This window comes from Dehalococcoidales bacterium, assembly GCA_041656115.1.
GTDB lineage: Bacteria > Chloroflexota > Dehalococcoidia > Dehalococcoidales > UBA5627 > UBA5627.
The window spans coordinates 57,672-149,597 of record JBBAED010000004.1 but is presented as its reverse complement, the minus strand read 5'-3'; the positions used below and the strand labels follow the sequence as shown (position 1 = coordinate 149,597).

84 protein-coding genes, 6 tRNA genes and 1 pseudogene (1 of these 91 cut by a window edge) are annotated in these 91,926 nt (G+C 44.5%); 58 read left to right on the top strand and 33 right to left on the bottom strand.

Translation table 11 applies throughout. The annotated features are described in order from the left end of the window. The first annotated feature begins 39 nt into the window (after nucleotides 1-39). Nucleotides 40-723 (top strand): glycerol-3-phosphate acyltransferase, encoded by a 684-nt coding sequence (locus WC958_04060; GenBank protein MFA5629406.1) that lies wholly within the window; start codon nucleotides 40-42, stop codon nucleotides 721-723. Between the two features lie 5 nt (nucleotides 724-728). Beyond that, nucleotides 729-1,229: a B-box zinc finger protein gene (locus tag WC958_04055; GenBank protein ID MFA5629405.1), complete on the top strand. Its 501-nt coding sequence runs from the start codon at nucleotides 729-731 to the stop codon at nucleotides 1,227-1,229. Between the two features lie 65 nt (nucleotides 1,230-1,294). On the opposite strand, the gene WC958_04050 is transcribed toward WC958_04055, so the two are convergent. The 3 genes from WC958_04050 to WC958_04040 form a co-directional block, all read right to left on the bottom strand. Then, on the bottom strand, nucleotides 1,295-2,071 hold the full coding sequence (locus WC958_04050; protein ID MFA5629404.1) for a Sir2 family NAD-dependent protein deacetylase: 777 nt from the start codon (nucleotides 2,069-2,071) through the stop codon (nucleotides 1,295-1,297). Between the two features lie 88 nt (nucleotides 2,072-2,159). Then, complete coding sequence (locus WC958_04045; protein MFA5629403.1) at nucleotides 2,160-2,828, bottom strand: endonuclease III domain-containing protein; 669 nt, start codon at nucleotides 2,826-2,828, stop codon at nucleotides 2,160-2,162. Between the two features lie 144 nt (nucleotides 2,829-2,972). After that, the gene (locus WC958_04040; protein ID MFA5629402.1) at nucleotides 2,973-4,211 is read right to left on the bottom strand and encodes a homocitrate synthase; all 1,239 of its coding nucleotides are present in this window, start codon (nucleotides 4,209-4,211) and stop codon (nucleotides 2,973-2,975) included. A 194-nt stretch (nucleotides 4,212-4,405) separates the two neighbouring features. Between WC958_04040 and argC the strand changes: the two genes are divergently transcribed. Together argC and WC958_04030 are read left to right on the top strand one after the other, a co-directional pair. Continuing rightward, nucleotides 4,406-5,443: an N-acetyl-gamma-glutamyl-phosphate reductase gene (gene argC, locus WC958_04035; protein MFA5629401.1), complete on the top strand. Its 1,038-nt coding sequence runs from the start codon at nucleotides 4,406-4,408 to the stop codon at nucleotides 5,441-5,443. A gap of 119 nt (nucleotides 5,444-5,562) precedes the next feature. Beyond that, a complete protein-coding gene (locus WC958_04030) occupies nucleotides 5,563-6,837 on the top strand; it encodes an MFS transporter (protein MFA5629400.1) in 1,275 nt (424 codons plus the stop codon). Here WC958_04030 and WC958_04025 read toward each other — a convergent pair. Continuing rightward, a complete protein-coding gene (locus WC958_04025) occupies nucleotides 6,830-7,441 on the bottom strand; it encodes a VTT domain-containing protein (protein MFA5629399.1) in 612 nt (203 codons plus the stop codon). The two genes, WC958_04030 and WC958_04025, sit on opposite strands and share 8 nt — an antisense overlap. A 309-nt stretch (nucleotides 7,442-7,750) precedes the next feature. Here WC958_04025 and tatA point away from each other — a divergent pair. The 11 genes and pseudogenes from tatA to WC958_03970 all read left to right on the top strand — a co-directional run bounded on the left by tatA (nucleotide 7,751) and on the right by WC958_03970 (nucleotide 13,800). Next, nucleotides 7,751-7,909 (top strand): annotated as a pseudogene (gene tatA, locus WC958_04020) (twin-arginine translocase TatA/TatE family subunit). 342 nt (nucleotides 7,910-8,251) lie between these two features. Continuing rightward, entirely contained in the window at nucleotides 8,252-8,452 is a 201-nt protein-coding gene (locus WC958_04015) for a twin-arginine translocase TatA/TatE family subunit (GenBank protein MFA5629398.1), read from the top strand. 142 nt (nucleotides 8,453-8,594) lie between these two features. After that, the gene (tatB, locus tag WC958_04010) at nucleotides 8,595-9,200 is read left to right on the top strand and encodes a Sec-independent protein translocase protein TatB (GenBank protein ID MFA5629397.1); all 606 of its coding nucleotides are present in this window, start codon (nucleotides 8,595-8,597) and stop codon (nucleotides 9,198-9,200) included. A 4-nt stretch (nucleotides 9,201-9,204) separates the two neighbouring features. After that, nucleotides 9,205-9,972, top strand: coding sequence for a twin-arginine translocase subunit TatC (gene tatC / locus WC958_04005; GenBank protein MFA5629396.1), 768 nt, complete (start codon nucleotides 9,205-9,207; stop codon nucleotides 9,970-9,972). Nucleotides 9,973-10,066: 94 nt separating this feature from the next. Further along, entirely contained in the window at nucleotides 10,067-10,309 is a 243-nt protein-coding gene (locus WC958_04000) for a hypothetical protein (GenBank protein MFA5629395.1), read from the top strand. A gap of 203 nt (nucleotides 10,310-10,512) precedes the next feature. Continuing rightward, nucleotides 10,513-11,430, top strand: a complete 918-nt coding sequence (nadA, locus tag WC958_03995) for a quinolinate synthase NadA (GenBank protein MFA5629394.1) — start codon at nucleotides 10,513-10,515, stop codon at nucleotides 11,428-11,430. 21 nt (nucleotides 11,431-11,451) lie between these two features. Next, nucleotides 11,452-11,775, top strand: coding sequence for a divalent-cation tolerance protein CutA (cutA, locus tag WC958_03990; GenBank protein MFA5629393.1), 324 nt, complete (start codon nucleotides 11,452-11,454; stop codon nucleotides 11,773-11,775). A gap of 120 nt (nucleotides 11,776-11,895) precedes the next feature. Next, complete coding sequence (locus WC958_03985) at nucleotides 11,896-12,291, top strand: hypothetical protein (protein ID MFA5629392.1); 396 nt, start codon at nucleotides 11,896-11,898, stop codon at nucleotides 12,289-12,291. 9 nt (nucleotides 12,292-12,300) lie between these two features. Beyond that, nucleotides 12,301-12,537 (top strand): hypothetical protein, encoded by a 237-nt coding sequence (locus WC958_03980; protein MFA5629391.1) that lies wholly within the window; start codon nucleotides 12,301-12,303, stop codon nucleotides 12,535-12,537. A gap of 189 nt (nucleotides 12,538-12,726) precedes the next feature. After that, nucleotides 12,727-13,434, top strand: coding sequence for a serine O-acetyltransferase (gene cysE, locus WC958_03975; protein ID MFA5629390.1), 708 nt, complete (start codon nucleotides 12,727-12,729; stop codon nucleotides 13,432-13,434). A 99-nt stretch (nucleotides 13,435-13,533) separates the two neighbouring features. Beyond that, entirely contained in the window at nucleotides 13,534-13,800 is a 267-nt protein-coding gene (locus WC958_03970) for a DUF5661 family protein (protein ID MFA5629389.1), read from the top strand. Between the two features lie 15 nt (nucleotides 13,801-13,815). Here the strand turns inward: WC958_03970 and WC958_03965 are convergent, their stop codons facing one another. The 4 genes from WC958_03965 to WC958_03950 all read right to left on the bottom strand — a co-directional run bounded on the left by WC958_03965 (nucleotide 13,816) and on the right by WC958_03950 (nucleotide 17,437). After that, nucleotides 13,816-14,340 carry a class I SAM-dependent methyltransferase gene (locus tag WC958_03965; protein ID MFA5629388.1) on the bottom strand — a complete coding sequence of 175 codons (525 nt, stop codon included), beginning with the start codon at nucleotides 14,338-14,340 and terminating at the stop codon, nucleotides 13,816-13,818. A gap of 5 nt (nucleotides 14,341-14,345) precedes the next feature. Then, entirely contained in the window at nucleotides 14,346-14,603 is a 258-nt protein-coding gene (locus tag WC958_03960; protein MFA5629387.1) for a TIGR04076 family protein, read from the bottom strand. A gap of 13 nt (nucleotides 14,604-14,616) precedes the next feature. Next, nucleotides 14,617-15,624, bottom strand: coding sequence for a hypothetical protein (locus tag WC958_03955; GenBank protein ID MFA5629386.1), 1,008 nt, complete (start codon nucleotides 15,622-15,624; stop codon nucleotides 14,617-14,619). A 298-nt stretch (nucleotides 15,625-15,922) separates the two neighbouring features. Next, the gene (locus tag WC958_03950; GenBank protein MFA5629385.1) at nucleotides 15,923-17,437 is read right to left on the bottom strand and encodes a sodium-dependent transporter; all 1,515 of its coding nucleotides are present in this window, start codon (nucleotides 17,435-17,437) and stop codon (nucleotides 15,923-15,925) included. A 288-nt stretch (nucleotides 17,438-17,725) separates the two neighbouring features. Between WC958_03950 and WC958_03945 the strand changes: the two genes are divergently transcribed. The 3 genes from WC958_03945 (at nucleotide 17,726) to WC958_03935 (ending at nucleotide 25,673) form a co-directional block, all read left to right on the top strand. Further along, nucleotides 17,726-17,857: a hypothetical protein gene (locus WC958_03945; GenBank protein ID MFA5629384.1), complete on the top strand. Its 132-nt coding sequence runs from the start codon at nucleotides 17,726-17,728 to the stop codon at nucleotides 17,855-17,857. Nucleotides 17,858-18,055: 198 nt separating this feature from the next. Beyond that, complete coding sequence (locus WC958_03940) at nucleotides 18,056-21,616, top strand: hypothetical protein (protein ID MFA5629383.1); 3,561 nt, start codon at nucleotides 18,056-18,058, stop codon at nucleotides 21,614-21,616. 22 nt (nucleotides 21,617-21,638) lie between these two features. Then, on the top strand, nucleotides 21,639-25,673 hold the full coding sequence (locus WC958_03935; protein MFA5629382.1) for a hypothetical protein: 4,035 nt from the start codon (nucleotides 21,639-21,641) through the stop codon (nucleotides 25,671-25,673). 75 nt (nucleotides 25,674-25,748) lie between these two features. On the opposite strand, the gene WC958_03930 is transcribed toward WC958_03935, so the two are convergent. Further along, nucleotides 25,749-25,824 (bottom strand) — tRNA-Arg (locus WC958_03930). Nucleotides 25,825-26,109: 285 nt separating this feature from the next. On the opposite strand from WC958_03930, the gene WC958_03925 reads away from it, so the two are divergent. From WC958_03925 to WC958_03900, 6 genes are all read left to right on the top strand, one after another. After that, nucleotides 26,110-29,547, top strand: coding sequence for a PAS domain S-box protein (locus WC958_03925; GenBank protein ID MFA5629381.1), 3,438 nt, complete (start codon nucleotides 26,110-26,112; stop codon nucleotides 29,545-29,547). A 7-nt stretch (nucleotides 29,548-29,554) separates the two neighbouring features. Next, a complete protein-coding gene (locus WC958_03920; protein ID MFA5629380.1) occupies nucleotides 29,555-30,577 on the top strand; it encodes an HD domain-containing phosphohydrolase in 1,023 nt (340 codons plus the stop codon). Between the two features lie 361 nt (nucleotides 30,578-30,938). Beyond that, on the top strand, nucleotides 30,939-32,999 hold the full coding sequence (locus tag WC958_03915; GenBank protein ID MFA5629379.1) for an MFS transporter: 2,061 nt from the start codon (nucleotides 30,939-30,941) through the stop codon (nucleotides 32,997-32,999). Between the two features lie 143 nt (nucleotides 33,000-33,142). Further along, nucleotides 33,143-35,062 carry an ABC-F family ATP-binding cassette domain-containing protein gene (locus WC958_03910; GenBank protein MFA5629378.1) on the top strand — a complete coding sequence of 640 codons (1,920 nt, stop codon included), beginning with the start codon at nucleotides 33,143-33,145 and terminating at the stop codon, nucleotides 35,060-35,062. Between the two features lie 9 nt (nucleotides 35,063-35,071). Then, nucleotides 35,072-35,656: a Maf family protein gene (locus WC958_03905; GenBank protein ID MFA5629377.1), complete on the top strand. Its 585-nt coding sequence runs from the start codon at nucleotides 35,072-35,074 to the stop codon at nucleotides 35,654-35,656. A gap of 91 nt (nucleotides 35,657-35,747) precedes the next feature. Then, nucleotides 35,748-36,896 (top strand): Fic family protein, encoded by a 1,149-nt coding sequence (locus tag WC958_03900; protein MFA5629376.1) that lies wholly within the window; start codon nucleotides 35,748-35,750, stop codon nucleotides 36,894-36,896. A gap of 39 nt (nucleotides 36,897-36,935) precedes the next feature. Here the strand turns inward: WC958_03900 and WC958_03895 are convergent, their stop codons facing one another. Then, nucleotides 36,936-38,264, bottom strand: coding sequence for an NAD(P)/FAD-dependent oxidoreductase (locus WC958_03895; GenBank protein MFA5629375.1), 1,329 nt, complete (start codon nucleotides 38,262-38,264; stop codon nucleotides 36,936-36,938). Between the two features lie 226 nt (nucleotides 38,265-38,490). Here WC958_03895 and WC958_03890 point away from each other — a divergent pair, with 226 nt between their 5' ends. Beyond that, entirely contained in the window at nucleotides 38,491-38,784 is a 294-nt protein-coding gene (locus WC958_03890) for a zinc-ribbon domain containing protein (protein MFA5629374.1), read from the top strand. A gap of 242 nt (nucleotides 38,785-39,026) precedes the next feature. Here the strand turns inward: WC958_03890 and WC958_03885 are convergent, their stop codons facing one another. The 4 genes from WC958_03885 to WC958_03870 form a co-directional block, all read right to left on the bottom strand. Continuing rightward, on the bottom strand, nucleotides 39,027-39,365 hold the full coding sequence (locus tag WC958_03885; GenBank protein MFA5629373.1) for an AzlD domain-containing protein: 339 nt from the start codon (nucleotides 39,363-39,365) through the stop codon (nucleotides 39,027-39,029). Beyond that, the gene (locus WC958_03880; GenBank protein MFA5629372.1) at nucleotides 39,365-40,018 is read right to left on the bottom strand and encodes an AzlC family ABC transporter permease; all 654 of its coding nucleotides are present in this window, start codon (nucleotides 40,016-40,018) and stop codon (nucleotides 39,365-39,367) included. The genes WC958_03885 and WC958_03880 overlap by 1 nt, the downstream gene beginning before the upstream one ends. 206 nt (nucleotides 40,019-40,224) lie before the next feature. Continuing rightward, entirely contained in the window at nucleotides 40,225-40,977 is a 753-nt protein-coding gene (locus WC958_03875; GenBank protein ID MFA5629371.1) for a DUF364 domain-containing protein, read from the bottom strand. A 182-nt stretch (nucleotides 40,978-41,159) separates the two neighbouring features. Beyond that, on the bottom strand, nucleotides 41,160-42,176 hold the full coding sequence (locus tag WC958_03870) for a hypothetical protein (protein ID MFA5629370.1): 1,017 nt from the start codon (nucleotides 42,174-42,176) through the stop codon (nucleotides 41,160-41,162). Between the two features lie 261 nt (nucleotides 42,177-42,437). Here WC958_03870 and WC958_03865 point away from each other — a divergent pair, with 261 nt between their 5' ends. The 11 genes from WC958_03865 to WC958_03815 all read left to right on the top strand — a co-directional run bounded on the left by WC958_03865 (nucleotide 42,438) and on the right by WC958_03815 (nucleotide 53,208). Continuing rightward, a complete protein-coding gene (locus tag WC958_03865) occupies nucleotides 42,438-44,333 on the top strand; it encodes a hypothetical protein (GenBank protein MFA5629369.1) in 1,896 nt (631 codons plus the stop codon). Next, nucleotides 44,334-44,651 carry a zinc ribbon domain-containing protein gene (locus WC958_03860; protein MFA5629368.1) on the top strand — a complete coding sequence of 106 codons (318 nt, stop codon included), beginning with the start codon at nucleotides 44,334-44,336 and terminating at the stop codon, nucleotides 44,649-44,651. A gap of 439 nt (nucleotides 44,652-45,090) precedes the next feature. After that, nucleotides 45,091-45,624, top strand: coding sequence for a tRNA (N6-threonylcarbamoyladenosine(37)-N6)-methyltransferase TrmO (tsaA, locus tag WC958_03855; protein MFA5629367.1), 534 nt, complete (start codon nucleotides 45,091-45,093; stop codon nucleotides 45,622-45,624). Nucleotides 45,625-45,651: 27 nt separating this feature from the next. Continuing rightward, nucleotides 45,652-46,179: an FmdE family protein gene (locus WC958_03850; protein ID MFA5629366.1), complete on the top strand. Its 528-nt coding sequence runs from the start codon at nucleotides 45,652-45,654 to the stop codon at nucleotides 46,177-46,179. 5 nt (nucleotides 46,180-46,184) lie between these two features. Beyond that, entirely contained in the window at nucleotides 46,185-47,282 is a 1,098-nt protein-coding gene (locus WC958_03845; GenBank protein ID MFA5629365.1) for an ABC transporter substrate-binding protein, read from the top strand. Between the two features lie 3 nt (nucleotides 47,283-47,285). Further along, complete coding sequence (locus WC958_03840; GenBank protein MFA5629364.1) at nucleotides 47,286-48,368, top strand: iron ABC transporter permease; 1,083 nt, start codon at nucleotides 47,286-47,288, stop codon at nucleotides 48,366-48,368. After that, nucleotides 48,361-49,164, top strand: coding sequence for an ABC transporter ATP-binding protein (locus WC958_03835; GenBank protein MFA5629363.1), 804 nt, complete (start codon nucleotides 48,361-48,363; stop codon nucleotides 49,162-49,164). Before WC958_03840 ends, WC958_03835 begins: the two co-directional genes overlap by 8 nt. A gap of 143 nt (nucleotides 49,165-49,307) precedes the next feature. After that, a complete protein-coding gene (locus tag WC958_03830) occupies nucleotides 49,308-50,795 on the top strand; it encodes an AlkA N-terminal domain-containing protein (GenBank protein MFA5629362.1) in 1,488 nt (495 codons plus the stop codon). Then, nucleotides 50,782-51,315 carry a methylated-DNA--[protein]-cysteine S-methyltransferase gene (locus WC958_03825; GenBank protein ID MFA5629361.1) on the top strand — a complete coding sequence of 178 codons (534 nt, stop codon included), beginning with the start codon at nucleotides 50,782-50,784 and terminating at the stop codon, nucleotides 51,313-51,315. Before WC958_03830 ends, WC958_03825 begins: the two co-directional genes overlap by 14 nt. 1,132 nt (nucleotides 51,316-52,447) lie before the next feature. Beyond that, nucleotides 52,448-52,894, top strand: coding sequence for a MarR family transcriptional regulator (locus WC958_03820; protein MFA5629360.1), 447 nt, complete (start codon nucleotides 52,448-52,450; stop codon nucleotides 52,892-52,894). 86 nt (nucleotides 52,895-52,980) lie between these two features. Next, complete coding sequence (locus WC958_03815) at nucleotides 52,981-53,208, top strand: hypothetical protein (protein MFA5629359.1); 228 nt, start codon at nucleotides 52,981-52,983, stop codon at nucleotides 53,206-53,208. A 376-nt stretch (nucleotides 53,209-53,584) separates the two neighbouring features. Here the strand turns inward: WC958_03815 and WC958_03810 are convergent. Then, nucleotides 53,585-53,660, bottom strand: a tRNA-Ala gene (locus WC958_03810). A gap of 235 nt (nucleotides 53,661-53,895) precedes the next feature. Between WC958_03810 and gatB the strand changes: the two genes are divergently transcribed. The 6 genes from gatB to pheA all read left to right on the top strand — a co-directional run bounded on the left by gatB (nucleotide 53,896) and on the right by pheA (nucleotide 59,860). After that, nucleotides 53,896-55,353: an Asp-tRNA(Asn)/Glu-tRNA(Gln) amidotransferase subunit GatB gene (gatB, locus tag WC958_03805; GenBank protein MFA5629358.1), complete on the top strand. Its 1,458-nt coding sequence runs from the start codon at nucleotides 53,896-53,898 to the stop codon at nucleotides 55,351-55,353. Between the two features lies 1 nt (nucleotide 55,354). Continuing rightward, nucleotides 55,355-55,576, top strand: coding sequence for a preprotein translocase subunit SecG (secG, locus tag WC958_03800; GenBank protein MFA5629357.1), 222 nt, complete (start codon nucleotides 55,355-55,357; stop codon nucleotides 55,574-55,576). A 24-nt stretch (nucleotides 55,577-55,600) separates the two neighbouring features. Beyond that, on the top strand, nucleotides 55,601-56,443 hold the full coding sequence (locus tag WC958_03795) for an SAM-dependent chlorinase/fluorinase (GenBank protein MFA5629356.1): 843 nt from the start codon (nucleotides 55,601-55,603) through the stop codon (nucleotides 56,441-56,443). Nucleotide 56,444: 1 nt separating this feature from the next. Beyond that, on the top strand, nucleotides 56,445-57,356 hold the full coding sequence (locus WC958_03790) for a prenyltransferase (GenBank protein MFA5629355.1): 912 nt from the start codon (nucleotides 56,445-56,447) through the stop codon (nucleotides 57,354-57,356). A gap of 4 nt (nucleotides 57,357-57,360) precedes the next feature. After that, on the top strand, nucleotides 57,361-58,119 hold the full coding sequence (locus tag WC958_03785; protein ID MFA5629354.1) for a ubiquinone/menaquinone biosynthesis methyltransferase: 759 nt from the start codon (nucleotides 57,361-57,363) through the stop codon (nucleotides 58,117-58,119). Nucleotides 58,120-59,029: 910 nt separating this feature from the next. Continuing rightward, complete coding sequence (gene pheA, locus WC958_03780) at nucleotides 59,030-59,860, top strand: prephenate dehydratase (protein MFA5629353.1); 831 nt, start codon at nucleotides 59,030-59,032, stop codon at nucleotides 59,858-59,860. Between the two features lie 217 nt (nucleotides 59,861-60,077). On the opposite strand, the gene WC958_03775 is transcribed toward pheA, so the two are convergent. Together WC958_03775 and WC958_03770 are read right to left on the bottom strand one after the other, a co-directional pair. After that, a complete protein-coding gene (locus WC958_03775; protein ID MFA5629352.1) occupies nucleotides 60,078-60,929 on the bottom strand; it encodes a ComEC/Rec2 family competence protein in 852 nt (283 codons plus the stop codon). 97 nt (nucleotides 60,930-61,026) lie between these two features. After that, nucleotides 61,027-62,190 carry a TraB/GumN family protein gene (locus WC958_03770; GenBank protein MFA5629351.1) on the bottom strand — a complete coding sequence of 388 codons (1,164 nt, stop codon included), beginning with the start codon at nucleotides 62,188-62,190 and terminating at the stop codon, nucleotides 61,027-61,029. 162 nt (nucleotides 62,191-62,352) lie between these two features. Here WC958_03770 and WC958_03765 point away from each other — a divergent pair, with 162 nt between their 5' ends. From WC958_03765 to WC958_03745, 5 genes are all read left to right on the top strand, one after another. Continuing rightward, nucleotides 62,353-62,763, top strand: coding sequence for a NifB/NifX family molybdenum-iron cluster-binding protein (locus WC958_03765; protein ID MFA5629350.1), 411 nt, complete (start codon nucleotides 62,353-62,355; stop codon nucleotides 62,761-62,763). 166 nt (nucleotides 62,764-62,929) lie between these two features. Then, a complete protein-coding gene (locus tag WC958_03760) occupies nucleotides 62,930-63,664 on the top strand; it encodes a basic amino acid ABC transporter substrate-binding protein (protein MFA5629349.1) in 735 nt (244 codons plus the stop codon). Nucleotides 63,665-63,711: 47 nt separating this feature from the next. Further along, complete coding sequence (locus WC958_03755; GenBank protein MFA5629348.1) at nucleotides 63,712-64,536, top strand: amino acid ABC transporter permease; 825 nt, start codon at nucleotides 63,712-63,714, stop codon at nucleotides 64,534-64,536. 1 nt (nucleotide 64,537) lies between these two features. After that, entirely contained in the window at nucleotides 64,538-65,275 is a 738-nt protein-coding gene (locus tag WC958_03750) for an amino acid ABC transporter ATP-binding protein (protein MFA5629347.1), read from the top strand. 103 nt (nucleotides 65,276-65,378) lie between these two features. After that, a complete protein-coding gene (locus tag WC958_03745) occupies nucleotides 65,379-66,263 on the top strand; it encodes a DMT family transporter (GenBank protein MFA5629346.1) in 885 nt (294 codons plus the stop codon). Between the two features lie 71 nt (nucleotides 66,264-66,334). Here WC958_03745 and WC958_03740 read toward each other — a convergent pair whose 3' ends face one another. From WC958_03740 to WC958_03730, 3 genes are all read right to left on the bottom strand, one after another. Further along, the gene (locus tag WC958_03740) at nucleotides 66,335-67,780 is read right to left on the bottom strand and encodes an RtcB family protein (GenBank protein ID MFA5629345.1); all 1,446 of its coding nucleotides are present in this window, start codon (nucleotides 67,778-67,780) and stop codon (nucleotides 66,335-66,337) included. 15 nt (nucleotides 67,781-67,795) lie between these two features. Beyond that, nucleotides 67,796-68,206, bottom strand: coding sequence for an archease (locus WC958_03735; protein ID MFA5629344.1), 411 nt, complete (start codon nucleotides 68,204-68,206; stop codon nucleotides 67,796-67,798). A gap of 257 nt (nucleotides 68,207-68,463) precedes the next feature. Then, nucleotides 68,464-69,900, bottom strand: a complete 1,437-nt coding sequence (locus WC958_03730) for a FecR domain-containing protein (protein MFA5629343.1) — start codon at nucleotides 69,898-69,900, stop codon at nucleotides 68,464-68,466. A gap of 74 nt (nucleotides 69,901-69,974) precedes the next feature. On the opposite strand from WC958_03730, the gene WC958_03725 reads away from it, so the two are divergent. After that, on the top strand, nucleotides 69,975-70,208 hold the full coding sequence (locus tag WC958_03725; GenBank protein MFA5629342.1) for a hypothetical protein: 234 nt from the start codon (nucleotides 69,975-69,977) through the stop codon (nucleotides 70,206-70,208). Between the two features lie 642 nt (nucleotides 70,209-70,850). Further along, nucleotides 70,851-71,417: a hypothetical protein gene (locus WC958_03720; protein ID MFA5629341.1), complete on the top strand. Its 567-nt coding sequence runs from the start codon at nucleotides 70,851-70,853 to the stop codon at nucleotides 71,415-71,417. Nucleotides 71,418-71,495: 78 nt separating this feature from the next. Here the strand turns inward: WC958_03720 and WC958_03715 are convergent. The 4 genes from WC958_03715 to nadE form a co-directional block, all read right to left on the bottom strand. After that, a tRNA-Val gene (locus WC958_03715) sits at nucleotides 71,496-71,572 on the bottom strand. Nucleotides 71,573-71,580: 8 nt separating this feature from the next. Then, a tRNA-Arg gene (locus WC958_03710) sits at nucleotides 71,581-71,657 on the bottom strand. Nucleotides 71,658-71,664: 7 nt separating this feature from the next. Continuing rightward, nucleotides 71,665-71,750, bottom strand: a tRNA-Leu gene (locus WC958_03705). A 93-nt stretch (nucleotides 71,751-71,843) separates the two neighbouring features. Continuing rightward, entirely contained in the window at nucleotides 71,844-72,569 is a 726-nt protein-coding gene (nadE, locus tag WC958_03700) for an NAD(+) synthase (GenBank protein ID MFA5629340.1), read from the bottom strand. 126 nt (nucleotides 72,570-72,695) lie between these two features. Here nadE and WC958_03695 point away from each other — a divergent pair, with 126 nt between their 5' ends. Together WC958_03695 and WC958_03690 are read left to right on the top strand one after the other, a co-directional pair. Then, nucleotides 72,696-72,926 (top strand): FmdB family zinc ribbon protein, encoded by a 231-nt coding sequence (locus WC958_03695; protein ID MFA5629339.1) that lies wholly within the window; start codon nucleotides 72,696-72,698, stop codon nucleotides 72,924-72,926. A 28-nt stretch (nucleotides 72,927-72,954) separates the two neighbouring features. Beyond that, the gene (locus tag WC958_03690) at nucleotides 72,955-73,365 is read left to right on the top strand and encodes a hypothetical protein (protein MFA5629338.1); all 411 of its coding nucleotides are present in this window, start codon (nucleotides 72,955-72,957) and stop codon (nucleotides 73,363-73,365) included. Between the two features lie 240 nt (nucleotides 73,366-73,605). On the opposite strand, the gene WC958_03685 is transcribed toward WC958_03690, so the two are convergent. After that, nucleotides 73,606-74,322 carry a TIGR01906 family membrane protein gene (locus WC958_03685; protein ID MFA5629337.1) on the bottom strand — a complete coding sequence of 239 codons (717 nt, stop codon included), beginning with the start codon at nucleotides 74,320-74,322 and terminating at the stop codon, nucleotides 73,606-73,608. Nucleotides 74,323-74,481: 159 nt separating this feature from the next. On the opposite strand from WC958_03685, the gene WC958_03680 reads away from it, so the two are divergent. Continuing rightward, on the top strand, nucleotides 74,482-77,997 hold the full coding sequence (locus WC958_03680; GenBank protein ID MFA5629336.1) for a DNA polymerase III subunit alpha: 3,516 nt from the start codon (nucleotides 74,482-74,484) through the stop codon (nucleotides 77,995-77,997). A gap of 715 nt (nucleotides 77,998-78,712) precedes the next feature. On the opposite strand, the gene WC958_03675 is transcribed toward WC958_03680, so the two are convergent. From WC958_03675 to WC958_03665, 3 genes are read right to left on the bottom strand one after another with little or no spacing between them, the layout of a single operon-like run. Next, nucleotides 78,713-79,315 carry a nitroreductase family protein gene (locus WC958_03675; GenBank protein MFA5629335.1) on the bottom strand — a complete coding sequence of 201 codons (603 nt, stop codon included), beginning with the start codon at nucleotides 79,313-79,315 and terminating at the stop codon, nucleotides 78,713-78,715. A gap of 45 nt (nucleotides 79,316-79,360) precedes the next feature. Beyond that, nucleotides 79,361-80,134 carry an MBL fold metallo-hydrolase gene (locus WC958_03670; GenBank protein ID MFA5629334.1) on the bottom strand — a complete coding sequence of 258 codons (774 nt, stop codon included), beginning with the start codon at nucleotides 80,132-80,134 and terminating at the stop codon, nucleotides 79,361-79,363. Nucleotides 80,135-80,162: 28 nt separating this feature from the next. Beyond that, nucleotides 80,163-80,822 (bottom strand): queuosine precursor transporter, encoded by a 660-nt coding sequence (locus WC958_03665; GenBank protein ID MFA5629333.1) that lies wholly within the window; start codon nucleotides 80,820-80,822, stop codon nucleotides 80,163-80,165. A 449-nt stretch (nucleotides 80,823-81,271) separates the two neighbouring features. On the opposite strand from WC958_03665, the gene WC958_03660 reads away from it, so the two are divergent. Next, nucleotides 81,272-81,343, top strand: a tRNA-Met gene (locus tag WC958_03660). Nucleotides 81,344-81,348: 5 nt separating this feature from the next. Here the strand turns inward: WC958_03660 and WC958_03655 are convergent. The 4 genes from WC958_03655 to WC958_03640 all read right to left on the bottom strand — a co-directional run bounded on the left by WC958_03655 (nucleotide 81,349) and on the right by WC958_03640 (nucleotide 84,305). Then, nucleotides 81,349-81,909, bottom strand: coding sequence for a hypothetical protein (locus WC958_03655; GenBank protein MFA5629332.1), 561 nt, complete (start codon nucleotides 81,907-81,909; stop codon nucleotides 81,349-81,351). Between the two features lie 326 nt (nucleotides 81,910-82,235). Continuing rightward, nucleotides 82,236-83,339 (bottom strand): hypothetical protein, encoded by a 1,104-nt coding sequence (locus WC958_03650; GenBank protein ID MFA5629331.1) that lies wholly within the window; start codon nucleotides 83,337-83,339, stop codon nucleotides 82,236-82,238. Nucleotides 83,340-83,570: 231 nt separating this feature from the next. After that, nucleotides 83,571-84,062, bottom strand: a complete 492-nt coding sequence (locus tag WC958_03645; GenBank protein ID MFA5629330.1) for a hypothetical protein — start codon at nucleotides 84,060-84,062, stop codon at nucleotides 83,571-83,573. Between the two features lie 96 nt (nucleotides 84,063-84,158). After that, complete coding sequence (locus tag WC958_03640; GenBank protein MFA5629329.1) at nucleotides 84,159-84,305, bottom strand: hypothetical protein; 147 nt, start codon at nucleotides 84,303-84,305, stop codon at nucleotides 84,159-84,161. Between the two features lie 214 nt (nucleotides 84,306-84,519). Here WC958_03640 and WC958_03635 point away from each other — a divergent pair, with 214 nt between their 5' ends. From WC958_03635 to WC958_03615, 5 genes are all read left to right on the top strand, one after another. After that, nucleotides 84,520-84,708: a 4Fe-4S binding protein gene (locus tag WC958_03635; GenBank protein MFA5629328.1), complete on the top strand. Its 189-nt coding sequence runs from the start codon at nucleotides 84,520-84,522 to the stop codon at nucleotides 84,706-84,708. A 36-nt stretch (nucleotides 84,709-84,744) separates the two neighbouring features. After that, a complete protein-coding gene (locus WC958_03630) occupies nucleotides 84,745-85,254 on the top strand; it encodes a peptidylprolyl isomerase (protein MFA5629327.1) in 510 nt (169 codons plus the stop codon). Between the two features lie 139 nt (nucleotides 85,255-85,393). Next, nucleotides 85,394-85,723 carry a cupin domain-containing protein gene (locus WC958_03625; GenBank protein ID MFA5629326.1) on the top strand — a complete coding sequence of 110 codons (330 nt, stop codon included), beginning with the start codon at nucleotides 85,394-85,396 and terminating at the stop codon, nucleotides 85,721-85,723. Nucleotides 85,724-85,819: 96 nt separating this feature from the next. Beyond that, complete coding sequence (locus WC958_03620; GenBank protein MFA5629325.1) at nucleotides 85,820-86,896, top strand: FxLYD domain-containing protein; 1,077 nt, start codon at nucleotides 85,820-85,822, stop codon at nucleotides 86,894-86,896. A 57-nt stretch (nucleotides 86,897-86,953) separates the two neighbouring features. Further along, entirely contained in the window at nucleotides 86,954-87,907 is a 954-nt protein-coding gene (locus WC958_03615; GenBank protein ID MFA5629324.1) for a hypothetical protein, read from the top strand. A gap of 726 nt (nucleotides 87,908-88,633) precedes the next feature. Here the strand turns inward: WC958_03615 and WC958_03610 are convergent. Continuing rightward, nucleotides 88,634-91,926: the 3' portion of a fibronectin type III domain-containing protein gene (locus WC958_03610; protein MFA5629323.1), read on the bottom strand. 646 nt of this gene lie beyond the right edge of the window; the window shows 3,293 of its 3,939 coding nt (coding positions 647-3,939); its start codon lies beyond the right edge, outside the window — the gene reads right to left on this strand; the stop codon is at nucleotides 88,634-88,636.

Here is a 91,926-nt window from a genome sequence, read left to right as displayed (position 1 = left end):
GCAATTAAATAATCCTCTCTGAAAATTATTGGAGTACAAATGATTTTTGCATATATTGCACTGCTTTTAGCGGGTTATCTTTTAGGCTCAATACATGCCGGATATCTGTTGCCGAAGTGGCTTTTCCGAATCGATATCCGCGAGCACGGCACGGGTAAAATCGGCGCCTCCAATGTTATGCGGGTAACCGCAAAATGGATGGCCGTTCCGGTAATGCTGTGTGATGTCGGCAAGGGGGCTTTAGCGGTCTGGCTGGCACAATTAGCGGGGCTTGAGGGATGGATGCAGGTTACGGTTGGCCTTGCCGCAATTATCGGCCATAACTGGCCGGTGTTTCTCGGTTTTAAAGGGGGGCGGGGGGTTTTTACAAGCCTGGGTGTAATTACAATGATATCCCCTTGGATCGGGCTTATTATGTTGGTGGTTCCCTACCTTTTTGCCCCCGTGAAACAAGTTGCCCTCGGCGTTTTTCTGGTTGTATTTTCGTTGCCGTTTCTGAGCTGGTTTTTCTACGAACCGTTCGGCGTGGAAGACAGATTAGGCGTAACCTTGGGCTTTATCTTGCTCTCTCTAATAGTATTCGGAACGAGGGTGATTACTCCGCGAACGGCGCTTAGCGCAAATACTTCCAATATTGAATTATTCTTTAATCGTTTATTTTTAGACCGTGATATTAAAGATGCCAAAGCCTGGCATAACCACAAAAAAGGGGACGACCGTTAAACTTGATGGAGCCCTTAAAATGTGCCAAGCATCCCAATACCGAAACGAATTTATTATGCGGGAAATGCGAAAAACCGATTTGCCCGAAGTGCATGGTGGAAACGCCGGTCGGTATGCGCTGTTCGGAATGCGCACGTATCAATAAACTGCCGACCTTTCAAGTAAATAACAAACAAATGCTTCTTGCCGTTTCCGTTGGGCTGCTGATTGCCTTGGTTTACGGTTTTCTGTGGGGCGTAATCAGTCTTTTTGTGCGTTTTATCTTTTTGAATTTACTGTTCGGTGCCGGAGCCGGTTTTGTAATCAGCGAAGGGATGAGCCGTGTTATTAACCGCAAGCGCGGTACTAAATTGGTAATTGCCGCCTGTATTTTGGTTTTTTTGAGCGGGTTGGTTAGCGTTACTGCCGTGTTTGGAACGGCGATATTTACCGCTCCCCTTTTAATGATGTTGTATTTTGCTTCGATTGTTTTCGGTATCTATGTCGCCTTTAATCGCCTGAGGTAAGTTTTTTTAATAAAGCCCGCCGCAATTAATTGCAAACTTATCTTTATCTAAAACCGCGTCGTTTTTTACTTATACATTAACCTGTCTTTAACTTGTTCCACAACGGCAAACATTGTTTCTCCCGCTTTAGCATTAACGATGATACAGGCTTGATCGTCAAACGGGGTGGGAGTAAGGTTAATAATTACCAAATTCGAGCCGGAATTTACCGCATAGGCCGGTATGTAAGAGGCGGGGTAGACCGTCAGACCTGAGCCGATAACAATCATCAAATCACTTGAACAGGCGCGCTTGATGGCTTCGTTTAAAATATCCTCCGGTAACGGCTCACCGAAAAAGACTACGTTGGCTTTCAAAATTCCGCCGCATTCTTTGCAGTGCGGAGGGTTATCCTCTGCGTTCTCGGTCATTATCAGTTGAAACGGGTAATATTTGCCGCAACCCAAACATGTAAACGAGCGCATATTCCCGTGCAGTTCCAAAACGAGTTCTTCGGGGACACCGGCTTTTTGGTGCAGGTTATCAATATTTTGGGTTATAACGCTGTCCAGCTTCCCCAAGTGATGAAGTTCGGCTATCGCCAGGTGAGCGTTATTGGGCTCGGCGGAAATGCTAAGTTCTTTAAAGAGTTTCCATTGTCTGCGCCTGGCATTGGGGTTTTTCAAAAATCTTTCGTAAGAAAAGTCTTCGGGGTCAAAACGTCCCCAAATACCGCCCGGGCCGCGAAAATCGGGTATTCCGGATTCCGTGCTGGCTCCGGCGCCGGTAAAAAAGGTTAAACGTCTTGATTGCAGGATTAATTCCGCAATTTTATCTACTTTAGGATTATGGTATTGGTCCATTGTTTTCTCTCATAGCCTCGGCAAAGTTAGTTAGCGTTTTAAAACAAACTCCCGATGCTAGCATAATATCATTTTATTGTTCGCTAATCTAGGGCTTTTTAGCTTTTGCTGCCGGATTTTTCCCGTAATTACAAATTTGCAGAAGGCAGCAATCGGTGCAAACGGGCTTTTTGTTACAGGCCTCTTTAGCAAGTTTTACAATCAAAGCATGGTATTCGTTAAACAGAACGGCATCCGCCGCTAAATTTGCGGTAAAAAGCCTTTGGCAGTCATTATAACCGCATTCCTCATCTATTAAGCCGATACGCGAAAAAATGCGCTTGGTGTAGCTGTCTACAACAAAAACCGGTTTCTCCAGAGCGTATAAAAGAATCGAATCGGCTGTTTCCGGACCGACGCCGTAGACTGCCAGCAGATCTTCCCTCAGTCTATTGGTATCCGCTTTGCGCATTTGCAAAATATCGCCGGAATAATTTTCATCCAGCCAGTAAATTAATGCCTTCAGCTTACGGGCTTTGGCATTATAGTAGCCGCTGGGTCTAATCAGCTCCGCAAGTTCGGGAAACGACATTTCTTTAATTGCTTGGAGCGAAAGCGCATCGGCGTTCTTTAAATTGCCAATCGCTTTTTCCACGTTACTCCACGCTGTTGATTGCGTTAATACCGCCCCAATCATTACCTCAAACGGCGTTTCGGCCGGCCACCAATTCTGGGGCCCGTAAGCCGCTAAAAGTTTGTCGTAAATGTTTCTAATCATAAAATTCATTCTGCTGTCTTTTTATTCAGAGATATCGTCACATAATCGGAATTGTGTTTTAACTTAGTCTATAAACCGATTAACGGGGTTGCAATCGGATACAACCCCGTTAATAATCCAAGTTTATTCAATTTATCGGAAAAATTATTCCAACGGAGTGAGAGTGAGCAACTTTTTGGCGATATCGGGATAGGTGGCAATAAACTTAAGCTCATCCTCGTTAAGCGGTTTTTGTGCGGCAACATTGGCATACCTTACCAGTTCCAGCACTTTATTGGCTTCGTCTCTGTCTTTAAAGCACATCGAAAGCGTGCCCATAACATGGCTAAAACCCGAAATTCCGCTGTACTCACCGGTACATATTTCCCTGCCGGTTTCGACCAGTTCGGGGTCGCCCCTGCCCAGTTCTTCAAAACCGTAGAGTTCGTAATTTTCGGGGTCCTTCAGCACACCGTCGGCATGGATGCCCGATTCGTGAGCAAACGCATTGGCTCCGACGCCCGGCTGGTTAATGGGAATGGGAACTTCAAAGGCGTAGCTGGCAAATTTAGAAATTTTGTAAGCCTTGGAAAGATCAACATCACCGCCCAGTTTGTATTTTTCGTTAAATCCTTTTGATTTGGTAATGGCCAAAATCGTGGCCACTAAATCGGCATTGCCGCAGCGTTCGCCGATTCCGTTAACCGTGGTGTTAATGTAAGCGTCTTGTCCGCCGTCAATAACCCCTTTAGCCCCGGCAATCGACGTTGCAACCGCCATTCCGAGATCCCCGTGGCAGTGCAGCTCAATCGGCATCTGTACGTTTTCGGACAGTGCTTTGGCAGCGTCATAAATCGAGAAAGGATTATCGTAGCCCAGTGTGTCGCAATATCTTAAGCGATCGGCGCCGTGCGCTTTGGCGGCTTTGGCGAATTTAATCAGATAATCCAAATCCGTTCTGGAAGCATCTTCGGCATTGACGCCGATGGTTTTGGTTCCGTGCGCTCTGGCGGTTTCAATGGCTTCTATCATATCGTTGATAATATCATCACGATTCTTTCTGCCTTTGAATTTGCCGTCGATCATTTGATCGGAAGTAGAGATAGACAAATTAAGATGCTCAAGCCCCGGCACTAATTTATAGGCTAGCTCAATATCGGCGGCCATTGCCCTAACCCAACCCTCAAGCCGGATATTTTTGAAGGCGCCGATTTTGGCAAGTTCGAGGTTGGCTTGTAAGTAGTTGGATTCATGTCTGGTGGTCGGGAATCCGAATTCCGATTGGAATATCCCCATCTCATCCAAGAGCAGGTTAATCATTGTCTTCTCCAGCTTGGAGAGACCCAACTTGGCGGTTTGAACACCGTCTCTGTTGGTTACATCAATTAAATAAATTTTTGGCATAATATACCCCTTTTCATAAAATCGGAAATTTTTGACCTATGATAGGTGGTCAATAGATAATGGTAGCATAATATTCTCTCAACGGCAATAATATGTTAGAATTAATCGGGAAATTTTCCTTTTTTTAAGGTACGCAAAAAGGCTCTTGTTAAAGATATTCAGAGTGTAATTAAGCGAAGGGACGGAGAAAACAAATGGAAAAGATAAAGGTTGGGATTTTAAACGTTAGCGGATATGCCGGTGTGGAACTTGCCCGTTTGCTTGTGTGTCATCCCGGTGTCCAGCTTGTTTCGGTTACGGGGAGAAGTACCGCCGGGAAGAAGCTTGCGGAAGTCTTTCCGCATTTGGCAGGTCTTACCGAGCTGGTGATAGAATCGGAGCTTAGTGATGTGGATTTTGCGTTTGCGGCGATGCCCCATAAAGAAAGCGCGCCGGAGGTTATTAAACTTATTGAGCGCGGTACGAAAGTGGTTGATATCAGCGCCGATTTCCGTTTAAGTAATCCCGCCGATTACGATGAATGGTATGGTTTTACTCACCCGTCACCGGAACTGCTGGATAAAGCGGTTTACGGCTTACCCGAGCTTTATCGTAAAGATATTGCCGGCGCTGATTTGGTTGCTAACCCGGGTTGCTATCCGACCGGTGCAATTTTAGCGATGGCACCGGCGGTGAAATACGGCATAGCAGAAGATGATATCATTATCGACAGCAAATCGGGGCTGTCCGGTGCCGGACGGACTTTAACTATCGGTACCCATTATGCGGAAGCAAACGAAGATACTACCGCTTATGCCTTAAAAGGTCATCGACATATGCCCGAAATCGCACAGGAATTATCTTTTTTGGGTGAAGAAGTTGTAAACGTAACTTTTGTTCCGCACCTTGTGCCGATGACGCGCGGTATTCTATCCACCTGTTATGCCCGGCTAAGAGATGAGTTTGTGACCAAAGAAGATATGCAGGCGGAAATTACCGCTCTTTACAAAGATTTTTACAAAAATGAACCCTTTGTTAAAGTGGTTGACGCCCCGCCGCATAGCAAAAACACTTGGGGCAGTAATATTTGCCATGTTTATCCCTTTATCGATAGCCGAACAGGCCGCCTGATTGTGGTTAGCTCAATTGATAACCTTATTAAGGGCGCTTCGGGGCAGGCAATTCAAAATATGAATATTATGTCCGGTTTTGCCGAGGTTACCGGCCTTGATTCCCCGCCGATTTATCCGTAAGCTCTAAGTTTTTTGCTCAGAGGCAGTTGCAGCTGTCTCTGAGCGGTTGTTTCCCCTCAATTCTCTCTTAATAAAGTTATTGCCTCTCCCTCCTTTCTTCTGCTATGCTTGAGTCTGCCATGACACAGAAACAGACTGACGCTACAACTGCCCCCCGCTCTTTCGGTAAGTGGGATTATCTTAAAATCACTGTGCTGGTCTTTGCTACGACAGGGTTGTGGCAAGCGATGCACTCTTTAATCCTTCCCATTCGCATCCTCGATTTTATCCCCGAGTCCGAAAAAAACACATATCTCGGCTTAATGACGTTTACCGGCTTAATCCTTGCCATGCTGTTGCAGCCTGTTTTCGGGGCTATCAGCGACCGTGTCGGTTTTCGTATGGGAAGAAGACGCCCTTTTATAATTATCGGAGGCTTATGCCTGCTGCTCTTTTTACCGGGGATTGGGCTGGCGGAGAGCTATGCCGTACTGTTTAGCATTTATTGCGTAATGCAAATTGCAAGTAACGCCGTGCAAGGGGCGCACCAAGGGCTGATTCCCGATCTGGTTCCCGAGGGTAAAAAGGGGCAGGCTTCGGGGGTCAAGGGTTTTGTGGAGATGATGGGAGGGGTTGTCCTTATCTACATCATCGGCAAACTGATAGATAATTACGCCGCGGGCGGCGGTGACCAATGGTTATGGTTGTCGATTTTAATCCCCAGTGCGGTTTTACTTGTTTGTATATTAATTACCGCCTTAGCCGTTAAAGAAAATCCGGGGAGCGGCGAAAGCCGTATTTCAATCAAAGAAGTTCTGATTAACACCTTTAAGATTGACCTCAAAATGAACCGCAAGTTTTTATGGTTTTTAGCTTCGCGCCTCTTCTTTTTTGCCGGTTTGGGGATAATCCAACAGTTTGCTCTTTATTTTTTGATGCATATCGGCGTTCCCGACCCGGCATCGGCGGCGGCTCAATTTTTAATACTGGCGATTGTCGGAATGTTAATTGTTGTTTATCCGGCAGGCAGATTATCGGATCGCATCGGGCGTGTGCCGATTGCCGTAATATCCGCTTTAATCGGGGCATTCGGGGTGCTTTTAATAATTTTAACCAAAGACTATAACATCATTATGATTGCCGCCGGATTTATCGGGGTGGCGTTGGGCGGTTTTACAAGCACAAACTGGGCAATGGCAATCGATTTAATAGAAGAAGGCCAGGAAGCGCGTTATCTTGGGATTGCCAATATGGCGACTGCCGGAGCGGGAGCCTTGGCGCGTCTGATTGGGCCGATAATCGATTTCTTTGAAAAACAGAGTTTTGGTATGGGATACCAAGTTATGCTTTTTACATGCCTTGTTTTCTTTTTGGCCGGAGGGCTGGTCCTTCTGCGGATTAAAAAAATCAGTTAACGAAATCAAGTATAAACTGCAAGCCCAAAGCGCTGCCCCAAGAGATGGCAGTATACAAGATGGTTCTGCCGAGCCAGCAGGCAATAAAAAATTTCCAAATCGGGTAACGTAATGCGCCGGCAATACAACCGACGATATCGAAAGCAAAGGGGAATATCGAAAGCACAAAGATTGCCGGGGCCCCGTGTTTACAGAGAGCCGCTTCCAACTTAAGGTACAGACGATTGGTTTTATTGGCAACCAAGGCCTGTCCGCCAAAACCGGCGAGATAGCCGGTCATTTCACCGATGGCGGCTCCCAGCCCGCCTGCCAGCCCCACCATTGTCGGTGAAGGGAGGGTAGCTCCTAAAACGGCAATAATCGCAAAGTTGCCCACCGGCAGAACAACGGAAGCATTCAGGATTACGCTGATAACAAATGTTCCGAGATAGCCGTAACCTTTGAGGTCCTCAATCAAGTTCGGGTTATATTTATAAGCCAGAAAAACGCCGACAACAATCGCCACGATAAAGGTCAGCATCAATATCGGGAAAAGTCTGGTTTTTACCCACGAAGGCTTACACTCCGCCGGGGTTTCTTGCGAGTCCTTCTCTGTTTCGTTCATATCTCCTGATATTCTATCACAACGGAGATAAGATATTAAAAGGCGCTTTTTTTAAATTATTATTCCCCGGTTTAACGGCGGTTTTAAACGGTTTTTTTACGATTAATAATGGCGTTTAATTTCTTTTTATCGATTGACAACGATAGTACATTTGTGTATCATTAGCTGGAATATAAGTGTAATGTAAATCAATGATATCCGTTTTTTTATTCTGCATTCTTCATGACCATTCATAAAATGATACATTATATCTTTGTAAAAATTTTTATAATTTGTCACGCTTATTAAATTAAAGGGGGTTTTAAGAATATGGGAAGACCGGGTCCGTTAGAGATTGGGCTAATTCTGGTAATCATTCTCATTGTTTTCGGTGTGGGAAAACTTCCGCAGGTAGGCTCCGCATTGGGCAAGAGTATCAACGCCTTTAAGAAGGGCGCTCAAGGCGACGGCGAATCTGAGGAAAAAGAAGAAGCCAAGCCGAAAAAAGTAGCCAAGAAGAAGAAGGCTCCGGCGAAGAAGGCTCCGGCTGCCAAGGAAACACCCGAGGCGGCAGAGAGCGAAGTAGCTAAACCTGCTGCGGTAGAAACTCCCGCAGAAACGGCGGAGTAGGTTTTTCGGGAGTAATGCGTAATTATTATCCCGAGCTGAAAATCGGCACAGCGTTTTGTGTAAATAGTCTTTAAGCGTATCCCCTTTCCCGGAATTGACAGGAAGGGGATATTTTCAAAAGATGAAATAACAACCGCCCTGTGTCTTTTGGTTTGGGTGTCGGAATTATTTTGAGTTTATTTTAGCGGAGGTGAGGTACTATTGCCGTTTAAAATCGGTCCTTTCGAGATAATAGCTATATTACTTGTCATCTTCATTGTTTTCGGGGCCGGCAAGCTGCCCCAGTTCTTTGAAATGTTTGGCAAATGGAAGCAAGATTTCAAAAAACACAGACAGGACGATGACGAGGAATCGGAAGAATTAGCTACATCTAAAACAAGAAAGAAAGCAAAAAAAGGCTAGGTATAGTCTGACGAATTTTAATAATTCGGGAATTAAGCAGAAAAACAGGCGGTTCGGAATTTTAAGTTCATTATAGTTGAGTTTTATCCCGTGCCGAGGTGCCTTGTTTATAAAAAAATATAACTGAAAATGAGATAGAACAATGGGTTTAGACCTTGGTTTTTTAGAAATACTGGTTATATTGGTAGTTGCTCTTCTTGTAGTCGGGCCCGACAAACTGCCCGAGTATGCGCGTCAGTTTGGTAAGATGATGCGCGATTTGAGAAGGATGACCAGGAATTTTACGGGGGAAGTAACCAAATCGTTGGATATGGAAGATGATTTCGATGATTTGAAAAACACTGCCAAGGAAATTAAAGGTTCACTCGATTCGGAATCCTTAAAAATCAAAAACGCCCTTGATGCGGAAGCGGACGAAATCGCCAAAACAATAGACGATGAAATTCGCGGCGTTAAGGAAAGAATGGATGACGAAACCGCTCAAATTGCAGATATGTTGGAAAAAGATTCCCTTGAATTTAATGCGGCAACACTCGAAATAAAAGACTCACTGAAACAGGGTGCCCAAGAAGTATCCTCCACATTAAACGAAGGCACCGAAAAGTTAAACGAATTCTTAAAAACAGATGCCCCGGCCATTGTCGATACGGTTAAAAAGCCCTTGGAAACACCGGCGAGGAATATCGATGCCCCCGACGACAAAACAATAACCCCAGCCGAAAAGTCTGATACCGAGGGGGCGGAATAATAACGTGGTAACGCCCGTATTTAAAAGAGATCCCTATACCGGCAAAAGGATGCCGATTAAAGGGCATCTGGTAGAACTGCGTGACCGTGTCGCCAAATCCGTTGTGGCAATGGTTATTACAACCGGTATTACCCTTGTTTTTGCCAAAACTTTAATTCTTATTTTAAAGCGCCCCGCAAAGGGGATTGAGTTTCAAGCCATTACCCCAACCGAAAATATTGCCGTTTATTTTAAGGTTGCCCTGGCGGGCGGTTTTATTATCGCGATGCCCTTTTTGGTTTATCAAATGATTGCCTTTATCGCTCCGGGCTTAACTTCAAAAGAAAAGAAGACAATTTTTCAGGTTCTGCCCTTTGTTACCTTGTTGTTTGCAATAGGGGTTGCGTTTGCTTACTTTGTTGCCCTTCCGCCGGCAATGGGTTTCTTGGGCGGTTTTTTGAGCGATGTAGCCGAAAACGTTTGGAGGCTGACCGAATACGTAACCGTTGTAACACGTATGATTTTGTATGTCGGTTTGATTTTTGAAACCCCGTTAATTATTATGATATTGGCGCGGATGGGGCTGGTTACCCCGCAGTGGCTTGCCAATAAACGTAAACTGTGGATTGTCCTTGCGTTTGTACTGTCGGCGCTGATTACACCGACAATGGATCCTATTAATCAGTCGATTATTGCCGTACCGCTGATTATCCTCTTGGAGTTAAGCATTGTCCTTTCAAGGTTCGTTTACAAGCAGCGCAAGGAAAAAGAGGCGGCCGAAGCAGCGGCTTAAAACCTCGGATTTTGATATCTGTAAACCGGGTTGTATAATTATAAATATAATTTTAATTGGCGGGTTACGCTGCGGTACCTGCCGGGAATGTTGAATGGTAGATCAGTATTGTCTTTGTTTTTCTTGCGGACAGGAAAAAAGATTTAGCCCCAATGAAGCGGTCAGCGATGTATTGGAAGGCTGGTTGATTCTTTCCGCTTTTAACGGCAACGGTTCCGTTGTTAGATATAATTTTTGCTCTTATGAATGTCTTCGGGATTGGGTCCTTTCCCAATCTTCACCGGCAGCCGTGATGTTTATGAATTCTTTAAATAACGATCTCGGGAATAATAACTAAAACAGATAGAGTCCCTTTGGTTTCCGGCTTATTTTGGAGCGGGGTACCTATCTGTTACCGTATCGGTCGGATAAAATTTACGCTTAAAAGACTTCTAAACCCCGCTGCTTGATGCAATCTTTATTCGTTCAAGGTATAATAATTAAGTACAGACGTGTCTCTAAAAATTTCCGCATACCCTCTTGCAACAGGAGTTATATCAGGTGGATAACAAGCAAATTGAATTAATAAACCGAATACAGGAATTAAAAAAGGCCAAAAATGCCGTTATTCTGGCGCATAACTACCAGCCTTCGGAGATTCAGGATATTGCCGATTTTGTCGGGGATTCGCTGGAGCTTTCACAAAAAGCCGCCTCGACTGCGGCCGATGTAATTGTTTTTTGCGGCGTTCATTTTATGGCGGAAACCGCTTCAATCTTATCCCCTGATAAAACGGTTTTACTTCCCGATTCCGCAGCGGGGTGCCCGATGGCGGATATGGTTACCGCCGAAGAACTGATTAAGGCCAAGAAAGAACTGCCCGATGCGGCGGTGGTTACTTATGTTAACTCAACCGCGGCGGTTAAAGCCGAATCCGATATCTGCTGTACTTCGGCTAATGCCTCAAAGGTGGTTGCCGGTCTTAGCGAGGAAGAAATTCTCTTTGTCCCTGACCAATATCTGGGGCAATACGTGGCATCACAGGTTCCGAATAAAAAATATACCTTTTGGCCCGGCTATTGTCCGGTTCATGCGGATATTAAGGCCGAAGATGTTCTCAAATTGAAACAAGAATATCCGGAGGCCAAGGTGGTGGTACACCCCGAATGCCGTCCGGAGGTAACTGCGCTTGCCGATGAGGTTTTAAGTACCGGCGGTATGTGCCGCTATGCCGCGCATCCTGAGGTTAGGCAAATGATAGTGGTGACCGAAATCGGTATTATTCATCGTATGCAAAAAGAAAACCCGCAAAAATTATTTATTCCCATTTCACAAAATGCCGTTTGCCGAAATATGAAGCTGATTACCGTTGAAAAGGTTCTCCGCTCTTTGGAAACCTTAACGCCCGAGGTTAAAGTCCCCGAAGATATCAGGCTCAGAGCTGTCGGCGCAGTTAACAGGATGCTTGCCGCAGTTTAAATATCCAATAAGGAGGTGGCGATGCCAAACTCCGAATATGCAGTTATCTTTATTACCGCTTCAGCCGGTGAAGAGGCCGATCTTATCTCAAAAGTCCTGGTGGAAGAAGGAAAAGCAGCCTGCGTTAATATCGTTGACGGGGTACATTCGCTTTTCCGCTGGGAAGGTAATATTGAATCGACAGACGAAAGCCTGCTTATTGTTAAAGCCAAAACTTCCTTTTTAGAAGAAATAATCCGTATTGTCAAAGAGATTCACTCCAATGAAGTCCCCGAAATAATTGCCCTGCCGATTATCGGCGGTAACCCCGATTATTTGGCCTGGATTGATAAAGAAACACTGTAAACGAAGCGCAAAGCAGACGTGTAATTGCGTTGTAGACGGGATTTTCCGGTTTGCGGCGTAAAAGTAAAAAAAGCCAAGTCAATCAATAATCTCCCGTATTTGGCAAAAGGAGGAGTTGAAATGAATAAAATGCTTGGTAAATCGCTATCCGTTATTCTTGTAACAGCAATAATTTTGATAGGCTCAATAGGCGGCACGGTCAGCGCGGCCGATATCAGCGGTAAGGCGTTAAATGAACCCGTCGCTACTGTAACTGTTGACGACCAAAGTTTTTTGTTGCCACTTGACGGATCGGATAAGGTTTTAGGCAGCAATAAAGGCCCCATTACGGTTGAAGTTGTAAGCCCGGCGAATAAACCTTTCGCTATGGAAATTGAAGCGTTGGCAGACGGAACGTTAGTCGCAAGGGTTTCAAAAACTGCGGGCAATAATACAAGCTTTGACTATATGAAAACAGAAACCATATATGCAAAATCTGCCGAAGATACCCAAGAAATTTGTAATACCGTGCGCTAGGAGGGCGATATGTGGACAGCTATTGCTTGGGCAGTTATTGTGGGAGTTTTACTTTTATACGGTTATTCCATCTATAAACGAAGTATAAAGGGCGTCGCTTTAGCATTAATAGTTTCGGTTATCGCCCTTTTGGCAACAACCTCTACCGCCTTTGTAATTACAACTGCGCTCGGACTGCTAATTATTCTGGTAATGGCAGCTTTTAAGTTAAGCGAGCGAAACACAAAACCTTCCGCAGAAAAATAAAGTCGCCTATCTGATATTCCCGATACATCCGGTTCTATGTTGATAGAATGCGCCCTGTTGCACATTATACTTCCCGCTCTTCCGACCTATATATGATTATATTGCTTTTTCCGTTTTAATATTTCTGTTTAGCACAAATATATTAAAAAAAGGTTGGTAAAGAGGCGTTATAAGTGTATAATCAAGTAAATGTGTAAGCGTATTGCAGAGGATATCAGAACTGTTTTTAAAGGCGACCCGGCAGCAAGGAGCGTGCTTGAGGTTTTGACATGCTATCCGGGCTTGCATGCCGTTTGGGCGCACCGCGTAGCGCATTTTCTTTGGAAACACCGTCTGCGTTTGCTTGCCCGTCTTCTTTCGCATTGTACGCGCTTTTTTACTGCTATTGAAATCCATCCCGGTGCAACTATCGGGCGCCGTTTCTTTATCGACCACGGTTCGGGTGTTGTAATCGGAGAAACAACCGAAATCGGTGAAGACGTTCTGATTTATCAGGGTGTTGTTTTGGGAGGCACCAGCCTTAACAAAGGCAAACGCCATCCGACTATCGGTAATAATGTCGTTATCGGTACCGGTGCGGTGGTTTTGGGCGCAATTAACGTTGGAGACGGTGCTAAAATCGGCTCGGGTTCCGTAGTAATCAAACCGGTGCCTGACGGAGCAACCGTTGTTGGCATTCCGGGCAGGGTTGTGGACGAACACCATAAGCCGTTATCGGATCTTGAACACGGCAACTTACCGGATCCGGTTGCCGATATTATTAAACTGATGCTTAACAAGCAGACCAAGCTTGAAGAACGGCTTGCCAAAATGGAAGCCGGCTCAGGGATTGAACCCCCTCACGACGAACTGAAACAGAAAATCAGAGAAGTAATCAAAGAGTTTGAACAGGAATAGCCTGTTTCTTAATAACTCCGATTTAAGCGGTAAGAGATTAAAAGCGCCGCAACAGGTTTTCTTTTTGTTTTCCATAAACAAAACGGGAGGAACAATGTCATGAGTATCGAAAAGCATTTTACCACACAGGAAGCTCAAGAAATCGGCGACGAGCTGGGTATCGACTGGACGAAATTCGATGTTGAGCAGTTTCGGATGGGATTGGATGTTGAATTGGAGCACGGGTTGGTTGACCCGCAAACCAATGTTACCGATGACGACCCGCTTCTAACCGGTAAGATTGCCTTGGCACACTTAAACGAATTTGCCGATTACTATACGCGGCTCTACAAAATGGAGGAGGAAGCCGAACAAGAATTACAGTAAAACGAGGCCGCCCGTTTAAGTTTTTCGCGCGATTATGCCGGCGGTTGCTTTTTTGGCATCGGTAATGCCTTCAAAATAGCGTAAACAGCGGAAATCGGCAAAAATCTTCAGCAGTTCGTTGTATTCCAACAGAAAATCCCTGTTGGACGGTTTTCCAAACTGCAATTGGTCCACGGTATAGGTTTCGTAGACTACAATACCGCCCTTTTTAAGCGCACCTTTTATCTGAGGCATCAGCGGTCGGTGGAGATAATTAAAACAGATTATAAGGTCATAAGCGGATTCTTCAATCCTGTATTCCCCCGCTTCAATATCGGTAACGGCAGTTTTAATTTTAACCCCTTCCGAATTCGCCTTTTCGAGTGCGGCATTAACCGATTCTTGCGAAATATCAACCCCTTCAACATCAAAACCGTTTTTGGCTAAATAAACAGTATTGCGCCCGTTTCCCATTGCAATATCAAGCGCTCTGCCGCGCGGCAGTATGCCAATATTTTGTGTTAAAAACGGGGAGGGCTGCAGGTTGCAGTGTGTGTCCATTGGGATTAAATTACTCTTCTTTCAAGCTCAAAAATAACCGGGTTATCGGGGTCGGGGCAAGCCACAATTGATTTTGAAGGGTCTTTTTCCCAAGGGAAAGAACCGCCGAACTGCAATACCTCGACAAACGGGAAAACAGTATAGAAGGCCCAAGAACACATATGGCAGGGGGTGCTTTGGCCGATTACAAACTCATCGCCGACTTTATGCCCGGCTTCGCAAACGCCTTTTTGCGAGATTACTTTTGCCACTACCGTATACATTTTCCCCTCCCGTTTATATTTTGAGGACAAATATCATTATTACGTAAGCCACAAAGAAAATCAGCCCGAAGGTAAGTGTGTACCAGTTTAGTTTATTAAAACGGATACACAAGTAAAGTAAAAAGGAGATAACCGTTGTGGCGATTACGCTCATCAGAATATGAATATCAAACGGCCATTTTATTAAAAACAGCGCCAGCGCCGGATAGAAAGTGGAATAAAGTATTTTTTCACCGACAAGCGATCCGAGGCTTAAGGTGTCTCTGCCTCTAAATCCCCATATCAGGGCGGTTGAAGTTTCCGGTATGGCGGTTGCCGCGGGGACAATAATCAGCGCCAGTGCCAGCGCACTAAGCCCGATTCCGGTTGAGAGATTCTCAACGGTACCGACCAGTTTTTCCGAGCCGATATAGAGCAGCCCTACGGCGACAAGCAATTGAAAGACAGCCAGAAACACCTTGCCGCTTGCGGATTTGGAGGCTATGCGGGAGAAGTAGGGCGTTTCGGCATCCTCAAGCTGCCCGGCGTGTTTTCTTTTGTACATCAGCCATATGTAGTAAATAAAAGCCCCCAAAAAGATAAAGGCAAATACGTAGTTTACGATTTGATTGTGGGCTAAGGCCGGTATAATTGTGAGCGGAAACAAGATTGTAACAAATAGAAACGGTGTTGTTAGCGATTTATCGACATGCATATGTCCGCTGGGCCTCTTTTTAAGTAAAAATCCAAGCAGAATAGCAATTCCCACCAGACCGTACGAGAGGCTGGACGCCATAAACGGCTGGCCGTAAATGGTTCCGACCCCGATTTCATGCCCCATGCCGTCTTTGAAGGCAAAAATAGCAACTAAAAAGACCACCATTTCCGGTATTGACGTAAAGAGCGGAGCGATAATGGAGCCGACAAACGAACTCCCCAGTTTCATTTGATAGGCTATCCATTCGATAGCGTTGGTAAAAATAAGCGCCGCCACAAAAATAAGGGCCATCGTTCCCAAGAGTGTTAATACCGTTGTTGCCATTTAGCACCCGCCCGCATAAATAAATTAAAAGAATTATACCTTAATGAGTCTAAAAACGCACAGAAAATTCATTTTAAGATTGAATGAATTTAAGCAGCATCAAAAAATTATAAAGGGTTCTTCCTGCCAAAAAAGAAAGGCTCCGTTTTTCGCGGAGCCTTTCTTTAATAATTGATTGGTAGCCGATAAGGCTAGTCTTCCCAGCCGCCGCCCTTCCCTAATTTAGAGAAACAAAAAGCAAGCCCGCCGATAATAAATAGCCACACAATGATTGTGTTTATGATTGCAACAGTTGTCATTATTCTTCCTCCTTGGGCGCTTTAGTCGCCATTCGCCCGAGTACGAAACTCAAAATCAGAGTAACGCCGAGTATCAACCATAAGATATGTGACCCGTTAAACGGACCGACTTGATAACCTTCGTAGGCGTTGGGGATATCAACCATGAAACCACCGTAAATTACAACAAATGTCATTGCGATGGGGAGAACTAACTTGATAACCCAATCCCACCAAGCACCGAATTTAAAGTCTGAAGTTTCGTTCAGGTATTCGCGCAGTTTGCGAGCGCCGAAGACCCAGCCGACCAAGAGACAAGAAATAATACCGGTAATCAGCAGGCCGTAGAAGGAAACGGCTCGGTCAACCATATCAAGCCAGTAAACACCGGCCTTGGTTGTAAAGAGCATACCCAGTAAGAATCCGGCAACACAAACGATTATGGTGGATTTCTTTAAGCTCCACCCCAGTTTGTCTCTTAGCGGAGCGGCAACGCCGCCGTGTGCCAAGAAGAATGCCGAGTCGATACCCAAGAAGAACAGGCATAAGAAGAAAGCAACGCCGATAAGACCGTTTAATGCCGGCATCATTGAGATAGCCGCCGGGAATGTTATAAACGCCAAGCCCAGCCCGGAAGCCGTAACTTCTCCGGCTGAGATTGATAACGCATTCATAAAGAAGCCGACTACGCTAAATACCGCAAAACCGGCAAAGAAAGCGGTGGCACTGTCTGAGAAGGTAACGATTGCAGCATTGTTGTTAACATCCGATTTTTTAGCCATAAAGCTGCCGTAAGCATACATACCGGCCATACCGACCGAGAGTGAGAAGGCAACCTGGCTAAAGGCCGCAAACCATACGCCTCCGTCGGCCAAAACACTAAAATCAGTTGAGAGATAATAGTTAAGGCCGTCAACCGCGCCCGGAAGGGTAATACCGCGGATAAAGATTATAACAAGTAAAGCCCAAGGGATTAATACCGTCCAGAAAGCAACCTTACCGAGGACTCTGGCACCTTTAAACATAACAACGTACATTATTATCCAGATAATAGCCAGCATAAGAAGAGTCAGCCAGACTTGGCCGCCCAATTCGGTTGGTCCTGAAGAGACTTCCAAGATGTTTCCGAAGAAATAATCAGCAGCACCTTCAGCCGCCGCGGCGCCTTTACCCCATGCCATCGTAATCGAGTCTACGGCATATCTTAAAGACCAAGCCATTACCACGGTGTAATAAGACACTATTAAAAATGCAACAAAAACGGGCCACCACCCTACCCATTCCCATTTTTTACCGATGCCGGCAAAGACACCGGGGGCTCCCTTTTGGAAATATTTTCCCAGACCGATTTCCATCATCAACCAGGGAATACCAAGGATTATAAGCCCGACAATCCATGCAAATAAAAAGGCGCCTCCACCGTATTCATAACACATGTAAGGGAAGCGCCAAACATTACCCAGCCCGATGGCCGAGCCGATCGCCGCAAAGATAAAGAGCGATCTACTGCTCCATCTTTCTCTTTTTACTTCCATTGTTTGATCCTTTTCTACCTTCCTTTTAACAGATTTTTAAAAATAAGACAAAAATGGTTCTAACTCTTACCTCCTTATGTCTATGATTTTGTAAAAAAACGCCAAACTCTATAATCAACCATCGACTCAGAGCAAACAGAAGTATGCGATACTTAAATTAACCTCGATTTTAATAAACTTGACTATGCTATGTCAATAGTTATTGACATTAAATGTCAGTAATTTTTGATTTTAATGGGATAATAAGGCAAAAACAGCGAAAACATCTTTAAACAGAGTCCGTCGGTTATGGAAAAACAGGGGGAGTTTTTAAATTTGCATGTTAAGACCCTCGGTTGCAACAATACCGTAAATCATTTTATTAACTTCTTTATCGGTTTTATCGAAATAGCTATTGACATCACCAAAAAGGTAACCTAATATGTTGTTGTGCTCGGTATTTTATATCTGCCTGCTCTTGATATCGGAAGCATTTTTCCGAGACCGACCGGATGTGGTTTTTAGGGTTAAAAGGAGGGAGTATGTTTACGGAGTTATGCGCCCTGCGCTTATATGACAACCTTCTTTTAACGCGTAAATATTTTGGAATTTGCAAGTTTACTTCCGTGAGGTGCGCTAATGAAAGATAACGGTTTAAGCTCCCAAGACAGTAACTCATCTCAGCCCCGTAAAATTACCGATACGATTATAAATGAAATAATCGCTTTCCGTGAGAATAATTTTCCCCAACCCCCGGATGACTCACTTGTTGATGACACTACGCCCGCCATACAACTTTTAGAGATGGCGGATAAACTTGGGGAGAACCCCATTACGCGCCGAATGCTTCTTAAACTGGCGGCCCTCGGAGGAACGGTATTACTTGCCAACAGCATTGTCCCTGAAGCAGCCGTTACCTCTTGCGATTTGAAAGCCCCGTTCGGCAGCTGTTTACCGGGGGGTGATAAAACTACAACTACCTCGACAGAACCTGGGTTTAGCGCATCCGTTCTGCGCAAACAAGATATGTTGATCTTAAGATTCGATTTCTATCATCTTAAACTGAACGGAACCAATTTGGAACGCGTAAACGATGATAAAGATGCTTACATAGCGGTAAACTTTGCCCATGGAAATGATATCCTGCCGCAAAATATTGCGGAACAGGCTTTTCTTGAAACGGCGGAGGAATTTGCGGACGACACCGAAGATCCCTCCTCTGCCCCGAATCCCCCCGGCGGTTCGGAAGCGCTCCTTCAGCCCGGTTCGGTATCGGCCAGATTGGCGGGGGTTAGCCGTCTTGTTTTTAAAATCCCGCCCGGGACAGCTCCGATTCCATTTACACTTAACGAATTGTTGTCTTGGAATAAATATGAATTGAATGTAGCGCCGACGGCCCTGCCTTCGGACGAAACGGATTTCGGTAAAATTCCGACGGAGCCGCAAAAATGGGAGACGGCTTTGGAGGTTCCTTGGCAATTAATAATGTCGCCGAACCGCCATGCCGGTTGGGCGCATTCTTTTAATCCTGTGACACATAACAATCGTACCGAACTTTGGCACTCGCGTATGGGTGTCAGAAAAATGTCTATAAGCGGGATAACCCTTAATCAGACCGCCAAGGGCACTTGGGAAGTGGATGAAAAGCAATCCAAGTATCGCACGCTGCGTGCCATCTGGACGCCCGGATTTGATCGCCAAATCACCCCCGATGCCAACGATATGAATCCGTTTAGGATGTCGCTTACAAATAACGACCGCTGGCAATTGGTGAGGCTAACTTCAGACTATAATATTGCTAAATACAGCCTTGTGCAATCCGATTCCCTGCAATATTACAATCCGACGCCGGTGGATGTTAACCGGTTTATGTTAAGCAGCCTCGGTGCATGGCTGGATGCCCGCGGTGTTTGGGAGAACGCTCCGGCAGGCGCCGACCTTGATATTGTTGAATGGCGTCATTTGGCCGCTATGGCGCGTGATAATTACGTGCGTGTAGTTTATAAAGGGTTCTTGTTTCCGACAGGGCACGGGGCGACGCTTGTAAAGGTTACCGAGCGCAAGGTGCAACCGGTTCCGCCCGGCGGCACTATGTCCGGTAATACGGCGGCATATCTCCGTCAGCGCTTTTTTATTGTTGTAAGGCAACCCGTAAAAACATATCCCGCTCATTCTTCACAACCCAATCAGGGGCGGCAGTGGCCTTTTAATAATGTGCGTATCACAACAACGATAACGCCGTCGCTTGATGACCCTACCCTGACCGGTGAGGCCTACGATTTGGTGGGGCGCGGGCAAAAAGCCTTTTGGCCGAGGGTTGCCGGTAAAGACTATCTTTTCCATATGACGGCAACGGACGGTGACGGACAAGTAACGGAATTTACCGCCCCGTTGGCATTTATTTCCTCCACACTGCAACAGGCGGAGGATTTAGGCGATTTCCTTCAACCTGCCGTTGAAGCGTATAACAAATCAACTGCCAACAAGGATAGGCGATTAAGGGCCCTGCAAGGGCAAAAAGTGGCACTTGCGCCAAGCTCTGCCAAAGACGGAATCGCAGGCGGTAAGCCGGGCGATACCGCCGCTGAAATAAAAACGATAACTTTAGGCGCGGAGCTTCCGACACCGCAGAATGTCAGCTTACCGGATGACATGCCACGCTTTTTCCCGATTTGGCAGGAAGCCGACGTTCGCCTTCCGGGTGCGGAACAGGCTTGCGGCAAGGCTTTACCGGAGCCGGTGATAATTGAACTCCATCCCCAGTATCTTAAAGACGGTTTCCAACCGGCCAATAATCCGGCTTATATTTGGGCAAAGCTCAAGTCAAAGGTTGATATGAATTTCAACGGGACGGGCGATAAATCCGGTGCGCTGATTACCCCTAATATGCAAATTAGTGCCCTTTCGCGCAATAAAGGGGTGATTGCCGGTCCGGTCGATACCGTTCCGACAACCTTTGACCCCGAACAGTTTTTTACAGGCGCCAAGATTCTGGGAGGGATATTGCTTTCGGAAATTATTCAGCCCGCGAACTTTGGTGACGAACGTAAATCTCCGCGGATTACCAACAATATCATCTATCCGAATGGGAATAACAGCCTTCCGCCCGAGGCAATCGAAACGCGTATAGATTGGAATCCGGATGTTAAGGCGGACCCGTTACGTATATTCGAACCTTCCGCTTCCACCAAACTGGAAGTGAAGGGGGTTTTTGTTACTCCCATTGATCCGCCCGCGCCGCCTACGTACGATATTAAAGGCGATCTGCGTAATTTCCGGATAAATATGGTTGGCAACGGGGATTACTTATTTTTGCGATTCCACTTTACAAAAATGGTTTTTACCGCCAAAACAGGCAAAAAACCCGATGTTGATATTGATATCAACAAAACGGAGTTTGCCGGCCACTTGGAATTTGTTAACCCGCTCAGAAAATTTATGGAAAAACTGGGGTCGGGGATGAGTCTGGATGTTACCCCAACGGCGGTGAGTGCCGGTTTATCACTGCCGATTCCTACCGTTGGTGTCGGTATTGTCACTATTCAGAATATAAGCCTGGCTTTTAAATTGGCGATTCCCTTTACGGGGCAACCGGCCAGAGTCAGGTTTAATTTCTGCGAGCGGGAAAAGCCCTTCCTGTTAACGGTTTTTGCTATCGGCGGCGGGGGTTTCTTTGCAATTGAAGTAGGTTTAGACGGGGTGGAACGACTCGAAGCGGCGTTGGAGTTTGGTGCCAGTATGGCACTTAATATCGGAGTTGCCAGCGGCGAAGTCCATGTTGTCGGCGGTATTTATTTTGAGATGGAAAAGGTTGGAGAGCCCGAAGAAACCGTTAGCCTTACCGCTTATGTTCGTATGGGCGGTTCAATGAGGGTTTTGGGGCTTGTAACCCTTTCGGTGGAATTTTATCTGGGGCTTACCTTCCAAAAGCCGCCCAACGAGTTGTGGGGGCAGGCTAAATTGACTGTTAAAGTCGAGGTTTTGTTCTTTAGCGCCAGTGTTCAGCTTTCGGTTGAACGACGAATTGCCGGCGGTGACGGCGGCGGCAGTAACCCTCCGGTGTCGGCAATCCATTCCGGAGCACGTGCCGGGAAACGGGTTAATTTAGCGGCCGGATCGACAAGCGGAGGCTTTGAAGATTTAATAAATCAAGACGAATGGACCGAATATACTGAAGCTTTTGCTCAAATTGCCATGTAGCGGAAGGACAAGGAGATAAGCTATGAAAAAACAGACAATAATGTGGACGGCCCTGCCTGACGGAGCCTATTCCATTACGGGGCGGCTGACCAATTTAAGATTATCGGTTTTTGTTGCACCGCGTCTGGAAACCGACGATAAAAATGCCACTCTTTCCGCTTTTCCTGATTTTTTGGATTGGCCCGCTACTTTGTTCCCTACTGACGGCCGTCGGTCGGTTATGTTTAGTGTTCAATTTAAAAACGGCGAGACGACACAGGCCGCTATCGTTAGCGAATTACCGAGTTCTCAGCTTTGGCAGGCTCTTTTCGATAAAAACACACGCATTCACCCTTATGAGATGCAGGATTTTAAAAATATGCCGATCCAATCTTTCCCCGTAAAAAATATCGAGGCATTTTTTAAAAAGCAGTATATCGATTTGGCAACAACTTCCGGCGGAGATTTTCCGACCGCAAGTGAACTGTTCGTAAATGAGGATTCTCCTTTCCGACCGCTGGCTTTTTCGTACAGGGATAAAAACGAGGAACAATTAACAAACAATATAATGAACGAGCTTAAAAGACACGGCTATGTATCAGCCGGCAGCTCCGGTGATCCCGCCGAAATCACCAAATCCTTTTTACAGGCTAAACTCTTTCATAAGCCGTTTAACGCTAAAAGAGTGACATTAGAGCCCCCCGCCATTGATTTTCATAAGGCAATTTCAATTCTTGCCGATTATCCGTATCTTCTAAGGCGATTGGGATTGGTTTTTGATTTGGTAGCCGCTTTACCGCCGCAGACCGCTTCCGAAAACACGGTGCAGGTATTGGCAACATGGATGCCGGGAATGCCCGATTTCACCGATGTTGTAACGGTTAATATCCCCGACTGGGACAGGAAAATGGCAACCCGCTGTTATGTGGATTCGTCTTCGTTTTATTCTTTGTCCAGAGTCGGTAATCCTGAAATAGTTGACAGGATGCTTCCGTTTGAGGACCAAAGGCGTTACCATGTAACTGCGATTGATGTTGACGGTTCCGCTATTAAGGCAATCAATTTTGCCTCAAATTTAACATTATCACACAGTACCCGCAGGTCTGCCGATACCCCCGAAAAAATATCTCTTCCGTCGTTACGCTCTGCCGGCATTTCGGTTGCAAGGATAGATAAAGCGGAGCAAACGCACGAAACGTTTGAAAGGCAAGACGATCTTAATCAAAACTTCGAAAACGGGAGCGACATGCTTTTAAGCGCCGAAGACCTCACACGCGGATTTGTGATTGACGTCTGGGATTCGCTTACCAATAAGTGGCATTCCCTTTGCCGCCGCGCGGGAACTTACGAATTTTTAAAGCCCTCTTCGGCAATTGTCGAAAGGCATGAAGATGAAGGCTGGATATCACAAGGGGTAACGTCTGCCGCCGATGATTCATCCGATATCCTGCGTCAGGGAGAATCGCTTTTTCATTGGAATGGGTGGAGTTTGTCTGCTCCCCGCCCGGGTAAAACAATTGACCCCGACGGCAGCCCGAACTATACAGGCAAAGAGATAGACCCCGATTTTAAATTAGGCGTTGAATTTAAACCGGTACCGGGTTCTCTTCCCAGATTACGCTACGGAATAACCTATCGTTTCAGGGCAAGGGCCGTCGATTTAGCCGGTAATCGACTGTCTTTAGATAATAAATACGATGATAAACATGCTACCGAACCGCTTGTTTACGGGCGCTTCGAGCCGGTGCCGACACCTGTAACGGTTATGCGCAAGCAGATTACCGAAGGTGAGTCGGTTGATCATATCGTTATTCGCAGTAATTTTAATACACCCTTTGAGGCGGTAAGCGAGCGTCATATTGTGCCTCCCAAATCGGCACAATCTTTAGCGGAGACTCATCGCCTTTTTGATGATCCGGAAAGCGGAGCGGTAGATAAAAATGCCTATAAAGTAATCGTTCCGAGAGAAAGCGGTGTTATTGCCGGTAAACCGGACCCGGATAATCATGACCTTCCGTTTGTGGATGAAGACGAGATTGAACTGCCTTATCTGCCGGATATATTCTCGCGCCAAGCCGTATTTAATGGGCTCCCCGGCGGGCCGCAATCCTTTCCGGTCAGTTTCGGCTACTCGGAGGGCGCCAAATGGCCTTATGCCTTGCCGTTTCGTCTGGTGCTAACGGAAGGCGAGAAAGCGCATGCCAACTTTTACGAAAAAGAAAGGGTATTTGAAGTAGTACTCCCCAAAGCCGAGGTTTTAAAAGTAAAGTTGTCATCGGGGATGACCAAAGACGATATTTGGCAAATGGGTTTAATACAGTGGATTATTGAAGAAGGTAAAGATGAAACGCCGTCCGTAGTATTGGCGTTAGAGGGTAAGCATTGGATGCTGACGCCCTATCGCACTCTAACGCTTGTACATGCGGTAAGGCAGCCCTTGCTTACTCCTGAGTTCGGGTATTTCTCATTCACCCGTGCTGTCGGGCAAACCTTTGCTCATTTATACGATCGCATGATGAGGGTACATCTCAAAAGTACCGTTAAAATCGATTTAAAAGCCGATTGGACCGAAAATATAGATCCGCTGGGAGAGGCTGGTCCGAGGGTTATCAGCGTAAGCGCACATCCCTTTGATAATGCGGTGAATTTACCGGCCGCAAATGAGGAGGAAGATATTTTTTACCTCCAAGGCAACCATGAATTTAGCGATACCAAATACCGCAAAGTAACCTATTCCGCGATTGCTACGACCCGTTTTGCCGAATATTTCCGCAAGCGTATCAAAAATGTAAAGCTCAGCGGAGATGCCCCGTTTACTCTTTCAAGCGAAAAATTGGTGGAAGGTTCGGAGAGCGTACGCCTGGCCGATAACAGCGCCGGGTATAAAGCCTACGATGCCGAGAGTAAAGATGGGGATTACGTTGTTGATTACAATACGGCTGCCCTAAGGCGCACCAACACCTCCGAAAAATCAAGCGCGATTCCTGAAAATACAAACCTTGAAGTGGCCTTTATTGAAAAGCCTATTACGCGTGAGACCGAATCTCCGTTTACCTTGGATATCCTTAGCGCGGCAAGACCGGCGGCTCCCAAAATCCTTTATGTTATCCCGACTTTTTCATGGGAAGCTTCCTCCGGCGGCGGGAGTAATACGTCTGTTGTCAGTAATCGTATCGGAGGGGGCATTAGGATTTATATGGAAAGGCCTTGGTACTCTTCGGGCGACGGAGAGCTTTTGGGGGCGGTGCTTTGGCCGGGTCCGTCGAGCATTTCGATTTCGAAAGACCCGGCGCATGAAAAAATTAAGCCTTTCGTAACCCAATGGGGGCTTGACCCGCTCTTCCTTTCGGCGCCGATACCAGCCTTGCCGACACTTAATGCGTTTAAGTTATCTAAAAAGGAATATCAGGCATCGGGTTTGTTGTTGGAAGAAGTTCACGATGCCAATTTAAAGGTTAATATCGCCGGGCATGAAGTTGCTTACGATAGCGACCGCAAGCTGTGGTATTGCGATATGCAAATCGATGCCGGTAAAACCTATTTCCCGTTTGTACGTTTGGCGTTGGTACGTTATCAGCCAAATTCACTCTCAACGGCGATTACTGGCCCCGATACGTTCATTGACCCCAATAAAGATAATGTCCACCTTTCGCGCGTTGTTCTGGCTGATTTTATTCAGTTGGCGCCCGATCGCTTTGCCGGTGTTACGCGCGATGATTCCGCTTCCGATGTAAGGCATATTACGGTTAGCGGACCCGGATACAGTAAAACCGTTGGATATGAAGGGCATGCGGTTGTTGAGGTTAGCCTTGAAAAGATGCGTGACGGGATTGATCCGGAAGTTGCCGGAGAACTGGCTTGGGAACCGCTTAATCAAAACCCGGTGGTTCTTACTCATCAATTTAAGCAACCCGAAAAAGACGGCGATTCCGTATGGACGGGCGATATTAAACTGCCGGATGCGAAAAATGTTTATCGGTTGGTGATTAAAGAATTCGAGGTCTTTAACGTATCCGGACTGACTGCGATATACCAGCGGCGCTTGGTTTATGCCGATACCATCGTGTTAAGGCCGTAGATAAAGCGGGATTTTAGTCGAAATAAATAAAGCCCTTGGATTTCTAGTCGTCCGAGGGCTTTGCAGTTTAAAGAGTGGTACCCCTGGAGAGAGTCGAACTCTCGACACGCGGTTTAGGAAACCGCTGCTCTATCCACTGAGCTACAGGGGCATAGCGAAAAATCAAACGGCTTTGAGAATAAACCTTTGCGCCGCTAACAGAGAGATTGTAGCAATAAAGGCTGTTTTTGGCAACTGATTTCAAATTTTTAACGCTAATTTAGTTCCATTATAAAATATTCCCCTCTTAACCTATGGTCTTTAGGCGACCCTTATTATATAATGGGTGCATTATTTTGCATAAAAGTAACAGCTTAAATATAATAACTGCGGCTGGCATGCTTATCTTTGTGCCATTATCCCCAATCCTTTGTTACAAAGGGGAAGCGGTATATATATGTTAGGTAAAAAAGACGGGAATAATTTGAAAAAAGAACGCGACGATGCCGTTTCGGAACCTACCCCTCCAACAAAAAAATATTGCCTTTCTTACGATAACATTGACGGCGGCGTAATTATTGTCCAAGACAATCAAATTAAGTTTGCCAATTCGATAATGTCTCAAATTACCGGGTTTTCTCTAGGCGAAATAATCGGAAAAACACTGCCTGATTTTGTTGCCCCTCAATTCAAAGACCTTGTTTCTGAAAGATACAAAAGAAGAATGGCCGGCGAAGACGTTCCTCATAGATATGAATTGGAAATAAACGCCAAAAACGGGTTATTTGTACCTGTTGAAGTAAATGCCTTTATTATAGAGCACGATGAAAGCCCGGCTGATATGGCAATCTTTCGCGATATTACAGAGCGCAAGGAAGCGGAAAAATCTTTACGCGAAAGTGAGGAGCGTCTCAGGCAGGTTGCCGACAGTGCCGACGAATGGATCTGGGAATCTGATGCCGAAGGAATGTACACCTACTCAAGCCCGGCGGTTGAAAGAATACTGGGCTACTTGCCGAAAGAGCTTGTCGGCAAGAAACACTATTACGACCTCTACGGCTCCAAAATTCAGGAAGAGTTTTTAAAAATGGCCAAGGAAGCCATAGAGCAAAAACGGGCTTTGCGTAATTTCATTTATCCGAATACCCATAAAAACGGCGAGATGGTTATATTGGAAACAAGCTCTGCTCCTATCCTTGATAGTCAGGGTAATTTACTGGGGTATCGCGGGGTGGATAAAGATATTACCGAGCGGATTAGGGTTGAGGAAGCACTGAGGCAGGAGAAAGATTACGTACGAAGTATTGTTGATACCGCAAGGGCAATTATTCTGACACTGGACACCCAAGGGCGCATTGTTGATTTCAATCCGTATATGGAAAGTTTTTCCGGATATTCTTTAGATGAAGTTAAAGGGAAAGATTGGTTCGAAACATTCCTTCCGCAATATAATAGGGAAAAAACCAAAGAAATCTTTGCAATTGCTATCGACGGCCAAAAAAGGGTCGGAAATATCAACTCAATTGTTATAAAGAGCGGTGAAGAACGGCTGGTGGATTGGTATGATACGCCCCTTAAGGATAAAAACGGAAAGATTACCGGGCTTTTAGTTGTCGGACACGACGTTACCGAGCGTAAAAAGGCGGAGCAAGCGCTCTCCGATGAATTAATCCGCCGCCGGATACTTGTTGAACAATCAAGGGCCGGTATTGTTGTTCTTGATGAAAACGGCGCTGTTTTTGAGGCTAATCAACATTTTATAAATATGGTCGGCTATACCCCCGATGAAGTCAAAAATTTACACCTTTGGGACTGGAGTATTGAGGCGACTCGAGAGCAATTAAAAAATACTTTGCGCAGTGTCGATGAGAAGGGACGTCGTTTTGAAACAAAGCATCGCCGCAAAGACGGAACCGTTTATGATGTCGAAGTCAGTATCAACGGAGCCTTTTTTGCCGATAAAAAATTGGTTTTTTGCATTTGCCACGATATAACAAGCCGCAAGGAAGCCGAAGAAGCCCTCAGAAAAAGTGAAGAGAGCTACCGCTTTTTGGCCGATAACGCCAAGGATTTAATTTATCGTTTGCGTCTTTTGCCGACCCCGCGGTTTGAGTATGTCAGTCCTTCGGCAACCGCTATTACCGGTTTTACCCCCGAAGACCATTACGCCGACCCCGAATTGGGTTTTAAATTGGTGCATCCCGATGACAGGGCTAAGTTAGCTGAAATTATGCAATCACCTGAAGCTGCCAAGCACCCTATTGTCCTTAGGTGGGTTAAAAAAGACGGCAGCATAATATGGACCGAACAACAGAATACGCCCATTTTTGATGACGAAGGGCGGGTTGCGGCGATTGAAGGCATTGCCCGCGATATAACAAGCCGCAAAGAAGCCGAAGAAGCCCTCAGAAAAAGTGAAGAAGAGTACCGTACCCTGTTTGAAACGATGGCTCAAGGGGTGATATTTTGGGATAGCGCAGGAAAACTGATTTCTGCAAATAAAGCGGCTATCGATATTTGGGGGTTAAATTTGGAGGTGGCGTCCGATAAAACCGTATTTGATGGCGAAATAGTGGCAGTTACCGAAGAAGGACTGCCTTTTCCCAAAGAAGAATTCCCGTCTGTTTTGGCTTTGCAAAACGGGCAAGCTGTAGAGGGCGTTGTAATGGGTATTTTAAAGCCTTCGGGGAAAGATTACCGTTGGGTGGTTGCTGGTTCCAGACCCAGATTCAGAAACGGAGAAAAAAGGCCGTACCAAGCCTATGCCACGTTTACCGATATAACCCAAATTAAAAAAATCGAGAGGGATTTAATTAAGTCCGAAGAAAAGTTGCGGCAATCGATAAACAGTTGGGAGGCTACATTTAACTCGATTGAAAGCGTTATTTGCCTGCTTGATCTTGACGGAACAATTATAAATTGTAACAAGGCAATGAACAAATTGACAGGCAAAACCGATAAGGAAATCGAAGGCAAAAAGTGTTATGAAGTAATGCAATTTGCAAGCGAACTAACAAAAAGCTGCCCCCACTTCAGGTCGGTCAAAAGCGGGCGCCGGGAATCGGGAGAATTTGAAATCGATAATAAGTGGTATTACGTTGCTGCCGACCCGATGTTTGACAGCAAAGGCCAAGTAGTTGGTTCCGTGCATATAATGGAGGATATTACCGAACGCAAAAAAATGGCGGAAAAGATGGTTTTAACGGATCGTTTGGCATCTATCGGTGAGCTGTCCTCCGGTATTACCCATGAGCTTAATAACCCTCTTACAAGCGTTGTCGGGCTAACCCAACTGATGCTTGAAAAAGAAAACATTGCGCCGGATTTGTTAAAAGATTTGCAAATGATTAACAGCGAAGCGCAGAGAGCTGCCAGAATTGTTAAAAATCTGCTTGTTTTTGCACGTAAACATGAAAATGAGATGCACCCGGCAAGTGTTGAAAATATTTTGGAGAAAGTTTTGGAGCTGCGTGAATACGAGCAAAAAGTCCATAACATAAACGTAATCAGGGATTATGCGCCGGATTTGCCCTATGTATCAATGGATTGGTTCCAGATTCAGCAGGTTTTTCTAAATATTGTTGTTAATGCCGAGTTTGCAATGAGCGAAGCAAATGGCGGAGGCACGCTTACAATCAAAACCGAAATGGTTGAAGGAATGGTTAAGATATCCTTTATTGATAACGGCCGCGGAATCGACCCGGAAAACATTAAACATCTGTTCGATCCGTTTTTTACAACAAAGGTCGTGGGACGGGGGACCGGTTTAGGTTTAAGTATTTCACATGGTATAATTTCACAACATCACGGGAATATTTATGTTAAAAGCAAATTGGGCGAAGGTTCTGTTTTTACGGTTGAGCTGCCGCTAGTCCAACCCAAGACGGATGAATGAGGAAACAATGTTAAATCACTACGAACGTTCATGGACGATACTGGTGGTTGATGACGAGGAAGTTATCAGACATCTTTTATGCCGTAAATTAAAATCGGAAGGCTATGATTGCTTAAAAGCCGAAAATACGCAACAGGCAATGGAGCAAATGCGCAAAAAAGCGGCCGATCTTGTAATCTTGGATATCCTAATGCCCGGCGGCTCCGGGATTGATTTTTTGCCGAAGCTTAAAAAAGCCTTTCCCGATACTGTTGTGATTATGGCAACCGCTGTCGGCGATACCGAAACGGCGATTAAGTGCGTTAGATTGGGAGCTTACGACTATTTTATTAAGCCCTTTAATTTGGATGAGGTGGCTCTGAGTGTAATGCGTGCATTGAACGTACGGCGTTTAGAGATGGAAGTTTTGGATTATCAGCACAACTTGGAGGAAAAAGTAAAAGAACAAGCGGATAAAATCCGTAAATCTTTTATGAATATTGTTACCTCGCTGGCGCTGGCGTTGGAAGCCAAGGACGAATATACAGGGTTCCACTCAAAGAGGGTTGCCGAAATTTCGGTAGCAATTGCCCGTAAGTTGGGCATAAACGAAAAAACAATAGAGAATATTCGTGTTGCCGCCCTTGTTCACGATATCGGTAAAATCGGTGTTAAAAAAGAAATACTTAACAAACAGGATATCCTTAGCGACGAAGAATTTGAACATGTTAAAGAGCATTCGATAATCGGAGAGCGCATTTTAAAACCGGTTATTGATGAGCAGGAAATCCTGGATATGGTGCGTTTGCATCACGAGCGTTTTGACGGCACAGGTTATCCCGACGGGCTTGCGGGTAATCAAATTATGCAAGGGGTGGCAATCCTGACACTGGCGGATGCCTATGATGCCATGACTTCCGACCGCCCTTATCGCAAATCACTGGGGCATGAGGCAGCGGTTTGCGAGATTAAAAAAGGTTCGGGCGCCCAGTTTGACCCCGCTGTGGTGGAGGCCTTTTTAGAAATTGAAGACAGTTTAACTTCAATGTAACCGTTATCGTCAATTCCGCACTATCCAACCGCACTGCCTTGCCGTAATTACGGCAATATAATATAATCCGAATGTACCCCCTTTTTTATCCGGTAGTTCTATAATACCGTTCCAAGCGCAAATTTTTAACTAAAGCAAATCCGACAGGCATAAAATGCAGGGTTTGAGAAACAGCGCGCCGGGAACTTTAGCATTTCGGCTAACTTTACGGCAGTTTCTTTGTTTTATTGAAAGTTTTGAAAATTGTTTTTTACGGTATTTATTTTTATAGGGTTTGCCCTTTGCCGGTGTGAATTTTTGTGTTAGGTCGGCCGTTTTATAAGTTGATAAAATTGTTGGTGCGGTATAGCATTTTATTTTTATGAAAATATTTAGTTTTTTAAATCCGAAGCCTACGATATCCGAGCAAGATATTAAATCAGGGCTGCGCTGGTTAACTCTGGAAGGCGTTGCGGCACTGAGCTTTAATAGCATTACTACCAGCGGTATCCTGGCGGCGTATGCCTTGGCTCTTGGCGCAAGTGTTCCCCAGATCGGTATAATGGCCTCAATTCCGTTTCTGATGCAAAGTTTCCAAAGCGTTACGATTTTACTGGTTGAGAAGTTCAGAAAACGTAAAGCGATTGTTGTCCCGTCATATCTGCTGGCGCAGCTTGTCTGGATTCCGGTTGCGCTGATTCCCTTATTTATGGTTACCCCCAGTGCGGAAGCGGTCTATTTGTTACTTGGGCTATTGGTAATAAACGGCTTGCTGCGAGCATTTACCAATTCAGCGTGGAACAGTTGGATTCGCGACCTTGTGCCTCAATCAATCCTTGGCCGTTTTTTTGGCAGAAGGTTGGCCCTTGCGGGGATAGTTAGTGCGATATTCAGTTTGGGTGCGGCCTTTTTTGTCGATTATTGGTCCGGTTTATCTTCTACCGGTAATATCGCGTTGGCTTATACTTGGGTTCTTTTATTTGGCACCGTATTTTTGGGCTTGTCTTGCCCGGTGTTTATGTCATTAATGCCGGAGCCGATGATGCAGCCGGTAGAAAAGGATTCGGTTTCTTTGAAAGAAAGGCTTATCGCGCCTTTGCGAGACAAAAACTTCAAAAAACTGGTCTCTTTTTTATTGTTTTGGAATATCGCTTCAAACCTGGCGATTCCCTTTTTTGCCGTCTATATGCTGACATATCTGGGTTTGCCTCTTTATTGGGTTATCGGGCTGAGTATCACAAGCCAGCTCTTTAGCGTTATTTTCCTTCGGGTTTGGGGCAGCTTTGTGGATCGTTTCGGTAATAAAGTTATTTTATATATGTGCGCATCCCTTTATTTATTGGTGATTTTCGGCTGGATGTTTACGGCAATGCCCGATAAATATTTCTTAACCATGCCCTTGCTTGTGGTTTTGCATATATTTGCGGGAATCGCGATGGCCGGAGTTAACCTTACCGTCAGCACAATCGGTTTGAAGTTGGCGCCTGCCGGTCAGGCCGCTTCCTATCTTGCCAGTGCTTCCGTAGCCACCAATCTCGGTATCGGAGTCGGACCGCTCTTTGGCAGTTTATTAGCCGGCTTTTTTGCAACAAGGCATTTAAACCTTAACATAACATGGATTAGTAACGGCAGCATGGCGGAGTTCCCGATTTTAGTGCTGAACGGATTGGATTTCCTGTTTTTGCTGGCCTTTATTGCGGGTTTAGCCGTTATTGGCTTACTGGCTTCTTTAAAGGAAGAGGGCGAGGTTGGCAGCGAAATCGTTTTAAATTCACTTTTAAATCCGTCACGGGACTTCACGAGCCATATGAGTTCCGCTCCCGCCCCGATGACATTTAGTAATTTTCCTTTTAACCAAGTAAGGCGAATTGGAATTCCGGGGTTGGATGTGGCCTTGGGCGTTACCGTTTTTCAAATAGCGGAAATTGCCAGAATGGCTACCGTTACGGCATTACAAGGTAAAAGGTTGACTCAGAGATTGACAAGGGCTTTTGAAAGGGATATCTCTGTCCTTCCGCAATCCCCGGAAGATATGAAAAAGCACGGAATGGAAATTTCCAGACAGGTTGCGCGCGGAGCGATGCATGCCATTGAAGAGACTCCGGAGGATGTCGGCAAAATAGAAAAGGCGATTGTAACAAGCGTTATTAAGGTTATGACCGATGCCGGCGTTGCCCCCGAGGATGCAATTATCGGGGCAAGCCAAGGGATTATAGAAGGTGCTTCCGAGACGTGCTGTGATTTGGCAACCGCGACCCGTAGAACCGTTGAGGCGGCGGTCAAGGTTTCAAAGCAGGTGAACTTGTCGAAAGATGAAGCGGTTACAAAAGCGACCGAGGGTACTTTACAGGCTGCGGAAACAATCAGCCCCGAGGCGCTTGCCGAGGTAAAAAATGCCTTGCCGCCCGAGGAGACTTCTTCAGCCAAAGAAGGAGTCGAATAATGTCGTTATGTTAAGATAATTCCATGCTTCGATTTCCCCCAACAGGCGTTCGGATTGTATAATTTACTAAAGTTTTCGCAATAAATTTTTAGGTAAACATGCTAAGTATTTTCGAAATTTCAAAATCGTTCGGTTTACGCACATTGTTTGCGGGTTTGACGCTTAGTGTTGGCGAAAGCGACCGTGTTGCCGTCCTTGGCCCTAACGGTTCGGGCAAAACAACCCTTTTTGAAATTATATCCGGTAATGTGACCCCCGATGAAGGTTTAATCACTCGCAAAAAAGGAACCACAATCGGTTATTTGCGGCAGGAAGTGGAGCCTTTTTCCGACAAGCTTTTATTGGATGAAGTCGCCGTTGCCTGTGAAAAAACAAAGGCAATTCAAGAGCGGATTGATACAATAGTTTCTAAGCTGGAGCAGCTCCTTGCAGACGATGAAAAAATGTCCTTGCTGGCGGAATTGGGGGAATTGCAGCACCGTTTTGAGATTCTGGGCGAGAACGATGTTGAATACCGTGCCAAGGCCATCCTCTGCGGGCTCGGTTTTTCCGAAAATGATTTTGGGCGGCCTTTAAAAGAATTTAGCGGCGGTTGGTTAATGCGCGCTTCGCTGGCAAAATTGTTGGCGGTCAACCCGGATCTCCTCCTTTTGGACGAACCCACCAATCATCTTGATTTGGAGTCGTGCATCTGGTTTGAAAATTATCTTTTACGCTACGACGGCGCGGTTCTTTTAACATCACACGACCGGCTTTTTTTGAATAAGGTTACCAATAAGATTTTGGCGATTGAAAACGGCAAGCCAGTTTGCTTTAACGGAAACTATAACGGCTATATTGAAATGCGTGACAAAGAGGCTCAAAAACTGGAAGCCGCCGCCGAAAGACAGGAAAAGAAAATCGCTAAGCAAATGGAGTTTGTTGATCGTTTTCGCTATAAAGCTACCAAAGCCAGGCAAGTACAAAGCCGTCTAAAGCTGCTGGCTAAAACGGAACTGATTGAAGTCCCCCGCATAACCAAAAGAGTAAACTTTAATTTCGCCGAAACCGAGCCGAGCGGGCGGGAAGTGATTAACTTAAAAAACTTGCATAAAGCGTACGGTGAAAAGGTAATTTACGCAGGGATGAATCTAACAATCGAACGCGGGGATAAAGTGGCTTTGGTTGGCCCCAACGGTGCCGGTAAGACAACCCTTTTAAAAATTCTTGCCGGGGTGCTGCCATTTGAAAAGGGCGAACGGGTTTTGGGGCATAAAACGGAAACAACTTATTATGCGCAACACCAGTTGGAGCTTTTAAATCCGGCAAATGATTTATTATCCGAACTGCGCAGGGTTTCACCCGAGGCAACCGACCGGGAGCTGCGTTCGCTTTTGGGGGCCTTTCTTTTTAGCGGTGATGACGCATTCAAAACGGTATCTGTCCTTTCCGGCGGTGAAAAAGCGCGTCTTGCAATTGCAAAAATGCTTTTAAAGCCGGCCAATTTTATCTTAATGGACGAGCCGACCAACCATCTTGATATTGCTTCGCGCGAGGTTCTTACGGATGCGCTCGAAGAATACGACGGGACACTATGTTTTATTACACATGACCGCCTGCTGATTAATCAGGTTGCCAATAAGATTATCGAAGTCAGAAACGGTGTACTTTCGTTTTATTTGGGAGATTACGATTACTATACCGAGAAAAAGAAAGAAAATGAGGTACCGGGCGAGAATTCTCCGGTTTGTAAGCCCAAGCCTGTGTTTAGTGACGCAAAGCAGCGTAAAAATAAAGAAGCAACGCTTCGCAACGATTATTTTCGTAAATCCAAGCCTTTAAAAGCCGAAATTGAAAAGGTTGAAAACGAAATAGCGCAATTAGAGGCTGAAAAAAACAAGATTGAATCCCTTTATGCCGACCAGACAAGCTACAATGACGGTGCGGCGATGGTAGAGGCTACTTCCAGACATCAACAGGTTCTGGCGCGCATTAAGGCGTTGGAAGCGCGCTGGGAGGGGTTAAGCCTCCAGGACGAAACCATGAAACAGGAGTTGGCGGAGGCGATTCGTGCTCTGCAGTAATATTAAAGTATGGATAACGAAAGAAGAATAATATTGGCCTCATCATCCCCTCGCAGGAAAGAGCTTTTGGAAAATATCGGGCTGCGCTTTGAGGTTGACGGCAGTGGTTTTAATGAGGAAATATGCCGGGAGCCCGATTCGCATAAATTGGCGATAGAATTGTCGCTGCGCAAAGTTACGGCGATTGCCGAAAAATACCAGGATGCCGTTATTATCGGGGCGGACACCTTTGGGGTTCTTGACGGGCAGATAATCGGCAAGCCTAAAAGCCCTGCGGAAGCGCGCACTATGCTTGCGCGGCTAAGCGGCAGGCATCATTTTGTAATTACGGGGTTTACCGTTACGGATACCGCAACCGCTAAAACATTATCCGCTGCGGTTGAAACTAAGGTTTATATTAAAAAACTGACATCCGCGGAAATTGATGCTTACGCAAAGACGGGAGAACCGCTTGATAAGGCCGGGGCATACGCAATTCAAGGGTTGGGTGCGTTAATTGTCGAAAAAATCGAGGGCGATTATTTTAATGTCGTCGGGCTGCCGATTTATGCACTGGCTAATACCCTGCGTGAATTCGGGATTCGTCTGTTTTGATTCAAACCTCAAAAAGTTTGTATACATCTATTGACAAATGTATACAAACTGATATACTTTGTATACAAGTTTTATGGAAATGTATACAAAAATGAAGAAAATTGAACTCGGGAAATTAATCAGGCAACCGGCTGGTTTTAAGGCTTTTATCCCCAATCCTTTCCCGCCGCCTAACGGTTTTGATTTGGATTTATCAATCTTGAACAAAGATAATATCGCCACTCGTCTTGTCGGAAAGCTGGATGGTATTACTAAACTGTTACCGGATTCGGACTTTTTACTTTTGATGTATCAGCGTAAAGATGCGGCTTCTTCGAGTCAAATTGAGGGAACAAAAGCTACGATGGCCGATGCTATTGAGGCCGTGATTAAAATAACCGATAAAACCCCGCCCGATGTGGATGATATCCTCCATTACATTAAGACATTAAACTACGGCATGAACCGCTTATCTGAAGATAACTTCCCGATTTCACTGCGGTTTATTCGTGAACTGCACAAGGAATTGATGACCGAGGCAAGGATTTCGCAAAATCCGTCTCCCGGCGAATTTCGTAAGAGCCAAAATTGGATTGGCGGCAGCCGCCCCGATAATGCCGGGTTTGTTCCGCCGCCGGTAGATGCCCTTATGCCTGCGCTTTCGGATTTGGAGCGATTTATCCATACAAAAGATAATCTTCCGGTTATTAGCAAATCGGGATTAATTCATGCACAATTTGAAACTATTCATCCGTTTCTTGACGGTAACGGCAGAACAGGCAGAATCTTAATCCCCTTTTATTTGTGGCAGGAAAAATTTCTTAAAAAACCGGTATTATTTTTGTCGTCTTATTTTAGACGAAATCAAAATGTTTATTATCAAAAGCTGGCGGCTTATCATGATGGCTATGTTTCGGCATGGTTGGATTTTTTTCTTGACGGTGTAATCGAGATTGCCAATGAAGCTATTGAAATCGTCGAAAGGATTACTGCCCTGCGCGAAAAAGATATTAATATCGTCGGCGCGATGAGTAAAAGAGCCGCGGAGAGCGCATCAATGATATTGCCAAAGTTATATGCACAGCCGATTGTTGATGTTGCAACCGTTCAAAAATGGACCGGATTCACACGTGCCGGGGCGCAGAGAGTAATTGACCGTTTTATTGAAAAGGGAATCCTTTTACCGACAGATGAGGATCAAAAATACGGTCAAACTTATGTTTACAAAGAATATTTAGATATCTTTAGCGATAAGAATTAAAAAGCACATTTTTACAAAAATCGGCGGCATCAACAGTTTCTAAATTCCCTTTACAAAAGAGGCGGCGCTTTTACCCGCTACGTATCCGGTTGAAAAGGCGGCTTGCAAGTTGTAACCGCCGGTTTCGGCATCAATATCCATTACCTCACCGCAAAAAAACAAACCCTTTACCAGTTTTGACCCCATTGTTTTGGGGTCGATTTCTTTAAGCGATACCCCGCCTGCGGTAACCATTGCAGACGTAAGCGGCAGTGTTGATTTGATATTAAAACGCAGGGATTTTAAAAGTAACAGCAAGCGTTCTCTTTCGGCGGCGTTAATTTGATTTCCACATTTTTCGGGGTCGATATGCGACATCACAACAAACGGTTCAACCAGCTTCTGAGGCAGGAGCTCTTTGAGAATATTGCGGAAACTGCGTTTTGAATAGGTATTAAAATCACGCTGTAATCTTGCGCTTAGTTCCTTAAAGCTAAGCGCCGGTTTTAAATCAATCATTACGCTGACGGGTCCTTTTTCCAATGCCTCGGTAACGGATAAACTCATTAAAAGGGTAATCGGTCCGCCGATACCGAAATGAGTCATCATCATATCGCCCATGCGGCTTTCGATAATCGGCGCTTTGGGGCTTTTCCCCGCTATTCCGCGTCCGCAGTCTTTGGTTGGAGCAATTGAAGGGTCTATATCGTCCGATTTGCAACTGTAAGCGGTCAGGCGCACATTTTTTAATGTTACCCCTTGCATGCTTTTAGCCAGTTCGATTTCTTCGGTTACCAAAGGAACCAGCGCCGGCCGCAGGGGAACAATTGTATGGTTTAAGGATTTTGCCAATCTGTAACCGTCTCCCGTTGAACCGGTTCCCGGAAACGATGACCCGCCGGCGGCAATAATTACCGCCTTGGCCGGATATTCCCGTGTTTCGGTTTTTACGCCTGTTATTTGCTCCCCGTCGGTCATAATTTCGATTACTTTGGCGTTTGTTTGCAAGCTGACATTGTTATCAGAATTATATCTTCCAAGCGCTTTTACAACGTCTTCGGCGCTATCGGAAACGGGGAATATTCTCCCTCCGCGTTCCGTTTTTGTTTCGACGCCGTAACGTTTCAAGATTGCCAGCAGTTCGTCTCTGAAAAATTTACTAAAGGCATTGTAAAGGAACCTGCCGTTACTGCCGAACATCGGGATAAAATCACTGACTTCTTTAGAATTGGTTATATTACAGCGTGTCTTTCCGCTAATTAGGATTTTATTGCCGATGGCAGAGGTCTTTTCCAATAAAAGAACTTTTGCTCCTTCTTCAGCCGCTCCGGCAGCCGCCAATAACCCGCCGGCTCCGCCCCCGATAACAATGATTTGATTAGTATCCATAGGAATATCAGTTTACAGATTTTTGGCCGCCGTAACAAGGCCGGGCCTCATGCAGCTTTATTTTTCCCCTTTTCAAAACGATTTTGCAAAAATTTCAAACTTATTATAAAATTAGGGTAGTAGTTTAAGTTGAAGTTATTACAGGAATTCAGAATCAAGGTATATTCTCCTCCCCATTGGATGACTCAAACTCTGAACTAAAAATTTTAAAAGAGGAGGTCATTCAATGAGTTTCAAGGACAAAACAATCCAGTGTTCCGACTGCGGTGTCACGTTTACTTTCAGCGCTGAAGATCAAGAATTTTTCCAGTCAAAGGGTTATACCAATGAGCCCAAGCGTTGTCAGTCGTGCCGTCAGGCAAGGAAGAACGAACGCGGCGGAGGCGGAAACTTTTCTTCGGCACGTCGTATGTACCCCGCTACTTGCGGCAGCTGCGGCCAAACCACCGAAGTTCCTTTCCAACCGCGCGGTGACAAGCCGGTCTATTGCAGCGATTGCTACAGAAAAATAGGCCGCTAAATTATCGGCTTTGAAAAAGTTTGAAAAGGCGGGCTCTGTTAGAGCCCGCCTTTTTTATTACATAGGCCTGAGTTCAAAATCCAAGATGGTTGCGGCGAACAAGTCAAATATTTTGTTGTAACTATCTTTATGACTAATCCCAATCGCTAAACGGCGAAGAAGCCGCAAATGAAATCAAGAATATAGAAGAACAATTGGTGGGAGGCTCAGATAATACAGTAATATAAGGGTCTTATTTTATCCTAAAAAGGAAAAACGGTGCGGATTAAAATCATATAGCATAAGGTTCCGCCGCCGATACTCCAAAACATGTTCTTTCTCCATAAATGAACGACAACAACAAAGGCAACCGAAATCAGCTCTGCCAGCCCAAAGGGGAATCGCGTTAAATCAATTGCTCTTAAACAATAAATTACAAGCGTTGCCATTATGGCGCCGGGTAAAACTTTCCCGAGGTAGGTTACAAACGGCGGCAGTTCTTTTTTGTTGCCAAAGACCATAAAAGGCAGTGCTCTGGTTACCCAAGTACAAACCGCAACTGTTGCAAAAACCGCGATGGCATACCACACCGAAACGCTCATTACGATACTGCCCCTTCTTTTCTTAGATCGATGCGGTTTTTAAACAGTGCCAGTAAAACTACCGTTAAACACAGCGACGGCAGTATAAAATTGGCGGGGCCCAATAACAGCAAAAACAATAAAGCAGAAATTATGCCAATCACAACCGGAATTAATTTTTTGGTTTGTTTGATATGGTTTGTAAGCAGAACAACAAATAAAGCCGTCATGCAGAAATCAATGCCGGTCATATCAAAAGGAATCAGCGTGCCTATTAAAACACCCAATACGGAGCCGAAAATCCACCAACCGTGATTGAATAAGGAAATGTAAAAAGCGGCTTTATCGCGGTCAACTTCCGGAGGATATTTACATGTGCTTAACAAAACATAAGTTTCATCGGTAAGTGCTAAAACCATGTAGGGATATTTCCGCCCCATCCCGCGAAATTGGTCAATAAAACCGATACCGTAAAAAATATGACGGGAGTTAATCAGTAAGGTCATCACGGCAACAGTTAGAATCGGGGCGCCGGTAACAAGCAGCGGTATCATTAAGTATTGGATTGATCCGGCATAAATAAAGAGACTGCCAAAAAGCGCCCACAGCACGTTGTATCCCGCTTCCTGCAAGAGGATACCGAAGCCAATCCCCAGGAAAATATATCCGAATATAATCGGGGTAATCTTTTTGAAGGCAAATGCTACGTTTTTGCTAATTTCCCCAAAACCTCAAAAATTATAACTCGGCATTTCAAGCTTAGAGACTAAAGCCGATACAATTCATGATTATAGCACTGAATGCATGTACAGATAAACTGATATCCCAAGGTTACGGCGTTGTCTGCGCAATCGTTTACCCGAATTGATCGACTGTCCGTTTAAAGGCAGATTGTTCTAAAATCCAGATAAGGTCTAAGCAGCATCGTTCCGCCGCCTTCGGAGACAACCTTTGCTGCCATCGCTGCATCTTTAACCAAAGAACCTGCCAAGTGTGTTACCGGTGTATTTGCAAAAACCTGCGGGTACATTGGCGTTGACGGCCCAAGAACGATTACGGCCCGCGGATTATTGAGTCTGCCGACTAAATCGTCAAAAGTGTTCGTGATAATAGAGGTTGCGGTGATAATTGCCACGCTGCAATTCGAAAGCGCTGTTTGCCCGTCTTCTGGCGAAACGGTTCCCGGCCTGTCGTTTTTTAATTCCAGGATATCGAGTTTGCATCCTATTTTCTTTAGCTTAACGATTATTGGCCCGAAAAACCCAACCATTGCCACCTTGTCATCCGCTGTGACACCCACTAAATCCAGAATGTCTTCTTCCGCTGTTTGCGGGCGCGGCAAGCCGGAAATCAATGCGTTGGCGGTTGCCAAGCCGATTGTTCGCGAGAGGGGTTTGGCGTTATCCACTAACGATTCCAAAAGTTCCGAGGCGGAGCTGCCGGCCAGTTTACCGGCTCTGTTTTCATGGGTGCAGCTGCCGCTTGTGTTTTGAGCAGTCCATGCCAGCCCCAAGTTGCCGTTATCAAGCTTAACACAGGTATACCCCAGCCCGATACGAACATCAGTTACTCCAACACCTTCTGAACCCTGTTTTAAGGCGTTAATTATTCTTGCTTGGATTGAGTTTTTCATATTGTTTTTTTACCCCTTATATTATTATGGCGGAATTAAAACAATTTATAACACGTGCAATATATCTAGGTCAATATTACGTAACGGAATTTATCCTAATAGGTTGTGGTAACGTCGGCAACTGTAATTAACCGATATCCCCGTATAGAGATTTGCAGCGTATAAAATAATCGAAGTAACCGTTAGTTTAATGCCTTTAATTGGTTAATAATAGTTTGTATCATGGCGGTAACTTCTTCACGGTTAATGTAGCCTTCTGCAGCCAGAGTGCTTGCCACCGGCAGCCAATGCGTGGTTGTATAGGTATGCCCGTCTTCGGTAGAATGCTCCACTTTTTCATCGTGTTTTGTTAATGAGTGGCAATACTCCGTGCCTTTAGGGCAGCAGGGGATATTGCACAATAACGAACCGGTTATCAGGTAGTTACCGACTTTGAGTCCGAGGTAATTGATTAGCTTTTCGGGAGGCGGCGCTGTCTTTGGCCTTGCGATTGCCATACTGTCGAACCCTCCGCCTGCCGGCTTGCGCTTTTTTTGAGAGGATGCGGTTTGGGGTTTAACGGGCTTTTGAGGGATAAGGTTTTCCTTTTCAAAAACCAGAACGGGATAGCCAAGGAAGGAATCCCGATAGTAACTCAAACCGCTTTGCGATTTAATATCGCTTTGCACTTGAGCCAACTGACCGGGAAGACCGGCGATTATCTTTAATTGCTCTTCGGTCATATGCTCCCTTATTTGCGGATCGTTCAGAATATCAAGCATATTTCTGCCGCTGATTGTCATGGTGCGAGTGGGGTTTAGGTTCTCCAACGCCTCTTCGGCCGCCGCTTCACTGCCGTAATCGCCGATACTCACAGCCAGTTCAAGATCGAATTTTTCATCACGCATTTTGTTGTACATAGTTCTTGTTGCTAAAATGTCACTCGGTTTAAGGGCAGGGATCATTCCGCTTTGAGCAAGTTCCATCATGGCATCAAAAAAACGGGTCATTGTAACGGGTACAGAGATGCCGTGGACAACTATTGCGTTGCCGTTTTCATCAACGTGGGTGCCGCCGGAGGCCATTAGCTTATCGGCATAGGTTCCCGGGTTTATATGCCCCAGCCTTACGGTGAGTTGCCGCCCGCTGTCGGAACGGGAAATTACTTCCCAGTGGGATGGTATGTCTTTTTTGTTAAAAACAGTATCAAACTTGTTCATAAACTTACCTCCTTATCCCCCTGTTTGAATATTAGTTTAGCAATCCGGCGGTGTCAATAGATATCAAGGCTTTTTCCGTATAAACACCGGATTCTTCCCCTAAAAATTCCGAGGTTTAATTTGTTTAGAGGGAGCATAAGGCTTGATTTTTTGTAAAATAAGACCCTGAATGTATTGCTATCATTTTTCTTTTATGATATCCTCAAACGAAATGCCAGCTTAACTTTTTACCTTGGAATAACTATTTAAGGAGAGCCGGTGATGATAAACTTTGAAAATATGGTCCAATCACTTAAGAGTCGTCTGAAGTGGTTAATCACTAAGGATGGGATTCCCCTCCTGATTACAATCCTTGCGGGTATTCTCTTTGGCGCGGCCATTAACGGCGCGGTCGGTCTTATTATGGCAACCGTTTTAGGGTTTGCAATTCTAAAGCTGCTTAACAGGCTGCCGATTCAATTTACCCCGTGGCAATCTTTGGTTTCGTTCATTACCCCGATTGTTGCCAAGATTTGTTTCTTTATGGTTTTCCTTTTGCCGGTGGCAAATTCCCTTTTCTTGCCGACCGGACATTCACCGGATACCCTCCCCAAATATCTGAGCATCGTGATTCTTAAACCGCAAAATCTGTTTTCAATGCCAACCAATGCCTTCCCGGGGATTGTTTTGATTGTAATTGTAAGCATTATTTTGATGTTTTGGGGCGGAATGAAGCTCGACCGCAAACGCAATTTCATACTGGCGCTTTCGGGCTTGTTGCTGTTTACACTTTCGCCGACTATCGCATCAATTTTCGGCGGCGATTTTAGATTCCGTTTTAATATCGGGATTTTTAGTGTCGGTTATTATATGACATGGATTGGGCTTTTACTGGTTGTTTTGAACAATTTCTTGGCTCGTTATTTAAAACCCGCACCGGTCTTAAATTACAATCCGAGCGGATTTTATAGTTTGGTGCCCGCGGTTTTGGCGGTCGGAATTGCAAGCAAGTTAGGTGCGGTGGATTTGTACGCTCTTGGGCAAGGTTTTGTTGATTCAATTGTTTTTGGATATACCCATCATGCGATTGCCGCTGTTATTTCCGGGGCTGTCGCCGCTGTCGGCGGCGCCGTGATTGTTAGCGGCGTTGATAGCGCCGGAGGATACGGAGGAAGCCAAGCCTCTTATTTACCGGAAATCTCAACCGATCCCAGAGACGAACCGGGTACAATCGTACAACGTCATCCGAACGGTACGGTTACCAAAAGAGCGCCGGACGGAACCGTCGGCACTTTATCTCCGGACGGCACGCAATATATCGAAAGCCCCAACGGCGGCAGGGCGGTCTATTATCCTGACGGTTCGGCAAATATTTGGGATCCGATTGAAGGTTCTGAAATTCATCATCCCAACGGCGACTTTGAGAGAATAACTGCTGACGGAACCCGAAGCACGATTACCAATAATGAAGATGGCAGTATGGATATAGTTTCGGGGTGGGGCGGCAGTTTGCATATTCCTGAGGACGGTTTCCCCGAGGGCAGTATAACTGCGGCTAATGGAGACGTTATTGCCTTAAACGGCGATGGGTCGGGTACTTATCAAACCCAATATGGGACAATTAATATTGATAAAGACGGTAATCTTTCGGGCTCAATAACCGATGAAGGAGGCAATTCCCTTACGGTTAAGCCCGACGGGAGCATGGAAGGGGTAACCGCCGCAGGCGACAAACTGACCGTTGATGCCGATGGATTAAGAGCAAAATTTGCCGACGGCTCGTTTTTTAATACGGATGCCGAAGGGAACCTGACCGATTGTCATGTTACGGACGATAAAGGAGTTACCTACGATCTTAAAACAAATAAAAACGGAACTGTCCAAATCAAAGACAGTACCGGCAATTCGGGGACATTTAAGCCGGACGGGACAGGGGAAATAAAAGGCTTCGACGGCAGTGTGCTAAAACAGGATGCGGACGGCAGCGCTACCTATGTCAGCCCCGAAGGAACAGCTTGGTCGGCAAATGTTGACGGCAGCAGTTCAGTAGTGGATGCCCAGGGTAACAGGCTTGATTTGGCACAGGACGGGTCGGTTACGGTTAAAAATGTAAGCGGAGAAACTACCTCTTATACAGCTGAGCAAGTTAACCAAATGAAGGCACAGGAGGTAAGGTAGATGTACTATCAGACAAATGACGAGATTGCCCGCAAGTTATTGCAAACTACGGTTCAAATCGAAAAAAATGCCGAATTTGCTTCCTCCGCATTAAAGAAAATAAACAGGGTCAACCCGCTAAATACGGTTCCCCCGTTGCAAATATGCCGGGCGCTTGTTATCTTAAACGATTCCGAGGCCAATGATAAGAAGCCGGAAGCGGCTGCCGTATTGGTGGATCTTCTTAATAATAAGCCGATTGAATTAAAATGCCAACAGTGCGGAGAACCGTTTGAAGCCGGAATGAAGTTTTGTGAAAATTGCGGCAATAAATTGTAAACTTATTTAAATACAGCTAAAAAATGTTTTCGGATTAACTGCCCGGTAATTAAGTCGGGCAGTTAGTTTTTTAGGCCTCTTTATGAAAATCTTATGCCTAAAAAGGCCTCATTAAAATCCTTTTATCAATTCACTTGACAGCAGTATCAGCTTTGTTGTACATTATTGCAAGTTGTTGCAATAAGATAATTACCTAAATGCAATTGTATGCAACAATATAGAAAATCGAAGATGGTTAGATTCTAAAATGGGTTATAAGTAGGTTTAAAGAATTTTTTGCGGATGTTTATCATCGCCTTCTGCTAAAAGTCCGAGAGTGTTCAATCGCGTCCGTAGCTAATAACAAAAATAAGCGCGGATTTATTTTTTATAATGCAAGGATTCGCAATTGCATATAATAGTTAAGAGATTAAATAAATATCCGGAGGTTTCAATAAAAATGGATGTTGAAAAAGATACTGCGGCGCCCGAATGCATACAACTAAAACCGATTGGTTTTGTATCTAACCAAATCCAAAAGCCGGTTCATTCAAAAGGAATGCAAACCCTATCCTGGCAGGAGAGGGTTAAAAAAATGCGTGAGCAAAAAGAAACGGTCTCCGAAATTGAGGTCCTTCCCGAATATGCGGATATGCTTAGCGGCACTGAAGAATTTTCACATCTGATGATTCTCTATTGGGCGCACTTAATTCCGCAAGAAGAACAAATGGGAACACGCGTTTTCCCGTTTGGAAATCAAGAAGATTTCCCCGAGGTCGGCATTTTTGCGACTCACAGCCCGAAAAGGCCAAACGGAATTTTGGTTACCCCCGTGCGTTTGTTGGAGCGAAACGGCAACATTCTGAAGGTAACCGGCCTTGATGCCGTTAACGGCAGCCCTGTATTGGATATTAAAAGTTTTGTGCCGGAAAACAGCGGCGACGAAATAAGAACCCCTGAATGGCATAAAAAAATGAAAGAACTTATAAAATAAAACCCGATTAAAAGGAAGGATAACCACATGAATAAAAAGTTATGGGAAAAAGCGGTGGCGTTTCACGGGCACGAGTGTCCGGGGCTGGCGATTGGCTTTAAGGCCTGCGAGGCAGCGTTTGAGAAAATGGGTATTGGCGTGTCGGATGACGAACAAATAGTCTGCATTACCGAAAATGATGCCTGTGGGGTGGATGCCGTGCAAGCCCTTTTAAGTTGTACCTTCGGCAAAGGTAATCTAATCTACTGCGGTACCGGGAAGCAGGCGTTTTCCTTTTATAATCGTGCTGACGGTCAAAAAATGCGGGTTTATTTAAAGGTTTCCAGAAAAGACGAAATAGACCGCAACGATTGGAAAGAATACCTCTTGCAAGCGCCCGTTGATGAAATCTTTAGCTTTTCCGAACCCCAATTTGAGCTGCCGGAAAGGGCCAGGCTTTTTAAAAGCCTGACATGCTCCGTGTGCGGTGAGAATGCGGCGGAATTCCAAATGCGTTTTCAGGACGGCGAAGCCGTTTGTATCAGTTGCAATAAAGATTATAATAGAGGTTGGTAGTTCAAATGAAAAAAATAACAGCATTTATTTTATCAATTCTAATCGTACTCGGAGGGTTTGTCGGCTGTGCCGGTAACGGAGGAAACGGAGCCGATGAAACAAGACCGATTACCGACAGCGCCGGTCGGACAGTGGAAATTCCCTTAAAGGTTGAAAGGATTGTACCGCTCGGGAATGCCCCTCGTATGGTTACCTATCTCGGTTTATCAGATAAAGTAGTCGGTTACAGCGGCTCGGATCCGACAAAAGCGACTCCCGTAACTGCTTATGCCTATGCCAACAGAGAAACATGGGCTAATGTACCGATTGTCGGTACGGATTCAGCCGGTGCAACGGCTTATTACCCGGAGGAAATCATTGGCGTTAACCCCGATGTAATAATTTGTTCATATCCCAAAGAACTGGCGGATGAAATCCAAACTAAAACGGGAACCCCCGTTGTAATTGTCCCGCAGGGTGAATTGTTTGGGAAAGACTATGAACAAGCGCTGCGCATAATCGGAGATGTCTGCGGAGTCAGTGATAGAGCGGAAGATGTAATTAATTACATCAATAATTCATTGGCGGACTTAAAAGCCAGGGCTTCGGCGATAGCTGATGCCGATAAACCCACCGTGTTGGGGGCTGCCGCAACCTTTAAAGGCGCTCACGGGATAGAAGGGGTTTATACCAAATACGCCGTATTCCAAGCGATTTTGGCAAACGATGTTACCGAAGGGCTATCCGAAACAGCCAGCGGTGTTCTGATTGATAAAGAAAAAGTTATCGTTTGGAATCCGCAATATATTTTCTTTGATAGTGGCGGTGTCGGTTTGGTGCATGCCGATTACGGGAAAAACCCTGATTTTTATGCTCAACTGGTTGCCGTTAAAGATGGCAATCTCTATCAGTATCCGAGTTCAACCTCCTATTATTCAAACGTTGAAATTCCGATTGTAAATGCCTATTATGCGGCAAGCTTACTTTATCCGGAACAATTTAAGGATATTGATTTTGAAACAAAGGCCAATGAGGTATTTAAGTTCTTTTTAGGTGTCGATAATTACCTCGATGAACTTGTCGCAGTCGGCGCCGGTTACGGTAAAGTTACAATCGGAAATTAGTGAATGAAAGAAAATCGCGTTACACAACAATTTCAATTATATGATGCTTTTGTAAGGCGCAAAAGGCTTTCTTTTACGGTTGCAATTCTGGCAACTGTACTGGTGGCCTTTTTTGCGGTCGGTGCCGGCTCGCTGAATATCCCCCTCCCCGAAGTAATCAAGGTTCTGTTCGGGCAAGGCTCGGATCTCTCCAATATGGTTGTTATGAATATCAGGTTACCTCGGGTTGTGGCATCAATATTGGTTGGCGCAATTCTGGCGGTTGCCGGTGCCGTAATGCAGTGCGTGTTGCGTAACCCGCTGGCCTCGCCCTCAACACTGGGTGTTTCACAGGGGGCCGCATTCGGCGCGGCGTTGGGAATTATAGTTTTCGGCGGCGGCGTCGTTAATACCAGTTCCGCCGCTACCGCAATCACAATCAATAACCCTTATATTGTAACGCTAAGCGCCTTTTTGTGCGGCTCGTTATCAACGGTTGTTGTGATTCTTTTATCGAGGTTAAAAAGGGATTTGGGGCCGGCAGGGCTTATCCTTGCCGGTGTTGCTTTAAGTTCTCTTTTTGCTGGCGGTACGACCCTTTTGCAATATTTTGCGGATGAAACCAAAATCAGTACGGTGGTCTTTTGGACCTTTGGCAATATGGGGGCGGCAGGCTGGCCGGAGCTTTTGATACTGTTAGTTGTCTTTGTTGGGGCAATGATTTATTTTTTGTTAAATCGCTGGAATTACAATGCAATGGTAAGCGGAACCGATACAGCCCAGAGTTTAGGTGTTAATACGCGCTCGGTAATGCTTGTAAGTATGTCCATCAGCACACTGATTGCCGCCGTTGCCGTATCTTTTGTGGGGATTGTCAGCTTTGTGGGGCTTGTTGCGCCGCATATAATGCGCCGTTTTGTCGGAAATGATTACCGCTACCTGATTCCGACTTCCGCGGTTGCCGGAGCCTTGCTTCTGATTCTGGCCGATACGTTTGGCAGGCTGGTGATTGCGCCGGTCATACTTCCGATAGGGGCGATTACATCATTTTTGGGGGCTCCCCTATTCCTGTTCTTATTATTCAGAGGGATGAAGGCATATGATTGAGATAAACGGAGTCACTTTCGCATATCATAAAAACACCGGAAATATCCTGGATGATATCAGCTTTGATATCCAAAAAAACAGGTGCATTGCTATTTTAGGCAATAACGGCGCCGGTAAAAGTACGCTTTTAAAATGTATTGACCGTATTTGCCCCGTTCAAAGAGGGGCGGTTTTCCTGGAAAAAGAGAATATCCTTGCGATGAGCCGTAATGCGATTGCCCAAAATATTGCTTATGTTCCGCAACATAACAACGCAATCGGGATGACCGTTTTTGATATGGTGCTTCTGGGACGTAAACCGTACATTAAATGGGATGAAACGGCAGAGGACCGCCAAATAGTGTGCGATATAATGGAAAAAATGAAGCTGCAAGATTTCGCTTTGCGGAATGTTTCAGAGCTTTCGGGCGGGGAATTGCAAAGGGTGATGCTGGCGCGAGCCTTGGCGCAGAACCCGAAACTTTTGATGCTTGATGAACCGACCAGTAACCTGGACCCTCACAATCAACACGAAGTGCTTAGAATCGTAAAGGAAATTGCCGCCGAGCAAGATACCTGCGTGGCAATTGTAATCCATGATCTCAACTTAGCTATCCGTTATTGCGACCGCTTCCTGTTTTTAAAGGATTCGCAGGTCTATGCTTACGGCGGAATGGAAGTCGTAACGCCTGAAAACATTGAGGCAGTTTACAATATACACGTTCATATTATCGAATATATGGGCGTTAATGTGATTGTCCCCTTCCCCGATGTGCCGGTCGAAAACGATAATGCCAAAGAAAAGCCCGCAGACTAAGGTCGCGCCATAACGGTTTTAAGTCTTTATCGTTTCCAACAATCGGAAATACCTAATCAATTTTCTTCTGCCTATCATATTTTAAACTGAAGTATAACTAAAACCCCTGTAATTTATCGACGCTTAATGCTAGAATGGATTTAATGACCAATAATTTAGCGCTTAATAACGATCACTGCTATTCTATGCTGGGTAACCGCGACCCTCGTTTTGACGGGCGGTTTTTTGTGGGGGTAACTTCCACCGGTATTTATTGCCGCCCGGTTTGCCGCGTTAAGACGCCTCAAAAAGAAAATTGCCGGTTTTTTCGTAGTGCGGCAGCGGCGGAGGAAGCGGGGTTTCGCCCATGTTTAAAATGCCGCCCCGAGCTTGCGCCCCATTTTCATTCGGAAAACTTAACCGTTCGCAGGGCGGTGGCGTTTATAGAAACCGAAGCGCAGTTTGACAGCGATCTTTACGATTTGGCGGAAAGGCTTAATGTCGGCACCGAATATCTGGAGCAAAGCTTTGTAGCCGAATACGGGGTTACCCCGCAGCGCTATTGGCAAACCCATAAAATGCTTCTTGCCAAACGTCTTTTAACCGATACCGCTCTCTCCTTGCATGAAATTGCGCTGTCCGCAGGATTTGCGAGCGAACAAGATTTAAAAGAGGCATTTCAAGATAAATATAAACTGGCCGTTGATTCCCTTCGAAAAACGTTAAAAACAAACGCCGCAAAAAACGGTGAAATTACCCTATCGTTAAGTTATCGGCCGCCGTATGATTGGGGCGAACTGATTGAATTTTTGGATAACCGTGCGGTTGCAGGGATTGAAAGAGTTGTAAACGGTACCTATTACCGTACGGTAAGTATTGCCAAAGGGGGCACGGCTTTTCGGGGATGGATTGCGGTTGCGAACCGCCCCGAAACTAATTCGCTATCGGTTACTCTTCCCGTATCGCTGTTACCGGTGTTATCAAAACTGCTTTATAAAATAAGGCAGCTTTTTGACCTTGATGCCGACCCGTTAGTGATTTACGGGAACCTGGGCGCTTTGAAAAAGCATTTACAGGGGGAGTGTAACGAGGGCTTGCGGATTCCGGGGCATTTTGATTCGTTTGAAACGGCTGTTCGTGCTATTTTAGGCCAGCAGGTTACCGTTAAGGCAGCAAGAACGCTGGCGATGCGCTTGGCTCATGCCTTCGGCGAAAAAATTGAAACGCCTTTTGAAGATTTGAACGTTATTTTTCCGACCCCTGAAGCGATTTTAAAAATAGAACCGCCACTTGAAGACCGCCTGGGGAGTTTGGGGATTATCGGTTCCCGCTCACGTTCAATCCAAGGCTTGGCTGAGGTCCTCGCAAATGGGAAGGCTTCTTTTGCCGAGTGGGCCGATCCGTTCGAAGAATTAGGAAAATTCAAGCAAATTAAAGGCATCGGCCCGTGGACACTCCAGTATTTTGCGATGCGTATCTTTGGCCATCCGGATGCTTTCCCACATACCGATTACGGTGTTAAAATTGCCTTACCGGGGCTTTCCCCCAAAGAAATTTTAGATTTATCGCAAAATTGGAAACCTTGGCGGTCTTATGCTACCGTTAACCTATGGTATTCACTTAAATCGGAGGCGCAAAATGAAAAACAGTAACGCAACGGATTTAATTTATACTTGTGAGATTGAAACCCCGCTCGGAACGGCTACGGCTTCAGCAACGGAAAATGGCCTGACCGGATTATGGTTTAATAAACAAAAGTATTATCCGCAAAGTGCGAATATTTGGAGTAACAAACCCGAACTCCCGATCTTTAAAGATTTAACGGCATGGCTTAGCGACTATTTCAAAGGCGCCAATCCTTCGCTTACTTTTCAACTTGCCCCCAAAGGAACTTCTTTTCAGGAGGCGGTTTGGAAGATACTTTTAGAGATACCTTACGGCGAGCTTACCACCTACAGCGCAATCGCCAAACAAATCGCCAAAGAACGTAATCTGGCTTCGATGTCGGCTCAGGCGGTTGGTGGGGCGGTGGGGCATAATCCGATTTCAATCATTATCCCTTGCCATCGTGTTATCGGATCGGATAGAACCCTAACCGGTTACGCGGGGGGGCTTGATAAGAAGGTGTTTCTTTTGCGCTTGGAGAAGGTAGATTTAGCGGGGATAGAGTAGAAACTTTCCCTTTGTGAGACCGCTTCCTAATAAATCCTCTAATGTCTTTGCGAGCGTAAGCGAAGCAATACTCCTCCGTCTTTGCGAGACCATTCCCAAAGGGAAGGCGAAGCAATCTCCAATAAATATACCTTGTCTTTCAGTGCGTAGCGAAGAATCTCATATAAATCTTTAAAGATTGCCACGTCGTTCGCTAACGCTCCTTCCTCGCAAAGACATTTATAACTTGTCATTCTGAGCTTGTCGAAGAATCTAAGGGTTAAAGGATAGTGTACTGTTTGGTTACATTAGGGTATGACGTTACCTCTTTTTGACTCTGAGGTCACCTAATCGCCTAGATTCCCTGTCCTCTTAGATCCTTCATTTCATTCAGGATGACAAAATGAGATTGCCACGTCGTTCGCTAACGCTCACTCCCCGCAAAGACGTTTATAACTTGTCATTCTGAGCCTGCCGAAGAATCTAGGGGTTAAAGGATAGCGCAGCGTTCGGTAGTGGGTTTTACAGTAAGACGCTGCCTCTTTTTGTTGCTGAGCTCACCTAATCGCCTAGATTCCCTGTCCTCTTAGATCCTTCATTTCATTCAGGATGACATCTTCGTCCCGTTCGCCCTGAGCTTGTCGAAGGGTCAAACGAACGGGCGAAGACTAGGATTGCTACTCGTTCGCCGTTATGGTTCGACAAGCTCACCACGAACGGCTGAAGTCCTCCTATTTGTCATTCTGAGCTTGCCGAAGAATCTAGGGGTTAAAGGATAGTGTAGCATCCGGTTGCAAATTTTACGGTAGGACGTTGCCTCTCTTTTTGTCGCCGAAAAGATCTAATAGCCTATATTTCCTGTCCTCTTAGATCCTTCATTTCATTCAGGATGACAAAATGAGATTGCCACGTCGTTCGCCTAACGGCTCACTCCTCGCAAAGACGATGGAGTGGGCGCCATGTAATTTGCTGAAGGCTCGCTCCTCGCAAAGAAAAGTTTATCTTTTGATTGTCGTTACGGGGCGACAGGCTCAGGCTAAACAGGGCAAAACCATTTCAATTCACAGCGGATTTGAAAAAATTATTGTTGACATGTTAACAAACATTGTGGTAAATTACTATTGTTAACTTGTTAACAATAAAGGAGGACATTTTGAATCAAGCTCTGAAAATCTTAGACATTTTTATAAAAATACAGGAACATCCGGATGTATTTCAGCATAATCAAGATGGCCTGTTGGATGAAATCAGCCTTACGGAAGTGCACTGTATTGACTATATTGGTACGATTGCCCGCCCGAATGTAACAAAAATTTCAGAACAGATGGATTTAACACGGGCAGGTGTGAGTAAAATTAACAAAAGGTTAATAAGTAAGGGCTTAATCGAAAGTTATCGGGAGCCGGACAATAACAAAGAAATTTATTTTCGGCTTACTGAGAGTGGGCAATCTGTTTATGACAAGCATGAAAAAATTCATAACAAAGCCAGACAAGAGTGGCTGACCTTTTTTAAGAACTACAGCGACGATGAGCAAGCTGCGATATTACGCTTTTTCACTGATCTTAGCGATCTTTTTTACGGTAAATCAACCGATTAGACGAAAAAAGAAAAACAATGCCATTTCATGAGAGGAAATGATTCCCTTGCTATGATAAAAATGCACCAATATTGGATTGCATAAAAGTGGCAGATATCAATGTTTTATACGCATTAGCAGCAAAGCTTGCATCGAAACAGTCGGATGGCAGAGCATCCAAGGTTAAAATCCCAATTTGCGAATCAGGCGTGAGTGGCTTGATTCAAGGGAATATAAAAAATACAACAAGTGTCTTAAGAATGAACGATGGGCCGTTTGACTTACTATCGGTTTGGAACATTTCAAAAATACAAGTTTACAGCCAAATGCTGTAATCAGGAGCTTTATAGGAGTATGTATAGGTTGTTAAAGAAAGAAGAAGTCGTAAAATGCTAAAGGATATACTATCTCATCTCAAAAAGAATGCAGCTAGGGAGCCTAAAGAAAAGTCGGTCACAGTTTATTATCGGTATCAGATTGATGCTGAAAAATGCCGTAGTTGTGACAAATGTAAAAGAGCTTGCAAGGCAGAGGCAATCAGTGGGGAACGTGGGAAAATATATGTAATCGATGAACAAAAGTGTATAAAATGCGGAGATTGTGTGAAATGGTGCAAGTATGGGGCAATAAAAAAACTGGATATTGAGAGCAAATAATAAGCTCAATAATTTTGAAACGGGACAAAAAGAGTGGCTAAAACAATCATATTTTTGGTGGAGCTGAGGGGATTCGAACCCCTGACCCCTGCGATGCGAACGCAGTGCTCTCCCAGCTGAGCTACAGCCCCGATAAATCAGATTATAGCATACTTTCGATAAGTTTTGCTCACCATCGAATCCCTTTTGTTTTGCGTCGGAACAGACTCTGTCCGGCAATGCTTTGACGGATATTACAATCTTTCACCGTCATAAAATAATTTTAATTTTTGTTTTGTTCCCCTTCTTATATTCCTGATATTGCCTTGTCAGTTATTTGTAATGTTGTTATACTGAATAAGTTATTCAATTCAAAGGGGCAAAGAAGTGGAATTTGAAACGATAATCGGGCTCGAAGTACACGCTCAAATGTTAACCAAAAGTAAAATGTTTTGCCGTTGTGATGCCGACTATTCCAAAGATCCCCCCAATACCCATGTTTGCCCCGGTTGCTTGGGGATGCCGGGTACTTTGCCGTTACTTAATAAACAGGCGGTTGAGTTCGGGATAATGACGTCGTTGGCATTAAATTGCACCGTTGCCGACTTTAACAGATTCGATCGCAAGAATTATTTTTATCCGGATATGGCCAGAGGATATCAAATATCGGAGTTTGAATATCCTGCCGGAACCAACGGCTGGCTGGAAGTTGAAGTTGACGGAGAAAAAAAGAAAATCGGGGTAACACGCGTACATTTGGAAGAAGATGTTGCCAGGCTTTCTCATTATCATTCCGAAAACGGCGAATCCTATACCCTGGCCGATTTTAACCGTTCGGGTATGTCTTTAATGGAAATTGTCAGTGAGCCGGATATGCGCTCTGCGGAAGAAGCGCGTGAATATCTGGTTAAACTGCGCAGTATATTGCAATACCTCGGTGTTTCCAATGCCAATATGGAAGAGGGCAGTTTCCGTTGTGATGCCAATATCAGTATTCGTCCGATGGGAACCAAAGAATACTTTACCAAGGTTGAAGTTAAGAATATGAACAGTTTTAAGGCTGTTTATAAAGCGCTTCAGTATGAGGCCGTAAGACAGCGCAAGGCATTTGAAAAGGGCGAGAAGATTGTTCAAGAAACCAGGGGTTGGGATGAAGAATACGGTAAGACGGTTTCTCAGCGTAGCAAGGAGCAGGCTCACGATTACCGCTATTTCCCTGATCCCAATATCCCTCCGATGACAATCTCATCCGATTGGGTGGATAAAGTCAGGCAGAATTTGCCGGAACTGCCCGAAGCGCGCCGCGACCGGTTTATGTCGCAGTACGAGTTGCCTCTTTACGATGCAAACTTGCTGACAGTTGCAAAGGCAATGGCGGAATACTTTGAACAATCGGTTAAAGCCGGTAAAAATATTGCGCCGAAGGAAATCGCCAATTGGCTTTTGGGTTCCATAAGTGGGATAATCAATGCTAATTCCACGGATATCGAAGGCTTTGGGCAAAAAGTGCCTGCCGAGCGTTTGGTGCGTTTGTTGGAAGTTAATCTTGACGGAACCGTTAGCACGGCCAGTGCCAAAGCGGTTTTGGAAGAAATGTATAACAGCGGCAAAGATGCCGATACAATTATAAAAGAACAGGGTTTGGGTCAGATCAGCGACAGTGCGGAAATTGAGAAATGTGCCGCTGAAATTATTGTTGCCAATCCTCAGGCGGTAGCGGATTACCGCGCGGGGAAGGAACAGGCGCTGAAGTTTATGGTTGGGCAAATGATGCGTGCCACCAGAGGCAGAACCAACCCGAACATGGCTGCCGAACTACTTAAAAAGAAACTAGAGGAAGAATAATATGGAAACCTATTTAATTATTGCCCAGATGGTGCTTTCGGTAACGCTGGTGGCTTTGATTCTATTGCAAACAAAGGGCAGCGGCGGGCTTGGCGGTATTTTCGGGCAGGCCGATTCCGTTTACCGCACCAGGCGCGGGTTGGAAAAAACTATTTTTCAACTGACTGTTGTAATCGTAATATTATTTATCGCCGTCGCACTCCTGATTCTCAAATTGAATTAAGATAGGGCTAACGGTATCACTCCTTTGATAACGCTAACCAGCGATTTCGGCTTAAGTGACGGCTATGTTGCCGCAATGAAGGGCGTGATACTGGGGATTAATCCCAAGGTAACAATAGTTGATATCAGTCATGAAATAAAGCCGCAGGATATTTTCCGGGCGGCTTTTGTATTGGGAACGACTGCCCCCTATTTCCCTGCGGATACCGTGCATGTTGTTGTCGTGGATCCCGAGGTTGGCACCGCTCGCTCCGCTATTATTGCCGAAACCGCCTTGGGCTTTTTTGTTACCCCTGATAACGGCTCGCTAAGCTATGTATTAAAACCTTATCTCTTGGGGTCTCCTAAGATGGGCGGGGATTTGCCTGTTAAAACCGGGTTTGATGCCAAGTTTGGCCTTAAGGTGTATAAAATTAAAGAAGGTTCTTTTTTATCGTCGGAGGTTAGCAATACCTTTCACGGGCGCGATATTTTTGCGCCGATAGCGGCTTATCTTACATTAGGGAAAAACCCGATAGAATTTGGAGAGCCGGCGGAAACGGTGAAGGTTCTACCGCTTCCGGAACCTTACGTTGATACTAAAGGTGCGGTTATGGGGCATATTATTTATATTGACCGCTTCGGGAACTTGATAACCGACATTAAATTAGCCGATATTCCGGTTAGCTTTGATTCCGTTATTATTGAAATAGGTCAAGAAAAGATAAAAGGAATCTCTAAAACTTATGCCGTGGGAGCCGGACTATTGGCTTATATCGGTTCAAGCGGCTATCTTGAAATTGCATTAAAAGACGGCAGTGCCGTGTCAATATTTGCCGCCAAGATAGGTGATACAGTAAAATTATACGATTATTTGAAGGGGAGTTAATATGGGGAAACTGGCGCTTTGGATTAAGGAAACAAGGCCGCAATTTTTAGTCCTTTCCGTTGTTCTGACTTTCTTGGGAACGGCTATTGCTTGGTATTACGGATCTTTTAATATTTGGTATGCCCTGCTTGCCGGTTTGGGGCTGACTTTAACCCACGGCAGCGTTAACGCCATAAACGATTATTTCGACTACAAAAGCGGTGTTGATCTGCACACTAAGCGCACGCCGTTTTCCGGCGGCAGCGGAATGGTTCCCGAGGGTAAACTGCCGTTGAAACAAGCGCTGGGTGTCGGCGTTGTTACTTCGCTTATTGCCTTGGGGATTGGCATCTTTTTCTTTATTGTCAGCGGTTGGCAGCTAATACCGCTGGTTGTTGTTGCCGGTATAATCCTGGTTTTGTATACCCCCGTCATTTTAAAAACAACATGGCCTGAATGGTCTCCGGGTGTCGGCCTGGGGCTTATGCCGATTCTGGGTCTTTATTTTGTGCAAACCGGTGAATACAGCTGGGTTGTTCTTTTGGCGGCGGTTCCCTCGGGCATTATGGTGCATAATCTTTTACTGCTAAACGAATTCCCCGATGTTGAGGCCGATAAAATCGGCAAAAGGCGTACCACCCCGGTTGTTTTCGGGTTGGAAAAAGCGAGCAAGTTTTTTGTGGCGATGACAATTGCCGTTTATGTTTGGATAGTCGGCTGTGTGATTGCTACGATTGTTACCGATACGGTTATAATGCCGGTGGCCTGTTTAATTGCCCTCCTTAGCCTGCCGCTGGCAATCAAAACGATTTACGGTGCCAGGCAATACGATAATATGGATCAATTCATTCCGGCGATGGGCAGTAATGTTATGTTTATACTTTCAACCCACGTTTTGTTGGGTATCGGATATATTTTGGATAAGGTGATTTAAAAAGATGACGGAAAATATTCCTAACCAAGCTTTATTAAACGATAAATGCCGCAAGCAAAGCAATTTTTTGCATAACGACGTTTTTGAATCTATCCCCAAGAATTACGATTTAATTAATCGTTTGTTTACCTTGGGAATGGATGTCGGATGGAGAAATAAGGCGGCAAGGGAAAGCTTGAAAGCCAAACCGCAATCGGTACTCGATATATGCTGCGGTACAGGTGATTTAGCTTTAACGGTTGCTAAGTTTGCCAAGTACGATCTGCAAGTTACCGGTTTGGATTACAGCCAGCCGATGCTTAATGTGGCAATCGAAAAGGCTCAAAAAGACGGTTACAATGTGGATTTTGTTAACGGTGATATTGCCAACATACCCTTCCCGGACAATTCTTTTGATTGCCTGTGTATCGGTTTCGGTTTCCGTAACCTTACATACAAAAACGGGATGGCCGATAGGCATATTGCCGAGATATTGCGCGTTTTAAAGCCCGGCGGCCGATTTGTTATTGCCGAATCCAGCCAGCCGCGCCCCAATGCGCGGGTAATCCGATATTTCCATCGCCGCTATCTCAAACATTTTATTCCCTTTATCGGGAAGCTTGTTTCGGGGAATCGTATTGCCTATACCTATTTGGGTAATTCGGCGGCAAACTACTACGGCGCCGAAGAACTAAGTGATTTGCTTCTGAAATCGGGGTTTTCCGCAGTTACCTTTAAGCGCCTATTTTTCGGTGCGGCGGCAATTCATGTGGCGGTTAAATAGCTAATCCGCTTGGCGGCTGGCGATTTTTACCGTCCCTTGTCTTGAATTAAGAATATTTGGAAATAAAAACAGGCTCCGGATTTTCCCACCGGAGCCTGTTTGATTCGTTTCCTACTCCTCCCGCCTGATCTATCTAACCAGATACTCTTTTGGGAGTTCTATCTTTTGAGGAGCTCGGAAACCTTCGCCCGCTCCTCGCCGATTATTAAGATATTTGATTGTTTCCTTTGTTAACTTCCTCCACCACTAACCAGCGAGGAGCTTGTAGGATCTTCGTCCCATCTACAATGTAGAGCTAAGATATCGTGCATCTAATAAACAACATCCTCCTTTCGCAAGTTATTGAGGGCTATTGGTTGGACTCCTTTTTTTATTATTACCCTCTACTCTCATTCTATCAAATATAATTCGGATGTCAATACCCTTTTTGGGGCTATTTTTTTAATAATTTCAGAAAATAAAAACAGGCTCCGGATTTTTCACCGGAGCCTGCTAGTTCGCTTCCTACTCCTCCCGCCTGATTTATCTAACCAGATACTCTTTCGGGAGTTTTATTTTATGAGGAGCTCGGAAACCTTCGCTCGCTCCCCGCTGATTATCATGATCTTGGGTTGTTTCCTTTTTTAGTTTCCTTCACCGCTAACCAGCGAGGAGCCTCGGTAAGGAAAATTCCATCTACAGTGCAGTTCAAAAATCATCGATACACACCCTCCTTTCGCAAGTTACTGGGGACGTCGCTTGAACTCCGTTTTTATTACAATCCCCTTAATTCCATCTTACCAGATATAATTAATATGTCAATACCCTCTAATGCCAATAATTCTTTATATCTCTTGTATTCTCTTCTGCAGAGGGTTATATTATTAGAGCAAAATGCTTTGTTTTATGCCGTAACGTTTGGGGGTTTAAAATGGTTAAAATATCCATACAGGGTGAGCGCGGTTCCTTTCATGATATTGTCGCCAGGGATAAGTTCCCCGATGATTCCGAAATTATCGAGGGAGCAACGTTCCAACAAGTTTTTGAAGATGTTAAAAAAGGGTTGGTTGATTACGGTGTGGTTGCCATTGAAAACTCTATTTACGGCTCATTTTTGGAAAATTACGACTTTCTTTTAAAACACGATGCCAAAATTGTCGGAGAGTCCTATTTAAAAATAAGATTTGATCTTTTGGCGCTTCCGGGTGTCAAAATGGAAGATATTAAAGAGGTTTACAGCCATGCGCTGGCGATGGCGCAATGCGAGGAATTCCTTACCAGGCACCCCCAAATAGTGCGTATCGAAACGGACGACACTGCCGGCAGCGTTCGCTTGATAAGAGAGCAGGGGCTGACCCATGCGGCGGCAATCAGCAGCAGCCTTTCGGCAAAGTTGTATGACTTACGTATCCTTGCCAAGGATATCGGCAAAGATAAAAATAACTATACGCGCTTTCTGATTATTTCAGGCAAAGAAAATTATCCCGATAATGCAAACAAAACCAGCATTGTTTTAAGGGCTAAAAACATACCGGGCAGCCTTTTCCAGTGTATGAAGGTTTTTGCCGATGAGGGGATTAACTTATCCAAATTGGAATCACGCCCCGTTATAAACCGTAACTGGGAATACAGTTTTTATATGGATTTTGAAACCGGTATAAATAAACCGGAAACGCGAAGGGCCCTGAAGAACTTGGAACAATATGCCTCTTTTATTAAGGTGCTTGGGAGTTACGAAAAGGGACAGTTTATCGAAGGATAATTGCTGCTCCAATCTTGATTCCGCTTTATTTAGTCCAAACTTTACCGTTTGAGCGTGTCGTATTATCTAAAGTTATTGTCATCCTGCGGTAGACCGATTCGATTGCGTTGGTATTCTTCGGTCTAATTTCAAATCTTTCCCCTATTGTTGAGGTTGTGTCTTCGGTTGTTCTTACAGAAGTCTGACCGGTATCAAAGCCAGTGGAAAAACCCTAAAATTATTTTGCGGTGTTAATGAAATACGTTTCGCCGTCGGTGGTAATTATAATTGTGCCATGGGTATCGGTTCCGTAAATATCGGCGCCGATATTTAAAAGCGCTTCAATCGTTTCAGGGTGCGGATGCCCGTAACTGTTATCGGTTTTGGCCATGTAGACGGCAACCTCCGGCATCAGAGCGTAAAGAAATTCCGCGGTTGATGACGTTCTTGAACCGTGGTGCCCCACTTTTAGTATATCTGTGTTGGGGATTGAAACAAACGGAGAAGCCAGCATAGATTGCTCGGCTTTCTTTTCGGCATCGCCGGTAAACAAAAAGCTGACCGCGCCGTATTGAAAGCTCAGAACAATGCTGTTATTGTTGAGATCGCTCGAAGTAACATCGGGATGCAGAACATGCAGGGATAAATTTTCAATACCGATTATGTCACCTCGTTTGGCGATATGTATTTCGGTATCTCCTGCCGTGCTTGCAGCTATAAAATCGGTGAAGGTTTTTGACGAATATGTGTAGCCGTCATACCAGACTTGTTCAACCGTAAATCTTTCAAGAACCGACGGTAATCCGCCGATATGGTCGGCGTGGGCATGAGTGGCAATTACGATTTCCAAATTCCCGTCAACGTATTTCTCTAAATATTCGGCAATTCCCGAAGAGCGGTCGCCGCCGTCAATCAAGATTTCCGTAGTGCCGCAGTCAATAAGAATTGCGTCACCCTGCCCGACGTCAATGAAGTGAACGCTGATTTCACCGGAAATTGGGGGCTCAGCCGGTTTTTCCTGATATACCCCGTATATCACTATTGCGAGAGCAACAAGCAGCAAAAATAACGGGATGATAATTTTTCTCATATTGGGAATATCATACCATTTAAACTAATCGGAATCGAAAAATAAAGACTCGCATCTTAACTTCAACCCCGATTGCCCGTTGTTTTAAGAGGTAAACCTACTGGAAGAGTTTTCGAATAATATCGGCTCCGGCCAAAAAAGCGCCCAGTGAGCTGCCTAAATTAGTCATTACGATAATCAAAAAGACCCGCAAGAAGCGGTTTTTAAAGAAGCCTTTAAATCTGAAGATATCTTCGGGAATATTATTCATATCTTGTACCGTCGGTTTTCTTAATGAGGCCTCTACCAGCCCTGTCAGCCATCCGCAGGCAATCAGCGGATTTAGAGAAGTAAATGGTGAGGCGACCATAGAAGTCAGAACACTGAGAGGGTGCCCGAGTGCCAGCATTGTAAAGAGGCCGGCGATGATGCTGTTCCAAAAAAACCAGGACGCTACCTGGCCTAAGCCGGTTTGAATATTAATAACAAATCCGTACGCAATCAGCCCGATAATTGCCACGGGAATCGCCCAACCGATTATTTTAAATATTGGGCTGCCCTTGGCAACGTGGGTCAATTTTGCAATATCCTGCGCTTTGTAGATTTCCTCTTTTACACCGGGAACGTGTGCCCCGCCGAGGACGGCTACAATCTTTTTCCCCGGCGCCCCTTTTATTTTATAGGCCAGATACTGGTCTCTTTCGCTGATAAGCACTTCCCCGATTGCGGGAAACTCTTTACGGATTTCGGAAATCGCCGACTCCAAGACATCGGCTTCCAGCATTTTGTTGACTTCTTCTTCGGTTATTTTTGTATTGGTGCTATCAACAAATGAAAAAAGGAAGCTGTAAAAAAGTTTAATCTTGCCCCATAATCCCAGTTTTTTCCAGATGCGGCGAAAGGTAATTTGAATTTGGCGGTCGGCTAAAACAAGCTCGGCCCCCACTTTTTTGGCGCTTTCGATCCCCTGCATCATTTCCCTGCCGACAACGGCGTTTAATTGACGGGCAATCTTTTTTTGGTAGGCGCTTAAAAAGAGATTGGCAAGCATAAAGCCGACCTTTTTTTCTTTAATTATTTGGACGATATTGGTGTTTTCCCAGGCTTTGGGGTTTAGGATACTTTTGTAACGGCCTTCATCAAGCTCAACGCAAACGCTATCCGGTCTTTCTGCTTCAATAACTTTTTTGACAAGTTCTACACTTTGTTCGGATACGTGTGCGGTGGCGATTAAAATTATATCTTTCCCGTTGTAATCTAAGCGGGTAACATTATTATCCATGCTTTTTTATATTCCTGTGCACAACGATGCACTCGGTGTGCCTTTCATAGAATTTTGAATTGAATTATAATTAGTATAATAATGAAATTATGAACGTTTAGCGCAATAAAGTAAAATCGGGCGCTTGGGGCAGTCTTTGTTAACAAAGGTAAAGGTGCGACAATGTTAAAGAAACTTATTTTTTGGGGTATTTCCGCTATCTTCCTAACTTCAGGTGTAATTTTTCCGTCGGGCTGTTCGTTTGAATACCCGACATATATTGCAATTTCCGCTCAAGGGACCACTTTGGATTCTGAAGTTGACCCTAATTTCGGTGTCGCCAAGTGGTTTATTTTGATAGATACCGAAACCATGGAATATACGGTGATTGAGGGTGTTGAAGATGACTCCGAGCGCGGCGTGGGGCGGCTGTCAGCGGCGCTTGTTGCCGAAACCGGGGTCGGCGCGGTTTTAACCGGGGCGATGGGGGGCGGTGCGGCCCAAGTTCTGGTTGAAGCCGGAGTGTATGTATTCGGCGGGGTTTCGGGAACGGTGGAATATGCCGTTGAGCAATATAAAAAGAGAAGATATTAGCCAAGTTCCGTAAAAATTCAATTGATATTGAGCTAAAACGCTTCGGCTGTATTTGAATTTGACAACAATTTTTTGTTTCTTTTGTCTTTTTAAGCGCCGCTACACTTTTCAACCGCGGTCAAGTCTGCTATTATGTATCAAACTAATTACCAAAAAGGAGATAGGCATGAAGAAATTGTTTTCTTTCGTGATAGCGATGGTCTTGTTTGGCAGTTTAATCTTTTCGGCATGTGGTACCGATTCCGGTAAAATACGTGTCGCAACGGATGCCACTTGGGCGCCTTTTGAATATGTGGACACGGCCGCCAATCAAATCGTAGGGTTTGATATCGATTTGTTCACCGAAATTGCCGAGCGTGCAGGCATTGAATTTGAATTTGTTAATGTTGAGTGGGATCCCCTGCTGGCCGGTGTTTCTCAGGGCACCTATGATGCCGCCATTTCGTCGATTACGATTAAAGAAGATCGAAAAACCGATATGGATTTTTCCGATCCGTATTTTATTGCTAAGCAGGTTATTGTTACCAAGGCCGACAGCGCGATAGCGGGTGTTTCCGATTTGGTCGGTAAGAAAGTTGGCGTACAGTCCGGTACAACCGGTGATGATGAAGCCAGCGCCGTAGACGGTGTTAACGTAACCGGTTACGATGAAATCGGAATGGCATTTGTTGCACTTCGCAGCGGCCAGCTTGATGCCGTTGTTTGCGATACCCCGGTAGCGAGCGGTTATGTTTCAAAATACAGCGACCTTAAATCGGTCGCCGAATTCCCGACAATCGAAGAATACGGAATCGCTTTCCCCAAGGGCAGCAAATTGGTAGACAAAATTAACGATGCCCTTGCTGAAGCAATTGCCGATGGTGTTATCGACAGATTAGTCCAAAAGTGGTTGGTTAGCTAATTAGAATGTAACGCATGGGGGCTTTATGCCCCCAAGGCTTTGGGTAAATGGAAAAGTATAAAAAAGATGCCCCTAATAGGGAGCTTAGCTTTGTTACCGGTGGGGAAGTAAACCTACGCCAAGATGCTTGGTGGTGGTTGGTTGTAGTTGTTGCCGCAGTAATAGTACTGCTTGTTATGTTGCAGCCCGTCCCGTTCAAAGACATTGTTGTTTTTGCCAAGTCGGGAATACTGGTTACAATTGTTGTGACCGTGGTTTCCTATTTTCTGATGCTTATTCTGGGGCTTGCGGGAGGGCTTGGGCGGTTATCCAAGAACAAGCTCTTTTTTGGAATATCTTCCCTCTATGTTGAAGTGGTACGCGGTATTCCGCTTTTGGTACAGCTAATCGGCTGGTATTTCGCTTCGCCGGTTATTATTCAGAAGCTGGGCTTGTGGCTGGGGATTGAAGCCCTTATTCAATATCGTGTTAACCCGATTGTAACCGCAATTGTGGCGATTACGGTTTGTTACGGCGCTTATATGAGTGAAATTGTTCGCTCAGGTATAAGCAGTGTCCCTCGCGGGCAAATGGAAGCGGCACGTTCGTTGGGAATGAGCTATTTCCAGGCCATGCGATATGTGGTACTCCCGCAGGCTTTCCGCGTAATTCTGCCGCCGATGGGAAATGAGTTTATCGCGCTGTTAAAGGATTCCTCATTGGTAAGCGTTGTGGCGGTTGCCGATTTAACCAGAAAAGGGCGCGAGTTTATGGCAGCGCACTTTAACCCGATTGAAACATGGCTGATGGTGGCGTTACTCTATCTTATAATGACATTAATTGCCGCCAGAGTTGTTTCGTATATTGAAAAACGATCTAAATTTGAGAGATAAAATGCCCGAACCGATTATAATAATGGAAAATGTTCACAAGCGTTTCGGTAAGGTTGAGGCCTTGCGCGGTATCGACCTGAAAGTAAACGAGGGTGAGGTTGTTGTCGTGGTCGGGCCCTCCGGTTCCGGTAAATCCACTATGCTTAGATGCATTAACAGGTTGGAAGAATACGACGAAGGTTCCGTTATAGTTGACGGTATCGATTTGAATAATCCGCATAATATCAACACGGTGCGTTCCGAAGTGGGAATGGTCTTTCAGGGCTTTAATCTTTTCCCGCACCTTAAAGTGATTGATAACTTAACATTGGCACAGCGTTTGATTCGCAAACGCGAAAAAACGGAAGCGTACGAAATAGGGATGCAGTTGCTTCACAAAGTCGGAATCCCCGAAAAGGAAAATGCCTTCCCCGGACAATTATCCGGCGGGCAGCAGCAGCGCGTTGCGATTGCGCGTGCGCTGGCTATGAATCCAAAGGTAATGCTTTTTGACGAGCCGACCAGTGCCCTTGATCCCGAAATGATTAAAGAAGTGTTGGATGTAATGGCTCAGCTGGCCAAAGAAGGGATGACGATGATTGTTGTTTCCCATGAAATGGGGTTTGCCAAGGCGGCGGCTGATCGTATTATTTTTATGGATGAAGGCAATATTGTTGAAGAAAACTCTCCCGAACTGTTTTTCTCCGCCCCCAAACAACAGCGTACGAAAAATTTCCTCAGTAAAATATTGCAAATGTAGTTTGCTTGCCTCTTCAAGAAATTGAACTGATATTTATTCGATTTTGATTTTGGTTTAACTTTGCCTTTTTATTATTGAAGAAAGAGTGTTTTAGATTATCCGTATGTTTAAAGGTTGGAAAAAATCTCATAAATTAGCGATTATCGCCCTTATTTTTATTACCGTTATTTGGGGTTGGTCGTTTATTATCGTTAAACAAGCCGTAGCCCGAATGCCGGTAATGGACTTTTTGGCACTGCGTTTTGCGGTGGCGGCAATTGTAATGATTGTTATTCGTCCGCGAAGTATCCGCTCGCTTAATAAGCCGGTGATGTCGCACGGTTTAATCCTGGGCATATTTTTAGGCGCCAGTTATATTACCCAGACATATGCCCTTGTTTATTCCACGGCTACCGTTGTTGGATTTATTACCGGGCTGTCAATTATTTTAACCCCGTTTTTTGCTTGGCTTTGGATGAAGCAAAAGATAACCGGAAATGTTTGGATAGCGGTAGTGTTATCGTTTGCGGGCCTCGCTCTTATAAGCTACAACGGATTGGGAATCGGTACGGGAGAGCTCCTCACAATCGTCTGTGCTTTTACGCTGGCGCTTTATGTCGTGGGGCTGGGAAAGTGGTCTCCGCAGCATGATTCCTACAACCTTACAACCGTTCAAATGCTGACGATGGCTGTAATTTTGCTGCTTTTTACCGTCCCGACCGGTCTTGTTATCCCTACCGATCCGCAGGTATGGTTTGTGATTATTGTAACCGGCGTTGTTGCGACATCGCTGGCTTTCTTTATTCAAACTTGGGCGCAATCCCTGATTACCCCCACCCATACGGCGGTCATCTTAACGCTTGAACCTTTGTTTGCCGGAATGTTCGGGGTTTTAATCGGTAACGAACCGCTTACGGTAAAGATTGTTTTGGGGGCGGCGCTGATGCTGGCGGCAATGTATCTGGTGCAGTTGAAGTCATCGAAGGTTTACAAAAAACTGCCATCTTAGCGTGTTAAATATAATTCCGCCAAGTCTGATTTGGATTCCAGACGCACAATAGGCTCCTAAATCCCCGCCTGCTATCCTTTTACTACCCCCAACGGCCGCGTGCGGGCAATGATTTTGGAAATACCGGCATTTTGAACCACTTCAACAACTTCGGTAACGTCTTTGTAAGATTCGGGTGCTTCTTCCGCCAAAGCGGATATACTGCCGGCTCTAATAACAATTCCGCGTTTTGCCAGTTCTGCCATTACCGCTTTACCTCTGATGCTTTGCTTGGCGGCGGCCCGGCTCTTTGCACGCCCCGCTCCGTGGCATACGGACCCAAAGGTCTCCCGCATCCCCTTTTCGGTTCCGGTCAGTATGTATGAAAAAGTGCCCATGTCACCGGGGATTAAAACCGGCTGGCCTATCTTTTGATATTTTGCCGGTAAGTCGGGGTGTCCGGCGGGGAAAGCACGGGTTGCCCCTTTGCGGTGGACGCAAAGAGTTTCTTGCTTGCCGTCAACAATATGCTTCTCCATCTTGGCGATGTTGTGAGACACGTCATAAACGCCTGTCAGCCCGATTTCACCCTCGCCCATGCCAAGGGCTTCGCAGAAGGATTCCCGCGCCCAGTGGGCAATACACTGGCGGTTAGCCCAGGCGAAATTAGCGGCACAGCGCATTGCCGACAGATATGCGCGCCCTTCGGGCGAATCAATCGGACAACAAGCCAGTTGCCTGTCGGGAACATATATTCCGTATTTGGACATCGCATTAGCCATTTCCTTGGTATAGTCACCGGCAATCTGATGCCCCAACCCGCGCGAGCCGCAATGGATTAAAAGCATTACCTGATTTGTCTGAGTAATCCCCATTCCTTTGGCAATCTCGGGTTCAAAAATACGATCAACGACGGCAACCTCAATGAAGTGGTTACCGGAGCCCAAAGTTCCGATTTGAGGCGCCCCCCTTTCTTTGGCGCGGACGCTTACATTATCGGGGTTAGCACCTGCCATTTGCCCGTTTTCTTCGGTTGTTTCAAGGTCGCCGGATGTTCCGTATCCGTTTTTTACCGCCCAGCGCGAGCCGTTCGCCATCACATCTTCTATTTCGTTCTTTTTAAGGCGAATCCTCCCTTGCGAACCTAATCCGGAAGGCACATTCTTATAAAGAGAATCCATCAGTTCTTTGATTTTGGGATAAACCTGATCGTAATTGAGATTGGTGCGCAATAATCTAACCCCGCAATTAATATCAAAACCGACCCCGCCGGGCGAAATTACTCCGTCGGAGAGCCTTGTTGCGGCAACGCCGCCGATGGGAAAGCCGTATCCCAAATGGATATCGGGCATTGCCAGCGAGTATTTTACAATCCCCGGTAAAAAGGCAACGTTTGCCACTTGCTCCGGCGATTGGTCACCGGCAATATCTTTAAGCATTGATTCGTTAGCGTAGATAAGCCCGGGGACGCGCATCCCTTTTTTATAGCTTTGGGGGATAAGCCAACGATAATCATCGATTTTTTCAAACATTTTCATTATCTTGTCTACCTCCTAAATATCAAGAATGACACGAACTGTGTTGTTTACCGTATCCACTTTTAACATATGATAAGTGGCGGATTTTACCCCTAATTTAAGACTGTGCCGATTGGGGTTGTATTTTTCGCCGCGGCACTCGGCCTTTAAGCAATTTTTGCTAATCGAGATGACATTGAACTCGGTAAAGACAATTCCCTGAGTATCAAAGTAAAAAAGTAGACTGTTTAACCACTCAACAAGGAGTATTTCAAGGTCGTTTTCACACACTTCAACGGTAACGGTTTCTTTTTTGCCAAACTCGTCTAAATCGGCCATGACCGAAAACATTGCTAAAGCCGCATTGGAAAAGGCTTCGGCTAAAGTGCGGCCGTAGGCAATAAAGCCGGTATCCGCAGTGTGTTCAAATAATTCAAAACGTTTCATTCCCAATGCTATTGTACAACATAATACGAATAACCTCGACTGCACATGTCTTGATGTTTTTGGGGATACCATAAAAGTCAGTAGAAGCATCCGATTTTGTAAGATGCTGTAAAAAAGGATAATGTAAAGGAATTGTGTTGGAAGTTTTTGAAAAGGTGGACGACGTCATCTAATGCCGACAGCCCGCACCGGCCAATAATCCCGATATTGATATAATGGGTATCAGATTAAATTTGGACTACCGCATTTTATACTTGTTATCCCGGGTATCTCCTTTGTCCGCAATTTTCACAGAAATTACTGTTTATCACTAACGGGCTGCCGCAATTTTCGCAGAACCTCGAAACAGGCTGATAATATGTTTGTGGGAATTGACTGCTCTGCTGCCAAACCGGCACCCTGTTTCTCCTGCCGAAGAAAATAAATAAGGATAAAGCAATGACTGCCAGCAATAAAATTACGATAATAATCCAGACCCATGCAGAGGAGCCCGATTCAAGATCGGCGTAAAAACTGCCCCACTTTGCTTTTTCCGCTTCTATATCGAAGCTGGAAACACTGCCGAGTCCGGCTTCTGTGGCCGATATTTGCTGTCCGGCTCCCAATGTTTTACTCTCACCGGTTTTATCGAATACCACTTCAACAGTGCCCTCGATAACTTTAACCACCTCCGTCTGCTCCGTTGCTTCGATAATAAAATTTGTACCTTTAATACCGGTATGGATGCGGTTTACAGCTATTTCGTATTTCTCCGCCCCGGCTTTACCCCTTGGAAAATAGAAATTGGCAACGCCGTCCAATAATCTGCCCCATACCACTAAAGTAGGGGTTGTTACCGGAACTTTAGGCACTACATCGAACCAGCTCCTTTCTTTTTGCCTGCTTACGGCACCGGTTGTAAATTTTATTACTGTTTCCGCACCTGAAGGGGTTCTGACAGTCCAATTTGCAAACAGTAAAATGTTCTTATCTCCCGGCATAAACTTAACCCATGTTCTCTGAGACGGCGGAAGCAGCGGGGAATCCGCTGATACGTAAATCGGCCCCCCGATAATTTCTTCGATATATCCGCGATGGCTCTCTGTCCCTTCGGGGGTGGGGAGTTTCCCTGCAAGCGGCCCCGGCGGCGGGTCCTCTTGAATCTGAGTGGTTGCCTGTGCCGAGGTGGTAATGCCGGTAGCGGTATCGGAAGTGAAGGTTCCTTTAACAACCAGTCCGCGGGTACCGGCGTTATAATGGCCGACCATATTTATCGAAAAGCTGCCGCTGGTTGCGCCTTTGGGAATTGGAACCGAAATATTAAAAGATTCTTCATTGAAATCGGGGAATCCGCTCGGGATATTGGCAGCAAATTGGTCTGTTTTTCCATCGCACGATACGGTAGCGGTAATATCGGCATAGTAGCCGTTCCCCATTTTTGCTGAACCCGATACGGTTAATTGCCCGGTTCCCAGTTTCCCCTGCAAGGTTCTGGAAGTTGTGAAACCCTCTACGTCCGCCGTATCCGTAACGGTAGCCCCGGAGATATCATAGGTAATCTGCATACCGTTAAAAGGCGCCGCCGGAAAGGTTCCTCCCGCTGCGGAAACATGCTGCGGTTGCAGTATATTGACGGGTAGCGCAATTAGTAGAATTGCAACAGTAGATAGAAGACAGCGAAGTAGTAGTCTATCATGAAACAGAGATTTTTTCATTTCAATCCCCCGACTCTGTTAAATAGAATACATCTGTTGGTAATTTATTTAGTTATAATCCCGCTAAGAGGTATTTGTCAACAACTTTTCGGGTTATTATCGGCATTTTATTAAAAATTGCCTCGTTGGTCGGTGAAATGATTCAGCCGTTTGTAACATATAAAACTTGGATATCAAACAACTATACAAAGTTTCTTTCAATATACGATACGGACATCCTATCGGGGCAATCTGCTTCTTGTAATCGTTGGTTTATTACTTTAGACGGTGGTGGATGGAAAGGGGGCACGCTTAGCGTAAAACTCTAACTAACCAATAGTGGTCCTAGAAGAAGTTTTGGATACACTAGTCTTCTAGACGTTGGACTACAAATAGTGGCTATAGATAGTACGGGAAAGATTGTAGAACCGGAAGTGGAATCTTATACTAAGGAATTCTATCAATGAAAGTTGGAAGGAGACATTAAAATATATCATAATTGAATATAATCGGTTTAGTAATTCTTATTTGTTCAACAAGAACTTATATACTAAGAATATCCCTGCAGCACATATTATTCCAGGTAAAAACCATGACTGAAGAGAGGAATTTGTCATCCAGTCAACTTGACTAGATAACAGATTAATTGGCAGATCAATTGCTCCAAATAACATATCGGCGTGCATGCCACTAAATATTAAACTTACCCAATTAAAATGTATGTATAACCCATGTATTCCCAATATTGCTAACCATAAGCCAATTAATCCCAATGGTATTTTATAAAATTTATCCATATTTTTCACTCTATAGTAAATACTTATCAGATTATATCCCAATCCTTTATATCTATCAATAATTTATCCATTATTTTTTAATATTAATTTAAATACCCAAATAAATTTGATGAATTATTTTTTATATCAAACTAGAATGACTAAACTGTAGTATAATTACAAGAGGTGACTACAATGAATACAAGTGAGTATCAAAACTTAATATTTAACAAACTCTCTAGGATTTTTGGAGAAGACAACGTGAAAAAGGAGTGGGATTCGTTGAAATACGATACTCATTCAAGCAATCATAAACAAACATATGGACCTAGACTCGATATAGCTGTAGGACCTTTCAATGGCATGGTGGAAATGGATACTCCGTTTGACAATACTAATGTTATGAAAAATCATCCCCTAACAAAGCGAATAGTGAAAGAAATATCCTGGGATGATGAAGCGTTTGATGAATGTTGGAATGACTTTTCAAGGTGTTATCTAGCTATCGAGATTGAATTAGGGGGTAAAAATCGAAGTTGTAATAGCTCGAAACACATTTTAGGAAGCATCATAAATGCTAGTGTTAATGGTGCAATAGGAATAGTCATTTATGATACGTCTACAAGGGGAAAAGTGGATAGATTATATGGCTATCTGCATAGGCTAAGGTATTACGATTTGCTACAGATGAAAACTATGGGTAACTTAATTAGACTAGATAAAGACGAATTTATATCAATACTCACCGATATAAAAGAATAACTATCGCAATAACTTGATTAGCGCCATTTAATAAAAAAGCTTATGTCAATTATGGCATAAGCTTTTTTATTAGCTTTATGGTGGGCGGTATAGGACTCGAACCTATGACCCCCTGCGTGTAAAGCAGGTGCTCTAACCAACTGAGCTAACCGCCCGTGATAAATGGCGCGCTTGGTGGGATTTGAACCCACGACCTCAGCCTCCGCAGGGCTGCGCTCTATCCAGTTGAGCTACAAGCGCACGATAATGGTGCCGAAGGAGAGATTTGAACTCTCATGCCCGTACGGACACTACGCTCTGAACGTAGCGCGTCTGCCATTCCGCCACTTCGGCTTGAAACACCAGTAAATTATACTGGTGATACGATTCAGTGTCAACGACGGATTGGGCTTTGGCAGATTGCATCGGTATATTAAGTATTATTAATTAAAAATCGGGGATGGGCGGGGTTTTGCGTTTATGGGCGCTGATGGCAAACATTTCCTCTATCTTTTCTCTAACTGCATCAGAACCGGCTCCGCTAACCAAGTATTCATCAATTTCCTGGTACGTTAATCCCATATCGGTTTCATCGGTTTGCCCCTGCCAGAACCCTGCCGAGGGCGGTTTTGTGATAATCCTCTCGGGAACTCCTAAATATTCCGCAAGCTCCCTGACCTGAGTCTTAACCAAATTACCGAGCGGTAATATATCAATCCCGCTGTCGCCGTATTTGGTAAAGTAGCCGGTGGAAAGTTCGCTTTTATTGCTGGTGCCGACGACGATATAACCGAGCTGGTTGGCAAAAGAGTACAACGTTATCATCCGCAGCCTCGATTTAATATTGGACTGCGTTAACTTTGAAAGCGGTGCCTCTAAACCGGCTGACAGTATTTGTACAAGGCTGTCATAGATGCTGTCCAGTGCCACTTTTGTGGTTTTAATCGCAAATTTATCGGACATTGCCATTGCATCCAAGGCATCTTGTTCAATACTGTGGCAAGGCATGACAAGCCCCAAAGCGGTGTCCGGGAAGGCCCTCTTAGATAAGGCGGCAACTACGGACGAATCAATCCCGCCGCTCATTCCGAATACCACTCCGCGCAAGCCGGCGTCGGTTACTTTTTCTTTTATCCAGCTTGTTAGCTTATCAGCCGTTTGTTGTGTGTCCATAGTTTTGGCACCTGTTCTGTTTGTGATAAGACACAGTATATATCCAAAGGAAGATACGGTCAAAAAACAGACCGAGGCTTTTGACTTTGGAGAAAATACGGATTAGAATTTTAAAGAGGGAACATAATGCCGATATACGAATACTTTTGCCCTTTATGTAAATCAAAATTTGAGCTTTTGCGTTCAGTTGATCAAGCTAATGCAGATGCGAATTGTCCTCAATGCCAAACTCCTTCTTCAAAAGTTCTTTCGCAATTTGCATGCTATACGAAGGATTCGAGCGGCAGCGGTTCTACGGTAGGCGGTAGAAGCTGTTCTGCCTGCACTTCTACCGATTGCGGATCTTGCGGCAAGTAGATTTATTTTTATAAAAAAGTGTGAATCTGTGAACAAGAAGTCATCATTTGCTTTAGCGGTTTTGGGGGTTATCGTTTTATCTTCTTTTTTGGCGGGGTGCGATAACAGTGTTCGCCTTAAAGAAGAGATATTGCTGCGCCCCGGCCAAACCGTTTCCGTTAGCGAAGAAAACCTTAAAATCACCTTTGATAAAGTTACCGCCGACAGTCGTTGCCCGACGGGTGCAACATGTGTCTGGGCCGGTGAGGTTAAGTGTTCGGTAAGGATCACGCAGGGCGGTAAAGTCAGCCTGATTAATTTTATCTACCCCGGTGCCGGCAATGATTACGCTAAACTAACCTATAAAAACCGCTTGTATTCTTTTAAAGTTACCCCGTATCCGGAACTCGGCAAACCGATACCGCAAGATAAGTACAGGCTTATTTTGGTTATCGAATAAGTTTTGCCTAAAAATTACGTTTACAAGAATCTTTCCCCTAACTTTTGCGGCTAAACCCCGTTATATTTGATAGAAACATCAAATAAGGAGAAAACCGTGAAAGATTTTATAAACTCAACATTATTCCAAATTCGCTGGCTTTTTATGGGGCCGCAAAAGAGATATGCGTACTTGTGGAATAAAACCAAGGCCAATCTGAAATATTAGTGTTATTTTCAGGCCTGTCGAACTTGTCCGTGTTTAATCGCTGTGAGCTTTGTCGGCTTTGGTTTTTCTTAGATAGTACCAAGAGCCAATTCCGAGAATAACTGCGCTTACGGCGATTGAAGCGGCAATATAGATGACAGCATCAAACCAGAAGCCGCCCGGAAACATCATTATCAGGTAATCTTTATTTGGGTCCAGCAGCCAGAAATCATTGGTAAAACTGATTAAATGAAAGGCGGTAAAAAAGGTGTTAAAATCGCTAACAGCCATTATCCCCAATATTAAAATCAGCCCAAAAGTAATACTTGCCCCGCCAAAAACCGCCGATGCCGTCATACGGGATGCGCTGTTTCTATCCTTATAAAAATAAAAAAGGATAAACAGAAGCATAAAAAGGCCGGTAAATGTTAAAACGCGGTAATCCAACCGAATCAAACCCTTTACGTCTTTCATATGCTCGATTTCCTTATCGTTAAAAAGCACAAAATCGGTATCATCTTTAATAACGGTAATTGCCAGATATTCATTCGACGAGTTAAAGTAATCGATTATCTGCGCTGCCGCTTTTTCCAACTCGACAGTTTCAATTCCGGTCGTTTCTTCAACGCCGTAGGTATTAAAGCTGTGTTCATAGAGCCACTGGCTGTTAACCGCAACGGCGATAAAGCCGGATATTAAAAAAACGGGGATACAAAGTATAAAAAGCCAGCGGGCAAGGATTTGAATATATTTTAAAAACAACTTGTTCATCGGTTAGATTGTACTACTAAATGGCAGAATAGGGTTAATTTTGCAAGATTTCGGCTGAAAGCGGCTGTTAAAAGCGGCCTATTGTTCAAGCGCTGGGGGGTCTCTGAAGCCTCTGATATGCTATAATTATTAAGATTATTACTGTGAAAGGACCCTTTGTTGTTTACCCATCTTCACGTTCATAGCGAATACAGTTTACTGGATGCAATGTGCAAAATCCCCGAACTTGTTAATCGTGCCAAAGAGTTGGGAATGGACTCTCTGGCAATTACCGATCACGGGGTTATGCACGGGGCGATTCAGTTTTATAAAGCAGCAAAAGATGCCGGCATTAAGCCGATTATCGGCTGTGAGGCGTATGTTGCTTCGGGCAGCCGCCAAAGCCGCACACCGGCCGATAAACAGAGTTACCACTTGGTACTGCTTGCCAAAAACAATACCGGTTATCAAAACCTGATACAACTGATTACCAAAGCCAACATGGACGGGTTCTATTATCGTCCGAGGATGGATAAAGAAATCCTTGAAGAACACCATGAAGGGCTGATTGCACTATCGGCTTGCCTTGCCGGTGAAATACCGCGCCTGATTTTAGACGGGCGGATTGAAGACGCCAAAGAAGCGGCGTTGTGGTATAAAAAAACATTCGGAGACGGCAATTTCTATTTGGAACTCCAACGTCACCCTATTCCCGAGTTGGAGCCGGTCAATCAGGAACTAATCAAAATCGGGAAAGAGCTTGATATTCCGCTGGTTGCCACCAACGATGTGCATTATATTTTAAAAGAAGAAGCCAAATTTCAAGATTTATTAACTTGCATCGGCACCAATACTTCCGTTTTAGATGAAAAAAGAAAGAAAATGGCCGATGACGGTTTTTATTTAAAAAGCCACCAAGAAATGTCCGAGATGTTCCAAGATTTGCCGGAGGCGATTGAAAACACCGCTAAAATCGCCGATATGTGCAATTTGGAATTGGAATTCGGTCGTTTGCATTTACCGGAAGTGGAAATCCCCGACGGGATGTCTCCGTTCCAATATTTGGAACACCTCTGTCACCAAGAAATGCCGAACTTTTATCCCAACCCGACACCTGAGATTGAAGAAAGGCTGCGCTATGAGCTGGATGTTATCGAAAAGACTCAATTTGCGCGCTACTTTTTGGTAGTTTGGGATATTGTTAAGTTTACTCGTGAAAACGGTATTTTGGTAAATGTTAGGGGCAGTGCCGCATCCAGTATAGTGCTGAGGTGTTTAAGGATTAACGATATTGACCCTATTCCGCATAAGCTTGTTTTTGAAAGGTTTTTGAATCTCGAACGGCGTGAAATGCCCGATATCGATATGGATTTTGAAGACAAGCGCCGCGAAGAGGTCATTAACTATGTATCGCATAAATACGGACAAGACCACGTTGCACAAATTATAACCTTCGGTACGTTGGGAGCCAAAGCTGCCATTCGTGATGCCGGACGTGCTTTGGGCATGGCGTACGGTGAGGTTGACCGCGTTGCCAAAATGGTGCCCTTTGCGGTTGGGATGACAATCAATAAAGCGCTGGAAGAAAACGGGGAATTCAAAACAATTTACGAAACCGAACCCGCTGTCAAAAACTTGGTTGATTACGCTAAAGGTGTTGAAGGCGTGGCGCGTCATTCCAGCACCCACGCTGCCGGTGTTGTAATTTCCAAAGATCCGCTTACAAATCATATCCCGCTGCAAAGAATCAGCCGTGATACGGATTCGGGGTTGGTAATGACCCAATATCCGATGGACGATATTGCCAGAATCGGATTGCTTAAAATGGATTTCTTGGGGCTTTCGAACCTGACGACATTGGGCAGAACGCAACAAATTATTAAAGAAAACCGCGGGATAGATATCGACCGCTATAATATCCCGATGGACGATGCCAAAACATTTGAGCTTTTGGCGGCAGGGGAAACCGTGGGGGTGTTCCAATTGGAAGGCAGCGGTATGCGGCGTTATATCAAAGAGCTTAAACCAACAGTTTTTTCCGATATTGCCGCCATGGTTGCCCTTTATCGCCCGGGGCCGATGGAACAAATTCCCAAATTTATTCGTTCCAAATACGGCATTGAGCCGATTACCTATCCGCACCCCGCTTTAAAAGAGTTTTTGGAAGAAACATACGGCGTTATTGTTTATCAAGAACAGGTGCTTTTTATTGTGCGCGCCTTCGGCGGCTACAGCTTGGGGCAGGCGGATATCTTCCGCAAGGCAATGGGTAAGAAAAAAGCCGAAGTGATGGTTAAAGAGAAAGCCAATTTCATTAAAGGCGCCGAGAAGAACGGCTATACCGCCGAGATTGCCGAAAAAGTCTATGCCTTAATTGAACCGTTTGCCGGCTATGCCTTTAACAAGGCACACGCCGTAAACTATGCCTTGATTGCCTATCAAACGGCATACCTTAAAGCCCACTTTTCGATAGAATACCTCACCGCTCTTTTAATTGCGGCGGACGGGCAAGCCGAAAAAATCGGCGTTGCGATAGACGAATGCCATCGGATGGGGATTAAAGTATTACCGCCCGATATCAATCGTTCCGAGGTGGATTTTACGATTGAAAGCACAGAGGACGGAACACAGGCCATCCGTTTCGGCTTGGAAGCCATTAAAAATGTAGGTGTAAACGCCGTTAAACCGATTATCGAAGAGAGAAGAGCCAACGGCGATTACAAAACCATTGAAGATATGTGCCGCCGGGTAGATATTTGCGGAATTAATAAAAGGGTTATGGAAAGCCTTATTAAAGCCGGAGCAATGGATTCGTTCGGCGAACGAGGTACCCTTTTAGGTAACATTGGGGTTATAATGTCGGCCGCTCAGCGTGAACAGCAATTGAAAGACAGCGGACAATCAACTATGTTTGACCTTTGGGGCGACACCGTTAATGTTCCTTTGGCAACACTTGAATTGGAAAAAATAGAAGTTTCGCGTAAAGAAATACTGGATTGGGAAAAAGAACTCTTGGGGGTTTATCTTTCCGAGCATCCGTTTAGCCCCTTTGCTGAGAAAGCAATGGTGGAAAATACGATGCTTTGCGGAGAGGTAACCGAAGAAATGGAAGGGCAAACGGTGGTAGTGGCGGGCATGGTTTCTTCCGTTCGTAATATTGTGAGCAGAGAAGGGAAGGTATCGGCCAGCGTAGTGCTTGAAGATTTGAACGGCAAACTGGAAGTTATGGCTTGGTCGCGCGTTTTTGCTTCTACCCGAGACCTATGGTTGGAAGGAAACATTCTTTTAGTGGACGGTAAAGTTAAAGTTAGGGGTGATAGCCCTCAACTGGTATGCGACCACGTACGTATTTATAACCTGGAGGACAAGACATTGGCGAAAAAAGTAGTGGCACCTGATTTTTTTGAGCCGTCAAAAGCTACTGAAGAAACGACAAAAGCATCCGGTCAAAAACGCCGTCTGACTGTTAAGCTTAAGCAGTCGGGGGACGAGGCCGGCGATGTAAAACAATTACGCGATGTGATGGATATCTTAAACGATTACCCCGGCGACGATTCCGTCATTATCGTTATTGATAACGGCACAAAAGTGTTTACCGTAAAAATGCCCCATATGCATATCGGGATATCGTCTAAGTTGATGTCGCGATTGGCTGATAAGGTAGGTGAAGAAAGAATCAGCACCGATGATGATTAAGAGTAGTGTCATTCTGAGCTTGTTGAAGGGTCCAACGAACGGGAGTAGATAAGGATTACTATTCGACCGCCGTTATGGTTCGACAGGCTCACCACGAACGGCTAAACCATTGTCTTTGCGAGCGCAGCGAAGCAACCCACCTTGTTTTTGCGAGACCATTCCCGTAGGGAAGGCGAAGCAATCTCTAAAAAATTAAATCCGTATGAGATTGCCACGTCACTCGCCTAACGGCTCGTTCCTCGCAAAGACAGTAGTGTCATTCTGAGCTTGTCGAAGAATCTGGGAGTTAGCGGATAATGCAACGTTCGGTTGCAAATTTTACGGTAGGACGATGCCTCTTCTTTATTGCCGAGGCAACCTAACAGCTTATATTCCCCGTCCTCTTAGATCCTTCACCACGAACGGCTAACCCATTGTCTTTGCGAGCGCAGCGAAGCAATCCTCCTCTGTCTTTCAGAGCGAAGCGAAGAATCTCATATAGATCAATTTCTTGGAGATTGCCACGTCACTTGCCTGACGGCTCGCTCCTCGCAAAGACGTTTATAACTTGTTATTCTGAGCTTGCCGAAGACGCCTCATAGCCTGTATTTCTCGTCCTCTTAGATCCTTCACTGCGTTCAGGATGACAAAAAGGGGAAAAGCAGGATGACAAGAGTGAGATTGCCACGTCATTCGCCCAAGGGCTCGTTCCTCGCAAAGACGGTTGAGAGCTGTGTTAGTATTCAATCCTGTTTCGATGGATTACATCCTCCAGCTTGCGCTTAGGCACGTGGCGCACACCTTCCTCGTCAACCCAGCGTTTTATCGAACCGTCCGATTTTTCCAAGACAACTTCTTCATCCGGATACCCCAGTGACAACAACACCGCGGCTTCATACCTATCGGTGGCGTTTACAATTTTACCGATTCTTTCTTTATCGATACCGGTCATAACACAAGTGCCGATCCCCTCTTCCCAAGCAACCAAAGTCATATTACCAAGCGCCAGCCCAATATCAATAAAAGCATTGGATCTGCCGCAGCCGTATTCTTTTTCCCGATCCAAATTTATAAGCACAACGATATATGCCAAGGGCTTCTTCCCGGCAGTCCACCCCTCGGCAGGTTTGGGAACCCCTCCCCAGTAAGCAATCGAATCCAATATCTCGGAGCGGGTCTGCGCATCGTCAACTATTACGTATTCGCAAAGCTGGCTGTTCATTGCTGAGGGAGCCAGCCGAGCCGCATCAACGCACCTTTCCAAAATATTAAAATCAATCGGATTATTTTTAAATATTCTTATCGAACGCCTGTTAACGGCAGCCTCAAATACATGCATTCAATTACTCCCCCCATCTTTTAAGTCTTGGCAATGCGGTAAAGATTAAATTTCCGCAATCATATCTTCGCAAGCCGGTTCAATTAAAACCCCCAGCTCTTCGGACACTTTTTTTAGTTCGTTACGGATTTGTTCTTCTTGGAAAATATTCATATGGACCGTCATCACTTTAGGAATAGAACTTCTGAGCTTTGTATATGTTATAAGCTCTTCCCTAAGAAGCGATGGGCAAAGATGCCCTCTCTTGCGGCATGTTTCAATATACTCGTCGGAAGCGGTGACTTCGGTAATCAGTAAATCAAACGAATAATCCTTTAATTTATTGGCAAGCCCCGGACCGCTGTCACCGGTATAAAAAAATGATTGCCCGCTTGCGGCGGATACCAGATATCCGACAGCGGGAACGCCGTGAGGCACCGTTATCGGGGTCACAGAGTAGCCTTCAATTTGCCTAACTTTATCCGGTTCAATCGTGTTGAGTTCAATGACCGCTTTTTCTCTTTGGCCTTTTTCCAAAAATCTGGAATAGAGGGTGCCGTCCATTAAATAGCGAGAAATAATATCGCCTGTTTCGGGCAGGCAGTAAACATCAAACGAACTGCGGTTTAGAAGATGGTTCATTCCCAGAAGCGGCAAGTCTTTAATGTGGTCGTAATGCTGATGAGTAATCAGCACTGCTTTAAGGGCAAGTTGTTCTTCAAGCGTAAGGCCGGATGCCAATCCGCCGGCATCCAAGGCTAATATCCCGTCTATCACCAAACCGGCCGGTCTGATATCTCTGGTTTGTGTATTGTGTGCGCCCAAAAATTTTATTTTCACAGCTTTATTGCCTTACTCAGAAATTCATCTAAAATTTAAAAGGGTTAAAATTGGTGTTTTCATCAAAAACATCCACGTTTTCCGTTCTTTTTAAATAGTTGACCGCTTTATAGGTTAGAGGCGTTGCCAGAACTTCAATTCCGACCTTTATCAGCCAGTGATAAAGAATCATTATCGGAACAAAGGAAGCCGTTCCGATATAGGCGATTATAACAAATATGGCTGTATCCAAGCCTTCTCCGAAAACTGTTGAGCCGATGGTGCGTGCCCAAAGCCAGCGTCCCTTTGTTGCCACTTTCATCTTTGCCATTATAAAAGAGTTAATAAATTCCCCTACCAGATAGCCACACAGGGAAGCCAGTAACAATCTGGGGACATAGCCCAGTATGCTTTCGTATGCTTGCTGGTCGGTCCAAAAGGAAGCTGCCGGCATTAACTGCCCCAGGTAGGTAAAAAGAACAAATATCAGGTTACATCCGAACCCGAGCCAGATAACCCGGCGTGCCCAGCGGTAGCCGTAAACCTCGGTTAAGATATCACCGAATATGTAACTTAGCGGGAATATAATTACCGCCGCCGGCATTATTAAAGAACCAAGTTCGATGACTTTAACCGACATTACATTGGCGGTTATTAATGCGGTTACAAAAACCGCGCTGATAATAACGAAGCGATACGACGTATTCATCTATAAAAACCTTTTTTCGTAAGCAGATTATGTGATATAAGTAAAAACAATACGATTTGCAATAACCTGTATTATACCAAAAAGAAAGCGCGCTCGTAATTCGTAGCGGGACTTACGGACGATTCGGTAATGTTTTATCGGAGCTTTACGTTTCTCTGTTTGAATTGTTATAATAGCACTGTTCTTAATCAGTTTTATAGTAAATTCGTAAAAAAATGCAACAAATTCCCTTAAAAAATCGGATAATCATTAATATAAAAAGAGCACTCGGGATAAACGTTGTTCTTTGCGGTAACTGTAAATGGAACTGGCGCAGTGCCTGCCATAACAGGGAGCGTCCGCATGCGGTTTATTGTAAAGAGTATGAGAAAAAGTAAACCTTGCCGATAGTTGACAAGAAATCGTCTTATCAATACAATATTTCAGACATTAGAATAAGTCTTTGGCGTGGCAGCGTAGCTCAGAGGTAGAGCAGGGGACTCATAAGCCCTTGGTCACTGGTTCAATTCCAGTCGCTGCTACTTTTTTATGTGTACTTAACATTTTTCATTAGATCTTCAGCTATAGCTCTTTTTCCCTCCGTTGTCTTTTCAGCAGTATTTTTTTTATAAGTTTCAGAATAATCTAATAATTTACCAAAATCGACTTTGGCTACCTTTCCATTTATCACAAAGTATACATATTTCATACCCAAATCTTCTTTATAATGTCTCCAAAAAGTTGGACAACGTATTAGATAATCAAATATCAACTGGTAAAGTTCTCTTGTTTTATAATTTGATGATCCTATAGCCCAACAATGGTGTGCACACCATTTTTTAGGTTTTCTGACTGCAAAATATTGTTTACGGTCTGGTAATGGAGAAGTTACCAAATAAGAAAATGAAGCAATAAAGGACCGTTGAATATATTTAGCTTCTATTAACAAGTCGCAATTTGGCCTACTAGCCTCTAAATCCCAGCCCTTTGATGTGGGATGTGGCGGCATATAGGTCTCCCACTTTGTATTCTGTGACTCTAACCATTTCTTTAAAGGTTTAACAACATTTTCTCTTTCAGCATTTGTTCGTTCTTTTATTTTACCCATCTATACAACTCCTACAATTTACTTATGAGATTATTATACACCCAAAACATTCCCACATTAAGAGGTGAAAAGCTATTGACCTTCGAGTAGTTCGAGGCTATCATCTCTCGCAACTAAATGAGAAGAAGAATGGCCTCGATGTCTAAAACTATTACAAAACAGGCGATTGACTAATTTCTACCCTCTCATAAGGCCGAGGATAACAGGAGCAGGGTTTTAATTCTCCGTCTTGGTTATTAGACGGGGCTAGGCGAATTGCTCAGTCTACAATGTTAGAAATAGCGCCGAATATATTCAAAATCGTAATTACATATATAAATGAGGCGCTAGGAATCTTCCCAAGTCTCTTTTGGCTTTAAGGCATTACCAGGGTTTATTGTTGGAAACCTCAATTCTGGACCCGAAATCAATGCTGAAGTTATTTTTAGCAAACTCAAAACTTGGGGTCTTAGGCTATCAAGGGGGTTATAGTTATCATGGACAATTTTATTTCTTGTCTCGATTGCTTCAATGGTGTTATTAATATCATCAGAATCAACATTGCCCAGTGTTGTTGATATAGTAATCATTTTTGTATTAAGAGGAAGATTCCAAAAGCCTGCAATGCCCTTTTCAAGTTTTTTGTTTCCCATGATATTTCCTCGAATAAATTCTTCAATTGCTATTTCAAGAGCAGTGATCCCTTCAATAAATGCATATTTTATGTTGCCTTGGTCTAAATATTGATGTGTTTGCGCAAGCAAGAGTGCAGCAGTTGAAGGACTATATTCGTTTGCAATTATCCCACTAAGAGTGGCCCAATCATCTTGTGTAATATATTCTTTGAAATCTTTTTCTAACCCAAGTATTACTCTAAAAATACCCTCAGGGTTGTTTGGAATAAAGTCTGCCCAATTATCACTTCCATCAACGTTCCACTTAAGACCAAGTGTTAAGCCGCAATAGCTGCCTAATAAGTGTTCGTGCGAATTCCATCTCTCTAAGGGGCGAATCCAATATTGTCCAAAATTTGTGCGAAGAATGTTTATAATGCGTGAGATTTCTGGGTAAAGTATTGCCACAATTCTCTTTCCAAGCGATTCGTAATGAGGGCTGCCACTTCTGTTCAGTTGCAAAGCATCTATTTCTTCTTGCTTCACATCTTGTATTACGAGCATTCCCTTAAGAGGGCCTGCATCAAGAACCCCTTGTTTGGCCATTATATCGAGATCAACTTCTCGTCGGTTTTCATCGAATTCGATGAAGCCATGGTTCTCAAAGCCGCATCGTTCGAACCAAAACTTTATTTCCACCCCTTTTTCTTGATTCCGCTTTACTATAGCATCATTTTCTCCATTAGGGAGCCATCTATGAAATAAGGGACCGTGATGTGAGAAATGTAATTTGCTTTCTTTTAAGGTGACGCTAAATTTCAATCTTAGTGTTGCCATATTCCCACCTCTCAATGTTAATTATACCACTCCCAAACGCACTATACTGCAAAAATAACCCCGTTAAAGCCATTTTGTGTATCTTTTATTTTTGAAATATATAACAGGCTCTCTAAAAAACTATTTGTTAAGCAAGGGAAGTTAAATATGAGACCGCAACTTATAAACTCTTAGTTACCGGTTCAATTCCAGTCGCTGCTACTTTTTTTGTTATCGATTATGGCTGATATTCTATTTTACTAAATGTCCCAATATCTGTAATACCCGGAAGACAGGATTCCCCGTATCGTGTGTACCCTTCCTTGCTTCATCCTCTAACAACCTAATATATGAAGTATATCTACCGTTGATAACCAGTTCTAAACCATCAATCTTTTCTAATTCATTGGCAACACTTGCGCTTACTTTTGGCGACCATAACATAAATCGTGGTTTATACTCTGACAGATATTTTTCCGCATAATCACGGAGATTATTAAATTTGTCATTAATTCTTTTTATCGAGTTAGTATTATTAACATACAATAACCCGCCCAAGTGAGTTGTTACTTCACAAAGATATGCCTCTTTATCTTTAAGCTTCAGTCCGATAACATCAATTTCTTTCAAACCAGCTAACTTACCACCTGGACGTCGGATATTATATTCAACAAAATCACATTGAAACTCATCTAGGAGCTTCAAACAGGCTCCTACCATATACTCCCCAATCTCAGTTGTCATTAGCTATCCTCCTAAACGAATTACAGTGAAATTATACACAAAAAAACATTCCCACATTAAGAGGTAAAAACCTATTAATCTTTTCTGATTCGGCGCTTAATCCGCTTTCTTGTTTAGTTCAGCTTGATAGGATTTCCACCCCGGGCACCAGCTTGTGTGCCATTTCCAAATTTTAGCAATAAACGAGTTCGGTTTTTTATCGGAGTAGCGTTTGATTGGGCAGTTTTCACACGGTTTAGGCATTTTGATGGTCTCCTTATCCTGTAAGCTTCGATAATAAATCTTAAATTTCTTATATCCAATCATAGCACCGAATTTTAATTTTACAATACCCTTTCTCGTTTCCCGACTTCATTCCAAATTGCGCTTTAGGGATAAAATAACCTTGTGTTAGACAGCCCTCTTAACAACAGTTATAATTGATAGATATTCTGCCTGCGTTATAATCGTACCGTTTATGAAAGAAATCGTATCAATCAATAAAGAACTCTGTTCCGGCTGCGGCGTATGCATTAAAATATGCCCTCAGCAGATATTGTATATGGATAAAGAAACCGGTACTTGTTCCGTAACCGAACAAGAAAAGTGCGACAAGTTACGCGGCTGTGAAAGAAAATGCCCTACCGGCGCCATTAAAATAAATTAAATTTTCCGTAATGCAATCTTAAGCGGGAGTAAAAAATTGAAAAAAGTTCGTCCGGTTATCGCCTCTGTTTTGGTTCTCGTATCCCTTTTTGGTTTGGCAGTTCTATCTTCTTGCAGTTCCGTTATCGCCCAAAACGGAGATACGGTGAAGGTGGATTATACTTTATCGCTTCCCGACGGTATCGTATACGAAACATCGGTCGGAGGTCAGCCGCTTGAGTTTGTGCTTGGCAAAGGTTCAATGATTTCCGATTTCGAGGCGGCAATTATCGGGATGAAAGAAAAAGAAACGAAAACAATTACTATTGCCGCAGCGAATGCTTACGGGGAATATCAAGAAGACCTTATAATCACAATCAAAAGAAGCCAAATACAAGGCGGCGAGAATGTAAAGGTTGGCGATTATCTCACAATGTCGACCGGCGGTGGATATATTTCGCAGGTGCAGGTTATTGCCGCCTCAAATGAAGATGTTACTATTGATGCGAATCATCCTCTGGCAGGCAAAGATTTAACCTTCAAAATTGATTTACTAAAGATTAATTAATTTTACGGCTCTCGGACGACCCTGTTTATAAACTCGAAATGAGCCGAAAACCCTGCCTCAATTTATAAATGCCTCTTTAAAATGTTATAATATCGGTTGGTAAATCGATAGCCAAAGAGTTAATTTTAAGGAGTGTTGTATGAGTGAGAGTACGTTAATCGGAAAAGCATTGGATCTTGAAAACTTAATTGACTACCAGGAAGGTTCGGTGGTATCAAAAACCGTTCTTAACAAGAAAACAGGAACCATTACACTGTTTGCCTTCGATAAAGGGCAAGGTTTAAGCGAACATACGGCTCCCTATGATGCGTTTGTATATGTGGCGGACGGAGAAACCGAAGTTACTATTTCAGGAGAGCCGCTAACAGTTCGGCGCGGTGAGTTTATAATTATGCCGGCAAACCAGCCGCATTCGCTAAAGGCAACGGAACGCTTTAAAATGATGCTGGTGATGATTCGTTCGGATTAGATGCTAATCTTGATAAAGTACAATGCTATTTAGAATAATAAATAAATCGGTTTAATACCGAATTCAATTTACAAAATATTTATGGGGAGGGTTGAGTTGTCCGAAAAAGAAAATCCGCAGGAAGTTAATCCTGTTTCACCCCGGCAAGACGAAGAAGACTTGGATGCGATTCTCGCTGATCTTAATGAATTTTCCGGCGAGGGTGTGCCCACACCGGAAAAACTGGCTGAAATGGCGCGCAAGGCTCCCGATCCTACTGTTACCGGTAATGAAAAAGTAGAGTTTGTTTCCCACTCATTGATTCTTAAAAAGGAAAATAAACCCGGTTTTGGTAAGGGCGTTAATTTCGCCGTTAAAAATATCTCCGAAGATGTTATCGGCAAACTGGCGCTTGATATCGTGTTTTTTGATGCCAAAGGAAACGTAATTGATGAAATTGAACGAAGTATCAATGATTTTGAAGCCGGTAATACCTATACCGTGCGCGCTCTGACTGCCAAAGCCGAAAATATTGACGTTATCAGTTACGATGTTCACGTCAAAGAAACGGTAATAACCCCTGCACCCGAGGTTACCGGGAACGAAAAAATTGCTGTTATGCGCCATAATTTTCATGAGAGCACAATTGAAGAAACAAACGAAATTAAAAAAGATATTGAAATAGCAATCCACAATATTTCGGGGTTTAATATTGCCACAGCGATATTTGAAGTGGATCTTTTTGATGCGGAAGGTAAATTCGTAACGGCGCTAAAACATACTGTACTTGATATTATGGTTGATGTCAGTCGCGTGCTTGTTATTCCGCTTGACTTATATCTGACAGATACTGTTAGAAGCTATGATATAAAACTAACAAAAACGATTACCTCTGAGCTGGAAAAGGTGCAGCTGCGCCGTAATGAAGTGAATATACTTCCGGATGGCAGTGAGGAATTAAGCGGCTTTGTCAAAAATGTCAGTAATGAAAATGCCGATGCCGTAATGGTAGTTAATTATTTGGATGCTAACGATGAAACAATCGGTGTGCGGACGTTAGAATTAAAAGATATCAAGCCCGGAGACGTACAAAAATTTGTTATTAAGTTCCAAGCCCCTGAAGGCTTAAGGGTGAGAAAGCGCGATATCGATATCGGTGAACTGACACAAGCCGAGGAAATTATTGCGGTTTAGTCTGATATCAACTTGGATTAGTCTCGACTTGATTATTATTAAAGGGAGGCAATCGGATTGTCTGAAAAGGAAATTTTGAAAGAAGAAACAATTGATGAAGGCGTTCAACCCTGTACTCCGCCCGAGCCTACGGCGGTTGGGAACGAACAACTTGAAGTTATAAGCCACAGTCTGCTAATTAAAGAGGGAGAAGGGGCAAAAGGCCGCGGGGTGGTCTTGAATCTAAAAAACAATGCCGATAAGGATATCGGGAAGGCTGTTTTTAAGATTACCTTTTATGATGCCTCCGGTAGTGTTGCGGATACCGTTGAAGAAAGCTTAGCGGATTTTAATAAGGGCAGTATGCGCAGTGTTGAGTTTGAATATTCGAAGGCAGAGGCCGATATTCAAAGCTATACGGCGAGTGTTGTTAAAACGGTGTTAACCCCGGATCCTGAAGTTATCGGCAGCGACACTGTTGAAATTTTAAAGCACGTTATTGTTGAAGCCGATACTTGCTCCGGCAGTAAGCGTGCGTTAGTATTGGAATTTAAAAATAGCGGTGAAAAAACATTGGCCACTGCCGTTTTAGAAGTTGTTTTTTGTGATGGTGAAGGGAATGTTTTGGATACTGTTTGCCATCGAGAGTTTGAGTTTAAGCCGCAAAGTATTTGCGCTGCCAATATAACCCCCGCAAAACAAGAAGCGGAAGCGTTTAGAACATATAAGGTGTCCGTACGCAAAGCAATAACCACGGAATTCGAGAAAGTGCAGCTTAAAAGCCACGATATGAATCCGGTCGGTGATGCGGTAGAGGTTTCCGGCGTGGTTAAGAACGTAAGCGATGTTAAAACGGACGCCGCGGTATCCACCCTTTTTAGGGATGTAAAAGACGAAAAAATTGCGACAAGGGTAATTTATATCAGAGACATTGAGCCGGGGGCCAGTATGCAATTCCGCTTTAAGTTTGTTGTTCCCGCCGGAGAAGATGTTAATTCTTATGCGATATCGGTTGGCGACATCTCTGAATAGTTTGGAAAAGTCGATTTTGACAATATTGAATTAGCGGCTTTAGATTGAAATGGTATTTTAAAATAGCCCGGGCAATGTGTCTCGGGTTATTTTTTGTGATTATCTTTTGGGATGATATATATATTTGTCTTTGCGAGACCATTCCCGAAGGGAAGGCAAAGCAATCCTCCTCTGTCTTTGCGAGCGAAGCGAAGAATCTCGTACAGATTAAATTCCTTAGAGATTGCCACGTCACTCGCCTGACGGCTTATTCCTCGCAAAGACAATTCAAATTCCGAGCACCCTGAACTTGCCGAAGAATCTAGGGGTTAGCGAATAGCGCAGTGTTAGGTTAGTAAATCGCGTATGGACGATGCCCCGTATTTGTTGCCGAGGCGACCTCATAGCCTGTATTTTCTATCCTCCTAGATCCTTCACTACGTTCAGGACGACAAGGGGGGAAAAACAGGATAACAAAAAAGACCCGTTCGCCCTGAGCCTGTCGAAGGGTCCCACGAACGGCTAAACCCTTGTCTTTGCGAGCGCAGCGAAGCAATCTCTAATAAATCTGTATGAGATTGCCACGTCACTCGCCTGACGACTCACTCCTCGCAAAGACGGTAATGTCATTCTGAGCCTGTCGAAGAATCTGGGAGTTGGCGCATAGTGCAGCGTTTGGTAACGGGTTTATAACATGAGACCCCCAATCAATGGAGGCCTCATAAAATCTTCTTTTAAATAATGCGCCTAATCTTCTGTACGCAATCTGATTACCAGCAGAATCGCCGTAATAGTCACAAGTCCAATTATAATCAGAGGCCAAAAGTAATGCGTCGTACTATTTTTAGTTGTGAATATGTTGGTAATGTGGGTTACCGTACTCTCTTGGAAATTAGGAGTCACAACTAAAATATCCGTTGTCGGTACGGTATAAACCGGACGTTCTGTAAAAACAGGCTCGGTAACTGTTTCGGTGTAGGTCGATACTACCGTAGACGGTGAAGCCGTTACAAGAAAACTTGGAATAGTCGGCGTTACAGTTATTGTCGATGTCTTATAGGTTTGGTTTTCAATATAAACCGTAGCCGTAACGGTTACCGTCTGAAAAACCGTTACCTGAGTAAGGGCACCCCCGGTCCTAAAGGCAGCCGGTGCATCGTCCGGCCCACATACGGACCATTTACTGGTCGTACCATCGGAAGAAATTGCCCGTACCCTCCAATAATATTCGGAATTGTACTTAATATTATCATCCTGATAAACATAAATATTTTCAGAAATTAAGACCGAATCAATAATCTCGCTAAAAGAAGCTTGTTTGCTTAATTGGAATTCGTAATTGGCGGCATTAACTCCTACCGACCATGTAAATATCGGATGCAGATTATCAACCACCGCGTTATGAGACGGGCTGATAGGCACCGGAACCGCAACATAAACGGAAGTGGTTAAGCTGGCATTTTCGGACCAGCGGCTTTGAACAGGGCTCCCGTCGGCAACGCGCACCCTAAACATATACTCCGTAAGGGTTGATAGCCCGTCAATTTCGATACTTACATTACTCCCAAATGCCGTACCGGCTTCAACAGTTTTAGTAATTGAATTCCACGTTGCGGCAGAGGCTTTTTTCCATTCAATACGATATACGGTGTCGCCGTCTTCTTTTATGTGCTTCCACGAAAGCTCAATGCTCTTGGTTTGCGTTTCGTTATCACTCGATTCAATTTCAATGGCACTGACATCCTGAGGAGCGCTGCTTAAGAAATCTTCAAAAACGTAAAGCTTGTCATAGTCTTTAACGGTCCATACGGCATTAGGACTAGCAGTATATTGCAAACCTTCTATTTCGAAAAGCTTGGTAATCTCACCTTCCCATTTATTATCATCTTGATCCAATATTAAGCGAGCCATGCCGTTGATACCGGCTACGTAAAGCGTATTATCGGCAGAAACAGCAATGGCATTCGGATACAATAAGGAGACACCATCTCCGTTACTGTCGTTAAGCGCAACGTTAGATAGCAGTTCATTGCCGTCAAAAGTTACCTTGCCTACTTTGCCACTCTCGGTTACGTAGTAAAATATATTATCGTTATATGCATCAAAGGCGACGACAACATTGTAATCAGGAGTATCGCATTGAACGAGATTTTCCCATGTAAACCCTTTATCAGTTGAGACGTAGGCATTACCTTGGGTATCACCGGCAATAAACACATTTCCTCTCATTTCAATTGAAGTAAACCCTATACCTTCCGCTGCCAAAGTGTCTTTAAGGTCTGTACTCCAAAACCCTCCCCAAGTTGCGACATAAAAGGTATCTTTATCGGGAATTATCCACGAACTGACAGCAACGTTCCATTCACGTAAATCCACTATTTCATCGAATGTTTTGCAATTGTCTTCCGAACGCCATATTTTCAAGGTGGATTCATCAAAAAACACAACCGCCGAATCGTCAGCGGCGAAGCCGGTCTTGGTAAAAATCATATCGGTATTGAAGTCTTTACAGTAAATCCTCTGCCAGCTAACCGATTCCGAGTTAATGTTATCGGTTATCCAAACACTGCCGTTAGTAATATAATCCTCATTATACGTAATCATGATTGCCGAGGAATTTGTAGGATTAAAAGAAACATCTCTTATTTCAAGGATAAATGTATCATCAAAAAAAGCGGTTTGTGTCCAGTGTAATCCGTTATCATCTGAAACGGAAATGCCGCTTTGTAAGCCGCCGGTAGCAGCAAAGACCAATCCCTTGGTCTGACCGTATTTACCGATTAGTACCTTACAGGGGTAATTGCCCTCTCCAAGCGGGTTTCTTATCGCCCCCTGCCAATTGTCCCCGTTATCAAAACTTATCTGTACCTGAGATATGTCAATGGAATCATCATAGCTGCCGGCGATAATTGTGTCTCCGTCGACTTCAATGCTACCGACTCCCATCCTTTGGTCTTCGGTAACGTGAGTAATACTACCGATAACGGTACCGTCGTTGAGTCCGCCCTTAATCCTCCAGACTCCGTTCTGTTCTGAAGTGCTGTTATGATTGGAAACCCTGCTAAAGTTCAATGCAGCATAGAGTTCAGGGTTGTTATCGCTATCGTAATTAGAGGCGAATTCAAAATCACAGAAAGCGGTGGCTCTCAAAGGTGAATTTCTACTGTCCTTGATAATCATCGGAGTGATATTAGTTGCCCAAAGAGTCTCTTTCGAATTGTGAGCAATAATACCGTAACCTCGAGTACCGCCCTGAAAACCGTTGCCAAGCCTATTGTGAAGCCGCCAGGACCCGTAATTATCATGGTAGATTGCCCAGATAACGCCTGATTGAACATAATCGGGAGCAAACTTTGCCGCAAATACATTAACTCCGTAGAATTCATCGGAATAATTACTGCCAAGGGTTTCGGAAAGCTGCATATCCGTCCAAGCAGCAGTATTGCCGTCATCTTTTATTTTAAAAACATCCAGATTGGTAGCAGCCAGCAGCCAAACATAGGTTCCGTCATAATAACTGTCAAGGGTATAAACATGGCTGGATATAACATGTTCGGATTTTACTTCTCCGGTCACATAGGTTGAAAGAAGCCCCATTGCGCTGTAAGGCGAATAACTATCGGCGCCCTCGATACAGCGATATACGACAGCATACCCGTCTTCAACCGGAGATGTGCCGCCGGTATAAAAAGCGATATCGGAAGTTTTGCTGTTAGAGTAATTAGCTAACGCGCTGGCAGAGGCAATTTGTTCGGGTTTATTAATAATACCGGTAGGACCTGAATAATTACTTTTATTGGAGGGATTATCTCCGTTATCAACCGCAACATATACTATTTTATCGTTGGCATAATTAGCGGAGGGTTTAATGGCAGTAATACGTTCGGTTTTATTTGTGATATTGGTGGGTTCCCAATTGTATCCATCAGTTGATTTATACATTGAATAGCGCTTTTCAAATGCGGTGTTTTCATCTATCGTTTTAACAACGGCAACCCCGGAAACAGCATTGATATCAAAGGCTCTGTCATAGTTAAATC

Excerpts from the sequence above, each read along its gene's own strand:
- WC958_03625 (MFA5629326.1), top strand. The coding sequence starts at position 85,394 with ATGAGTGAGAGTACGTTAATCGGAAAAGCATTGGATCTTGAAAACTTA.
- WC958_03785 (MFA5629354.1), top strand. The coding sequence starts at position 57,361 with ATGACGGAAAATATTCCTAACCAAGCTTTATTAAACGATAAATGCCGC.
- WC958_03970 (MFA5629389.1), top strand. The coding sequence starts at position 13,534 with ATGAGTATCGAAAAGCATTTTACCACACAGGAAGCTCAAGAAATCGGC.
- WC958_03770 (MFA5629351.1), bottom strand. The coding sequence starts at position 62,190 with ATGGATAATAATGTTACCCGCTTAGATTACAACGGGAAAGATATAATT.
- WC958_03895 (MFA5629375.1), bottom strand. The coding sequence starts at position 38,264 with ATGGATACTAATCAAATCATTGTTATCGGGGGCGGAGCCGGCGGGTTA.
- WC958_03945 (MFA5629384.1), top strand. The coding sequence starts at position 17,726 with ATGGAAAAACAGGGGGAGTTTTTAAATTTGCATGTTAAGACCCTCGGT.
- WC958_03655 (MFA5629332.1), bottom strand. The coding sequence starts at position 81,909 with ATGGGTAAAATAAAAGAACGAACAAATGCTGAAAGAGAAAATGTTGTT.
- cutA (MFA5629393.1), top strand. The coding sequence starts at position 11,452 with ATGCCAAACTCCGAATATGCAGTTATCTTTATTACCGCTTCAGCCGGT.
- WC958_03675 (MFA5629335.1), bottom strand. The coding sequence starts at position 79,315 with ATGCATGTATTTGAGGCTGCCGTTAACAGGCGTTCGATAAGAATATTT.
- WC958_03905 (MFA5629377.1), top strand. The coding sequence starts at position 35,072 with ATGGATAACGAAAGAAGAATAATATTGGCCTCATCATCCCCTCGCAGG.
- WC958_03890 (MFA5629374.1), top strand. The coding sequence starts at position 38,491 with ATGAGTTTCAAGGACAAAACAATCCAGTGTTCCGACTGCGGTGTCACG.
- WC958_04050 (MFA5629404.1), bottom strand. The coding sequence starts at position 2,071 with ATGGACCAATACCATAATCCTAAAGTAGATAAAATTGCGGAATTAATC.
- cysE (MFA5629390.1), top strand. The coding sequence starts at position 12,727 with ATGTGTAAGCGTATTGCAGAGGATATCAGAACTGTTTTTAAAGGCGAC.
- WC958_03745 (MFA5629346.1), top strand. The coding sequence starts at position 65,379 with ATGTTTAAAGGTTGGAAAAAATCTCATAAATTAGCGATTATCGCCCTT.
- WC958_04030 (MFA5629400.1), top strand. The coding sequence starts at position 5,563 with ATGACACAGAAACAGACTGACGCTACAACTGCCCCCCGCTCTTTCGGT.
- WC958_03925 (MFA5629381.1), top strand. The coding sequence starts at position 26,110 with ATGTTAGGTAAAAAAGACGGGAATAATTTGAAAAAAGAACGCGACGAT.
- WC958_03720 (MFA5629341.1), top strand. The coding sequence starts at position 70,851 with ATGAATACAAGTGAGTATCAAAACTTAATATTTAACAAACTCTCTAGG.
- WC958_03870 (MFA5629370.1), bottom strand. The coding sequence starts at position 42,176 with ATGAACAAGTTTGATACTGTTTTTAACAAAAAAGACATACCATCCCAC.
- WC958_04000 (MFA5629395.1), top strand. The coding sequence starts at position 10,067 with ATGGTAGATCAGTATTGTCTTTGTTTTTCTTGCGGACAGGAAAAAAGA.
- WC958_04060 (MFA5629406.1), top strand. The coding sequence starts at position 40 with ATGATTTTTGCATATATTGCACTGCTTTTAGCGGGTTATCTTTTAGGC.
- WC958_03645 (MFA5629330.1), bottom strand. The coding sequence starts at position 84,062 with ATGACAACTGAGATTGGGGAGTATATGGTAGGAGCCTGTTTGAAGCTC.
- WC958_03985 (MFA5629392.1), top strand. The coding sequence starts at position 11,896 with ATGAATAAAATGCTTGGTAAATCGCTATCCGTTATTCTTGTAACAGCA.
- WC958_03755 (MFA5629348.1), top strand. The coding sequence starts at position 63,712 with ATGGAAAAGTATAAAAAAGATGCCCCTAATAGGGAGCTTAGCTTTGTT.
- WC958_03650 (MFA5629331.1), bottom strand. The coding sequence starts at position 83,339 with ATGGCAACACTAAGATTGAAATTTAGCGTCACCTTAAAAGAAAGCAAA.
- WC958_03730 (MFA5629343.1), bottom strand. The coding sequence starts at position 69,900 with ATGAAAAAATCTCTGTTTCATGATAGACTACTACTTCGCTGTCTTCTA.
- WC958_03790 (MFA5629355.1), top strand. The coding sequence starts at position 56,445 with ATGGGGAAACTGGCGCTTTGGATTAAGGAAACAAGGCCGCAATTTTTA.
- WC958_03960 (MFA5629387.1), bottom strand. The coding sequence starts at position 14,603 with ATGTATACGGTAGTGGCAAAAGTAATCTCGCAAAAAGGCGTTTGCGAA.
- WC958_03875 (MFA5629371.1), bottom strand. The coding sequence starts at position 40,977 with ATGAAAAACTCAATCCAAGCAAGAATAATTAACGCCTTAAAACAGGGT.
- WC958_03955 (MFA5629386.1), bottom strand. The coding sequence starts at position 15,624 with ATGGCAACAACGGTATTAACACTCTTGGGAACGATGGCCCTTATTTTT.
- WC958_03840 (MFA5629364.1), top strand. The coding sequence starts at position 47,286 with ATGAAAGAAAATCGCGTTACACAACAATTTCAATTATATGATGCTTTT.
- WC958_03695 (MFA5629339.1), top strand. The coding sequence starts at position 72,696 with ATGCCGATATACGAATACTTTTGCCCTTTATGTAAATCAAAATTTGAG.
- WC958_04045 (MFA5629403.1), bottom strand. The coding sequence starts at position 2,828 with ATGATTAGAAACATTTACGACAAACTTTTAGCGGCTTACGGGCCCCAG.
- WC958_04040 (MFA5629402.1), bottom strand. The coding sequence starts at position 4,211 with ATGCCAAAAATTTATTTAATTGATGTAACCAACAGAGACGGTGTTCAA.
- WC958_04055 (MFA5629405.1), top strand. The coding sequence starts at position 729 with ATGGAGCCCTTAAAATGTGCCAAGCATCCCAATACCGAAACGAATTTA.
- pheA (MFA5629353.1), top strand. The coding sequence starts at position 59,030 with ATGGTTAAAATATCCATACAGGGTGAGCGCGGTTCCTTTCATGATATT.
- WC958_03765 (MFA5629350.1), top strand. The coding sequence starts at position 62,353 with ATGTTAAAGAAACTTATTTTTTGGGGTATTTCCGCTATCTTCCTAACT.
- WC958_03940 (MFA5629383.1), top strand. The coding sequence starts at position 18,056 with ATGAAAGATAACGGTTTAAGCTCCCAAGACAGTAACTCATCTCAGCCC.
- WC958_03775 (MFA5629352.1), bottom strand. The coding sequence starts at position 60,929 with ATGAGAAAAATTATCATCCCGTTATTTTTGCTGCTTGTTGCTCTCGCA.
- WC958_03935 (MFA5629382.1), top strand. The coding sequence starts at position 21,639 with ATGAAAAAACAGACAATAATGTGGACGGCCCTGCCTGACGGAGCCTAT.
- WC958_03825 (MFA5629361.1), top strand. The coding sequence starts at position 50,782 with ATGAAAAACAGTAACGCAACGGATTTAATTTATACTTGTGAGATTGAA.
- WC958_03830 (MFA5629362.1), top strand. The coding sequence starts at position 49,308 with ATGACCAATAATTTAGCGCTTAATAACGATCACTGCTATTCTATGCTG.
- WC958_03735 (MFA5629344.1), bottom strand. The coding sequence starts at position 68,206 with ATGAAACGTTTTGAATTATTTGAACACACTGCGGATACCGGCTTTATT.
- WC958_03900 (MFA5629376.1), top strand. The coding sequence starts at position 35,748 with ATGAAGAAAATTGAACTCGGGAAATTAATCAGGCAACCGGCTGGTTTT.
- WC958_03635 (MFA5629328.1), top strand. The coding sequence starts at position 84,520 with ATGAAAGAAATCGTATCAATCAATAAAGAACTCTGTTCCGGCTGCGGC.
- WC958_03835 (MFA5629363.1), top strand. The coding sequence starts at position 48,361 with ATGATTGAGATAAACGGAGTCACTTTCGCATATCATAAAAACACCGGA.
- WC958_03915 (MFA5629379.1), top strand. The coding sequence starts at position 30,939 with ATGAAAATATTTAGTTTTTTAAATCCGAAGCCTACGATATCCGAGCAA.
- WC958_03740 (MFA5629345.1), bottom strand. The coding sequence starts at position 67,780 with ATGAAAATGTTTGAAAAAATCGATGATTATCGTTGGCTTATCCCCCAA.
- WC958_03665 (MFA5629333.1), bottom strand. The coding sequence starts at position 80,822 with ATGAATACGTCGTATCGCTTCGTTATTATCAGCGCGGTTTTTGTAACC.
- WC958_03885 (MFA5629373.1), bottom strand. The coding sequence starts at position 39,365 with ATGAGCGTTTCGGTGTGGTATGCCATCGCGGTTTTTGCAACAGTTGCG.
- WC958_03950 (MFA5629385.1), bottom strand. The coding sequence starts at position 17,437 with ATGGAAGTAAAAAGAGAAAGATGGAGCAGTAGATCGCTCTTTATCTTT.
- secG (MFA5629357.1), top strand. The coding sequence starts at position 55,355 with ATGGAAACCTATTTAATTATTGCCCAGATGGTGCTTTCGGTAACGCTG.
- WC958_03965 (MFA5629388.1), bottom strand. The coding sequence starts at position 14,340 with ATGGACACACACTGCAACCTGCAGCCCTCCCCGTTTTTAACACAAAAT.
- WC958_03850 (MFA5629366.1), top strand. The coding sequence starts at position 45,652 with ATGAATAAAAAGTTATGGGAAAAAGCGGTGGCGTTTCACGGGCACGAG.
- WC958_03685 (MFA5629337.1), bottom strand. The coding sequence starts at position 74,322 with ATGAACAAGTTGTTTTTAAAATATATTCAAATCCTTGCCCGCTGGCTT.
- tatB (MFA5629397.1), top strand. The coding sequence starts at position 8,595 with ATGGGTTTAGACCTTGGTTTTTTAGAAATACTGGTTATATTGGTAGTT.
- WC958_03640 (MFA5629329.1), bottom strand. The coding sequence starts at position 84,305 with ATGCCTAAACCGTGTGAAAACTGCCCAATCAAACGCTACTCCGATAAA.
- WC958_03760 (MFA5629349.1), top strand. The coding sequence starts at position 62,930 with ATGAAGAAATTGTTTTCTTTCGTGATAGCGATGGTCTTGTTTGGCAGT.
- nadE (MFA5629340.1), bottom strand. The coding sequence starts at position 72,569 with ATGGACACACAACAAACGGCTGATAAGCTAACAAGCTGGATAAAAGAA.
- WC958_03750 (MFA5629347.1), top strand. The coding sequence starts at position 64,538 with ATGCCCGAACCGATTATAATAATGGAAAATGTTCACAAGCGTTTCGGT.
- WC958_03920 (MFA5629380.1), top strand. The coding sequence starts at position 29,555 with ATGTTAAATCACTACGAACGTTCATGGACGATACTGGTGGTTGATGAC.
- WC958_04025 (MFA5629399.1), bottom strand. The coding sequence starts at position 7,441 with ATGAACGAAACAGAGAAGGACTCGCAAGAAACCCCGGCGGAGTGTAAG.
- tsaA (MFA5629367.1), top strand. The coding sequence starts at position 45,091 with ATGGATGTTGAAAAAGATACTGCGGCGCCCGAATGCATACAACTAAAA.
- WC958_03845 (MFA5629365.1), top strand. The coding sequence starts at position 46,185 with ATGAAAAAAATAACAGCATTTATTTTATCAATTCTAATCGTACTCGGA.
- WC958_03865 (MFA5629369.1), top strand. The coding sequence starts at position 42,438 with ATGATAAACTTTGAAAATATGGTCCAATCACTTAAGAGTCGTCTGAAG.
- WC958_03980 (MFA5629391.1), top strand. The coding sequence starts at position 12,301 with ATGTGGACAGCTATTGCTTGGGCAGTTATTGTGGGAGTTTTACTTTTA.
- WC958_03860 (MFA5629368.1), top strand. The coding sequence starts at position 44,334 with ATGTACTATCAGACAAATGACGAGATTGCCCGCAAGTTATTGCAAACT.
- argC (MFA5629401.1), top strand. The coding sequence starts at position 4,406 with ATGGAAAAGATAAAGGTTGGGATTTTAAACGTTAGCGGATATGCCGGT.